Origin of the sequence: Paraburkholderia sp. BR10937 (assembly GCF_040965695.1) — a bacterium.
GTDB lineage: Bacteria > Pseudomonadota > Gammaproteobacteria > Burkholderiales > Burkholderiaceae > Paraburkholderia.
Window position 1 is genome coordinate 1 of the sequence record NZ_JBFRCL010000018.1, and the last position, 115,343, is coordinate 115,343.

The 115,343-nt window shown below is 62.3% G+C and carries 90 protein-coding genes (1 of these 90 running past the window's edge); 56 read left to right on the top strand and 34 right to left on the bottom strand.

What is annotated here, in order from left to right:
- Positions 1 to 234: 234 nt before the first annotated feature.
- The 3 genes from AB4Y44_RS16625 to AB4Y44_RS16635 all read left to right on the top strand — a co-directional run bounded on the left by AB4Y44_RS16625 (position 235) and on the right by AB4Y44_RS16635 (position 4,516).
- Positions 235 to 1,254, top strand: coding sequence for an IS110 family transposase (locus AB4Y44_RS16625; RefSeq protein WP_368700321.1), 1,020 nt, complete (start codon positions 235 to 237; stop codon positions 1,252 to 1,254).
- Positions 1,255 to 1,539: 285 nt separating this feature from the next.
- On the top strand, positions 1,540 to 3,201 hold the full coding sequence (locus AB4Y44_RS16630; protein ID WP_368700242.1) for a bifunctional aspartate transaminase/aspartate 4-decarboxylase: 1,662 nt from the start codon (positions 1,540 to 1,542) through the stop codon (positions 3,199 to 3,201).
- A 265-nt stretch (positions 3,202 to 3,466) separates the two neighbouring features.
- The gene (locus tag AB4Y44_RS16635; RefSeq protein ID WP_368700243.1) at positions 3,467 to 4,516 is read left to right on the top strand and encodes a GSU2403 family nucleotidyltransferase fold protein; all 1,050 of its coding nucleotides are present in this window, start codon (positions 3,467 to 3,469) and stop codon (positions 4,514 to 4,516) included.
- Between the two features lie 82 nt (positions 4,517 to 4,598).
- Here the strand turns inward: AB4Y44_RS16635 and AB4Y44_RS16640 are convergent, their stop codons facing one another.
- Positions 4,599 to 5,852 carry an MFS transporter gene (locus AB4Y44_RS16640; protein ID WP_368700244.1) on the bottom strand — a complete coding sequence of 418 codons (1,254 nt, stop codon included), beginning with the start codon at positions 5,850 to 5,852 and terminating at the stop codon, positions 4,599 to 4,601.
- Between the two features lie 475 nt (positions 5,853 to 6,327).
- Here AB4Y44_RS16640 and xdhA point away from each other — a divergent pair, with 475 nt between their 5' ends.
- Genes xdhA through xdhC form a run of 3 tightly spaced genes read left to right on the top strand, consistent with a single transcriptional unit; the run spans position 6,328 to position 10,860 of the window.
- Positions 6,328 to 7,866 (top strand): xanthine dehydrogenase small subunit, encoded by a 1,539-nt coding sequence (gene xdhA / locus AB4Y44_RS16645; protein WP_368700245.1) that lies wholly within the window; start codon positions 6,328 to 6,330, stop codon positions 7,864 to 7,866.
- A gap of 40 nt (positions 7,867 to 7,906) precedes the next feature.
- Complete coding sequence (gene xdhB / locus AB4Y44_RS16650) at positions 7,907 to 10,273, top strand: xanthine dehydrogenase molybdopterin binding subunit (RefSeq protein ID WP_368700246.1); 2,367 nt, start codon at positions 7,907 to 7,909, stop codon at positions 10,271 to 10,273.
- The gene (xdhC, locus tag AB4Y44_RS16655; protein WP_368700247.1) at positions 10,270 to 10,860 is read left to right on the top strand and encodes a xanthine dehydrogenase accessory protein XdhC; all 591 of its coding nucleotides are present in this window, start codon (positions 10,270 to 10,272) and stop codon (positions 10,858 to 10,860) included. Before xdhB ends, xdhC begins: the two co-directional genes overlap by 4 nt.
- 61 nt (positions 10,861 to 10,921) lie before the next feature.
- On the opposite strand, the gene AB4Y44_RS16660 is transcribed toward xdhC, so the two are convergent.
- The 3 genes from AB4Y44_RS16660 to AB4Y44_RS16670 all read right to left on the bottom strand — a co-directional run bounded on the left by AB4Y44_RS16660 (position 10,922) and on the right by AB4Y44_RS16670 (position 14,324).
- Positions 10,922 to 11,932, bottom strand: a complete 1,011-nt coding sequence (locus AB4Y44_RS16660) for a LysR family transcriptional regulator (RefSeq protein WP_342921590.1) — start codon at positions 11,930 to 11,932, stop codon at positions 10,922 to 10,924.
- A 159-nt stretch (positions 11,933 to 12,091) separates the two neighbouring features.
- A complete protein-coding gene (locus tag AB4Y44_RS16665) occupies positions 12,092 to 12,745 on the bottom strand; it encodes a 2-hydroxychromene-2-carboxylate isomerase (protein ID WP_342921589.1) in 654 nt (217 codons plus the stop codon).
- 79 nt (positions 12,746 to 12,824) lie between these two features.
- Entirely contained in the window at positions 12,825 to 14,324 is a 1,500-nt protein-coding gene (locus tag AB4Y44_RS16670) for a TAXI family TRAP transporter solute-binding subunit (RefSeq protein WP_368700248.1), read from the bottom strand.
- Positions 14,325 to 14,896: 572 nt separating this feature from the next.
- Between AB4Y44_RS16670 and AB4Y44_RS16675 the strand changes: the two genes are divergently transcribed.
- A complete protein-coding gene (locus tag AB4Y44_RS16675; protein WP_069267735.1) occupies positions 14,897 to 15,250 on the top strand; it encodes a BON domain-containing protein in 354 nt (117 codons plus the stop codon).
- A gap of 337 nt (positions 15,251 to 15,587) precedes the next feature.
- Positions 15,588 to 15,848 (top strand): hypothetical protein, encoded by a 261-nt coding sequence (locus tag AB4Y44_RS16680; protein WP_069267822.1) that lies wholly within the window; start codon positions 15,588 to 15,590, stop codon positions 15,846 to 15,848.
- Positions 15,849 to 15,887: 39 nt separating this feature from the next.
- On the opposite strand, the gene AB4Y44_RS16685 is transcribed toward AB4Y44_RS16680, so the two are convergent.
- The gene (locus tag AB4Y44_RS16685) at positions 15,888 to 16,676 is read right to left on the bottom strand and encodes a sulfite exporter TauE/SafE family protein (RefSeq protein ID WP_342921587.1); all 789 of its coding nucleotides are present in this window, start codon (positions 16,674 to 16,676) and stop codon (positions 15,888 to 15,890) included.
- A gap of 324 nt (positions 16,677 to 17,000) precedes the next feature.
- Between AB4Y44_RS16685 and rarD the strand changes: the two genes are divergently transcribed.
- A complete protein-coding gene (gene rarD / locus AB4Y44_RS16690) occupies positions 17,001 to 17,888 on the top strand; it encodes an EamA family transporter RarD (protein ID WP_342921586.1) in 888 nt (295 codons plus the stop codon).
- A gap of 176 nt (positions 17,889 to 18,064) precedes the next feature.
- Here the strand turns inward: rarD and AB4Y44_RS16695 are convergent, their stop codons facing one another.
- Complete coding sequence (locus AB4Y44_RS16695) at positions 18,065 to 18,994, bottom strand: AraC family transcriptional regulator (RefSeq protein WP_368700249.1); 930 nt, start codon at positions 18,992 to 18,994, stop codon at positions 18,065 to 18,067.
- 102 nt (positions 18,995 to 19,096) lie between these two features.
- On the opposite strand from AB4Y44_RS16695, the gene AB4Y44_RS16700 reads away from it, so the two are divergent.
- A complete protein-coding gene (locus AB4Y44_RS16700) occupies positions 19,097 to 19,987 on the top strand; it encodes an SDR family oxidoreductase (RefSeq protein WP_368700250.1) in 891 nt (296 codons plus the stop codon).
- 99 nt (positions 19,988 to 20,086) lie between these two features.
- Here AB4Y44_RS16700 and AB4Y44_RS16705 read toward each other — a convergent pair whose 3' ends face one another.
- A complete protein-coding gene (locus tag AB4Y44_RS16705; RefSeq protein ID WP_368700251.1) occupies positions 20,087 to 20,548 on the bottom strand; it encodes a PIN domain-containing protein in 462 nt (153 codons plus the stop codon).
- A gap of 161 nt (positions 20,549 to 20,709) precedes the next feature.
- Between AB4Y44_RS16705 and AB4Y44_RS16710 the strand changes: the two genes are divergently transcribed.
- Positions 20,710 to 21,090 carry a DUF5594 family protein gene (locus AB4Y44_RS16710; protein WP_342921582.1) on the top strand — a complete coding sequence of 127 codons (381 nt, stop codon included), beginning with the start codon at positions 20,710 to 20,712 and terminating at the stop codon, positions 21,088 to 21,090.
- A gap of 24 nt (positions 21,091 to 21,114) precedes the next feature.
- On the opposite strand, the gene AB4Y44_RS16715 is transcribed toward AB4Y44_RS16710, so the two are convergent.
- Genes AB4Y44_RS16715 through AB4Y44_RS16730 form a run of 4 tightly spaced genes read right to left on the bottom strand, consistent with a single transcriptional unit; the run spans position 21,115 to position 23,991 of the window.
- Positions 21,115 to 22,731, bottom strand: a complete 1,617-nt coding sequence (locus AB4Y44_RS16715; protein ID WP_368700252.1) for a TIGR01244 family sulfur transferase — start codon at positions 22,729 to 22,731, stop codon at positions 21,115 to 21,117.
- A gap of 39 nt (positions 22,732 to 22,770) precedes the next feature.
- Entirely contained in the window at positions 22,771 to 23,223 is a 453-nt protein-coding gene (locus AB4Y44_RS16720; RefSeq protein WP_368700253.1) for a DUF6691 family protein, read from the bottom strand.
- A gap of 1 nt (position 23,224) precedes the next feature.
- Positions 23,225 to 23,659 carry a YeeE/YedE family protein gene (locus AB4Y44_RS16725; protein ID WP_342921579.1) on the bottom strand — a complete coding sequence of 145 codons (435 nt, stop codon included), beginning with the start codon at positions 23,657 to 23,659 and terminating at the stop codon, positions 23,225 to 23,227.
- Entirely contained in the window at positions 23,656 to 23,991 is a 336-nt protein-coding gene (locus AB4Y44_RS16730) for a metalloregulator ArsR/SmtB family transcription factor (RefSeq protein ID WP_028202089.1), read from the bottom strand. Before AB4Y44_RS16730 ends, AB4Y44_RS16725 begins: the two co-directional genes overlap by 4 nt.
- 116 nt (positions 23,992 to 24,107) lie before the next feature.
- Here AB4Y44_RS16730 and AB4Y44_RS16735 point away from each other — a divergent pair, with 116 nt between their 5' ends.
- Positions 24,108 to 25,007 (top strand): MBL fold metallo-hydrolase, encoded by a 900-nt coding sequence (locus tag AB4Y44_RS16735; RefSeq protein ID WP_368690294.1) that lies wholly within the window; start codon positions 24,108 to 24,110, stop codon positions 25,005 to 25,007.
- Positions 25,008 to 25,092: 85 nt separating this feature from the next.
- Here AB4Y44_RS16735 and AB4Y44_RS16740 read toward each other — a convergent pair whose 3' ends face one another.
- Positions 25,093 to 26,196 (bottom strand): acyltransferase family protein, encoded by a 1,104-nt coding sequence (locus tag AB4Y44_RS16740; RefSeq protein WP_368700254.1) that lies wholly within the window; start codon positions 26,194 to 26,196, stop codon positions 25,093 to 25,095.
- A gap of 274 nt (positions 26,197 to 26,470) precedes the next feature.
- Here AB4Y44_RS16740 and AB4Y44_RS16745 point away from each other — a divergent pair, with 274 nt between their 5' ends.
- Both AB4Y44_RS16745 and AB4Y44_RS16750 read left to right on the top strand, forming a co-directional pair.
- The gene (locus AB4Y44_RS16745; protein ID WP_342921576.1) at positions 26,471 to 27,439 is read left to right on the top strand and encodes a zinc-binding alcohol dehydrogenase family protein; all 969 of its coding nucleotides are present in this window, start codon (positions 26,471 to 26,473) and stop codon (positions 27,437 to 27,439) included.
- 27 nt (positions 27,440 to 27,466) lie between these two features.
- The gene (locus tag AB4Y44_RS16750; protein WP_368700255.1) at positions 27,467 to 27,643 is read left to right on the top strand and encodes a DUF1427 family protein; all 177 of its coding nucleotides are present in this window, start codon (positions 27,467 to 27,469) and stop codon (positions 27,641 to 27,643) included.
- Positions 27,644 to 27,706: 63 nt separating this feature from the next.
- Here the strand turns inward: AB4Y44_RS16750 and AB4Y44_RS16755 are convergent, their stop codons facing one another.
- Complete coding sequence (locus tag AB4Y44_RS16755) at positions 27,707 to 28,162, bottom strand: host attachment protein (RefSeq protein ID WP_254318411.1); 456 nt, start codon at positions 28,160 to 28,162, stop codon at positions 27,707 to 27,709.
- Positions 28,163 to 28,468: 306 nt separating this feature from the next.
- Here AB4Y44_RS16755 and AB4Y44_RS16760 point away from each other — a divergent pair, with 306 nt between their 5' ends.
- Entirely contained in the window at positions 28,469 to 29,161 is a 693-nt protein-coding gene (locus tag AB4Y44_RS16760; RefSeq protein WP_368700256.1) for a pyridoxamine 5'-phosphate oxidase family protein, read from the top strand.
- A gap of 35 nt (positions 29,162 to 29,196) precedes the next feature.
- On the opposite strand, the gene AB4Y44_RS16765 is transcribed toward AB4Y44_RS16760, so the two are convergent.
- From AB4Y44_RS16765 to AB4Y44_RS16775, 3 genes are all read right to left on the bottom strand, one after another.
- On the bottom strand, positions 29,197 to 29,331 hold the full coding sequence (locus tag AB4Y44_RS16765) for an entericidin A/B family lipoprotein (protein ID WP_368700257.1): 135 nt from the start codon (positions 29,329 to 29,331) through the stop codon (positions 29,197 to 29,199).
- 160 nt (positions 29,332 to 29,491) lie between these two features.
- Complete coding sequence (locus tag AB4Y44_RS16770; RefSeq protein WP_342921571.1) at positions 29,492 to 30,595, bottom strand: glycosyltransferase; 1,104 nt, start codon at positions 30,593 to 30,595, stop codon at positions 29,492 to 29,494.
- A gap of 89 nt (positions 30,596 to 30,684) precedes the next feature.
- On the bottom strand, positions 30,685 to 32,064 hold the full coding sequence (locus AB4Y44_RS16775; RefSeq protein ID WP_368700322.1) for a calcium-binding protein: 1,380 nt from the start codon (positions 32,062 to 32,064) through the stop codon (positions 30,685 to 30,687).
- 581 nt (positions 32,065 to 32,645) lie between these two features.
- Between AB4Y44_RS16775 and AB4Y44_RS16780 the strand changes: the two genes are divergently transcribed.
- The 11 genes from AB4Y44_RS16780 to AB4Y44_RS16830 all read left to right on the top strand — a co-directional run bounded on the left by AB4Y44_RS16780 (position 32,646) and on the right by AB4Y44_RS16830 (position 47,688).
- Positions 32,646 to 33,752: a sugar transferase gene (locus AB4Y44_RS16780; protein ID WP_368700258.1), complete on the top strand. Its 1,107-nt coding sequence runs from the start codon at positions 32,646 to 32,648 to the stop codon at positions 33,750 to 33,752.
- Between the two features lie 241 nt (positions 33,753 to 33,993).
- Complete coding sequence (locus AB4Y44_RS16785) at positions 33,994 to 35,070, top strand: polysaccharide biosynthesis/export family protein (protein WP_342921569.1); 1,077 nt, start codon at positions 33,994 to 33,996, stop codon at positions 35,068 to 35,070.
- 67 nt (positions 35,071 to 35,137) lie between these two features.
- Positions 35,138 to 37,381: a polysaccharide biosynthesis tyrosine autokinase gene (locus tag AB4Y44_RS16790; RefSeq protein WP_342921568.1), complete on the top strand. Its 2,244-nt coding sequence runs from the start codon at positions 35,138 to 35,140 to the stop codon at positions 37,379 to 37,381.
- A gap of 378 nt (positions 37,382 to 37,759) precedes the next feature.
- The gene (locus tag AB4Y44_RS16795; RefSeq protein ID WP_342921567.1) at positions 37,760 to 38,887 is read left to right on the top strand and encodes a glycosyltransferase family 1 protein; all 1,128 of its coding nucleotides are present in this window, start codon (positions 37,760 to 37,762) and stop codon (positions 38,885 to 38,887) included.
- Complete coding sequence (locus AB4Y44_RS16800) at positions 38,875 to 40,092, top strand: glycosyltransferase family 4 protein (protein ID WP_368696077.1); 1,218 nt, start codon at positions 38,875 to 38,877, stop codon at positions 40,090 to 40,092. Before AB4Y44_RS16795 ends, AB4Y44_RS16800 begins: the two co-directional genes overlap by 13 nt.
- A gap of 63 nt (positions 40,093 to 40,155) precedes the next feature.
- The gene (locus tag AB4Y44_RS16805; protein WP_368700259.1) at positions 40,156 to 41,556 is read left to right on the top strand and encodes a hypothetical protein; all 1,401 of its coding nucleotides are present in this window, start codon (positions 40,156 to 40,158) and stop codon (positions 41,554 to 41,556) included.
- Complete coding sequence (locus tag AB4Y44_RS16810; protein ID WP_342921564.1) at positions 41,549 to 42,847, top strand: oligosaccharide flippase family protein; 1,299 nt, start codon at positions 41,549 to 41,551, stop codon at positions 42,845 to 42,847. The genes AB4Y44_RS16805 and AB4Y44_RS16810 overlap by 8 nt, the downstream gene beginning before the upstream one ends.
- A gap of 184 nt (positions 42,848 to 43,031) precedes the next feature.
- Positions 43,032 to 43,928, top strand: coding sequence for a glycosyltransferase family 2 protein (locus AB4Y44_RS16815; RefSeq protein ID WP_368700260.1), 897 nt, complete (start codon positions 43,032 to 43,034; stop codon positions 43,926 to 43,928).
- A gap of 214 nt (positions 43,929 to 44,142) precedes the next feature.
- Positions 44,143 to 45,237 carry an acyltransferase family protein gene (locus AB4Y44_RS16820; protein ID WP_368700261.1) on the top strand — a complete coding sequence of 365 codons (1,095 nt, stop codon included), beginning with the start codon at positions 44,143 to 44,145 and terminating at the stop codon, positions 45,235 to 45,237.
- Between the two features lie 255 nt (positions 45,238 to 45,492).
- Positions 45,493 to 46,599 (top strand): glycosyltransferase family 4 protein, encoded by a 1,107-nt coding sequence (locus AB4Y44_RS16825; RefSeq protein ID WP_368700262.1) that lies wholly within the window; start codon positions 45,493 to 45,495, stop codon positions 46,597 to 46,599.
- 12 nt (positions 46,600 to 46,611) lie between these two features.
- On the top strand, positions 46,612 to 47,688 hold the full coding sequence (locus AB4Y44_RS16830) for a glycosyltransferase (RefSeq protein WP_342921560.1): 1,077 nt from the start codon (positions 46,612 to 46,614) through the stop codon (positions 47,686 to 47,688).
- A 124-nt stretch (positions 47,689 to 47,812) separates the two neighbouring features.
- Here AB4Y44_RS16830 and AB4Y44_RS16835 read toward each other — a convergent pair whose 3' ends face one another.
- From AB4Y44_RS16835 to AB4Y44_RS16875, 9 genes are all read right to left on the bottom strand, one after another.
- Positions 47,813 to 48,727, bottom strand: a complete 915-nt coding sequence (locus AB4Y44_RS16835; protein WP_342921559.1) for a transcriptional regulator — start codon at positions 48,725 to 48,727, stop codon at positions 47,813 to 47,815.
- A gap of 89 nt (positions 48,728 to 48,816) precedes the next feature.
- The gene (locus AB4Y44_RS16840) at positions 48,817 to 50,604 is read right to left on the bottom strand and encodes a hypothetical protein (RefSeq protein WP_368700263.1); all 1,788 of its coding nucleotides are present in this window, start codon (positions 50,602 to 50,604) and stop codon (positions 48,817 to 48,819) included.
- A 425-nt stretch (positions 50,605 to 51,029) separates the two neighbouring features.
- Positions 51,030 to 51,488 carry a GtrA family protein gene (locus AB4Y44_RS16845; RefSeq protein WP_368700264.1) on the bottom strand — a complete coding sequence of 153 codons (459 nt, stop codon included), beginning with the start codon at positions 51,486 to 51,488 and terminating at the stop codon, positions 51,030 to 51,032.
- Complete coding sequence (locus AB4Y44_RS16850) at positions 51,481 to 52,563, bottom strand: glycosyltransferase family 2 protein (RefSeq protein WP_368700265.1); 1,083 nt, start codon at positions 52,561 to 52,563, stop codon at positions 51,481 to 51,483. The genes AB4Y44_RS16845 and AB4Y44_RS16850 overlap by 8 nt, the downstream gene beginning before the upstream one ends.
- A gap of 59 nt (positions 52,564 to 52,622) precedes the next feature.
- On the bottom strand, positions 52,623 to 53,582 hold the full coding sequence (locus tag AB4Y44_RS16855; RefSeq protein WP_368700266.1) for a cupin-like domain-containing protein: 960 nt from the start codon (positions 53,580 to 53,582) through the stop codon (positions 52,623 to 52,625).
- Between the two features lie 142 nt (positions 53,583 to 53,724).
- On the bottom strand, positions 53,725 to 54,870 hold the full coding sequence (locus AB4Y44_RS16860; RefSeq protein ID WP_368700267.1) for an SGNH/GDSL hydrolase family protein: 1,146 nt from the start codon (positions 54,868 to 54,870) through the stop codon (positions 53,725 to 53,727).
- A gap of 31 nt (positions 54,871 to 54,901) precedes the next feature.
- Positions 54,902 to 57,205, bottom strand: a complete 2,304-nt coding sequence (locus AB4Y44_RS16865) for a condensation domain-containing protein (protein WP_368700268.1) — start codon at positions 57,203 to 57,205, stop codon at positions 54,902 to 54,904.
- A gap of 3 nt (positions 57,206 to 57,208) precedes the next feature.
- Complete coding sequence (locus tag AB4Y44_RS16870; protein ID WP_368700269.1) at positions 57,209 to 67,132, bottom strand: amino acid adenylation domain-containing protein; 9,924 nt, start codon at positions 67,130 to 67,132, stop codon at positions 57,209 to 57,211.
- Between the two features lie 421 nt (positions 67,133 to 67,553).
- Positions 67,554 to 68,264, bottom strand: coding sequence for a 4'-phosphopantetheinyl transferase superfamily protein (locus AB4Y44_RS16875; protein ID WP_368700270.1), 711 nt, complete (start codon positions 68,262 to 68,264; stop codon positions 67,554 to 67,556).
- 652 nt (positions 68,265 to 68,916) lie between these two features.
- Here AB4Y44_RS16875 and AB4Y44_RS16880 point away from each other — a divergent pair.
- The 3 genes from AB4Y44_RS16880 to AB4Y44_RS16890 all read left to right on the top strand — a co-directional run bounded on the left by AB4Y44_RS16880 (position 68,917) and on the right by AB4Y44_RS16890 (position 73,604).
- A complete protein-coding gene (locus AB4Y44_RS16880; RefSeq protein WP_368700271.1) occupies positions 68,917 to 69,843 on the top strand; it encodes a glycosyltransferase family 2 protein in 927 nt (308 codons plus the stop codon).
- A gap of 316 nt (positions 69,844 to 70,159) precedes the next feature.
- Positions 70,160 to 72,031 carry an HAD-IIIC family phosphatase gene (locus AB4Y44_RS16885; RefSeq protein ID WP_368700272.1) on the top strand — a complete coding sequence of 624 codons (1,872 nt, stop codon included), beginning with the start codon at positions 70,160 to 70,162 and terminating at the stop codon, positions 72,029 to 72,031.
- A gap of 376 nt (positions 72,032 to 72,407) precedes the next feature.
- Positions 72,408 to 73,604, top strand: a complete 1,197-nt coding sequence (locus AB4Y44_RS16890) for an acyltransferase family protein (protein WP_368700273.1) — start codon at positions 72,408 to 72,410, stop codon at positions 73,602 to 73,604.
- Between the two features lie 131 nt (positions 73,605 to 73,735).
- Here AB4Y44_RS16890 and AB4Y44_RS16895 read toward each other — a convergent pair whose 3' ends face one another.
- From AB4Y44_RS16895 to AB4Y44_RS16925, 7 genes are all read right to left on the bottom strand, one after another.
- A complete protein-coding gene (locus AB4Y44_RS16895; RefSeq protein WP_368700274.1) occupies positions 73,736 to 74,911 on the bottom strand; it encodes a hypothetical protein in 1,176 nt (391 codons plus the stop codon).
- Between the two features lie 372 nt (positions 74,912 to 75,283).
- Positions 75,284 to 76,714 carry a UbiA family prenyltransferase gene (locus tag AB4Y44_RS16900; protein ID WP_368700275.1) on the bottom strand — a complete coding sequence of 477 codons (1,431 nt, stop codon included), beginning with the start codon at positions 76,712 to 76,714 and terminating at the stop codon, positions 75,284 to 75,286.
- Positions 76,715 to 76,864: 150 nt separating this feature from the next.
- Positions 76,865 to 77,290: a GtrA family protein gene (locus AB4Y44_RS16905; RefSeq protein ID WP_324161551.1), complete on the bottom strand. Its 426-nt coding sequence runs from the start codon at positions 77,288 to 77,290 to the stop codon at positions 76,865 to 76,867.
- Positions 77,287 to 78,030, bottom strand: a complete 744-nt coding sequence (locus AB4Y44_RS16910) for an SDR family oxidoreductase (RefSeq protein WP_368690328.1) — start codon at positions 78,028 to 78,030, stop codon at positions 77,287 to 77,289. Before AB4Y44_RS16910 ends, AB4Y44_RS16905 begins: the two co-directional genes overlap by 4 nt.
- Entirely contained in the window at positions 78,030 to 79,349 is a 1,320-nt protein-coding gene (locus AB4Y44_RS16915) for an FAD-dependent oxidoreductase (RefSeq protein ID WP_368700276.1), read from the bottom strand. Before AB4Y44_RS16915 ends, AB4Y44_RS16910 begins: the two co-directional genes overlap by 1 nt.
- Positions 79,350 to 79,768: 419 nt before the next feature.
- A complete protein-coding gene (locus AB4Y44_RS16920) occupies positions 79,769 to 80,857 on the bottom strand; it encodes a TAXI family TRAP transporter solute-binding subunit (protein WP_368700277.1) in 1,089 nt (362 codons plus the stop codon).
- A 60-nt stretch (positions 80,858 to 80,917) separates the two neighbouring features.
- The gene (locus AB4Y44_RS16925; RefSeq protein WP_368700278.1) at positions 80,918 to 81,778 is read right to left on the bottom strand and encodes a hypothetical protein; all 861 of its coding nucleotides are present in this window, start codon (positions 81,776 to 81,778) and stop codon (positions 80,918 to 80,920) included.
- 838 nt (positions 81,779 to 82,616) lie between these two features.
- Here AB4Y44_RS16925 and groES point away from each other — a divergent pair.
- Both groES and groL read left to right on the top strand, forming a co-directional pair.
- The gene (groES, locus tag AB4Y44_RS16930; RefSeq protein ID WP_110857043.1) at positions 82,617 to 82,907 is read left to right on the top strand and encodes a co-chaperone GroES; all 291 of its coding nucleotides are present in this window, start codon (positions 82,617 to 82,619) and stop codon (positions 82,905 to 82,907) included.
- A gap of 44 nt (positions 82,908 to 82,951) precedes the next feature.
- Positions 82,952 to 84,592 carry a chaperonin GroEL gene (gene groL / locus AB4Y44_RS16935; protein WP_342921541.1) on the top strand — a complete coding sequence of 547 codons (1,641 nt, stop codon included), beginning with the start codon at positions 82,952 to 82,954 and terminating at the stop codon, positions 84,590 to 84,592.
- A gap of 200 nt (positions 84,593 to 84,792) precedes the next feature.
- On the opposite strand, the gene AB4Y44_RS16940 is transcribed toward groL, so the two are convergent.
- On the bottom strand, positions 84,793 to 85,638 hold the full coding sequence (locus tag AB4Y44_RS16940) for a hydroxymethylpyrimidine/phosphomethylpyrimidine kinase (protein WP_368700279.1): 846 nt from the start codon (positions 85,636 to 85,638) through the stop codon (positions 84,793 to 84,795).
- Positions 85,639 to 85,922: 284 nt separating this feature from the next.
- On the opposite strand from AB4Y44_RS16940, the gene AB4Y44_RS16945 reads away from it, so the two are divergent.
- The 8 genes from AB4Y44_RS16945 to AB4Y44_RS16980 all read left to right on the top strand — a co-directional run bounded on the left by AB4Y44_RS16945 (position 85,923) and on the right by AB4Y44_RS16980 (position 92,888).
- Positions 85,923 to 86,093 carry a rubredoxin gene (locus AB4Y44_RS16945; RefSeq protein WP_008342674.1) on the top strand — a complete coding sequence of 57 codons (171 nt, stop codon included), beginning with the start codon at positions 85,923 to 85,925 and terminating at the stop codon, positions 86,091 to 86,093.
- Between the two features lie 196 nt (positions 86,094 to 86,289).
- Positions 86,290 to 87,810: a hypothetical protein gene (locus AB4Y44_RS16950; RefSeq protein WP_368700280.1), complete on the top strand. Its 1,521-nt coding sequence runs from the start codon at positions 86,290 to 86,292 to the stop codon at positions 87,808 to 87,810.
- Positions 87,811 to 88,044: 234 nt separating this feature from the next.
- A complete protein-coding gene (locus AB4Y44_RS16955; protein ID WP_028202127.1) occupies positions 88,045 to 88,623 on the top strand; it encodes a YqgE/AlgH family protein in 579 nt (192 codons plus the stop codon).
- Positions 88,620 to 89,054 (top strand): Holliday junction resolvase RuvX, encoded by a 435-nt coding sequence (ruvX, locus tag AB4Y44_RS16960; protein WP_368700281.1) that lies wholly within the window; start codon positions 88,620 to 88,622, stop codon positions 89,052 to 89,054. Before AB4Y44_RS16955 ends, ruvX begins: the two co-directional genes overlap by 4 nt.
- 33 nt (positions 89,055 to 89,087) lie before the next feature.
- Entirely contained in the window at positions 89,088 to 89,609 is a 522-nt protein-coding gene (gene pyrR / locus AB4Y44_RS16965; protein WP_368683821.1) for a bifunctional pyr operon transcriptional regulator/uracil phosphoribosyltransferase PyrR, read from the top strand.
- Between the two features lie 92 nt (positions 89,610 to 89,701).
- Positions 89,702 to 90,721 (top strand): aspartate carbamoyltransferase catalytic subunit, encoded by a 1,020-nt coding sequence (locus AB4Y44_RS16970; protein WP_368700282.1) that lies wholly within the window; start codon positions 89,702 to 89,704, stop codon positions 90,719 to 90,721.
- A gap of 25 nt (positions 90,722 to 90,746) precedes the next feature.
- Entirely contained in the window at positions 90,747 to 92,042 is a 1,296-nt protein-coding gene (locus tag AB4Y44_RS16975) for a dihydroorotase (RefSeq protein ID WP_368700283.1), read from the top strand.
- A gap of 72 nt (positions 92,043 to 92,114) precedes the next feature.
- The gene (locus AB4Y44_RS16980) at positions 92,115 to 92,888 is read left to right on the top strand and encodes a lysophospholipid acyltransferase family protein (protein ID WP_368700284.1); all 774 of its coding nucleotides are present in this window, start codon (positions 92,115 to 92,117) and stop codon (positions 92,886 to 92,888) included.
- A gap of 36 nt (positions 92,889 to 92,924) precedes the next feature.
- Here AB4Y44_RS16980 and AB4Y44_RS16985 read toward each other — a convergent pair whose 3' ends face one another.
- Positions 92,925 to 93,779 carry a symmetrical bis(5'-nucleosyl)-tetraphosphatase gene (locus AB4Y44_RS16985; RefSeq protein WP_368700285.1) on the bottom strand — a complete coding sequence of 285 codons (855 nt, stop codon included), beginning with the start codon at positions 93,777 to 93,779 and terminating at the stop codon, positions 92,925 to 92,927.
- A gap of 374 nt (positions 93,780 to 94,153) precedes the next feature.
- Here AB4Y44_RS16985 and rfbB point away from each other — a divergent pair, with 374 nt between their 5' ends.
- The 17 genes from rfbB to AB4Y44_RS17070 form a co-directional block, all read left to right on the top strand.
- The gene (gene rfbB, locus AB4Y44_RS16990; RefSeq protein WP_368700286.1) at positions 94,154 to 95,215 is read left to right on the top strand and encodes a dTDP-glucose 4,6-dehydratase; all 1,062 of its coding nucleotides are present in this window, start codon (positions 94,154 to 94,156) and stop codon (positions 95,213 to 95,215) included.
- An 11-nt stretch (positions 95,216 to 95,226) separates the two neighbouring features.
- A complete protein-coding gene (gene rfbA / locus AB4Y44_RS16995; RefSeq protein WP_368616868.1) occupies positions 95,227 to 96,120 on the top strand; it encodes a glucose-1-phosphate thymidylyltransferase RfbA in 894 nt (297 codons plus the stop codon).
- A complete protein-coding gene (gene rfbC / locus AB4Y44_RS17000; RefSeq protein ID WP_368700287.1) occupies positions 96,105 to 96,656 on the top strand; it encodes a dTDP-4-dehydrorhamnose 3,5-epimerase in 552 nt (183 codons plus the stop codon). The genes rfbA and rfbC overlap by 16 nt, the downstream gene beginning before the upstream one ends.
- A 7-nt stretch (positions 96,657 to 96,663) precedes the next feature.
- Positions 96,664 to 97,548: a dTDP-4-dehydrorhamnose reductase gene (gene rfbD / locus AB4Y44_RS17005; protein WP_368700288.1), complete on the top strand. Its 885-nt coding sequence runs from the start codon at positions 96,664 to 96,666 to the stop codon at positions 97,546 to 97,548.
- Positions 97,549 to 97,612: 64 nt separating this feature from the next.
- A complete protein-coding gene (locus tag AB4Y44_RS17010) occupies positions 97,613 to 98,815 on the top strand; it encodes a sulfotransferase family 2 domain-containing protein (RefSeq protein ID WP_368700289.1) in 1,203 nt (400 codons plus the stop codon).
- Between the two features lie 221 nt (positions 98,816 to 99,036).
- Complete coding sequence (locus AB4Y44_RS17015; RefSeq protein ID WP_368700290.1) at positions 99,037 to 100,482, top strand: mannose-1-phosphate guanylyltransferase/mannose-6-phosphate isomerase; 1,446 nt, start codon at positions 99,037 to 99,039, stop codon at positions 100,480 to 100,482.
- Positions 100,482 to 101,276, top strand: coding sequence for an ABC transporter permease (locus AB4Y44_RS17020; RefSeq protein ID WP_342921527.1), 795 nt, complete (start codon positions 100,482 to 100,484; stop codon positions 101,274 to 101,276). The genes AB4Y44_RS17015 and AB4Y44_RS17020 overlap by 1 nt, the downstream gene beginning before the upstream one ends.
- Entirely contained in the window at positions 101,276 to 102,496 is a 1,221-nt protein-coding gene (locus AB4Y44_RS17025) for an ABC transporter ATP-binding protein (protein ID WP_342921526.1), read from the top strand. The genes AB4Y44_RS17020 and AB4Y44_RS17025 overlap by 1 nt, the downstream gene beginning before the upstream one ends.
- The gene (locus tag AB4Y44_RS17030) at positions 102,496 to 103,986 is read left to right on the top strand and encodes a methyltransferase domain-containing protein (RefSeq protein WP_368700291.1); all 1,491 of its coding nucleotides are present in this window, start codon (positions 102,496 to 102,498) and stop codon (positions 103,984 to 103,986) included. The genes AB4Y44_RS17025 and AB4Y44_RS17030 overlap by 1 nt, the downstream gene beginning before the upstream one ends.
- Positions 103,986 to 107,696, top strand: a complete 3,711-nt coding sequence (locus AB4Y44_RS17035) for a glycosyltransferase (protein ID WP_368700292.1) — start codon at positions 103,986 to 103,988, stop codon at positions 107,694 to 107,696. The genes AB4Y44_RS17030 and AB4Y44_RS17035 overlap by 1 nt, the downstream gene beginning before the upstream one ends.
- Positions 107,697 to 107,711: 15 nt before the next feature.
- Entirely contained in the window at positions 107,712 to 108,746 is a 1,035-nt protein-coding gene (gene gmd, locus AB4Y44_RS17040; protein WP_342921523.1) for a GDP-mannose 4,6-dehydratase, read from the top strand.
- Positions 108,747 to 108,896: 150 nt separating this feature from the next.
- Positions 108,897 to 110,051 (top strand): glycosyltransferase family 4 protein, encoded by a 1,155-nt coding sequence (locus AB4Y44_RS17045; protein WP_368700293.1) that lies wholly within the window; start codon positions 108,897 to 108,899, stop codon positions 110,049 to 110,051.
- Positions 110,032 to 111,153: a glycosyltransferase family 4 protein gene (locus AB4Y44_RS17050; protein ID WP_368700294.1), complete on the top strand. Its 1,122-nt coding sequence runs from the start codon at positions 110,032 to 110,034 to the stop codon at positions 111,151 to 111,153. The genes AB4Y44_RS17045 and AB4Y44_RS17050 overlap by 20 nt, the downstream gene beginning before the upstream one ends.
- Entirely contained in the window at positions 111,150 to 112,340 is a 1,191-nt protein-coding gene (locus AB4Y44_RS17055) for a glycosyltransferase (RefSeq protein ID WP_368700295.1), read from the top strand. Before AB4Y44_RS17050 ends, AB4Y44_RS17055 begins: the two co-directional genes overlap by 4 nt.
- Positions 112,341 to 112,915: 575 nt before the next feature.
- Positions 112,916 to 113,992 carry a CDP-glucose 4,6-dehydratase gene (gene rfbG / locus AB4Y44_RS17060; RefSeq protein WP_368700296.1) on the top strand — a complete coding sequence of 359 codons (1,077 nt, stop codon included), beginning with the start codon at positions 112,916 to 112,918 and terminating at the stop codon, positions 113,990 to 113,992.
- On the top strand, positions 113,971 to 114,840 hold the full coding sequence (locus AB4Y44_RS17065; RefSeq protein WP_368700297.1) for an NAD-dependent epimerase/dehydratase family protein: 870 nt from the start codon (positions 113,971 to 113,973) through the stop codon (positions 114,838 to 114,840). The genes rfbG and AB4Y44_RS17065 overlap by 22 nt, the downstream gene beginning before the upstream one ends.
- A protein-coding gene (locus tag AB4Y44_RS17070) for a glycosyltransferase family 2 protein (protein WP_368700298.1) crosses the window boundary here: on the top strand, positions 114,837 to 115,343 show its 5' portion. Its footprint extends 456 nt past the window's final position; the window shows 507 of its 963 coding nt (coding positions 1-507); the start codon lies at positions 114,837 to 114,839; the stop codon falls past the right edge of the window. The genes AB4Y44_RS17065 and AB4Y44_RS17070 overlap by 4 nt, the downstream gene beginning before the upstream one ends.

The window sequence follows — 115,343 nt, forward strand, 5'->3', positions numbered from 1 at the left end:
CATATCTGCCACCCCTATCCGAGTCAGCGTCTGATCGTCACGACCCAAGGCAGGAGCCGTATGCGGTAGCTCCGCACGTACGGATCTGTGGAGGGGGTGATGGGTGACCATCGTTCCTACTCCGACCACCCCGTGACCGAGTGAGCAAGGAAGGAGGATCCTCACGGGCCTACGGCATCGAAGTGCCCAAGATGGAAAATGCAAGCATTTCCCAGGCAACCGGAGGATCCAGTGGTGGATTGTAAGGCAGTGGGCGTGGACATCGCCAAGAATGTGTTTCAGGTGCATTACGTCGATCAGGAAACCGGAGAGATCGTGAACAAGCCGATCAAGCGGGCAAAGTTCCTTGAGCACTTTGCGAACCGAGCGCCGTGCCTGATCGGGATGGAAGCATGTGGCGGTGCGCACCACTGGGCCCGGAAACTGACGAACATGGGTCACGAGGTGAGGCTGATGCCGGCGGAGTTCGTGAAGGCCTTCAACATCAGGAACAAGAACGATGCGGCGGATGCGAAAGCGATCTGGCTGGCCGTGCAGCAGCCGGGCAAGCCGGTAGCGTTGAAGACCGAGATGCAGCAGGCGATGCTCGGGTTGCACCGGATGCGGCAGCAGTTGATCAAGTTCCGCACGATGCAGATCAATGCTCTGCGTGGGCTGCTAACGGAATACGGTGAAGTGATGAGCAAGAGCCGGGCGAAGCTGGATAAGGAAATACCGGCTGTGCTCGAACGGATCGCCGAGCGTCTGCCTGCTGTGCTCATCGACACGTTTCGTGAGCAATGGAACAGCCTGGCGAAGCTGGACGAGCAGGTTGTGCAGATCGAGCGGCGCATGCGTGATTGGAAGAAGGAAGACAAGGCGGTGAAAGCGATCAGCGAAATTCCCGGCGTCGGGCTGCTGACCGCGACAGCGGCAGTCGCGATGATGGGCGACGCGAAAGCGTTCAGTTCGGGGCGCGAATTTGCTGCGTGGGTTGGGATCGTACCGAAACAGACGGGCTCGGGCGGCAAGGTGAATCTGCACGGTATATCGAAGCGCGGGGATACGTATCTGCGCACACTGCTGATCCACGGCGCACGATCTGTTCTGACGCACGCGAAAGAGCCTGGCGAGTGGATCGAACAGATGCAGAAGCGGCGGCCGAAGAATGTCGTGATCGTCGCGCTGGCAAACAAGATGGCACGCACGATCTGGGCTGTACTCGCCCATGATCGGTCGTACCAGAAGGACTACGTGAGCGCGAAGCCTGCGTAACGGGCTTACTCAATGTAGAAGATCAACGTTTAACACAGGGTGAACGTCGAAAGGTTGCGCAGCAATCGAGTGTGATGACAAACCAGGTAGGACCGGGACTCGCTAAACCTGAATGGTGATAAGAGCTTATAGCTCGCTGGAGAAATGAGGGGCGAGTCAGCGGATTTCATAGGGGCCAGCAGCGGCGGTATCAGCTGCAACAAGGCCGGATATAAAGATGCAGCCCATCCTGTCAGTCAATACACGAGAAAACTGTTGCAAAAGGGACGCGTTCATATAAACACCATGGCAACGAAAGCGAAGGGTAGCGGCGCGAAAGAAAAGTCGGGTCTCGAGGCACTGAGCCCGTTCGAGCTGAAGGACGAACTCATCAAGGCGGCCGGCGGCGGCGCGACCGCGCGCCCTGCCAATCTCGCGATGCTCAACGCGGGCCGCGGCAACCCCAACTTCCTCGCCACGATTCCGCGTCACGGCTTCTGGCAACTCGGCCTGTTCGCGATGCGCGAGTCGGAGCGCTCGTTTGCCTACATGCCCGAGGGCGTGGGCGGCTTCCCGCAGCGCGACGGCATCGTCGAGCGCTTCGACCTGTTCGTGCGCGAGAACAAGGGGCAGCCCGGCATCAGGTTCCTCGCGGGCGCGGTGTCGTACGTGCGCGATCAGCTGGGGCTCTCGGCGGGCGACTTCCTCTATGAGATGTGCGAAGGCATTCTCGCCTGCAACTACCCGGTGCCGGACCGCATGCTCAAGCTTTCGGAGATCATCGTCGGCCAGTACCTGCGCCGCGAGATGATCGGCAAGCATCCGTTCGTCGGCGAGTTCGACGTGTTCGCGGTGGAAGGCGGCACGGCGGCCATGACGTACATCTTCAACACGATGCGCGAGAACTTCCTGATCAAGGCGGGCGACACCATTGCGCTTGGCATGCCGATCTTCACGCCGTACATCGAGATTCCGGAACTCAACGACTACCAGCTCAACGTGATGCACCTGAACGCTACGGTGGAAAACAACTGGCAGTACTCGAAGAAGGAGCTCGACAAGCTGCGCGACCCGAAGGTCAAGGCGTTCTTCCTCGTGAACCCGAGCAACCCGCCTTCGGTGAAGATCGACGACGCGAGCCTCGAGTACATCGCCGAGATCGTGAAGGCGCGTCCGGACCTCATCATCCTGACCGACGACGTGTACGGCACCTTCGCCGACAACTTCGTCTCGCTCTTCGCGCTCGCGCCGAAAAACACGATTCTCGTGTACTCGTATTCGAAATACTTCGGTGCGACGGGCTGGCGTCTGGGTGCGATCGCCACGCACCGCGACAACGTGCTCGACCACACGCTCGCGAAGCTGCCGAAGGACGAGAAGAAGGAACTGCACAAGCGCTACGAGTCGATCACGACGGAGCCGGACAAGCTCAAGTTCATCGACCGTCTGGTGGCCGACAGCCGCACCGTCGCGCTGAACCACACGGCGGGTCTTTCGACGCCGCAGCAGGTGCAGATGGTGCTGTTCTCGCTGTTCTCGCTCATGGACACGCCCGACGCGTACAAGAACGCGCTCAAGCGTCTCATTCGCAACCGCAAGCGCGCGCTCTTCGAGGAAATGGGCGTGCCATACGGCGAGGGCGATCCGAACCAGGTCGACTACTACACGATCCTCGACATGGAATACATGGGCGAGAAGCGCTTCGGCCGCGAATTCGTCGACTGGCTGCTCAAGCAGGTCAAGCCCAACGAACTGCTGTTCCGTCTCGCGGAAGAGGCGCGTGTGGTGCTGCTGCCGGGCAAGGGCTTCGGCACGCCGCATCCGTCGGGCCGCGTGTCGCTCGCCAACCTCAACGAGTCGGACTATCGCAAGATCGGCCGCGCGGTGCGCAAGCTCACCGAGGAATATGTGCAGCGGTATAACGAGGCCACGGGCAAGAACCTCGATCCGACTGCGGTGAAGAAGTAAGCGCAGGCGGCGCTCAGCCGCCTCGAGCCTCGATACGTTTGAAGTCCGGGCCGCATCCGGCGTGGTTTGCCGGGTGCGATTTTTTTATGGTTCTTCGCAGAGTTCCGGGGTAGGGCTCTCTCGCCTTGCGTATTGGACAGTCGGACAGTCGAGGGCTCCCGGCCGCGAGGCATCTCATGGTCATTGCAGTAATTTTCATGAAATTACTGCAATCACGGTTTCACCGTTTGCAGTAAAATTCAAAAAATTACTGCAATTCTCTGGCATGCACGGACTACCTCTTTACCAGCGACACGATCAGGCATTTTGCTCCCAGTACGCGAACGTCGAGCAGGCTGCCGCCAGCCAGGGGCGGGTTCTCGTGGGCGCGCCGGGCACGATCACCGAGCACCATCGCGGGAACGCTGTCTACTACTATCGGCAGTTCATGAACGCGGAGGGCAAGCGGCAGCAGGAGAGTCTTGGCGGACCCAAGGGCGATCCGGCGGCCGACGAACGCGTCGCTGCGGTGATGACACAGATCGAGCAGTCCAAAGACCTCATCAGCCGCATCCGGGAGCTCGCGAAGCTCGGTTTCCAGATTGCCGACAACAAGACCTACGCGACCATGGCAGTCCTCCACAACTACGGACTTTTCCAGGCCGGCGCGGTGCTCGTGGGTTCTCACGCGTATGCGGTTCTGCTCAACAGTCTTGGCATCAAGGCGCTTGCCTACGAGACCGAGGACATCGATCTCGCGCGCGCCCGCCAGCTCGCGCTGCAGGGGGTACCTTCGGGCGGCCTGCTCGAAATCCTGAAAGAGACGGGAATCGACTTCGTGCCGGTGCCGGGGTTCAACAGGGGCGATCCGTCCACGTCGTTCAAGCAGGCGGGTCGGACGCGTTTTCACGTTGATCTGCTTGTGCCCTCGAAGGACAACAGATTTCCGACCGTCGCCGTTCCGGAGCTCGGTGCGCACGCGAGCGGCATGCCTTATCTCGCCTACCTGCTCGGCCAGTCCCACATGGGCACGCTGCTTTCAAGGCACGGCGCGGTGCCGGTTCGCGTGCCGGACCCCGCACGCTTCGCAATCCACAAGATCCTCGTCTCACGCCTGCGCACGAACATGCTGGTCAAGTCGCAGAAAGATATCCAGCAGGCGTGCGTGATGCTCGCGATGCTCGGCGAGCACAGAAGCGGCGATATCGAGCTCGCCTGCTCGGATCTCCCGAGGTCTGCGCGCCCGATGATTCGCCGTGCGCTGCCCGAGGTACGCACCATGCTCGAGGCTCATGAGGGGGCGCTATTCGAATTTGAGGAAAGCATCGGCGCCTGACACGCGTGCCGTCCTCCCCGATCGGGCCAGATGACTGAAAGATCGTAGTCGTCCCTCTCCGGAAATCCGCGAGGAACCTTCTTTATTCGGCTCGTTGCCCAGCGGGCGTGCTCGCGCCGCTCGCGTGTTGTGCGCCCTGCGTAGCGTGCGCACGCACGCTCTTGCGATGAAGCGAAACCGACAGCGCCACGGCGGAAGCCGCCGCGATGGCCGCAAAGAGAAATACCGACCCATAGCCGAACAGATTCGCCACGTAGCCCGCGAGCGGGCCGGTAATGCCCAGCGAGAGGTCGAGGAACACGGAGTAGGCCGAGAGCGCCGCACCGCGGCTGGCGGGTGGCACGAGCCCGACCGCCTCGACGCCGAGCGCGGGGAAGACGAGCGCGAAGCCGAAGCCGGTGAGCGCCGCGCCCGCGAGCGCGACTTGCGGCGTGGGCGCGAGCCACAGCAGCAAGAGGCCCGCGCATTCGCACGAGAACGAGACGATGGCGACGCGGAAGCCGCCGAAGCGCTTGATGGTGTTGGCGAACAACAGGCGCGCGCCGATGAACATCAGGCCGAACACCGTGAGCGTGAACGCGGCGTTGGGCCAATGGCGCGCGGCGTAGAACAGCGTGATGAAGGTCGCGATGGAGCCGAAGCCGGCCGAGCCGAGCGCGAGGCCAATGCCGTGCGGCAGCACGCGCGTGAACACACTGCGGTACGACATGCGCTCGCCGTGCACGATCGGCACCGGCGCGATCGGTCGCGCGAGCCAGAAGCCGAGCGCGGCCATCGCGATGACTGAAATGCCGAGCATCCAGTAGCCGAGGGCGTGCGCCATCACGACGCCCAGCGGCGCGCCGATCGCGAGCGCGCCATAGGTGGCGATGCCGTTCCACGAGATCACCTTCGCGTTGTGCGCGGTGCCTACCCGGCCGATGCCCCAGAGGATCGCGCCGGTGCCGCACAGGCTTTCGCCGCAGCCGAGCAACAGGCGGCTGACCACCAGCAGCGCGAGCGAGAGGCCCGGCCAGTGATCGACGAGCGTGCCGAGCAGCAGCAGCACGCCGCTCGCGCCGCAGATCGTCAGGCCGATCGTCACAGTCTTCTTGGGGCCGAGCGTATCGGCCGAGCGGCCCGCGAGCGCGCGCGAGCAGAGCGTGGCGATGTACTGCACGCTGATGGCGGCGCCCGCCACCACGGTGCTGAAACCGAGGTCGTTGTGCACGTAGCCCGGCAGCACGGCGAGCGGAATGCCGATCGTCAGGTAGCAGAGGAAGGTGAAAAAGACGACCGGAATGATCTGCAGGGTCGTCGTCGCGGCTTTGCGCGGGGGCGCCAAATCAGCGGACATGGGGAAAATGCGGATGGAAAACGGCGGGAAAGGCGTGATTGTCCCATGGAACCGGTTTTTATGCAGAAATTGAAAAGCTGTTCCGGCCGGCGGAACACGCGTCTTCTATGCTGATGACGGCCTTTTGCGACCGGTCACCCAGCTGCGAAGATCCCGCGATTTTGCGCGACGTTGGCGGCAATTCGCGTTGCAGCGGCGCCCTGGTCCGACCGTTCGTGCGGAGAAATCGGCGTCTGAACGGATAAATGGTCAGTCGAATATGTCCGATATTCGAAAATTGACCGTGAAATCGCGCAATCGAGACGCCTCGACATAAGCACAGCCGCACCGCAGCACACCGATTTATCGACTCAACGATATATCCCCCATGCTCCTGTAGCTATGGGTTGCCAATATTGGCAGTGATAGTTTTCGAACCGTCCACTCGAGCGGCATACGCCTTTTGCGAGCCGCAGCCAACGACGAGCCAGAAACCATGAGCCAGCCGATCCGCTTTTACCACCGCAACGCGATTCGCGAAGTCAGCGACGCGGGCGTCACCCGCACCGTTCTCCAGTACCTGCGCGAAGACGCGCGCTGCACCGGCACCAAGGAAGGCTGCGCCGAGGGCGACTGCGGCGCCTGCACGGTCGTGGTGGGCGAGCGTGACGAGGCGGGCGGCGTGAGCTTCAAGGCCGTCAACGCCTGCATCCAGTTCCTGCCGACGCTCGACGGGAAGGCGCTTTTCACCGTCGAAGACCTGCGCCAGCCGGATGGCTCGCTGCACCCGGTGCAGCAGGCCATGGTCGATTGCCACGGCTCGCAGTGCGGTTTTTGCACGCCGGGCTTCGTGATGTCGATGTGGGCGCTCTACGAGAAGCATGGCCACGAGCATGCGGGCCAGCCCAACCACGCCTGTGCCGCGAAGGGCGCGTGCAGCGTGCCTTCGCGCGACGAGATCGCCAATGCGCTCACGGGCAACCTGTGCCGCTGCACGGGCTACCGGCCGATCCTCGACGCCGCCGAGCAGATGTTCAAGGCCGATGCGCCAAAGCAACCCATCGACGTGAAGGCGCTCGCCCAGACGCTCGCCACGCTCGAACGCGAGGACACCTTCCACTACGAGAGCCGCGGGCAGCAGTACGACGCGCCGCGTACCGTCGAAGCGCTCGCCGCCATCAAGGCTGCGCGCCCGAACACGCGCATTCTCGCGGGCAGCACCGACATCGGCCTGTGGGTCACGAAGCAGATGCGTGAACTTGGCGACATTGTCTACGTGGGTCAGGTCGACGCGATGCGCCGCATCGACGTGAGCGACGACTGGATCGAGATCGGCGCGGGCGTGAGCGTCGAGCGCGGTTATGCGGAGCTCGCGAAGCACTACCCGGAACTCGAAGAGATGTGGCAGCGCTTCGCCTCGCTGCCCATCCGCAACGCGGGTACGATCGGCGGCAACGTCGCGAACGGCTCGCCCATCGGCGACTCGATGCCGGGGCTCATCGCGCTCGGCGCGCGCGTGGTGCTGCGCGGCGGCGAGATCGAACGCGAAATGCCGCTCGAAGACCTCTACCTCGCCTACCAGAAGAAGGACATGGCCGAGCACGAGTTCGTGCTCGCGCTCAAGGTGCCCACGCGCACCGGCGCGCGCGCGAACCTGCGTTTTCGCACCTACAAGGTCTCGAAGCGCTTCGACTCGGACATCTCGGCCGTGTGCGCCGCCTACGCCTATATCGCCGATGGCGACGTGATCCGCGAGCCGCGCATTGCGTTCGGCGGCATGGCCGCTACACCGAAGCGCGCGACTCACGCCGAAGGCGTGCTCGCCGATGCGCACTGGCACGAAGCCACGGCACAGGCCGCGATGATCGCGCTCGGCAACGACTACGCGCCGCTGTCCGACATGCGCGCGACGAGCGACTACCGGCTCGAAGCCGCGAAGAACACGCTGTACCGCTTCTGGCTCGAAACGCGTGTGCACAACCCGCTTGCCCCGCAAGCGCTCAATGTGCGCAACGTAGCGCCAGCCACGGCTTGAGACCTTCAGGAACTGGAAGAGAAATACGGAGAACGAAACAATGAACCAGCAAGCCGAACCGTTCCTGGACGAACTCAAGGCACGCGAGCCCTTCGCGCAAGTGCACGTCTCGCGCCCGCACGAATCGGCGCATCTGCACGTGAGCGGCCGCGCCACTTACACCGACGACATTCCGGTCGTGGCCGGCACACTGCATGCCGCGCTCGGGCTTTCGCAGAAGCCGCACGCCCGCATCATTTCGATGAACCTCGCCAAGGTGCGCGCGACGCCGGGCGTCGTGGCGGTGCTCACCGCCGAGGACATTCCCGGCGTGAACGACTGCGGCCCGATCATCCACGACGATCCGGTGCTCGCCGATGGCGTCGTGCAGTACGTGGGCCAGCCCATGTTCATCGTGGTGGCGACGTCGCACGATACGGCGCGCCTCGCCGCGCGCCGCGCCGAGGTGCAGTACGAAGAGCTTCCCGCCGTGCTCACGGCGAAGCAGGCGCGCGCCGCGCAGCAGTCGGTGCTGCCGCCGATGAAGCTTGCGCGCGGCGAGGCGTCCACGCGCGCCGCGCGCGCCGCGCATCGGCATGAAGGCGAGATGCTGCTGGGCGGCCAGGAGCAGTTCTACCTCGAAGGCCAGATTGCCTACGCGGTACCGAAGGACGACGATGGCATGCACGTGTGGTGCTCCACCCAGCACCCGAGCGAGATGCAGCACCTCGTCGCGCATGTGCTGGGCGTCGCCTCGCACAACGTGCTCGTGGAATGCCGCCGCATGGGCGGCGGCTTCGGCGGCAAGGAATCGCAGTCCGGCCTCTTCGCCTGCTGCGCCGCGCTCGCCGCCTGGAAGCTCCTGTGCCCCGTGAAGCTGCGCCCCGACCGAGACGACGACATGATGGTCACGGGCAAGCGCCACGATTTCCACTACACCTACGAAGTGGGCTACGACGACCAGGGCACGATCGAAGGCGTGTCGGTCGACATGACCTCGCGCTGCGGCTTTTCCGCCGACCTGTCCGGCCCGGTGATGACGCGCGCCGTGTGCCACTTCGACAACGCCTACTGGCTGCCCGACGTGTCGATCGCCGGTTTCTGCGGCAAGACCAACACGCAGTCGAACACGGCGTTTCGCGGCTTCGGCGGCCCGCAGGGCGCGTTCGCGATCGAATACATCATGGACGATGTGGCGCGCACGCTCGGCCTCGATTCGCTCGACGTGCGCCGCCGCAATCTCTACGGCAAGACGCAGAACAACGAGACGCCCTATGGCCAGGTCGTGGAGGACAACGTCATTCACGAGCTGATCGACGAGCTGGTGGAAACGAGCGCCTATCACGCGCGGCGCGCCGCGATTCGCGAATTCAACGCGAACAACGACGTGCTCAAGAAGGGCATCGCGCTCACGCCGGTCAAGTTCGGCATTGCATTCAACGTCACGCACTTCAACCAGGCGGGCGCGCTCGTTCACATCTACACCGACGGCTCGGTGCTCGTGAACCACGGCGGCACCGAAATGGGCCAGGGCCTGAACACGAAGGTCGCGCAGGTGGTGGCCCACGAACTGGGCATCGAGTTCGGCCGCGTGCGCGTGAGCGCCACGGACACGAGCAAGGTCGCGAACACGTCCGCCACGGCGGCATCGACCGGCACCGATCTGAACGGCAAGGCGGCCCAGGACGCCGCGCGCCAGCTGCGCCAGCGCCTCGCCGCGCTGGCGGCGACGACCTACGGCAAGGGCGAAATCAGCGCCGCCGAGGTGGGCTTCGCCAACGACTCCGTGATCGTGGGCGAGACGATCGTGCCGTTCGAGACATTGGTGTCGAAGGCCTATCTCGCGCGCGTCCAGCTCTGGTCCGATGGTTTCTACACCACGCCCAAGCTGTACTGGGATCAGGCCACGCTGCGTGGGCGGCCGTTCTACTACTACTCGTATGGCGCGGCGGTCTCGGAAGTCGTGATCGACACGCTTACGGGCGAAATGCGCGTGCTGCGCGCCGATGCGCTGCACGACGTGGGCGCGTCGCTGAACCCGGCGCTCGACGTGGGCCAGGTGGAAGGCGGCTTCATCCAGGGCATGGGCTGGCTCACCACGGAAGAACTGTGGTGGAGGCCGGACGGCAAGCTCATGACGCACGCGCCGTCCACCTACAAGATCCCGACCGTGAACGACACGCCCGCGGAATTCAACGTGCGGCTCTTCAAGAACCGCAACGCGGAGGACAGCATCCACCGCTCGAAGGCCGTGGGCGAGCCGCCGCTGTTGCTGCCGTTCTCGGTGTTCTTCGCGATTCGCGACGCCGTGGCGAGCGTGGCCGACTACCGCTTCAATCCGCCGATGAATGCGCCGGCCACCGCCGAGGAAATCCTCAAGGGCGTGCGCGCGGTGCGGGCGATGGCGCGCGAAGGGGCTGCGAAATGAATCGCCATCCTGAACATTGCGTGCGCGTCGACGAAACCGGGCGCGTGATCATCGGCCGCCGCAGCACGCCGGTGCCGCACTACGGGCCGATGCACATCGTGCTGTTCGGCGCCGGCCACGTGGGCCATGCGCTCGTCACGCTGCTCGGCATGCTGCCGTGCGTCGTGCAGTGGGTGGACGAGCGCGACGAGCTGTTCCCGGACGAGGTGCCCGCCAACGTGCAGATCGAAGCGACGGACACGCCGGCGGCCATCGTCGACGAAGCGCCCGCGGGCGCGTACTTCCTCGTGATGACGCACAATCACGCGCTCGATTTCGAGCTGACCGAGCGCATCATGCGGCGGCGCGACTTCGCGTGGTTCGGGCTGATCGGCTCGAAAACGAAGCGCGTGAAGTTCGAGCGGCGGCTCATGGAGCGTGGCGTGCAAAGCGAGCGCATGGACGAGATGACGTGCCCGATCGGCGTGACGGGAATCGTCGACAAGGCGCCTTCGTCGATTGCGGTGGCGGTCGCCGCGCAACTCATGCAGATGCGCCTGGCGCAGCGCCCGGCGGTGGCGAGAGCGGTCGCGCTCGAGCGCGCCTGATTCCACACGCCGCGCAAGCGAAACGGGCGCCTCGATGACGAGGGCGCCCGTTTGTGCTGGTTCAGGCCGCTTCGAGCGGCGGCGTGGGCGTCGCTTCGCTCTTCGCGCTCGCGGCCTTCTTCGCCCCGGCGCGCTTCGTCCCGCGCTCGGCGGTCAACGATCCCGACACCTCTTCGATCAACCCGCGCAGCCATCCCACATCGCTCGGCCGGTCCGGCTGCGGATGCCACATCTGATAGCAGTGAATGCGCGGAAACGCGAACGGCGTCTCGACGACGGCGATGGGCATGAGCTTCGCGTAATGCTGCGCGAAGCGGCGGGTCGTCGTGAAGATCAGATCCGATTGCAGCAAGACCTGCGGCACGAGTCCGAAGTAGGGCAGCGTCGCGACGATGCGGCGCTCGGCCTTCGCCTTCGCAAACCCCAGATCGATCGCGCTCGCATGCGAGCCCGTATAGGGCGTGGGCGCGAGATGGGGCGCGGCGAGATACGCCTCGCGCGTGAGTTCGCGGCGCGCGAGCGGATGGTCCGCGCGCATCATGCAGACGACCTTGTCGGAGAAGAGGTCGCTGCGCGCGAAACGCGCCTCGGGCTTCGGCCAGTTGCCGATCACGATGTCGAGTTCGCCCGCGTCGAGTGCGCCGTGATGGTCGAGCGTGGGCGAGAGCGAGAGGATTTCCAGCCGCGCCGCCGGCGCCGTCTCGCGAAAGCGCGCGATCAGCGTCGGCATGAAGAAGTCGTTGAGGTAGTCGGGCGCGGCGAGGCGGAACGTGCGCTTTGAGCGCTCCGGGTCGAAGTCGCCGTGCGGCGTGGCCACGAACTCCACGTCGCGCAGCACGCGCTGTGCGTGCTGCAGCAGCGACTCGCCGTACTCGGTCGGCACCATGCCGGCCTTGCCGCGCACGAGGATCGGATCGCCCAGGATCTCGCGCAGCCGGCGCAGCGCCGTGCTGATGGCGGGCTGGGTCTGGTTCAGGCGCAGCGCGGCCTGCGTGACGCTGCGCTCGACCAGCAGCGTGCGCAGCACGCGCACCAGCCAGATGTCGAGGGTGAGGGCGTTATCGTCGTCCATGGGGTGTGGCGGGCAAGGGCGCGTGTGCGCAGACGAACAGCGTTGCGCGCACGGATTCAGCCATAACCATATGCCTGCTCGCGCGCTACCGCCATAGGGCGCACGGCATGACCGGCATCAGAAGGACGCGCGCGGGATGGTTCTGCGGCGTGCTGCCCGTCACTCGGTAACCGGCTTCGCGAGCCCCGAAGGCAGCGTGGTGATGCGCTTGACCTCGCGCGAGTCGAGCCAGTTCGGGCTGCGCGCGCAGTAGAGCACCATCGGCAAGGCGTCCTCGCCCCAGAAGAGCTGCTTGTTCATCCAGAACGTCGGCACGCCGAATACGCCCATCGCGATCGCATCGTTGGTGTTGCGGCGCAACTGCGCGCGCACGACTTCTTCCTCGATCAGCGACTCGCCGTGCGGAATACCCACGCGCTCGCAAAGCTGTTCGAAGCCCTCGTCGCTCGACGGGTCGCGCCCCTCGCGCCAGATGAAGCGGAAGATCTCGCGCACGCACGCGAAGTCGCCGCCCGCCGCGATGGCGAGCAGCATCGGCCTGACCGAGTCGAACGGGTGAGCGGGCGGCATCTTGAACGGAATGCCGAGCTGCTCGGCGCGAAACAGCGCGTGCCGGTAGGTGAAGACGCGCTTGGCCGGGACCGCGGAGCTGAGCGGTTGGCCCCAGTGACGGTATAGCTCGGAAAGCAGCACGGGCGTCGGCACGAAATCGAAGCCGGGCCACTTGTCCTGCTGTTCCAGCAACAGATACGAAAACGGCGACACGAAGTCGTAAAACCAGGCCGGCTTGCTGGCGTCGATGCCGTCGATCATGCTGTTCCTCCTCTCCAGGGCGATATCCGGGCCATTGCCTGCATGGCCCATTGTTCGGTTCAAAATGCGTGCAGCGGCGCTAATGCGTGCGCTCGCCTGTTTCATTGCCGCCGCTTTCGTTTGCATGGCTCGCCTCTGTACCCGCTGTGCCTGCCTCGTTGCTACCGCCTTCCGGCGCCTCTGCTTCTTCTGCGCCTTCCGCTGTCTGCTCTTCTTCAGCCCCAACGCCTGCGTCCGGCGCTTCGCGCGTCCCGGAAAGCCGCGCGCGCACGAAGCCGATGTGCTCGCGCAGCACGTAGAACTGTTCCGCGTAGGCGAGCGGCATTTTCATGCCGTTCACCGATTCCTCGATCTTGTCGAGCTGGCGGATCAGCGCGCGGCGCTCGGTGGGCGAGTTGTCGGCCATCGCGGCGCGCTCGAGTGCGATGAGCGAGCCGTACCAGCGGTAGATGCGCGATTTTACCCGCCAGGCGTAGAGCGAAGGCACGATCCGCAGGCCCGGAATCAGCACGACGATGATCGGCACGAGCAGCACCACGAGCCGGTCGGCGAGGCTCGCCACCCAGAAGGGCAGCACGCGGTAGAGGAAGCTCTTGCCCGACTTGTAGTAGCGCGCGGCGTCGGCGCTGATCGGGAAGTCCTGGGCGCGCGGAGCGGGGAATTCGCCGGCACGCTGCAGCAGGGTGGAGCGGCCGTGCACTTCCTTGGCCGCTTCGATCAGCAGGTCGGAGAGCGCGGGGTGCAGCGAGTCGCGCGCGACCAGCTCCGCCGTGGGCGCGATGAAATGCAGGGGAGCGGGCGGCAGGTTGCGGCCGAAGTCGAACGCGCCCATCGGAATCGTGATGGCCGTGAGGAACGGAAAGCGCCGCGCGTAGGCGTCGGCCTGGACGAAGTCGAAGAAGCGCACGCCCGGCATGCGCATGAGGCGGCCCATGACGGGCGGCTGCGCGGAGTCGCCCGCGAGAATCGCGACGTCGATCTTTCCGGCCACGAGTTCGCGCGCGGCGTCGTCGCCGGAAAGCGGCAAAAGCTTGGTCGGGCCGCCGGGCTCGATGCCGTTCGCCTTGAGCAGCGTGAGCGCGAGCTCGCGCGTGCCGCTGCCCTCGGCGCCGATGGCGATGCGCTGGCCTTCGAACTGCGAGAGCCGCGTGGCGACGGGGCCGTGATAGAAGACCACGAGCGGCACGTAAGCCACGCTGCCGAGCGACACCAGGCCGCCTGGCACCTTGCTCGCGAGGCCGTCCTGAACGAACGCGACGTCGACGTTCGACTTCGGGTCGGCGAGACGCTGCAGGTTCTGCGCCGAGCCCTCCGATTCGAGCACGTTCAGCGTGATGTTGTTGCGCGCGAGGATGGCCTTGTATTTTTCCGCGGCGTTCCAGAAGGTGCTGCCCTTGGGCCCCGCGCTCATGGTGAGCGTGTTGGGCGGCGCGGGCTGGATGAGGCGCACTGCGAGCCAGATGGCCGCCGCGCTCACGAGCAGGATGGGACCGAACGTGACAGCCAGGTCGCGCCACGAGATCGCCACGAAGCGCGCGACGAGACGGGGGGGAGGTTTGCGGCCGGTGCGGGACTTCATCGGGGTGGAGCGGGCCTCGGATGGTTCGGGGGAGTGCGGGTCAGGTCCGCGTCGGGTCCGGCGCTGGCGCCGGGTCGGCTCAGGCGCGCGCGCCGCGCGGGCTCTGTGGTGCCGATGGTACATGAGATTCGGCGTTGCGGCGGCATGCCCGCGTGCCTCGCGGAACAGCTTAAGCGCATGCCGCATGCGCCTGAGCTAAACTCTTTGCGCTTGCGCCACAGCCAGGCTAAATTGTGGTTCGCCTGCTGCGCTTCGCAAGGCGCGCCGGGGCCCGGGAGTGGTGGAGAGGTTTAACGAGCGGGCACGCGCGAGCATCAATTCAGAACAACAGGAAACGGGCACAGACCAGTTCCGGCGGGTGTAATTCGACGTCCTTTCATCCTTTTGCCTCTCGCATCGCGTCCAGACCCTGGCCGTGTACGTGCGCATTGCGCGCTGTGCGCGGCCATCGGTAGTGGTAACAAAGCCGTCGGACCATGGCTGACGGGCGGCCTTCGAGCCGTCCTCCGGCAAGGCAGGCGGTCCTATTGCAGACAACAACTCGCAACAACGCGAAGACACAAGGAGAAAACATGAAATCGGTCGCTATTCTGAAGACGCTGGGCGTGGCACTGTGCCTGTCGGTAGCTTGCAGCGCGTCGTACGCGCAGGACGAGTCGGCAAGTGCTCCCGCCGCCACCACGGCCGCTCCGGCCACCTCGGCCAAGAAGGCCGACCGCAAGCTGGGCTACACGGTGCGCAAGGCGCTCTCGAAGACCCAAGGCCTCGACGTTTCCAAGCTCAACGTGCGCTCGCACGGTGGCGCTGTCACGCTGACCGGCACGGTGCCGGATCAGGGTCAAATCGACAAGGCTGGAGAAGTCGCGAAGGGTGTGCCTGGCGTGACGTCGGTGTCGAACAAGCTGACGGTCAGAGTGGAGCAATAAACGCAGCAGCGCACCCTGGAAACGGGGCGCCTGTGCTCAAGCGACAGCAAAAAGCCCGGCCGCTACAGGCCGGGCTTTTTTTGTGCGCATAGGTCTGGCAGGCGTACGGTTGGCGTGTGCTTGGGGGCAGTTATCGTTCGAAGCCGGCAGCTTGTACGCGTAGCGCGTGAACCTGCAGCCCGCAAACGCAAGCGGCATGCGATTGCGTCATGTTGCACTGCAGCCGCCAAAGTGTAGTTTGACACACAGTCTTCCCGCCGTTGGGGGTATACCGTGGGTATCGCGCGTCTTTCCCGAGGTCGAGCGCGGCCTCATCGCTGGAAAGCAGGAAATCGCCATGACCATTCATACCTACACCGACTTGCCGCTCGTCGACCGGGCGGCCTTCGAGCTGGCCTGTGCGCGGCACGGCTTTGCGCCCATGCAGTTCGACATTCGTGGCGAAGCCGATCCCAACGACCCGGAACACGGCGACATGCTGATCGTGCGGCGCGGCGCCTGGGCGCAGGCTTACCGCATCGACGCCCGCGGCCAATGGCTGCGCCAGTTCGAGGTCGATCTCAACGGGAGATTTTTCCGCCAGGCGCCCCACGCCTGACGCGCGCGAGATGCGCGGCGCGCGTGGCGTGCGCCGCGTTCAGGAGAGCACGAGCCGTACGCCCACGAGCGTGAGCGTTGCGGCGAGCAGCACGCGCAGCAGCTTTTCGGGCGCCTTGGTGGAGAGCAGGCTGCCGATCGCGATGCCGGGCAGCGAGCCGCACAGGAGCGACAGCAGCATGTGCCAGTCGATCGAGCCGAGCAGCCAGTGGCCGGCGCCCGCGAGGAGCGTGAGCGGCACGGCGTGCGCGACATCGGAGCCGACGATGCGCACCGTGGGCAGCGCCGGGTAGAGCAGCAGCAGCACGGTCACGCCGATGGCGCCCGCGCCCACCGAGGTCAGCGAGACGAGCACGCCGAGCACCGCGCCCGTGAGAATCGTGAAGAAGAGCGTGCGCGCTTCGCCCGGCCCGTGGCGGTGGCGCGAAGCGAACGCAGCGAGTTGCGGGCGGAAAATGAGCGCCACGGCCGTAATGAGCAGCGCGACGCCCAGCACGGCCTGGATCAGATGCCCGGCGCGCGGCGTGTCCATGCCATAGCGGTGCAGCAGGATCAGCGTGATCGTCGCGGCGGGCACGCTCCCGGCCGCGAGCCGCAGCGTCACGCGCCAGTCCACCGAACCCTTGAGCCCATGCACGAGCGTGCCCGCGGACTTGGTCGCCGCCGCGTAGAGCAGATCGGTGCCGACAGCCGTGGCCGGGTGCACGTTGAAGACGAGGACCAGGATCGGCGTCATCAGCGAGCCGCCACCCACGCCGGTCAGGCCGACCAGAAATCCGACGAACAGGCCGGACAGCGAATACAGCAGATCGATATGGGGGAAGGACATCGCGCGCGAGGAGGCCGGTTCAGGGGGCTACGCCATTGCCTGCCGCGTTGGGAACAGCGCGCGCCGTAAGCGGCGCGTCAGGCTGGACAACGGCCAGGGCTGGCGGCGAAAATCCGCTATTGTCGCAAAACCGGCGGCTTGGCGCAGGGTTAAGCGAAATCAGGCGCGCTGCGCCTGGCTTTCAATTACCTTGACTTCGTCCCACTGGCAGGATGCGGGCCAGATGCCGGCTCGCAGCTTCACGTGCCTTGCGCGTCCCTTTGCGCGCAGGCCCGTGCCGAACAGCGCCGCGCAGAACCGGCGCTACCATAACCAGAACCCGACATGAATCCCGGCATCCTCTACGCGTTCGCTGCATTCGTTCTCTGGGGGCTCTTCCCCATCTACTTCAAGACGCTGCACCAGATCCCCGCGCTCGAAATGCTCGCGCATCGCATGGCGTGGTCGCTCGTGTTCGTGGTCGCCGTGCTCGTCGTGCGCCACCACTGGCGCTGGCTCGGGCCCACGCTGCGCGACCGTCGCCTGCTCGGGCGCTTCGTGGCGAGCGCCGTGCTGCTCTCGGCCAACTGGGGCATCTATATCTGGGCCGTCAATGCCGGGCATATCGTCGAGGCGAGCCTCGGCTACTTCATCAATCCGCTCATCAACGTGCTGTTCGGTTATGCGTTCCTGCGCGAGCGCCTGCGCGCCCTGCAATGGGCCGCCGTCGCGCTGGCCACCGCGGGCGTCGTGTGGCTCACCTGGCAGAACGGCGCGCCGCCGTGGATCAGTCTCGCGCTCGCCGTGACCTTCGGCGGCTACGGGCTTTTGCGCAAGACCGCGCAGCTCGGCGCGCTCGAAGGCCTCGCGCTCGAAACCGTGCTGCTCTTTCCCGTTGCGGTCGTTTATCTGACGATCGTGGGCCTGGCCGGCGCGAGCCACTTCACGCATGCCTCGCGCGGGCTGCAACTGCTGCTTGCAGCTTCCGGCCCGATCACGGCGGTCCCGCTGCTCCTGTTCGGCGCGGCCGCGCGGCGCATTCCGCTGTCGATGCTCGGTCTGATCCAGTACGTGACGCCCACGCTGCAGCTGCTCACCGGCGTGCTCATCTATGGGGAGCCGTTCGGCGCGGTGCGCGCCGTGGGTTACGGCGCGATCTGGGTCGCGCTCTTCGTGTATTCGCTCGAAGGCGTGCGCAGCCTCGTGGCCGCACGCGAGCGCCGCGCGGCGTGAGGGGCGGGTCGACAGGGCGTCCTTCTCTTCCGGAAGGCGCTGCAAGACGGGCTGCGCGGGCGCCCGGCAATCGTCTGCGCGGCGTCGCCCAGGCGCGGCGTATTGAGCCGTTCAATGCGGCAGACTCAAAAGGTTATGCCGGCGACGCACTCAACGACGATCTTTGGGAACTGCTTCTATCGCAGATCTTCTCCGCCAGCGTTTTGCCGGCGACCGTACTGGCGTGGTGAACAATTCATCGCCCGTTTGAACGCCGTGCTGAAGGATTTTTCCGACTCATATCCCACTGCCAGGCCGATTTCGTAGATGGAGTCACGGGAATGCGCCAGCCTGTCTGCGGCCAACGTCATGCGCCAGCGCGTCAGATAGTCCATTGGTGACAGTCCGACGAGTTCCTTGAACCTGATCGCAAAGGTCGTACGCGACATGGCCGCCTGTTCGGCCAGGGTCTGGACGGTCCATTTCACTCCAGGCGTCTCGTGCATTGCGTTGATCACGGTGCGCATACGCTTGTCCGCCAGGGCGAAAAGCCAGCCGACCCCATCGCGCCGTCCGCGAGAAAGTTGCAGCCGCAACGCCTGCACCAGCACCAGGGTGGCCAATTGCTGGGCGACAATCTCGCCCCCCGGCTGTGGCTCGCACAACTCCTGTCTCATGCGCTCAATACACCATCGCAATGTTGACAGGCCTGGCTCCTCCCGGACGTGGATGACAGGCGGGAGCATATTCAACAGGAGATCGGCCTGACCATCGGCCAGGGTGAAGTATCCGCCAATGCTCAGGAACTCGCCGCCCCCGTTGTGCGTCACGATACGCCCGTCCCGGACCGGCGGTAAGTGCGTGCTAAAACTGACTGCTTCCACTGCCATATCGCTCGAGATGCGAAACGGCGTGCCTCTCGCCAGCAGGAAGCATTCTCCCTCGGTGATTTTCACGGGTTCAGGTTCGCCATCGACCAGGAGCCAGCACTGCCCCACAAGAACCGCATGGAACTTGATCCCCTCGTATGGGCCGAATCGCACACCCCAAGCCCCGCTTGCGTCGAAACCACCTGATACATGGCTGCGCAGCTTCAGCAACGACAGCACCTCCGATAGTGGGTCCATGCACAAATCCCGAACGATTGAATACCAAAAGCGGACTATAAGTCATGGATCGCCCTGGATCAGTGCCGTAGCCTGTGCTGGAAACAGAACAGGAGATTCGCAATGCAAGTATTCGTTACCGGGGCAACCGGTTGGGTGGGCTCCGCGGTCGTTCGGGAACTGATTGAAGCCGGACATCAAGTCCTGGGTCTGGCGCGCTCTGCCGAGCGCGCGGCGGAACTCGTCGCATCCGGAGCGCGGCCGCTCCTGGGCTCGCTCGAAGATATCGAGTGCCTGCACCGGGGCGCCTCTGATGCAGATGCGGTGATCCATACGGCCTTCAATCACGACTGGTCCCGGTTCGCCGAAAATTGCGCAGTCGAGCGCCGGGCGATCGAGACGATCGGACGGACATTGCAAGGCTCTGGGCGACGGCTGCTGGTCACCTCGGGCGTCGCGTTGCTCGCTCCTGGGCGCGTGGCGACGGAGGAAGATGTCGCACCTGCGGTTTCAGCGACGTTTCCGCGGGCAGCGGAGGCCGTGATGGCCGAGATCGCAGCGAACGGTGGGCATGCGATAGCCGTTCGCCTGGCGCCTTCGGTCCACGGTCTGGGAGACCACGGCTTCGTTCCGCGTCTCGCAGCGATTGCGCGAGACAAGGGTGTCTCAGCTTTCATCGGTGAGGGGTTGAACCGGTGGCCCGCCGTGCATCGGCTCGATGCCGCCCGTTTGTACCGTCTTGCCATTGAAAAGGGCGCCGAAGGTCCTGTTCACGCGATTGCCGAGGAAGGCGTTACGTTTCGGGACATAGCTGAGACGATCGGCCGACGTCTGAACCTGCCGGTCGTCTCCAGAACGCCGGGTGAGGCGGCCGCGCATTTCGGGTGGCTCGCGCCCTTTGTCGGGGTGGACGCGCCGGCGTCGAGCGAACGCTCGCGCAAGCTGCTGGACTGGGCACCGGAGCAACCGGGTTTGCTCGCGGATCTCGACCAGCCTGGCTATTTCCGCATCTGATCGGGCGAGCGACCTTCATCGAAAAAGAGATCACGGGGAAGCGACGATGGGGAATTTCGTTACAGGTGCTACCCCCAGCGCTAAAGTCAGCGCGGGGACCTATTGTTCAAGCCAGTTCTCAATCGTGAGGCCGCTAATGCCGCTGAACTCCCGTGTGTTGTTAGTCACGAGTGTCAGCCCCAATGCACAGGCATGAGCGCCGATCAGGAGGTCGTTCGCACCTATCTTCTGGCCGGCACTCTCCAGCTCCGCGCGGATCCGACCATACTCCGTGTCGGCAGGGACTTCCAGCGGCAGCACGGGGATTGTCGCGAGGATACTTTCGACTTTGGCCAGCAGCTTCGCGGAACCCTTTTTTGCGCAACCGTAGTGCAGTTCCGCGGCAACGACGCCCGCGCATGCGGCTCCCTTGCAGGCGTACCGAGACTGGCGCCAGGGCGACCATCTCCGCTTGACGCCTCCTGCACTCCTGGCCACGATCCGTTGTGGCTGCGTTGGCTTGTCACTCCAGCCTCCAATCCTGGTCAGGCGCCTGGCCCGTCCACGTCTTCCAGCGCGCACGTTGCTCGCAGAACGATTGCTGCGAATCTGGAGCGTGCCTCATATTGGCTGGCGGACGGATGGCGCGGTAGGATGCGACGACGATACTTCGCGTCGTTTGATAGTCATCAGATGGTGCGAGGGCCCTTGCTTGCAACTAGTTCGCCGTGGAGTGTCCGCGCATGAGTATCGAAGCCGTTCGCCGGTTCGAGGCAGAATTCGCACCGCGCATTGCGGCGAAGCTGGCGAAACAGTTCGGCCCTTCGGTGCACGTCGATGTCGTGCCCAACGCCGGGCACGGGCACCCTACGCGCGTGCGCCTGCGCGGCGTCGCGAACGAGCACCGGCATCCGTATGTGTATCCGCTGAACGTCTCGCTGACCTGGGACACCGAGGAGATCGAGCGCCTCATGGAGCCCGGCGGCGAAGCGCGCTTCGAGCACTATCTCGAAGCGACCGGGCGCAAGCTGGCGTCATGGGAGTCGGCGCGCTCTGTCGATTTCGCCTCGCGCACGCAAGGCGAGCCGGAGGTGCTGCTAGGCGGGCTCGATTTCGAGGGCTAAGCGCGCCCTGGCCCTCGAGTGTCGTCAGCCGCGCGCAGCCCGCGTGAGCCATTCGCGGCCCTTGAGCATGCCCCACCAATAGAAGCTCGGCAGCACGCTCGCCTTGAGCAGCCACATGAGGCGGCGCGGCCGCGTCGGGTCGAGCGGGAAGGTGGGCAAAAGGCGCCCGCCATATCCGAACTCGGCCAGCACGACCTTACCCTTCTCCACGGTGAGCGGGCACGAGCCGTAACCATCGTAGCGATACGCCAGCGGCGCGCCCGCACGCGCGGCGAGCAGGTTTTCGGCCACGATCACGGCCTGCTTGCGCGCGGCCGCGCCGGTCTTGGCGTTCGGCGCCGAGCACACGTCGCCGAGCGAGAACACGTTCGGATAGCGCGGATGCTGGAGCGTGGCGTGATCCACTTCGCACCAGCCGGCTTCGTCGGCGAGCTGGCTGTCGCGGATGAAGTCGGGCGCGACCTGTGGCGGCACGGCGTGCAGCATGTCGAAGCGCTTCTCCACATGCGTGACGTTGCCGTTCGCATCCTTCACTTCGAAGGTGGCGATGCGCGCCGGGCCGTCCACGGCCACGAGATTCGACGAGAACGCGAGGTTCGCGTTGTAGCGCTTCACGTACGCCATGAGCGGCGGCACGAAGGTCGCCACGCCGAACAGCACGGCGCCCGCGAGATTGAACTCCACGTTGACCTTACCGAGCACACCCTGGCGTTGCCAGTGGTCGCACGCGAGGTACATGGCTTTTTGCGGCGCGCCCGCGCACTTGATCGGCATGCCGGGCTGGCTGAACAGCGCGGTGCCGCCCTTCATCTGCTGCACGAGCTGCCAGGTGTAGGGCGCGAGGTCGTAGCGATAGTTCGAGGTCACGCCATGCTTGCCGAGCGCTTCCGTGAGGCCCGCAATGCGCTCCCACGCGAGCCGCAGTCCCGGCGCCACGATGAGCTGGCGGTAGGCCACGCGCACGCCGCTGTCGAGCTGCACGACGTTCGCGTCCGGCTCGACGCGCGTGGCGGCCGCGCGGAACCACTTCACGCCCGCGGGCATGACGCTCGCCATGGGGCGGCGCGTTTTCGTCACGTCGTATGCACCGCCGCCGACCAGCGTCCACGCGGGCTGATAGTCGTGGTGATCGCTCGGTTCGACGATGGCGATCTTCAGGTTCGGCTCGCGGCGCAACAGGCTCGCAGTGACGGCGATGCCTGCCGTGCCACCGCCAATCACGACGACGTCCCAGGTTTCGCCTTCCCACGCGCAGGCCGCCGTTGCGGCGCGCGCGGCGTTCGCGGATTGCGCGGCCTGGGTGGGCGCGCCTTGCTGCGCGAGCCGATAGAGGCTCGTGGCGCGGTTGCCGCTGCGGCAGTACGCGAGCACGGGGCCGGGCAGGTCGATCAGCAACTGGGCGAAGCGCGCAGCGTCTTCGGCGGTGATCTGGCCGGGCTTCACCGGCAGATACGCGAACTGCAAACCGAGTTGCGAGGCCGCGGCGCGCAGCGCCTGCGACGTGGGTTGCGCGTCGCCACCCTCGCCGTCGGGCCGGTTGCAAATGATCGAGCGATAGCCCGCGGCCTGGAGGGCGGCGAGGTCGTCGGGCGTGATCTGGTCGGCGCTCGCGAAGCGCGCGTCGTGTTGCGTGATTTGCATGTAATTTTGGTCCCGAGGCTGGTGCGGCGTAGTGCTGCCTTATTGCGGTTTGGTATTGATCGATGCGGCTTCCTGCGAACGGCGGTGCCGCTCCAGCACGGCGAAAATTGCCATGCCCGCGAGCATGGCGGCGACGAAGAGCCAGGCGCGCGGCTGTCCGCCGCCCGCGGCGACGAGGGCAGGGCCGGGGCAGAAGCCCGCGAGTCCCCAGCCCGCGCCGAACAGCAGGGCGCCGCCAATCAGCCGGCCGTCGATTCGGCGCGAGGTGGGCAGTTGAATCGGCGCGCCGGCGAGGCTCGACGTTCGCTTGCGCGCGAGCCAGAAGGCGGGCGCCGCGACCGCGATGGCGCCCGCCATCACGAAGGCGAGCGACAGGTCCCAGTTGCCGGCGAGATCGAGAAAGCCGAGCACCTTGGCCGGGTTGGCCATGCCCGAGACGAGCAAGCCGATGCCGAACAGCAAACCGCACGCGAACGCGCTGAGTTTTCGCATCTCAGCCTCCGATCAGGTGACGCACGGCGAACACGGTGGCGAAGCCCGCCGCCATGAACGCGCCCGTGGCGACGAACGAGCGGCGCGAGCCGCGCGCGATCCCGCACACGCCGTGGCCGCTCGTGCAGCCCGAGCCGTAACGGGTGCCGATGCCGACCAGCAGGCCCGCCGCGACCAGCGTGAGCATCGACGCATCGATCTGCGTTGCCGGAAGCGCGGCGCGCAGCCGCCACAGCAACGGGGCGGCAACGAGGCCGATGACGAACGCGGCATTCACACCGCGCTCGCCGCCCGCGCCGGGCAACAAGCCGCCCAGCAAGCCGCTGATACCGGCGATGCGCCCGTTCACGAGCACGAAGAGCGCGGCGGCCGCGCCGATCATCAGGCCGCCCGCGAACGAGGCCCAGGGCGTGAAGTGAGCGAGGTCGAGACTCATGCCGGATGGACCTTCAGCCGCCCGCAATAGAGGCTCGAGAGCGTCTGCATGACCTGAATGACTTCGGGGCTCGCGAGGCGGTAGTAGATGTATTTGCCTTCGCGGCGCGTATCGACGAGACCTTCGTCGCGCAGCTTGCCGAGGTGCTGCGAAAGGCTCGGCTGATGCACGCCCACCAGCTCCTCGAGCTCGCCGACGTTGCGCTCGCCTTCGGTGAGCTGGCAAAGCAGCAGGAGACGGTCTTCGTGGGCAAGCGCCTTGAGCAGCGCGCAGCACTTTTCGGCAGATTCGCGCAGGGCCGCGAGCGCTTCGGGCGTGAGTGGTGAGTTCATGTGTCGCCTCGTGGGACGAGGTTGCAAGTCAATGATCCAGATTATACTTTGTCTAAAAACATTATATAAATTTATAATATGTGTTTCAATAGAGGATCATTTGTGCGGAGTCGTTGATGCCCAACCCAGTGTCCAACCCAGCCCAGCTACCTAAACCCGAACCGAGCGTCGAGCCCTTTTTCGACCCCGTCACGGCCACGGTCACCTACGTCGTGCACGCCGGGCGCGGCAGCGCCTGCGCGATCGTCGACCCGGTGCTCGATTACGATCCCAAATCGGGCCGCACCGCCACGGAATCGGCCGAACGCGTGATTGCGTTTGTGCGCGACCATGGCCTTCGCGTCGAGTGGCTGCTGGAAACGCACGCGCACGCCGATCATCTTTCGGCGGCGCCGTATCTGAAGGCGCAACTGGGCGGGCGCATCGCCATCGGCGAGCATATTCGCGCGGTGCAGGGCGTGTTCCGCGCGGTGTTCAATCTGGGCGAGACGCTCAGCCCGGACGGCAGCCAGTTCGACGTGCTGTTCCGGGACGGCGAGACGTTCCAGGTCGGCGCTTTGGAGGCGCGCGCGCTGCACGTGCCCGGCCACACGCCTGCCGACCTCGCGTACCAGATCGGCAACGCCGTGTTCGTGGGCGACACGCTCTTCATGCCCGACGTGGGCTCGGCGCGCTGCGACTTCCCGGGCGGCGACGCGCACACGCTTTACCGTTCGGCGCGCAAGCTGCTCGACCTGCCGGGCGACACGCGGCTCTTCATGTGCCACGACTACCCGCCCGCTTCGCGCGGGCCGTGTTTCGAGACCACGGTGAGCGCGCAGCGCAGCGGCAACATCCATCTGAACGAGACCGTGAGCGAAGCGGCGTTCGTGCAGATGCGCACCGCGCGCGACCGCACGCTCGCCATGCCGAACCTGATCCTGCCGTCGATCCAGGTGAACATTCGTGCGGGTCGCATGCCGGAGCCCGAAGCCAACGGCGTGCGATATCTGAAGATTCCGATCGACGCGCTTTGAACATTTGCGGCGTGATTTCCGCAATGTGCATTTCGGGAGGGCGGGAAAGCGCTTTTGATCACTCGCTGCCCGCGCACTTCGCCGTTCAGTTCGCGTCCTCGTTGACCGGCAAGTCGCCGGCCGGCTCCTCCTGGGTGTCTGTGCCTGTATCGTTCGCACCGGCAGTGCGCGATCTGCGCAACCGGTTGTCCGGCACAGCGTGCAATAGACGCCGCGCGTGCCTGTGCAGCGGCCAGTCGACGAACTTGTAGAGCGCGGCGCCCATCGCCGTCGCCACGATCATCGTGAGCGCCACCCCGAGCGGCGCAGTCGCGTCGAAGCCCTCGATAGCGTCCGGCAGCAGCTTGCGTGCAGCTTCCACACAGTATGGATGGCTCAGATAGATGGCATAACTCGCATTGCCGATGAATATGGATGCGCGAGTCAACGAGCCCGAGCCCATCGCCGGTTCCAGGCTCAGTGTGCTGCCGATTAACACGAAAGCCGGAAGGCCGTAATAAAGCAACGGTGCGTTGGAAAGGTCGTGCCAATTGATGTAGGCCATCCAGCCATAGGCGGCTACTGCCATGCATCCGGCAAGCGGTGGCTTGATCGGGATTCCGAACTTCCAAAGCTGGTAGGCCATGAATCCGAGCGGGAACTCGAATAAGCGCTGATTCGTATAGAACGCGGCAAACACGCCGTGCGAGTGCGATGCCTTCGCCATGCAAAAAATCGCAAGGATCAGCGCAGAAGTGAACAGCAGGCGGTGACGGCGCACCAGCATCAATGAAACGGCTGTAACTACGTAAAACAGCATTTCGTAGTTCAGCGTCCAGCCGACGAACAACATCGGGAATATCTGGCCGCTTTCCTTGCGATAGGGAATGAAAAAGAGCGACTTCAGCAGATTTCCGAGGTCGGCCGTCGTCGAATTCAACAACTCGGGCGCAATGAGTGCCCCAGCGAATACGCCAAACGTCAACACCCAATACAGCGGCACGATGCGGGCAATACGGTCCGCGAGAAAGCGCTGTGTGGTCAAATTTGGGTTATCCAGCACGAGCGCGATGACGAATCCGCTAATTACGAAGAAAATGTCGACGCCGAATTCACCGAACGTGTGTCCAGTCGGCGACATGATGTGAAAGAAGATGACCGTTGTCGCTGCAACAGCGCGCAGCACGGTAAGGGACTTTAGCTTTTGCATGGTGGATGCGCGGTCTGCGCGTTCGCCAATGGCGGCCTGAGCGGGATGTGCTGCGTTTGATCGCGGTTATTCTGACATCGACGAAAGGCACACAAATGCGTACTTTTGTGTGTGACCGTACAGAAGCCAGCAATTAGTTAAAGAGTTACCTTGTCCGAAATTCGAAAGCGTCTGTCCACTCAGCGGGATGCCGGCAATCTAGACTTTCGGTCAATGCGCTGCCGCCTGTGACCCAAGGAAAGGCGCGGCGCCCCTGAACCCACGGAGTCCCGCAATGAAAGCCATCCAGTTCAAGACCTTCGGCAAGCCCGAGGTGCTCGAGTACCTCGATTTGCCCACGCCAACACCGAAAGCCGGGAGCGCGCTCGTGCAGGTGCGCGCCGCCTCGGTCAACCCGAGCGACGTGAAGAACGTCTCCGGCCATTTCGAACACACGGTGCCGCCGCGCGTGCCGGGGCGCGACTTCAGCGGTGTGGTGGTGGCTGGCCCAGCGGAGTGGCTCGGCGCCGAGGTCTGGGGCACGGGCGGCGACATCGGCTTCACGCGCGACGGCACGCATGCCGAGTTCATCGAGGTGCCCGAGGCTGCGCTCGTGCGCAAGCCCGCGGCGCTCTCGCACGCGCAAGCCGCGTCGATTGGCGTGAACTTCGTCGTGGCGTGGCTGGGCACCGTCGATTACGCACGCCTCACCGAGGGTGAAACGATTGCCGTGATCGGCGTGTCGGGCGGCGTGGGCGGTGCGGTCACGCAGATCGCCAAGGCGCGTGGCGCACGCGTGATTGGCGTGGGCCGCGAGGCGCCGCTTGCCGGTTCGCCGGCTGCGCGCCTCATCGACGCCTTCGTGCCCATGAACGAGCACACCGCAGATCGCGTACGCGAGTTGACGGGCGGAGCCGGCGCGGACGTGGTCTACGACGCCGTGGGCGGTGTGGCGTTCGAACTGGCGCTCTCGCTTGCGAAGCGGCGAGGCCGCGTGGTCGAAATCAGCGCGACGGGCAAGCGGCGCGTGGAGTTCGATCTGATCGACTTCTATCACAACGAGACGCAGCTGCTCGGCGCCGATAGCGCGAAGCTCGGCGTGGCCGAATCCGCGCCGCTCATGCGCGCGATTGCCGAAGCGTTCGACGCGGGCCAGTTCGAGCCGCCCGTCGTGGCTGCGCATTTTCCGCTCGCCCGAGCGCGCGAAGCCTACGAGGCGGTCGCGGCCGGCACCCCGGGCCGCGTCGTGATCGACATGGCGTGAGCGCGCAACGACGAACGGGAGACAAAGATGAAGGGCTATCTGGTGTCGTTCGCGGTCGGCGCGCTCGCGGGGCTGCTCTACAACGTGTTGCAGGTGAAATCGCCCGCGCCGCCGACCATCGCACTCGTCGGGCTGCTAGGCATGCTCTCGGGCGAGAACGCCATTGGCGTCGTACGCGCATGCGTCGCACATCTCGCGGGGTGAGCGGGGCAATCCTTACTCACCGCGCCGGATATCGCTCCGCGCGGATTGTGCCGACAGGCTGGCTCACGCCTCGGCCCGCACGAGCCGCTCAGGCAGACGCGTGCGCAGTTCGCGTGCGTCGAGCGCCGCAAGATCCTTGTCGAGTTCGAGCGTGACGAGGCTGCGCGTTTGCGCGTCGATCGCCTTGCGCAGCGCGCCGAGGAACGCGGGCGGCGCCGCGAGCACGAGCGTGCCGTAGCGCGCGTCGTTGCGGGCCTTCGCGAGCGTCGTCGCGATCTCGGCCGCGAACACGGTGGCTTCGTGGTCGTGCTGGCTGGTGTCGGGATCGGTCGCGCTGCGGCCGAAGCCGACGCGGTCGGTGGTGCGTCCCGGCTTGTCGGTCACGAGGTTCTCGTCCGACATGCGGCCTTGCAGATGGAGCAGCGTCTCGACCTCGTCGATGGCACCCAGCGGGCTTTCGGCGGCGAAAATGCGCGCGGTCACACGGTTGGCGACAACAATCCAGATCGTTTTCGACATATTCGACTCCCTGCCATGGCACCCGGCGCATGCGGCCGCCGGGCGGTTGAGTGGACGCGGGCCTCGCGGCGTAAACATCAAGGGTAGCGCGCTTCGGGCCGCACGGCGCGGGAAGTGCCGCCGCGCTCGTCGGCGCGCCGCTGGCGCTCGCGCGAGACGCGAAAGTGTCGGAACAGCGAGCCGCGTGCCCGCTGGCGGCTTGCCCTTCCAGAATTTGGGAGGATGATTCTTGCCGGCGCTGGATTATCTTTTTCTGCGCAAGCGCCTAGCCTTTAGACTCCGCAGCGCGCTGCACAGGAGTCCGCCATGATCCCGAACGACTCGACCGCGTCGAATGCCGATCGCATCCTCCGTTATCCGAGCGACGTCGCTTTCACGCCGACGGTCAAGGCGATGCAGGAGCGCCTGGGTTCGCGCGAACTCTACGCACGCGTGGAGCGCGATCACGCGTGGGGCGTGGCGCTCACGCCGAAGATCCAGGAGTTCATCGGTGCGCAGACGAGTGTATTCTTCGGCACCGCGAATACCGAAGGGCAGCCGTACATCCAGCATCGCGGCGGCCCGGCGGGCTTTCTGCACGTGGTAGACGAACACACCATTGCCTTCGCCGATTTCATCGGCAACCAGCAATACATCACGCTCGGCAACCTGGCCGACAACCCGAAGGCGCATCTGTTCGTGATCGACTACGCACGGCGGCGGCGCGTGAAGCTCTGGGGCCGCGCGCGCGTAGTCGAAGACCCGGCGCTGGTCGCGGAGCTGATGCCCGCTGGCTACCAGGCGCGCGCCGAGCGGGTGATCGTCTTCACGGTGCACGCGTGGGACATGAACTGCCCGCAGCACATTCCGCAGCGCTTCGAGGCGGCGGACGTGAAGTTGGCGTTAGACGAGCGCGAGGCGCGCATACGCGAACTGGAAGAGGCCGCCGCGCAACGCGAGGCCCGCGTGCGCGAACTGGAGGCAGAGGTTGCGCGGCTGCGCGAGGGCGCGGCGGCGTGAGCGGGCGCTCGCGCCGCGTTTCGCGCACAGGCGGCTTACTTGGCCTTTTCCGCCGAGTTGGTGATGGCCTGACCGCCCTTCGAAATGTCCTGGCCCGCGCCTGCGATGGTGTTGCAGGCGGCCAGCGTCACGGCGAACAGTGCAAGCGCAAACGCGAGATAACGGCTCATTTCGGCTCTCTCCCTGAATCGATTGGACGGCAAATAGCGTCGAATGGAAGCGGCGGCGGGCATGGGGCATGCGCGCTGTCTTTCTTTTCGATTCTACGCGCGAAGCGGGGTCACATGCGCCGAGGCTGTGCAGCGGCACATGCGTGACATCAAGCCGTGTTCAGCGCTTGCGCGTCCTGCGCACCACGAGCCACTTGGGCGAGCGAAAGCGCACGATGCTCACATAGAGCCACACGTAGGTGAGCGCGAACAGCACGACGAAGCAGAACAGATGCAGCGTGTGGCGCCAGAACAGCGTGGCCGGAATCACGGCGATCAGGCAGAGCAGCCACAGGTAGGGCGAAGTGAGCGAATTGCGCCGCGTGAGTTCGCGGGCGTTGCGCGCGCCCACGACCCAGCGCATGAGACGCTTGTAGACGAGCATGTGCAGATGCACGCCGTCGGGAATGCCGGGCGACATGCCGCGCACGAACTTCTTCCGGTAGATCGAGAAGCAGGTCTCGAAGATCGGATACATGAAGAGCAGCACCGGATACCAGGCCGACACGTCGCGGTTGCGCATGACGAGCAGGATCGACAGCTCGGCGAGCATGAAGCCGATGAAATACGCGCCGCCGTCGCCGAGGAAGATCAGGCCCGCCGGGAAATTCCACATGAAAAAGCCCAGCACCGCGCCCATCATGATGAACGACGCGGAGAGCACCACGGGGTCGTGCACCTGGAAGGCTACGTAGGCGAGCGAGGCGAACATCATGAACGCGACCATCGAGGCGAGGCCGTTGAAGCCGTCGATGATGTTGATCGCGTTGGCGAGCGCCGCGACCGCGAGCACGGTGATGACGAAGGAAATCGCCGCGTAGGAAAGCAGAAAGTCGAGCGGCGGCACGCTGATGCGCGTGACCGCGATGCCGAGGAACCAGAACGCGAGCGCGGCGGCGGCCATCGTGCACAGGAGGCGCGCGAGCGGCGAGACGCGCTTGGTCAGGTCTTCGATCAGCCCCGAGGCGAACGCGGGCAGCCCGCACGCGACGATGCCGAGTATGCCGCCCGACACGGCCGGATACGCCCCGTGCAACTGCGCGGCCGCCACTATCAGCCCCGCGAGGATGCCCGTTCCGCCGATGCGCGGCACGGGACGCACGTGGAATTTCTGCACGCCCGCGAGATCGGAATCGACGGAGAACCTTTCATGCAGATGCGCGTAGCGCACGATCAGCAGCGTGACCAGCAAGGAAACGAGAAAGCCGAGGGCAAAACTGAGCATGAAAGGAAACCGCGACCGGAAGGAGGAATGCGCGATTATACAAAGGCGGACAGGCTGCCCGCCCGAAGCTCATGCGGTCGGCGCTGCGCTCAGGTTCCCGGTGTGTTCGCGGGCGTGATTTCGAGCAGGATGATGTGGTCGGGTACTTCCACGGTGAGTTGGCGCACGTCGCGATGGATTTTGCGCGGTTCCGCCGGAGCGAGCGGATCGTAAATCTCGACACGTTTCGCTGTCTCGCCAAAGTCGAGACCGACGCGCGCGGGCGGGCTGGTGAGCGGCTTTGCTGTCGCACGGTCCCAGATGAGCGTTTCGTTCCAGAGCACCAGCACGAAGCGGCCGTCCTTCTTCTGCAGCAGCAGACTATTCGCCGATTGCGGCATATCAGAAAGCGTATAGGCGAGCGTGTTGCGCGCGGCTGCGCTTGCGCGTCGCGTGGAGTTGGCGTTCAGGAACGACGTGAGATTGCGAATGGCGTAGGCCACCGGCTTGGGACTGTTGTCGTTGCGAAAGAGCCCGTAATGCATTTCATCGTTCTTGTGCGCCGGATCGGGCTTTTCGTCGAGCAGTTCATAAACATAGAGCCGCCTTACGCCCGCCGACGCCGCATCCATATAACCGTTGAGGACGCCCTTGGCCTGCGTGTCCTCGTCGACGCCGAGCATGTACCAACCCGCCTGCGGCAATGAAAAGTAGCCGAACTCGGTGATGACGAGCGGCAACTGAAATCTCTGGCCCAGGTGAATGGCCGCCAGCATCCACTTGTCGCCGTTCGCGTTCCAGAGGGGCTGCTCGCCGTTTTGCGGGTAGACATGCTGATTCGCAAAGTCGGCCGAAGCTGCTCGCGTCTCGACTGACTTTGGGTCGAAGCCGGTCGCGTCGTAGACGGGCACCGCCTTGAGTTCCGGCATGCCGTGTACGCGTGCGTAGAGGTCGCGCTGCACAGCGAGCCCGGCTGCAGCGCCGGTAAGCCCCTGGTAAGCGACTGGAAAGTTGTTGAGTTCGTTGGGGCCTTCGATGGCCGCAACGCTGCCGGGCACCTCGGTATTCAACTGCGCAACCTGCCCGATGTGCTTCTCGAAGTCCGCGCCCATCAGGAAGTTGAATTTCACCCCGCGCTGCGCGAGATAGACATAGCTGGAGAACGGGATGGAAGAGCCGGGCGGGTAGTCGCGGACGTGGTGAATACCGAGCCACGCCATATCGTCGGCGACGTTGTGCACGTTGACATACGCGCCGTCGGTATAGCTGACGTGGGTGTCGACAGCGAGCGTCTGGAGGAATTCGTCGGCTGGCATGGCGTGCACGGCGTCGCCCGCGTGCACCGCCGATACGCATGCGAGTGCGCAGATACCCGCCGCCAAGCTTTCAATGGTACGTATGCCGAACGGCCAGGTCCGTTTCGCGTGGCTCGCGTCTCGCGAACGGGCGGTACCGGTGAGCAGGCGATGGGTGGTTGCTACGGAATGCATCACGGCGTATTCCTCGCGTGGAGCGGTTGCCGGCTACCGATTACGCGCGCTTGCTCGCTCCATGCCGGCATTTTCAATTGGCTTACCCACGTTGGAGGCGCAGCCAGAAAGCATTTTGCCGCGTCATTGGCTACATCATGTGTGCGACGGCGAACGGATAGACACTCCACAGGAGATTAGATTCGGTCTATCACAAATGTCGCGATCGAATAATGAAAATAGAGTCGACTGTCGCGATTTCCAGGGTAAACATTCAGGAATCCTTCATATCAATCAGACGAACCGGGTCCGAGAGACGTTGCGTTATGTGCGGTTGCGCACATAACGCAACGCTCGCATTGTGACTTGCAGAGCGCCCCCAGCGTGGTTCGCATCATGAGGCAGCGACGATCAGAAACTGTTGGTGGGATTGCGCACGGTTCCTGCGTCGCTCGCGCCGTAATGTGTCGTCGTGGGTTATCGGGGCAGGCGGAACCTGACGTATGGACCGCCTGAGACGGGGATTTCCGTGCGTTCGCCGGTGGCGGACGACTACCAGCCCATGAATGTCTGACGAACACGACACGCACTGGGGTAGGGAAATGTCAGAGTTAACGCAACGGTCAGAGTTTGCGCAACGTACGGTCGACATCGTGCTGCAACGTACGGTCGATGTCGTGCTGATCGTGCTGGGCGCCATTTGCGCCGTACACCTGAATCTGAATTCCGGACAGGTGGCCGAGGTGCATCACCCCGATCCCACGCTGGTGGCATTTTGCGCGGCGCTCGCACTCTCAGTCTTTCCCGCCTGCGGGACCTATGGCACGCGCGGCAGCCGGTCGCTTTTCAGCGTCGCGGGCCGCACGGCGTTCGCCTGGCTCGCGGTGCAGCTTTGCGGCCTCGTGCTGCTGTATGCGATTCATCACGATCATCTGCTGGCGTTGCCGTGGTTCATGTACTGGACGTTGACGACAGGTATTTCCCTGCTGCTGTCGCACACGCTGTTCTTTTCGGAATTCAGCGTGCTGCGGCTGACCCGTGAATGGTGGCGCCGGGAAGCTTACGAGGTCGGTGCTCGCGACAAGGTTCGCAGCGCCGTCATTGGGCACGCCTTGAAACGCGTCTTCGACATCGTGGCGGCAGTGAGTGCGATCATGCTGCTCTCGCCGCTGCTCGTCGTGCTCGGGCTGCTGGTCAAGCGCGACGGCGGTCCGGCGTTATACGGCCATACGCGCGTAGGCCGCCATGGCAAGAAATTTCGCTGTCTCAAGTTCCGCTCGATGGTGGTGAACTCTGAGCAGGTGCTCAAGGATCTGCTCGAGCGGGACCCCGAAGCCCGCGCCGAATGGGAGCGCGAATTCAAGCTGAAGAACGATGTGCGCGTCACGCGGATCGGCCACTTTCTGCGCCGCTCGAGCCTCGATGAACTGCCGCAGCTCTGGAACGTCCTGCGCGGCCAGATGAGTTTTGTCGGCCCGCGGCCGATCATCGACCAGGAACTGGAGCGCTATGGCGAGGCGAGAAAGTACTACCTGATGGCCACGCCGGGTATCACGGGCCTGTGGCAGGTGAGCGGGCGCAACGACATCGACTACGCAACGCGCGTTTTGCTCGACGTTTCCTATGTGGAGAACTGGACCTTCCGGAAGGACATCGGGATTCTGTTCAAGACGTTGTTTGTCGTGATTCGCGGAACTGGCGCGTATTGAGTCGAAAACGGAGCGGGTGAGCGACCGGCATTTCGGGTATCCGGGCCACACGGCATGGCCTGGAACGCGCGTGGAGCGATTGGGGGTATTTGCGATGGGACTGAACGCGATGAACTGGATCGGGACTGCGCACGCGCGTGTCGTGCGGGATTTTGGACTGCCGGGCGCGCTGCGCCGCGCGGCCGCGTGTGCCGTTTGCCTGGCGCTCACGGCGCTGAGCGGCTGTGCCCTGGCGCCGGGCATGACTTACACATCCGGCGCGGCCGGCACCGGCGCGAACCCGGGCGCGGCAGTGCCCGATAGTGTGGTGGCCAAGGGCATCGCGGGTGCGCCATCCGGTACGCTCGTCGAGATCACGAGGGACCTGGTGGACAAGGAAGCCGCGGCGCGACCCAAGGGCATTCCCGCGGACGTGGAGAAGATGTTTGCCAAGGCCACTCCATATGAAATCGGCCCCGGCGATATTCTCACCATCGTCGTCTGGGATCATCCCGAACTCAACCTGCCTGCGAGCGGCGGCGGTGGCGACGCCCCTTCGGGCGCCAGTTCGGTTGCGTCCGGTTACACCGTCGATACCAACGGCTTTATTCAGTATGCCTATATTGGTCCGCTGAAAGTCGCCGGTCTTTCGGAAATGGGCGTGCGTGACATCCTAGCGGGAAAGCTCGCGAAATACGTGCGTCAGCCGCAGATCACCGTGCGCATCGAGACCTATCGCAGCAAGCGCGTGTATCTCGACGGCGAGGTCAAGACGCCGGGCGTGCAGGTGCTCAACGACCGACCGATGACATTGCCCGAGGCGATCAACCGGGCCGGTGGCTTCACGAGCAACGCCGACCGCTCGCATGTGTCTGTGACGCGCGGCGACGCCACGGTGGATATCGATATGCCGGCGATGATCCGCAAGGGGTTCAATCCCGACCGGATCATTCTGCACGATGGTGACCTCGTGCGGATCTTTGCACAGACGGACAGCAAGGTCTTCGTGGTCGGCGAGGTCGAGCGTCCTGGCGGCGTGATGTTCAACAACGGACGTATGTCGCTCAATGAGGCAATTGGCAACGCGGGAGGGATCAACCAGTCGTCGGGCGATGCTTCGCAGGTGTATGTCGTGCGTGGACGCGATACCAGCCAGCCGACCGTTTTCCATCTCGACGCGAGCAGCGCTTCTGCAATGGCAACGGCCGACTCGTTCGAGTTGAAGCCCAACGATGTCGTGTTCGTCGACACGTCTGCTCTCGTGAAGTGGAGCCGTGTCATCAGCCTGATTTTGCCGACGACCCAGGCTGCGGCGGCGAGCCGTGCGATTGGATACTGATGTGCACATGAACAATACAAACCACACGAACCGCGTCAGGCGACCTGTTCGCTTTCGGGGGAACAAGATGAATAACCGCGACTATCTGCTCGAAGGGCCTGCGGAGATGATCATGCCGATCGCCCCCGACGGCGGACATATGGGCAATATGCTGGATACCCTTTATGCGGGCCGCAAGACGATCCTGATCGTTACGCTGATCTTTACGCTTTTCGGCGCCCTCTACGCGGTACTGGCGTCCCCTGTCTATCAATCGGACATGCTCATTCAGGTGGAGGAGAGCCCGAACGGGGCAAAGTCGGCGCTGGCCGATCTTTCCTCCCAGTTCGCGGTCAAGACCCAGGCATCGGCGGAAATGGAGGTATTGCGTTCGCGGATGGTCGTGTCTTCCGCCGTCGATGCGACCAAGCTCTACATCAAGGCAACGCCGCGCTATTTCCCCGTGGTGGGCCGCTGGGCTGCGCGACATCTGAGCCTCGACCACTGGTCGGGATGGGGCGGTTACGCATGGGGCGACGAGGCAATCGAGGTAACGCAGTTCAACGTGCCGACGCGCCTGCAAGGCAGGCCATTCGTCTTGACCTACCGGGGCGAGGGCGCCTACACGCTCGAGGGGGGCGGCATCACGCTCGAAGGCAAAGTGGGAGAGGCGTTGCACGCGCCGACGGTGGGCGGCGCAATCGACCTCGTAGTCGGCCGGATCGATGGGCAACCGGGCACGGTCTTCAACGTGATGCGCCTGTCCGAACTGAGCGCCATCCAGGGGCTGCAGACGGCAATCGCCATTACGGAAAAGGGCAAGGAATCCGATGTCATTGGTGTTGCGCTGGATGGCGAAGACCCGGTACTCACCAGCACCATTCTCAATGCGATCGGCAACGAATACATCCGGCAGAACGCCCAGCGCACGCAGGAAGAAGCGGAAAAGCAGATTGCCTTCCTCGACCGGCAGTTGCCTCTGCTCAAGGCCCAGCTCGAGAAAGCCGAGAACGAGTTCAACACGTTCCGCTCGGCACACGGCGCCGTCAATCTGGACGCCGAAGCGTCGGCATTGTTGCAGAGCTCGGCGCTGGCGCAGCAGCGTATCGCCGATCTCCAACAGCAACGCGCGCAGGCGATGGCGCGTTTCACCGACGACAACCCCGCTCTCGTCGCCATCAACGGGCAACTGTCCGAAGCGCAGAAGTCGCTGGAACACCTCGCCGGCCAGACCCGCGCGCTGCCGCCGGTGGAGCAGGAGCTCGTGCGCCTGCAGCGTGAAGTGACCGTCGATACGAACATCTACACCAATCTTTTGAACAGCCGCGAGCAGTTGCGTCTGATCAAGGCAGGGCGCGTGTCGAATGTGCGCATGATCGACGCCGCTGTGCCGCCTGAAGGACCGATTCGGCCGAAGCGCGCAATTATCGTGGTCGCGGCCGTGTTTACCGGATTGTTTGCCGGCGCTGCGCTCGTGCTGCTGCGTCAGAGGCTCAACCGCGGCGTCTCCGTCGTGGACGAGATCGAAACGGGCACCGGGCTGGCGGTCTTCGCGGCCGTACCGCGCAGCCGCATTCAGCATTCGCTTGCGCGTCATTTGCCCCACGGCGCGCCGGGCGCGAACACGGTGCTTGCGCACACGGCCGTGTTCGACCCGGCAGTCGAGAGCCTGCGCAGCTTCCGCACCGCGCTCGAGCATTCGCTGGAGGACGCAGCCAATCGTATCGTGCTGCTGGCGGGACCGACACCCATGGTCGGCAAGTCGTTCGTCTCGGTCAATCTGGCGGCCGTATTCGGTGCGTCGGGCAAGCGTGTGCTCCTGATCGACGCGGATCTGCGGCGGGGCTCGCTGAACCAGCATATGGCGGTGCCGAGCATGCCAGGCGTCACCAACATCTTCGAGCACTGCCAAAGCTATGACCACGTGGTGAATCATGACGTGATGCCGGGCGTCGACTTCGTCGCGACCGGGGGTTACGTGACCAATGCCAGCGAGCTGCTGCAAAAGGACGCTTTCAGGAATTTCGTGGCATGGGCCAATTCGACCTATGAGCTCGTGCTGATCGACGCGCCGCCGATTTTGCCGGTGGCCGACGCCGGGATCATCGGGAGACTGGCGGGCACCGTGTTCGTGATCGCGCGCCAGGGCGCGACGAGCGTGGCCGATCTGCGCGAGTCCGTGCGACGCTTCGAACAGGTTGGCGTGCCAATTCGCGGCGTGATCTTCAATGACATGACGTCGCGTCCGGGACGCTATGGCAACGAATATGCCGCGTACGGCTATTCGAGCTACGGCTTTGCCAAGGATACGGGGAGCGCGAAGGCGGAGTAGCTGGGTATCGCCGGCAGTCGTGTGCTCGTCGGCAGCAGCGCCGCGGTCCGTCGAATTGCCGGTCGAGCGGCGCCTTATGGTTTGGACTCGTGGGCTGGAGCGGATTCGCCCTGCTTCAGCCCACTTCACCGGCGGCAGAGTGACTGTCCGCCCGCACGCGACGCGAACTCATCACGCCCCTTCAGCCATCGGTCGTTTGACCGGATCCGTCAATCGCATTAGCGGCGACTTTGCATCGCAAGTCGCAACTGACTCTCCTAAACCGGTTCTGGATGCGTGAGTTGGCGTGACATGAGCGACGGCGAACATTCGCCGGTGCGAAGACCGGCCACACTTCAAGACATATGAATTGCATGGCGTGGCCCGTCGAATCCGGCCGTGAGCGATGCCTTCCACCTTGGGATGAAACACGTGCTTGCCCCCAATCTGACGATTAACGGCCGCTTCCTGGGTCGCCGCGCGACGGGTGTCGATCGCTTTGCGTTCGAGACAATCCGGGCGCTCGACCAGTTGATCGAGCTGCGCGATCCGCGCGTCGCTGGATTGCGCACCGAGATCATCGTTCCCGAAGCGCTGGCGGCCATGCCAAATCCGTTCCGGCACGTCGCGTTGCGCGCGAGCGGAAAGGGCGGTGGCCTGCGTTGGGAACAACTGGCGCTGCCGCAAGCTGCACGCGGTCGGTTGCTGCTCAATCTCTGCAATTCCGGACCCCTGTGGTACCGCCGTCAAATCACGGTGCTGCACGACGCGGCGCCCGCGCGCGTGCCGGACAGCTACAGCCGGTCTTTCGTTGCCTGGTATCGCCTGATGGCGCCGCGTCTTGGCCGCATATCGCGGCGCGTGATTACCGTGTCGGAGTTCTCGCGGCGTGAGCTGTGTGACGCTTACCGGATTCCTGCAGACAAGATCGGAGTTGTGCCGGAGAGCGGCGAGCACATGTTGCGTGTGCAACAGGATGCGGCTCCAGCGTCGGTTACGCTCGACGACCGTCCATTCGTGCTTGCAGTGGGAAGCCTCAATCGTCACAAGAATTTTCAGCTCGTGGCCGAGGCTGCGCGCCTCATTCGTGAAGCGCAGTTCGACATCATCGTGGTAGGCGGAGGCGACGCACGGGTCTACGGAACGGGCCAGGATGCGTTGCCCGCCTTTATGAAGCATCTCGGCTACGTGAGCGATAGCGAACTCGCTGCGCTTTATCGGCGCGCGGCGTGCTTCGTGTATCCGTCGCGCTACGAGGGCTTCGGGTTGCCGCCCGTCGAGGCGCTGGCGCTCGGCTGCCCGGTGATCGCTTCGCGGCTGCCGGCCGTCCAGGAAGCGTGCAGCGACGCCGTGCTCTACACCTCGCCGGACGATCCTGCGGAGCTGGCGAGCTTGCTCGAACGGATCACGAGCGACGCCGCGTTACGCGAGAATCTGCGCGAGCGGGGCCGTGCACGGACAGCGGAACTCACCTGGCGAGCCACTGCCACCAGGTTGATCGAGGAGATCTCGCCGTGGCTAATGTGACGCTTGCGTCCAATCTTGCGAACGACACTCGCCGTTTCGGCCGCGTTGCGCTCGTGCATGAGTGGCTGGTCACTTACGCTGGGTCGGAGAAGGTCGTGGAGCAGATTCTTCAGCTCTTTCCACAGGCCGATCTATACAGCGTTGTCGACTTCTTCCCGGAGTCGCAGCGGGGCGTGCTGGGCGGCAGGCATGCAACGACTTCGTTCATTCAGCATCTGCCGCGGGCGCGCAAATCGTTTCGCACTTATCTCCCGCTCATGCCGCTGGCGATCGAGCAGTTCGATCTGTCGTCCTACGATCTCGTGATTTCCTCGAGCCATGCCGTGGCCAAGGGCATTTTGACCGGTCCGAACCAGGTGCATGTCAGTTATGTGCACTCGCCGATCCGGTATGCGTGGGATCTGCAGCATCAATATCTGTGCGAAGCCGGGCTGCAGCGCGGTATGAAAAGCTGGATCGTGCGTGCGCTGCTTCACTACATGCGTATCTGGGATCAGCGAACGGCGCATGGGGTGGACGCTTTCGTCGCCAATTCTGCTTTCGTGGGGAGGCGCATTCGCAAGGCCTACGGCAGCGAAGCCACGGTGGTCTACCCGCCGGTCGATGTGGAGCGGTTTGAATTGGGTGACCAGCACGAAGACTTCTATTTGATTGCCTCGCGCATGGTGCCATACAAGCGGATACCGCTCATCGTCGAGGCATTTGCCACGATGCCGTCGAGGCGCCTCGTGGTGATCGGTGACGGCGCCGACTTTGCGCGTGTGAAGGCGTGTGCTTCGCCCAATGTGACGTTGCTTGGCTATCAGCCCGATGAGGTACTGGTGGACTACATGCAGCGTGCGCGTGCGTTCGTCGTCGCCGCCGAGGAGGACTTCGGCATATCCGTGGTGGAGGCGCAAGCGTGTGGCACGCCGGTCATCGCGCTGGGCCGCGGCGGATCGCGGGAAATCGTGGTGGATTCACCGGATCCCGAGCGCGGCACGGGACTCTTCTTCAGCGAGCAAAGCGTGGAATCCATCGTCGATGCGGTGGAGCGCTTTGAGCGGCAACCCCAGCCCAAAGCGGAAGTTTGCCGCCGTAATGCGATGCGCTTTACGGAAGAGCGGTTCAAGCAGGAGTTTCTCAGTGTCGTGGAACGCGCGATGGACGCCGACAAGATGCTCGCCGACAGGCCGCCTGTGGTGCGGCGTTGGCACTCAGCCTGAGTCGGTGCAATAACGAGATCGTTCACGCGCGAAGGCGGGGTGAACGCATAGGGGTTTCGGCAAGTGGAACTGACGATATTCGGAGTCATCGTGTTCGTCGCCGGACTGGCGGCGCTCTACGTGTCGTATCGCGGCGCGATATACGGCATGGCGGCGTTTTCCCTGTTTGGATGTACGCTCGCGCTCGGACTGGGCGGCATCGGCATTTTGCCGGCGCAAGTCTTTCTCGCGTTCTTCGCACTCAGAGCGTTCAATCTCGTGGGCGGGAAGGGGCTCGCTGACGCAGTCGCGCAGGGTAAGCCCGGTTTCTGGCTGCTCTGCACCTGCCTCTGGGGTGTTGCGGGTGCCATCCTGCTGCCGCGTTTGCTGAGCGGCGCGACACTCGTGTTCCCTGTCGACCGCAGCAGCCAGTTCATCGTGTTGCAGCCGCTTGGCCCTGTGTCCGGCAATTTGTCCCAGACGATCTATTGCATCGCCGACGTCATAGTGTATTGCTCCATGTTTGCGTTCCTGCAATATCGCGGTGTATACCGGACGTTCGCCAACGCCATCTTCCTGCTCGCCTCGCTCGACGCGCTTGCCGGCGTGATCGATATCGTTGCGCACGCGGCGGGCCTCGACGTTCTCTCGGCTATCAAGACGGCGCAGTTCGCCGATTTGACCGGCCAGGAAATGGCCGGGATGGTCCGCATCAGCGGCACGTTCAGTGAAACGTCCGGCTTTGCGGCCTTTACGCTGCCGATCTTTGTCTTTTGCCTGAATCTCTGGCTCGTCGGCTATCGCCCGAAACTGGCCGGTCCGCTTTCGATTGCGACAGGATGCCTCCTGCTGCTGTCGACTTCGGGAACCGCCTATGTCGGTTTAGGCGCGTATCAGCTCGTACTGTTCTTTAGCCGGCCCGCGGTGATCTCGCGTTTCGCCCCGGTACGCAAGCAACGGCTGTCTGTTATTTCGGCATGCGCGGGTCTGTTGGGCGTGCTCTACGTGATCGTCTTTTTGCCGGGCGTGGTGAAAGTGCTCGGCGATTTCGTCGATGCCGCGATCCTGAGCAAGGCGGGCAGTGACTCCGGCGTCGAGAGAATGGGCTGGAATGCTCAGGGCATCACCAACTTCTTCGATACGTATGGAATAGGCGTTGGGCTGGGAAGCATTCGTGCGTCGAGCTTTCTGGTGGTGCTGGTGGCGAGCCTTGGCGTCGTGGGTGTGGTGTGTTACGGGACGTTCCTTGGCAAGACGCTGCTCACGCCGGTGCCTGGCCATTACCCGTTCGCGGAGCGGGCCATCGCCTATGCGGCGCGTCACGCCATGATCGCGACTTTGATCGTCGCCTCGGCTTCGCTTAGCGTCTTCGAACTCGGTACGTGTTTTTATTTATTTGCGGCCGCAGCGGGCGCACTCTCGCCGCGTGTGCTGCGACGTGTGCCCGCGCGTGGCGGATGGGTTGCCAGGGGGGCTCATGAATAAGGTGCATTCGTCGCTGTCAAAGCTGGAACTGCTGGCTGTTTATTTTTCGTACGCAATTCGCTACCTCTACCCACTCGTTCTCATTCCTTATTACGGAAGAGTGCTGGGTTCGAGTGGTTACGGCGTGGTATTGGCCGGACTGTCGCTTTCCAGTGCTCTCTGGCTGCTCGTCAACTTCGGATTTTCTACCATCGGGGGACGGGATATCGTCCACACCGAAGTCGCGAGCGAACGCGATACGATTTTTCGGGATCAATTCACGGCCCGGCTGCTATTGTCCGTTCCCGGTGCGATCGTCGGAGGCATCGCGGTTTGCAGGTCGGACATCATTGCCAATGTGCCGCTTGCGGGGTTTTTCGTCGTTGCGGGAGGGCTGCTGTCCGCCTTTAACCTTGGCTGGTATTTCACCAGCACGGGACGCCCGCGCACGAATGTCCTGATCGAAGTACTGGGGCTCCTGCTTTCGCTCGCACTGATCTTTACCTTCATTCGCAAACCGGCTGATGTCGACCGGGCGTTTCCCGTGATTTTTACCTCCAGCATGATCCAGACGCTGGTGGCGTATTGGCTTGTCCGAAAAGAATACAGCGGCTTCCTTTCACCCGTGCGTGCGGCCATGGGTCTGATCAAGCGGTCGGCTACGATCTTCATCTACAGTGGAACAGCGGTTTTGGTGCTGGATGCTTCCACCTACATTCTGTCGCTGCTGGCCGCGGCCCAGGAAGTGAGTGCCTTTGGTCTCTCCGAGCGCCTGGTGGGTGCCGCATTGAGCATCATGGCGCCCGCCGCCCAGATTCTGGCGCCGAAGGTCATGTATCTGGTGACCCGTAACCCGGCCCGAGCGAATCTGCTTGCCCGGCGCACGTTTGCCGTCTTCTTTTTCGGCGCGGTGGCGGGAGTGATCCTCACGAGACTGCTCTCTGAATGGCTCATACCGCTGGTATTTGGACCGGAGCTCCGCCATGCCGTCCCGGTTCTGAATATCATGATCTTCATTCTGCCGCTTACCGTTTGCACGCGGGTACTCGGTATCTATTTCCTGATTCCCCGAAAACTCGAAAGGCAGCTTGCCTGGAGCGGTGTGATCAGCGCGGTGGTGAACCTGATGGTGGCCATTCCCCTTGCCAGCCACTGGGGGGCCACAGGTATGGTCTACGCGCGAATCCTCGCGGAAGGATCATTGCTGGTCATGCTGATTTTCGGAATCTGGAAAGCAGGCTTGTTGCGCGAGATTTTCGGAATCGACGAAGGTTTCTCCTTGCCGGCGAGATTTGGCAGATGGCTCGAATAACGAACGCCGCCGATCGCTTTGCGCATGCGTGGTGGTGTACGCGTGAGATCCGCGGCCGCGTGCGGCAGGCAGGCGTGCGATGCCTCGCATGCCGACGCAGCGCCCTCCGCAGTCCTGCCGGTAATGATCGAAGAGGTCAATGATGGAATCGAGCTTGAGTTCGCGAGCCACGATGGCCGGGCCAATGAGTCAACCTTCGCCCGGCGGAGATTGGAAAATCTGCCTGATCTTTGCCACTCGTGGCCGCGCAGACATTCTCAGGGATGTCGTTGCCTTCGTCGATTTGCAAACGGTTAAACCTGATCTGATCATCGTCTCCTGCGTCTCGGACGAGGACGTTGCCGACCTGTCAGTCCAACCCGGCATGATCGTCCTGAAGGGGCGACCTGGGCTCACGACGCAACGCAATCATGCATTGAACCATGTGCCTGACGATGTCGACGTCGTGATTTTCCTGGACGATGACTTTCTGATGCATAGCGAGTGGACTGCGGAAGTCCTCAGGGCGCTTGACAGCGATCCATCCATTGCCTGTGTCACCGGAACCGTCATCGCGGATGGCATTCATGGGCCAGGTTATTCCGTCGAAGAAGGGCGCGCCATCGTTGCGAGGATCGGCGATCTTCCGGAACGGTTGATCGTCGCGCCGACCGGTGGTCCCTACGGGTGCAACATGGCGTTCCGCGCCAGCAGCATCGCGGGCCTGCGCTTCGATGAGCGCCTCGTTCTCTATGGCTGGCAGGAGGATCGCGATTTCGGAGGCCAGATCTGGAATCGGGGCTATCTCGTCGTGCGTATCAACACGGCGCTCGGCGTGCACCTGGGCGTCAAACGCGGCAGGGTGTCGGGATGCAAGCTGGGTTATTCGCAGGTGATCAATCCGCTTTATCTGGTGAAAAAGAAGACGATGCCTTTGCGCCCGGCGGTCGATCATGTCATACGCAATATCGCGAGCAACGTCGTGCGAAGCTTTGCGCCGGAGCCATGGATCGACCGGCGAGGGCGTCTGATGGGGAATCTGATCGGCTTGTGGGACTTCTTTCGTGGAAAGCTGACGCCTGAGCGACCCGAGAGCTTTTAGCACGTGCCAGGCACGAGGCTGACGGTCATTCCGCGATGGTAGAGCGCGTTAAGAGCCGCCTGCATTGTGCCTGACCGTACGCAATCGATGAACAAGCGCTAGGGGCGCTCAGGGTTGCGCCGTACGCTATGCACAAGCCCTGAAGGTACTTCCGGTTCGGAAACAACCTGGTAGCGAAGAAGGTTGTCTAAAAAGCTGGTGTTAGTCGCACGCGATGAAAAAAGACTCCCATTTGGCGGTGCCCGATTGCCTGCGCGGCCTCGCAGCCATCTCGGTCCTGCTCTTTCACTTCAATCATTGGCTGGGGATCCCATGGTTGGCCCCCAACGCCGGTATTGCTGTCGACTTCTTTTTTGGCCTGTCGGGTTACGTCCTGTGCGTGGCGTATCGTGGCCGCTTCGAAAGAGGGATGAGCGGCGTGCTGTTCGCGCGTATCAGACTCATACGGCTGATGCCGATGATCGTGATCGGAACCCTGTTGAGCGCATCGTATCTGGCGGCGAGATATGTTCTGCTTCACGATTCCGATATCTCTCCAGGCTGGCTCGCGGCCGCCACGCTCCTTGGTCTATCGTGCATTCCGGTCTTCGGTGCTCCGCATGCAATTGGAGGGCCGCAGGTGTTTCCGCTCAATGGCCCGGAATACACGCTGTTCCTCGAGCTGGTCGTCAATCTGTTCTGGATGCTCACACGCCGATTCGACGGAATAAAGTTCGCGCTCACCATGGCGATTGCAGGCTACGCGCTTACGGCGGTAGCTGGCATGGGAGGCGATACGCCGCAGACTTTCCTTTCCGGCTTTCCGCGTGTATTTGGCGCTTATTATCTGGGCGTCCTGCTTTATCACGGCCATATGAAATTCGGGCTGCTCTCGTTGAAGATCTGGAAATCGCTATTTCCTCCAGCGTGCGTCGCAACCCTGGTCACCATGGGGTGGAATGGCCAGATCCCCTTCTTCGTCCAGTGGCTGTGGGCTGCCGCCGTGATGCCGTTGCTGATCCTCGGCGGATCGTCGATTGCGCTTACCGGGCCTGTGCGCACGGCCGCGCTCGCTCTTGGGGAACTGTCGTATCCCGTGTACGCGTTGCATTACCCCGCGTTCGTCTGGCTCAACGGCGTCTATCAGCAGTTGATGCACAGAAAGGATCCGATTCTGGAGGCCGCCATGTTCTTGCCCGCGATCCTGCTGACCAGTTATCTCATCATGCGTTTCATCGATACGCCCATCCGTGCGTGGCTCGTATCCCGATTTGGCCGATCGACGCCTAAACCGGTTCTCGACACCACGGCGGCCGATACACCCGTTTGAGGCCGTGCGTAGCGCTCGCCCGTGCGCAGGCTGAATACGCACGCGTTTGCGTGCGGTATCGAGCAGTGTTGCTCCGGCTGGGTCGATAGCATACCCGTCGGAGAAAGCCGCACTGTCCTGAGTCAGGACGGACATCGCGTTGCGCGAACCCTGCGCGAAACCTCTGGAGCTATCGTTGCTGCCGCTTGAGCGGCCATCTGATCGGTTGCCGGGCCATTGACTGAAGAGCATTGACGCTTGAACGTGGAGAGGGTTATGAAGACGATCGCGTCGAAGACGATAGCGTTCAATGGCAAGTTCTTCGGGGCAGCGCCGACGGGCGTGCACAAGGTGGCCGAGCAACTCGTTGCTGCGACCGATGCGCTGATTGCCGGGCAAGCCGGCAGCGGCCTCGATTGCGCGCTCGTCGTCAGAGACCGCGTCGAGATTCCGCTCTACCGCAATATTTCGTGCGTTCGCGAGAGTCGCTGGGTTCGCAAGATTCACCGGATCGTGTGGGAGCAATGCTATTTTCCACTGGCTCGCAGAAGGGACTTTATTCTTAATCTGTGCAATCTCGGGCCACTGATTCATCGGGATTCGGCAACGATGATCCACGACGCACAGGTGTATTCGGCCCCGGAATCCTATTCACTTCCTTTTCGGCTTTGGTACAAATCGCTCTACTTTTTCATCGGCAAACGGCACAAGATCATCTTTACCGTATCCGAGTTTTCCAAGGGCGAGCTTGTGCGCTATGGCGTTGCCAGCGCCGACAAGATTGTCGTTGTGCATAACGGCTGCGACCATGTTCTGCAGGTCCAGCCCGACGCGCGGCAGCTTGCTGTATTGAGCCTGAAGCCACGGCGCTACGTGCTCGCACTCGCGAACACCCAGAAACACAAGAACATCGGCATTTTGCTCAAGGCCTTCGCCGGCGCACAGCTGAGCGACGTCGAACTCGTGCTGTTCGGCAGTGCGACGCAGGCCGACTTCGAAAGCGTTGGGCATGTCGTGCCGCCCAACGTGCGATTTACCGGCCGCATTAGCGATGCCGAGCTCGTTGGGCTGATGACCCATGCCGGCGCACTTGCGTTCCCCTCGCTTACGGAAGGGTTTGGTCTGCCGCCGCTGGAGGCGATGGCGCTGGGTTGCCCGGTCGTCGCTGCGCCGTATGGCGCGCTTCCGGAAGTTTGCGGCAAGGCGGTGCTTTATGCCGATCCGTTCGACCCGGACGCCTGGCGGATGAATATTTTGACCGTACTCAACGATGAACCTGTGCGGCAGTCGCTGATATCCGCCGGGCTCCGGCAGGCTGGCGGCTTCACCTGGAGACAGGCGGCGCGCAGCATGTTCGATACCGTGAAGGCCGTGAGCGGCTGATGGGGGCACATAATGTCTATTGATGTCGACTTCTCATTGGCGCTCAATGATCGAACCGGCAAGCTCTTTTTGGGGAAGGACATCATTTCGACGCTCGGGACCAGGGTGACGACGGTCCACTACGGACGATTTCACGATTTTCCCCATAATGATCTGATGCGCCGGATCGCGGGCCGCTTGACCCACAAGGAAACCATTGCGCGGGTCAACAGGTCGCCGCTGGTTGCTCTTTTGCCGGTAATCCGCGATCCACGCCCTACGCTGCATCTCGACCCGCTCAGCGTCGTGCGCCATCGACTGGAAGCACGAGACATCGTGCTCTGCCACGATGTGGGTCCGATCACACATCCTCAGTATTTCGCGCCCGGTGTCAATGAATTGTATGTTCGGGCTTATGACGAGATCCGGCGGATGAAGCCCCATATGGTTTTCGTCAGCAAGACGTCGCAGCGGGAATTTCACGCGCTGTACGGCAATGACTTTGCCTCGTCGAATGTCATCTATATTCCAACACGTCTGGGAGTCAAGAAAGGAGAGGGGCGTCCGGTGGAAGGCGTTTCGCGCCGTTTTCTGCTGACGGTGGGGAATATCGGCGATCGCAAGAACCAGGCCCGTTGCATCGAGGCGTTCTCGGCAAGCGGGCTTGTGGAGAAAGGGTGGCAGTATGTTGTTGTCGGAGGGCGCGAGTCTGGCGCCGACGCCGCTATTGAACTCGCGAGGCAATCTCCGGGTGTCGTGATGCCGGGCTATACCAAAGATGACGAGCTTCGTTGGCTTTATCGCAACGCATCGGGTTTCGTGCTGATGAGTCTGCTGGAAGGATTCGGAATGCCGGTGATCGAGGCGATAGAGCACGATTTGCCATGCCTCGTTTCTCGCGGGAGCATCCTGACGGAAGTCGGCGGCGGCGCGATGCTGTGCGCCGATCCGCTTGCTCGCGAGTCCATCGCGTTCGGTATGCGTTCGTTAGCCGAAATGCCGGACGAGGAGCGTGGTCGGCGGATTTCCGAGGCGCGCGTGCACCTCCAGATGTTTGCGCGCGAACCGATACTCGCCAGCTGGAGAGCGCTGGTTGAAAAGGTCGGGTGATTCGCTGACTCGAGCTGGTCGCATTCGGGGAAGCCAACAGGGCAGCTGGTGATCCCCATTGCTCGTGCGTACAACAACAAGGCCCGCCACGGTGGGCCGGAGCGGGCCAGGGCAACACGTAAGACTAGTCGCTTCCTTGCAGGGTCGACTTCGCGACGCGGCGGGCGGTATTCACCGCCGAGAACGCCGCGGCCTTGGCGCGATCGCGCACCGCGCTTCGTCCAGGCGGCGTGGGGTTGAGTCCAAGCTTCCGGAGGTAATAGTTGGCCCGATAGACATCCGCACGCAGCGTGTTGAGAAACTGAAAATTTACGCTCAACGTTACCGAGATATTGTCGCCGTTCTTCAACCAATGGGGGCAATTGACAGGGACGTGAACGCCCTTTCCGGGGGCCAGTCTGTATGTCTTCGCCCTGTCCTGCAACTCGGGTCTATAGTTCGGCGCGTTGTGATCGATCGTCCAGAATCGCTCGAGTTCCTCTTCCGGAAGCACCTGCCGGTCTTCCCGATCAAAGACGTACAAATCCTTTTGCCCGTGGATTTGAAGAATGAAATTGCATTCCCGATCGATGTGATACGCCGTCACACGCTTCGGTGACGTCACGAAAATGATGAGGTCTTCCCGCTTGATCTGCGATTCGATGTCGCCGCCGACCATACCCTTGATCTCCGCCATCGCATGCCTGTACAGCTCGGCGTAGGCCGGATCTTGTTGCGGGCCTCTGAAAATGAACCAGGCGTTGGAGTCCTCCAACTGCTTTAATGCATTCAGCGGCGAGAACGCACGATTCGTATCTTTCCATTTCTGACCGGGCGCGACATCGCCCATGTCGAAGTAGAGGTCATCGGGACGTGTTTTCAGGGTTCGCTCCGCCAATTCCATCAATTGAGGAAGCTGAAAGAGCGGATGGGACGCCAGGTGGTGGGAGACGTCGAAGCTCTTCCGCTCGAAATTCTCCCGAAACACCGAGGAATCCGCGTCGATCCACTTGTCAGGCAATGCCGCTTCGAGAACGGGGGGAACGGCGGTAGTCTCCATGTGATCGCTCCTTTCTGTCTAATGGAGGATAAGGAATACCCTTTGGCACCTGGGAACTCAATTGCGTGGGAAATGAAAACGCTGGATAACTAATTACTTGCGACCGTGGGTTTGTTGGCCACATCGTCGAACTTGTAAAGCCACGCGGGCGTTCCCTTCAGTGCTACCCAGCCTGGACCGGGCTGAATATTCGGCATTGCGAGGGACACGACCGCTCGCGCTCCGGTTTGATGGAACGCCTGCATGATCTCTTCACGTTGTTGCGCCGTAAGCTTCGTCCAGAATGTTTCACTAAAATTCGGCCAGAGCACTTCGTCGTTGCGATCAAGACGGTTACGGTCCTGCGGCTCGATGCGGTACGGGAGACCGCCGAACTCGGCAACGATGCGCAAACGTGACACATAGGCCCAGCTGACCCGGACAGTGGGATAGCTATCCCGGATCACGGCGACCGGGTCCCCCGGCTGCAACCCGGAGGCAGTGAGCGCGTCGGCAATCCGCCATTTCGGGTCGTCGTGAAAGTCCGCCCGATTAACCGCCGCCACGAACGAAGGCCCGTCGGTCATCGCAAGCTCACCGAGAGCGCCTGCACCAAAGATGATGGCGAGCGCTGTGGCGAGCAGGCGGCGCGATTGCAGGGTTGCGTCGAGCAATGGCGTCCATGTCAGCAGCGCAATGACCATAACGAATGCACTGAGATAGCGATCTTCAACGTGAACAATAAAGTAGGTGGCAAAGCCTCCAACGGTTGGCAGCAGCAATGGCCAGGCGCGGATCATTGTCTTGAGGAGCGATGCTCGCCATGACCGCCTGGCAACAATCAAGAAGAGCGCCGCGGCGAGCGAAAGCACCGTTGGATGTTGCTTGAGTATCTGCTGCAAGCTCCACAGCGACCGGCCCATTGCGATCAATTGCATCTTCAAACTGAAGAACGACTTAAAGCCCTTGTACCAATATGCGACGTCGTTATAGGGAGGGTAAGTCGTGTGGAAAGGTGCGCCAAAGCCGAACACTGGCAAGTCCGCTACGAGTTGACTGGTCGGATGGATTGGCCGGCCGAACTGCGCCGGTCCGCCTTGCCAATTGGTCAGGTGAGGTAGCTCGTTCACGTGCCAGGGGACATTCAAGGCACCGGAGGCGCCAAGCGTGAATTCCCCGTAGGACCAGGAAATTCCGGCGATGTAGACGGCAAAGAAAACACCGAAGGTTCCCACTACCGCAGCGAGCGATTTCCACAAGCCGCCCCTCATGCAGCAATAGATGAAAAGCGTCAGCACGAACAGACAGGCAAATGGAGTGAATACCCCCTTTACCCAAACGCCGAGACCAAGGACGAGACCAAGCAAAGTCGCAGTCAGCAGGTCACGACGACGAATCAGGGAGAGGAGCAGGCCGGAAGCGAGGAGGAAGCCGGTGGTCACAAGCAGGTCTGGACACGCGGCCGAAACGGAATCAAGCGCCAGGCAGGCGCCAAGAAAAACGCAAACTCCAATCCAGATGGTGAACGGGTGCTTGTTCAGCGCGAGCGAACCAGGCCAATACAGCGCGAGCGCACTCCGGATCAGTCCGCGCCAGGCGGCATAAGCAACGAGATAGATGACCCAGTTGATTGCCGTTATGGCATACCACTCGCCGTCCGGCGTGGGGGCGGCCAGCGCCCGGGCGCCGGCAACCAGTGCGGGATAGCCGGGATTCCAGAACGGGTTGAATATTTCGCGCCAGTCGAGGTGCGTGACGGCCCAGCTGACATTGAGATAGGAGATCCAGTCGCCATAATATTGCGTCCGACCGTAGAGGCCTTCGACGACACCGAGTATGCCGACGACGATCCAGGACAGGATCAAATGCACATTCCCCCGTGACCACTTTATTGTCATGTAGCACCTCCACGCTCGCAGCCAGAAGAATCAATCGATAACGGAGCTAACCGCCCAGTGGTCCAATCAGCAAAATGAGCTGTTAACGCCCAATATCAGTCGAGGTATGAGCACGGGCCGATGCCTGCCTGGTCGGCCACGAACGCCGCCAAGGTCCGGAACTGTCCAGCACAATGTGGTGAACCCCCGGAATCTACGGTGTGTTTCAGCACGCCGCGTTCATCGCTCGATGTCGTCCCGGCAGTCATATGACAGCAGGGCGTCTCGCTTACGTTCGTGCAGGCAAGTCACGCGATGAATTTAGCCGGTGGGATCGAACCTCTCTGTGCGTTGGGCAACGCGGCTTTCGATCGAACGAGGCGGATTCATCGGCGTATGCGTGCGCGCAGACACGATTCCCTGGTTCGCCGAAAGGGGAACTGCGTTCAGGACGACGGTGCGTCGCCTGCGGTCGGGACCTGTTTAGACGCATTGGAGGCCGCTCCGGAATGGCGCCCCTTCTCATTGAACGTCCACGCCGAGTTGAGCAGATAGGTCAAGCCGAGAACGAGGGCAGTCGTGACCAGCTGCGCAATCAGATAGTTCAGGCCAAGACTTGTGACGAAGAACTTCATGCACGCGCCGTTCATCAATACGCCGAGCAACGCGATGATGGCGAACTTCGGTGCGGTCGACAGGGGATTGCTCTTGCTGCGGAACGTGATCTGGCGGTTGAGGCTGTAGTTGACGATCGCGCCGGCGGTTGCCCCAGCCATGGAACTGACGGCCGGGGAGGCCAGGCCGGAGTGGACCATCGCAATGAGAATCGCATACTGCGCGCCGGTGCCGATTGCACCGACGCCCGCATAGACGACGAACCTTTGTACCGCGCGCAGATCAGTCATCGTGGCTGCCTGCAGATTGATAGCGGCGGCGGACCAGGTAAACCGGCCGGTTCTTCGATTCGTAGTAGATGCGGCCGATGTATTCGCCAAGTACGCCGATACCGATCAACTGAACCCCGCCGAGCAGGAGCACGGCCGAGATCAATGACGCGTAGCCAGGTACGGCGACCCCTTGAATCAAGGTTCGCACAATGAGAAAGGATGCGTACATAATCGCGATGCATGCCACGAAGCTGCCGACGTAAGTCCAGACGCGAAGCGGCAGCGTGCTGAAACTCGTGAAGCCCTCCAGCGCGAAGTTCCACAGTTTCCAGCCCGAAAACTTCGACCTGCCGGCAAGGCGAGGCTCGCGCACATACTCGACGACTGCGGTCCGGTAGCCGACCCAGGCAAACAGCCCCTTCATGAAGCGGCGCGTCTCGGGGAGCTGTTTGAGCGCGTCCACGACCTCCCGTGTGATCAAACGGAAGTCACCCACATTCTCTGGGATCTTCGTGTCGCACATCGCGTTGTGGATGCGATAAAAGATCGCCGCGGTCTGGCGCTTGAGGAAGGAATCCGTGAGCCGGCTCACACGTTTGGCAACGACGACATCGTGGCCTTCTCGCCATTTCTCGACCAATAGCGGAATGATTTTCGGCGGGTCCTGCAAGTCCGCGTCAAAAGGAATCACAATGGCGCCGCGCGCTTCGTCGAGCCCTGCCGAAAGCGCGGCTTCCTTGCCGAAATTGCGCGTCAGGTCGATGACACGGATGCGGCTGTCTTCCTTCGACATGCCGATCAGCATGCGCAGCGTGTCATCGCGGCTGCCGTCGTTCACACAGACGATTTCGAACCCGGTTCCGTCGATCGATTCGAGTACAGGAATGACCGTGCTGAAGAACGCGCCGATCATCTCCTCCTCGTTATAGAACGGCACGACGAGCGACAACAGGCAGGGCTCGCTGACCGAGGGAACTTCCGCAAGCGCAGGATTGGACCGCGCAGTCGTCTCGCGTGCGCCTGCCGGCGAGGTTGACGCTTCCCTCAGGAGAGGCTCTGGAGCCAGAAAGTGAGGGCGGCCGATATAGTCCATGATTACCTCGCGCAGATGCCGCGGTTGTGCGATTGGCGTATTGATCGAATCGCGGGCGTTCAGCGTTTGACCAGACGCCGAACCGCGTTCAGCGGGGACTTCAAGCGGGTCACCGGCGCGTGAACGACTTCCGCGAATGTCTTGGGATGGCGGTGTTCGAGCGTCGAGATGACCTTTCTTTTCAAGCTGTCGCGCAATGGCGAGACACCGGGCGGCAACGGCTTCAGCCCCATCATGCGCAGAACGTAGTTGGCCTGATAAACCCGCGCGCGCCGCTCGAGCGACCTCATGCAGTAGTTGATGCTGATACTCACCGAAATGTTGTCGTCGTTCTTGACCCAATGCGGCGCCAATGAGGGGTGATGCACCACTTCGCCCGGATTGAGCCGGAAGATCGTGCCGCGACTCTGCAGTTGACGGCGATAACGCGCGGCCTCGAAGTTGCCGGCGTAGTAGCGCTCCACTTCCTGGTCCGGCACCAGCTCGCGATCGGTGGCCGGAAAGAGGCATACGTCTTTCGAGCCCTGCAGCTGGAAGAGGAAGTTGGTTTCGTGATCGATATGGAAGGGCGTCGAGATATTGGGTGACGAGACCAGCAAGGTCATCGTCACCAGGGTGATGTCGCTGCGCAGCGGGTAATCGGACAACGCCTCGAGCTCGGCGGTAATCGTGTCAAGGACCTGCGCGTAGTCCGCGTCGTAAAGGTGTGCCTGAGTCAGCTTGATCCATGAGTCGTTTTCGTGAACGCTCGCAAACGCTTCTTTCAGCCGCGTGCTGTGGGGCATGGCGCTGAACCTGGATTCCAGCGAACTATTCTTGAAGTTGATCGCACGGACGTTGCCATTCTTTTCAAGCATCCGCTGGGCGACTTCGGCGATCCTGGGGATCTCGAACAAGCCGCTTTCATGCAACAGATGATTGAATTTGAACGGATGCAGATTGAAGTTGCTTTTGAATTCCTTGTTGCAAGCGTGCAGGATTTTTCCGTCTGAGGTGAGTTGGGGGGATGCATCGGCCAACGTCGCACCATTGCTAGTCACAGACATGGCACACCTTTGCAGGTTAGAGGGTATTGCTTGCAGGCTACTATCGCGTCTGTGGGCCAGATGTGCGTTGACGAACATCCACGCCGGTTTTGGCGTATACCCGCGGATAAGCGGTCTACTTGACAGCTTCCTGGCTCGTCGCCGATGTGGTGCCGGCGGCTTTGAAGCTTGGCCTGAGAAAGTCGATCACCTCGGCGTCCGCGATCGGTTTGATATGCAGCCCGAAAGCGGCATTCATTGAAGTGACAAAGTACTGGGTCCAGAGCGTGTTCCAGACCACGCCGGCATGGCTGTCCGAAAGGAAGACATTGTGCGGATCGTCGCCGGAGGTATTGGTGATGGCCCAGCCAGGCGAGAGATGAACCGTCTTGTAGTTTGGACGACCTTGAGCGTCGCGTTGGCCCCACATGCTTCTGAACCATGCTTCATCTTCGAGAACATAGACATGGCGATCTGCCGCGGCGAGCGCGCGCAAGCCATTGTTGAAGCGATCTATCCCGGCATCGATATTGGCGATCTCTCTGGCGGATTGCCAGCTTTCGAACTCGCCCGGCCAATCCGCGCCGCTGGCCGCAGTTGAGAGTACGACATAGGTATCCGGGTGATATTTGCGGATCAGCGCGACGGCTTCGCCAATTGACTTGATGCAAGCGTCGATCACGGCCGCGGGGTGCGGTGCAGCTGGATCGCGCGACAACTCATCGAATAGCTCGTGGCTGCTGAGATCGTTGTCACCTATCCGGACGAACACGATGCCGCCTCGCCAGGCTTGTGGTTCTGTGTCCATCAAATCGACGAGACGGATCGCCTGGCGCTGCGATTGCCCCATCAACTGGCTGCAGGTCGCGCCGCTAACCGCGAAGTTATAGCGGTAGTCCTGCTTGGGGGGCGTGCGGGCGAGCGCACCCAAAGCTTCGCTGGCGATGGCCCGATACTTCCCGGTTCCCCACGCGCCCCATTTGCCCTGGTCGATCTGGTCTCCCCGCAACCGGGCGAGCACCTCGGTCCACTGCCAGGTGGTCGCGCGCCACTGGCCTCCTCGCGCGCCCGGATCTCCCAACATGAGTGTGTCGTGGTAGGACTGGCTATTGGAGTCCCCAAGCACTGCGAGGCGCACCCTTTCCGGGGGAGGCTCCGACGCGTTGGCGACGGCGACCGGCGCGCGCCGAAACAGGCCCGGAACGGCTAGTCTGACAAAGAGGCCGGTGACGGACAGTGCGCCAAAAAGCGCGACCAGCAACACCCTACGCGAACGGGACATAGGCCATTTACCCTATCGTGGCGCACCGAGATCATGGCCCTTCAAGGGCGTTTTCCTGTTCGTCGTGCGCGGTTTCGGCAAAGCGGTCGAGCAGTTGCGTGCCCATGACCGCCGCGCCGGCCGCACGGAACATCTGGTTGTGCATGCCAGGAACTTCAGTGACGACCAGTTTGCCCCTGATCACTTCACCCCAGCCCATGTCGTGCGCAAACAGGCGGCCCTTGAGCACCTGACCGCTGCGGAAGATCTGGACATTGCCGTCGTAGGGCTTCGGACGATACCGCACCTGCTGCTCGCGCAGATAGCCGATGTTGCGGCCATACCAGAGATTATCGTCGATCATGTTATTCGCGCTGTCGTTCTTCAGGAAGCCGAACTTCACCGCTAGCTGCGTGAGACGAAGCCAGCGAACGGTCCGAAACTGCTGGAGGAACGCGATCATGGACATCTCGCCACGTCTCGCGAGGCGGAAGTCGCGCGGGATGTCGTCCATGCGCACCTGCAGCTTGCGCAACAGGCGGTCGTACCAGGGCATCGACTCCCGATACCCAGGGCACCAGGAGTCGGTGAGGACGACGAGCTCCACCGTTTCGCCTTCGCGGCGCAGCTGGTGGGCCGCTTCCAGCGCCATTGCGCCCAGCACGCAGTAGCCCATGAGGATATAGGGGCCGCCTGGCTGGATCAGTCTGATGAGTCGCACGGCGTCCGCGGCGAGATCCTCGAAAGCGCGCAACGGGAAGTTGGGCTGAGGCGTCTTCGGTACCATCGGAACATCGACGATGGGCCGCTCATCGCCGACCTGTTTGGCCAGTTCATAGAGGACCGCGATATTGTTGAGCACGATGACGGGCGTTTGCGAACCCTCCTCGTTGAAGTGCACGACGTTGTGCGCTTTCGCCTCCAGCTCCGCCCGGCTCATAAAACCGCTGACACCCACGCCGCCCGCGACTTGTGCCGTGTCGTTTCCGGCGGCGGGCGTGCGCGCTCGCTGCGGCGTGACTTCGGCGGTTTCCAGCACCTCGCGCCATTGGGCGAGATACCGGTCGATCGTCTCGATGTCGTAGAGGTCCGTGTCGCCCTCACAGGAGATGCGCCAGCCTTCCGGGCGCCGCACCATGAAGAAGTTGAGGTCGTAGAGCGCGCCCGCGTTGAAGGAGGGCGAAGTCGTCGCGGCGAAATCCTGGCGGCGCACCTCGTCGCCCATGCCGACGAAGCTTTGCTGCAAAGCGAAGTTGACCGAGCATAGCGGCGGCCGGTTCATATCCGACACTTCGCCGGCCATCTCCATCATCTCTTCGAACGGCACGTGAAGATGTTCGATGGCATCGCTGAGCTTGGCGCCACACTGTGCGGTGACATCGGCAAGCGTGCTGCCCTGGGTCACATCGAGGCGCAGGATCACCGTGTTGATGAGCGGCCCGATTACACCTTCGAGTTCCTGCTGATCGCGCACCGACATCTGCGTGCCCATGGCGACTTTGGGCTGCCCAGTCGTCTTGTGCAGCGACATCGCGAGGCCCGCGGCCGCCACGCTGAAGAGCGTCACGCCTTGCGCCTTGGCGGCCGCGATCAGACGCTCGCTCATCTCGCCCGGCAGCAGAATCGAACGAATGACGCCCTGGAAGCGCCGCTCCGGTGGCGGGGGGCGGTCGCCCTTTACGTCGAAGCGGCTGAAGCCTTCAAGCTCATGGCGCCAATGCGCGCGAGCGCGGTCGATGGCGCCGCTGGCCAGGAACTCGCCCTTCCACAGAGCGTAGTCGCCATGGTGCAGGTCGACGTCGGCGTAATCGGGATCGTGGCCCGCGTGAAGCGCCGCGAGTCCTTCCACGAGTTCGCGCACGAGGATCGCGAAGGACCAGCCGTCCATCACGAGCGAATGGAAGGTCAGCTGCAACTCGCCTTGCGTGCTCGACCTTGGCAGCCACACGGCCCGGAAGAATGACGCCGAGGACAGGTCGAAAGGCGTGCGTGCCTGCTCCTGACCCACACGCTGGGCCTCGGCCAGCGCGGCCTGTTCGTCCAGACCGCCGAGATCCACCACCGCGAGCCGGAAGGGGGCGCGGCTCCAGACCTGCTGGCGCAGCCCCGCGCCCGTCATCAGGAAGCCGGTGCGCAAAATCTCGTGCCGCGCGACCAGTTCGCCGAGCACCTGTTCGATGCTCGCGGCAGTGAGCGGCCCCGACAATTGCAGCCGGAAGGCGATATTCAGCGCGGAGGCCTTCGGCGACGCCTTCTGCTCGTGCCAGTAGCGTACCTGGCAGGCGGTCGCCGGGAACAGGGCGTGGCCCGCCTCGACCTCCTGCACAGGTGCGATATTCAAGGCTATCGAGTTCATCGCTCAGGCTCCTTCGGCAATCCTGCGCTTGAAGTTGAGGATCGACGGACGCGCCACGGCGGGCGCCTCGACCGGCTCGTCCGTCTGCGTGCCGTCAAGGCTCGCGGCGAGCTGCTCGATCGTGACGTTCTTCATGAGCTGACGGGCATCCACGCCCAGCCCGCGCTCGTTCATCCGCGCAACGATGCGGAAGAGCTGCAGGCTGTCTGCGCCGAGGCTGAAGAACTTCTGGTCGATGCCCACCTGCTGCAGGCCGAGCACCTCGCCCCAGATCGCGGCGATGGTGGCCTGCGTCGGCGTCATGGCCACGGGTTCGGCTGCTGCGACCACGATTTGCGGGGGGGCGCTCGCCGCCGGTTCGACCGGCACCGGCGCTTGCGGCACGACCTTGAGCGCAGCATGCGGCTGGCGCACCGGCGCGGCCACCATGTCCGCCGTCGGCACGGGCAGGGCCTTGCGGTCGAGCTTGCCGTTGCTGGTCTGCGGCAGCGCGTCGAGCGTCATCCACAGCGTCGGCACCATGTAGGACGGCAGTTGCCCGGCGACATGCGCTGCGACTGCGCTCTGATCCAGTTTGCCGGAGCCAGCGCCGACCAGGTAGCCCACGAGGCGCGCGCTGTCGGCGACGGTATGCAGGGCGACGGCGGCTGCGGCAACACCGGGGGCCTTGCGCAGGGTGGCCTCGATATCCTCGATCTCGATGCGGAAGCCGCGCAGCTTGATCTGCTGGTCGCGACGGCCCAGGTGCTGCAGCGAGCCGTCGGCGTGCCGCTTCGCGAGATCGCCGGTACGGTAGAGCCGGCGCGGGGCGGCGCCTTCGATGGCAACCGACTTGAAGGCGGCATCGGTCAGGTCAGGGCGGTTGAAATAGCCCTTCGCCAGGCCTTCACCGCCAATCCACAGTTCGCCGCTCACGCCCACGGGCGCCAGACGCAGGTCGTCGGTCAGCACGTGCAGGTCGGTATTGGCGAGCGGCGCGCCGATCACCACCGGTGCGTTCGCAACGACACGCGAGGCGGAGGACCAGATCGTCGTCTCGGTCGGGCCGTAGAGGTTCCACACCTCCGCACCGGTCGCGAGCAGGTCGTCGGCGAGATCGCGCGGCAACGGCTCACCGCCACACAGGATCTTGAAGCCCTTCGGCGCCTTGAAGCCGGCCTCGAGCAGCATGCGCCACAGCGAAGGCGTCGCCTGGAGCACGGTGGCGGCTTCTTCCTTCAGGCGCGTCACCAGCTCGAAACCGGTACGCACTTCCGCATGGCCGGCGATGAAGGTCCGCCCGCCGGCGATGAGCGGCAGGAACAGCTCGAGACCCGAGATATCGAAGGAGAACGTCGTCACCGCGACGATGCTGTCCCTGACCGTAAAGCCCGGCGCGTGCGCCATCGAGAGCAGGAAGTTGCTCAGCGCGCGATGGCCGATCTCCACGCCCTTGGGCTGACCCGTCGAGCCCGACGTGAAGATCACGTAGGCCGAATCCGCGTCCGTGACGGCGGGCAGCGCCACGGTTTCGTCGTCGTCCTGTGCGAGGAGCGCCTCTACGTCCAGCACGCGATGCGTGCCCGGTTCCAGCACCGTGAGGCTTTGCTCATCGCTGAGGATGGCGGCGATGCCAGCGCCATCGAGAATCTGGCGCAGGCGTGCGGGCGGCATCGTCATGTCGAGCGGCACGTAGGCGCAGCCCGCGCGCCACACGCCGATCATCGCGGCCACGATCATGGCGCTGCGTTCCATCGCGATGGCGACGCGTGAGCCCGACGCGATACCCGCCGCCATGAGCCGGCGCGCGATCTGGCTGGCACGCGCATCGAGTTCGCCATAGGTCAGGCTCGTCGAGTCGTCAGATACGGCCGTCGTATCGGGAGCCTGCCAGGCCTGCGCGGCGATCAGCGCCGTGGTCGTTTGCGAGAGATCGTAGTCGCGCTGGGACGCGTTCAGCTCGTCACGCAGATGGTGGATTTCCGCATCGCTCAAGAGCGGCAGGGCTGCGACCGGCGTTTCGGCATCGCGTGCGATCGCCGCCAGCAAGGTTTCGTAGTAGCCGAGCCAGCGCTGGATCGTCGTTTCGTCATAGACGTCGGTGTTGAAGTCGCAATCGAGACGCAGACCCTGTGCCGATTCGATCACGTTCAGGAACAGATCGAAGTTGCTGTAGGCCTTTGCGTTCGGCGCGAAGTGCGTGGTGACGCCTGCCATGTCGAGTTCGCCGTCGACCTTTTCCAGGTTGAACTGCAGGTCGGTCAGCGGCAGCCGGTTGAGATCGCGCTTGATGCCGAGATCGCGCACGAGGGCGCCGTAGGTGTAGTTCTGGCGGTCGCCCGCGTCGTAGAGGTGATCGCGCACCGCCTTCATGTGCGTGGCGAAAGGCTTCTCGCGGTCGAACTTCACGCGCAGCGGCAGGAAGTTGACGCAGTGCCCGACCAGCAATGCTTCGCCCGCTTGCGACTGGCCAGCCATCGGCGCGGCGATGACCACGTCGTCATTGCCGGACAGACGGCCGAACAGCACCTGGGCCGCTCCGAACAGCGTGGCGAACAGCGAGCAGCCCTGCTTCGAGGAGGCGGTCTTGACCTGCTTGAGCAGGTCCGCGCCCAGATGGCGGGTCGTCGAAGCGCCGTTGAAGCTCTTGCGTTCCGGACGCGGGCGGTCGCCAGGCAAATCGGGTTGCGGCGCCGGGACGCGATGGACGTTCATCCAGAACTCGCGCGTTTCCTTCTCGACGCCGATCTCGTCCTGTGCCTTGGCGAACGCGAGGAAGCTCTGCACCTCGTCGAGTTCCGGCTGCGTGCCCCAGACTTCTGCGGCGTAGAGCGCAGCCAGATCGCGCAGGATGATGTTGATCGACCACCCGTCGCAGACGATGTGATGCGCAGTGAACACGAACGCCCACTTCTGCGCTTCGAGGCGCACCAGTGCGGCGCGCGCGAGCGGGCCTCGGGTCAGGTCGAAGACCTCGCGGGCTTCCGCGTCGATGATGGCCTTGAGCTCGCCCGCCGGATCGGCGTGAGTGGAAAGGTCGATCGGGACGAGCGGCACGGTCGTCGTCGGTTCCGCGAACATCATGTCGCCCACGCGCGAGAAGTGCACGCGCAACGCATCGTGGCGGGCAACCGTCGCGGCGAAGGCGCGTTCGAAAGCGGCCTCGTTCAGCTTGCCATTGAGTTCGAGCGTGAACGACTCATTGAACGCGAGCGAGGCCTCGTGGCCTTGCTGGGCCGACATCCAGATTTCCTTTTGCGGCTCGGTGAGCGCGGACTGCGTGAGCGCCGGCTCGGCCTGCGTCAGCGCCGCGGCGTCCTGCGCGCCGCCGAGAATGCCGACGCGCTGGAGCGCATCGATACTCGCGATGAAGGCGTCGCCGATCTTGCGGATGTCCTCGTCCGAATGGCTCGTCGTCAGGAAGCAGGGGAAGCCTTCCATGATATGCACGCCGAGGTATCGCATATACGGATAGAAGAGGCTGCCGAGGCGGTCTTCGCCCGCGAGATTCACATAGAACCAGCTCGAGAACGACTCGGCGCGCGTGACGATGCCGACCTTCTCCAGATGTGCGTTGACGCGCTGTACGAGGCCGTTCATGCGTTCGCCGAGCCCTTCCTGCAGTGCGGGGCCGGCTTCCTTGAGGTGCAGGAGGACGGCTTTCATTGCCGCCAGCACGACGGGATGGCGCACGAACGTGCCTGCGAAGAACGTGGGCGGAACTTCGGGTACCGAAGCATCGCCGAACTGCCACTGGCCGCCGTCGAGCGCGTCCATGTACTGCGTGGTGCCGGCGAGCACGCCAATCGGCAGGCCGCCGCCGACCACCTTGCCGTAGGTCGCCATGTCGCCCTGGATGCCCCACAGGCCTTGCATGCCGGCCGGATGGACGCGAAAGCCCGTCACGACCTCGTCGAAGATGAGCGCCGAGTCATTGGCTGCCGTCACGTCGCGCAACTGCTGCACGAACTCCTTCGGACGCAGGTTGGGATGGCGCGACTGCACCGGCTCGATCAGGACGGCCGCGATATCGTCGATGTTGGCCTTGATCCATTCGAGGCTTTCGGGACGCGCGTACGGCAGCACGACCATGTTGCCCACGGAGGTCTGCGGAATTCCCGGGGCGAGCGGGAACGCGCGCGGCACGCCCGCTTCGCTGCCCGGCTTCACGAGCACTTCGTCGAACTGGCCGTGATAGTCGCCATCGAAGCAGACCACCTTGTCCTTGCCGGTCACCGTGCGCGCGAGACGCATCGCCGCCATCACGGCTTCCGAGCCGGTATTGCAGAAGGTGACGCGCTGATGGCCGGTCATCTCGGAGAACATCTGCGCGACTTCGCCCGCGAGCGGCGACTGCGGTCCGATAGCGAAACCTTCCGCCAGTTGCGCGTTGACCGCGGCAACCACGAAATCGGGCGTGTGGCCGAACGCGGTCTGGCCGTAGCCGTTGACCACGTCGATGTATTCATTGCCGTCCACGTCCCAGATCTTCGAGCCCTTCGAGCGCTGGGCGACGATCGGATAGACAAGCTCCTTCCATTCCTCGCGGAAGCCGCTGGCGGTGCGCGGATCGGCAAGCACGGCCCGATAGGACTGCGTACGAGACTTGGAAGTGGCGGTTTTGGCCGAGTAGCGCGTCGCCAGATCGGTGATGAACGCCTTCTGGGCGTCGGTCATCTGGGCCGAGTGCGAGGCGCCGGGCTTGTATGCGGTGAAGCGCGACGGGCGGTTCTCCTCGAACTTGATCTCGGGACCGGCGGAGTGCGCAGGCGCGGCGGCTGGTGCGGGCGTTGCAACGACGGGGGCGGCGGCGACGGCTGCGGGCACCACGATTTGCGCCGCTGCGGGCTGCGGCACGGCCAGCGGCGCACCTTGCAGCACCTCGAGCTGACGCGCCATCACCGACTGCATCGCGGCGAGCTGGTCGCGGATCACCGACTGGAGGTCGCCCGTGGCCGGCGCGACGGCCATTTGCACAGCCACAGGTGTACCCGCCGGTACTGCCGCAATGGGGACCGGCGCGGCCGCTGCCTGAACAGCGACCGGCGCAGCAGCAGGTGCAGCAACGGGCGCAGCCTCGGCAGGCACTTCCGGATCGGGCGGCATGGCGCCATCGAGGAACTGCGCGAGGGCGGGCAGCGTCGGATAGTCGCTCATGATCTGCCGGAAGCTGATCGTGACGTCGTAGCGGCGGCGCAGTTGCCGCGATACTTGCCCCATGAATAGCGAGTCGTAACCGAGATCCCAGAAGGTCACGTCCGGATTGGACGTATCCGGTGCTTCGCCGGACATTTCGGCGAGCAGTGACGCCAGTTCGGCAATGAGACGCGGTTTGCGGTCGATTTGGACGGTTTGGGCCATGGCGGTCTGAGGAATATCGATTAGGGCTTCGGACGGGGCTTGTGCGGCAATCGCTGGGGCAACGGTCGTCGGCTGGCGTGAAGAGGCGGTTGCCGGGGCGTCAATCCAGTGCCGTTCCGGCTCGAAGGGGTAGGTCGGTAGCGAAACGCGGCGGCCGGATTCGGCCCGCAGCGTTTTCCAGTTCGGCTTGACGCCGTTCAGCCACAGGCGCCCGGTCGCCTCGGCGAGGACGGCAAGCTCGCGCTCGCGCGTCGCGAAGTCGGGCAGCGAGGCAATCGCGCCCTGATGCCGGTCCTTGGGCAAGCCCTGCAGGACGAAGGTCGAGAGCGTGCGGCCCGGGCCGATTTCGAGCAGCAGCGGCTTGCCCTCTGCCGTGACCGTGGCGAGCGCGTCGCTAAAGCGCACGACATTGCGGCAATGGCTGGCCCAGTACTGTCCCGATACCGGCTGGTCCATCGCCGCCCACTGCCCGGTCACGGAGGACACGTACGGAATCTTCGGCCGCGCGAAAGTCAGGCTGTTCGCGACCTTGGCCAGATCGTCGACGACACCCGACATCATGTGCGAGTGGAACGCGTGCGAGGTGTGCAGACGTCGATGCTCGATGTCGCGTGCCTTGAGCGTGGCCTCGAACGCTTCGATGGCTGCGAAGGGGCCTGCCACGACGCTGAGCGTCGGCGCATTGATCGCGGCGAGATCGACATCCGCGGGCAACATGGGGCTGAGTTCGGCCTCCGACAGGCGCACGACCAGCATCGCGCCCGGTTCGGCCGACTGCATGAGCGCCCCGCGTTGCGCGATCAGGCACAGCGCATCCTCGAAGGCGATCGCCTCCGCCACGCACGCCGCGACCAGCTCGCCGACGCTATGGCCGATCATGGCTGCCGGCTTGATGCCGCGCGAGATCCACAACTGCGCGAGCGCATATTCGACGAGGAAGAGCGCCGGCTGCGCGTAGATCGTCGAGCGGATCGGGTGCGGGGTGTCGTCGCCTTCCGGGGCTTCGCTCAGCAGCAGCGCGCGGATGTCCAGGCCCAGATGCGGAGCCAGCGCCTCCGCGCCCTTGTCGATCCACGCGCGATAGACCGGCTCGGTGCGATAGAGCGCGGCGCCCATGCCCGGGTACTGCGCGCCCTGGCCGGGGAACATGAAGACGACTGCAGGCGTGGCCTGCGGGGCCTGTGCTTCGATCGCGCCTTTCTGCAGCTTGGCCTGGGCCTGCTCCACGCTCTCGGCGACCACAACGGCGCGGTGCGCGAAATCGCGGCGCCCCGTTTGCAGCGTCGCGGCCACGTCGGCTAGCGCGATCTCCGGATGGCTGGCGAGATGGGTGGCGAGATTCGCCTTCGCCCGTTCGAGCGCTGCCGTGCTGCGGGCCGACAGCGGCAGGATCTGGAGTCCTTCGCTTTGCTCGGCGGAGGCGTTACGGCACGGCGCCTCCTCCAGCACCACGTGGACGTTCGTCCCACCCACGCCGAGGGAACTCACGCCGGCACGGCGCGGCGTGGCGCCATCAGCCCAGGGACGCACGGTCGTATTGAAGAAAAACGGGCTGCTGGCCAGGTCGATGCCAGGGTTGGGCGAACGGAAATGCGTGAGCGGCGGCAAGGTGCGGTTGCGCAGCGCGAGCGACGCGGCGATGAAGCCCGTCACGCCCGCGGCCGCGTCGAGGTGCCCGACATTGGCCTTCGCCGAGCCGAGCGCGCAGAACTGGCCGCCCTCGGCGCCGCCCAGGCGAAACGCCTGCACGAGGCCCGCGAATTCAATCGGATCGCCAAGCGGCGTAGCCGTGCCATGGGCCTCGATATAGCCAATCGACGATGGATCGATGCCGGCCTCGGCGTGCGCGATGGCAATCGCGCGGGCCTGGGCGTCGACGCTCGGGGCGGTGAAGCCGACCTTGTCGGAACCGTCGTTATTGATCCCCACGCCGCGGATCACGGCGTAGATCGGATCTTCATCGGCGATGGCGTCTTCGAGACGTTTGAGCAGGACGACGCCCGCGCCGCTGCCGAATACCGTGCCCTTCGCATCGGCATCGAACGGACGGCACACGCCGTCGGGTGCACCCATGCCGCCTTCTTCGTAGAAGTAACCGCGCTTTTGCGGGAAGGTGATCGAGACGCCGCCGGCCAGCGCCATGTCGCAGCGTCCGGCCCGAAGGTTCTCGACGGCGAGGCTGATCGCGGTGAGCGAGGTGGAGCATGCCGTCTGCACGGAGATGGCGGGCCCCGTGAGCCCGAGCTTGTAGGCGGTGCGGGTGGCGACGAAATCACCGGCCCCAACGAGCTTTTGATACTCGCCGATCTGGAACTGGCTCGTAAACTCGTCGATGACCGCGCGATCGGACAGGATGTGCTTGAGGAAGTACGTGTTCATCGTCGTGCCGGCGAACACCCCGACGGCGCCGGCGATCGTTGCCGGGTCGTAGCCGGCGTCTTCGAACGCTTCCCAGGCGATCTGGAGGAACAGCCGCTGCTGCGGGTCGGTGAGTGCGGACTCGCGCGCGAGCATGCCGAAAAAGTCGGCATCGAAGTGATCGACATCGGCCAGAATCGGCCGCGCCTTGACGTAACTCGCGTCGCGGCGCGACTTGTCGTCGAAACTGTCCTCCAGTTCCGCCAGGTCGAAATGCGTGATGCAGTCGCGCCCCGCGAGGATGTTCGCCCAGAGTTCGGAGACATTGCGCGCGCCCGGAAACCGTCCGGACATGCCGATGACTGCGATGGCTCCGCCTTTCACGGCCCGGCGTTGACGAATGGCGTCTTTGTTCACCGTCGGCAGCGTCGTGCGCAGTTGCGCCACCAGCGCCTCGACATTGGGGTGACGGAACAGATCCACCAGCGCGACTTTGGCAGCGACGTCGCGCGCGATGATGGCGTGTGCGCGCATCAGATCGAGCGAGCGCAGGCCGAGGTCGAAGAAGTTCGCACGGCGGTCGACGGGTTTGCCGAGGAGCCCTTCAAATACGGACGCGAGCTTGTCGGCAATGTCGTCGTCAACGGGCGAGGGCGCCGCCGATGCTTCGGATTGCGTATCGATTGTGGCAAGCAACGCTTTGCGGTTGATCTTGCCGTTGGGCGTCAGCGGAAAGTCCGGCAGGACCCGCAGTTCCGACGGCATCATGTAGTCGGGCAGGGCGGACCTGAGATAAGCGCGGATTTCGTTCAGGAGGACGGTGGCGTCCGCTGCATCGGCTTTCACGAAGCCAGCGATGGCCTTGCCCATACGGCCGTCGAATGCGGCCACGGCCGCATCGGCCACGCCGGGCGCCACGCGCAGCGCGTGTTCGATTTCATCGAGTTCGATGCGTTTGCCCGCGATCTTGATCTGCCGGTCGTTGCGGCCCAGAAATTCGATTGCGCCGTCCGCGCGGCGGCGCACGAGGTCGCCGGTGCGATAGAGCTTCGCGCCGGGAGCGAAAACGTCGTCGACGAACTTCTCCGCCGTCAGATCGGGCCGGTTGAGATAGCCGAGCGCGACGCCGTCGCCGCCCGTGACCAGTTCGCCGACTTCGCCATCGGCAACCGGCACGAGCTTGTCGTCCACGATATAGGCGCTCGTGCCCGCGATGGCGTAGCCGATGGGAATGGCATCGCCATTCGCGAGCGCCTCGCCGTCACGCGGAATGCGGTAGCAGCAGGTGAAGGTCGTGTTCTCGGTCGGACCATAGCCATTGATGATCTGCAGACCCGGATGAGCCTCCATGACCTTGCGTACGTGCACGGGGGACAGCACGTCCCCGCCCGTCAGCGCCTCCTTGAGCGGAAGAAAGGCTTCCAGCCGATAGTCGGCGAGCGCATTGAAGAGGCCAGCCGTGAACCAGGCGCTGGTAACGCCAAGTCGCGCTATCTCGGACGCGATCGTGTCGAGAGAGGGCTGGACCTCGTTGATGATGGCGGCACAGCCGCCGTTCAGGAGCGGTCCCCAGATCTCCAGCGTGCTCGCATCGAAGGCGAGCGGCGCGAGGTTGAGGAAACGCGTGTGGGGTGAAAGCTCGGTGAACGTCTGGTTCTGCACGAGGCGCAGGATCGCGCGCTGCGGCACGATGACGCCCTTGGGCTTGCCGGTCGAGCCTGAGGTGTACATCACGTAGGCAGCGTCGTCACGGCTGCTGGCGTGGAGCGGTGCGGGGTCGGCCGCTTCGGCCGCCGCCACGACATGCTCGAGATCGACCGGGACGCCGTCCAGTTCGCCAACGCTGGCGAGCGCGGCCGCTTCAGCGATGATGAGCCTGGGCGAGCAGTCGGAAACGATGAAATCGAGCTGCGCCTTCGGGTAGGCGCGGTCCAGCGGCACGTAGACGGCGCCCAGGCGCAGGATCGCCAGCATCAAGGCCAGCGTGTCGCGGCTGCGCGAAACCATGATCGCGCAGCGCTCGCCCGGCTCCAGTCCCATTTCGTGCAGGACGGTGGCGAGCCGCGCGGAACGTTCACCGAGGGCGGCGTAGTCTTCCTCGCCCGTGGCGTCAATCACAGCAAGATGATTGCCGAACTCGGCGCATATGGCATCGAAGCGCGCTGCCACACCAGGCACACGATCGGTCCCGCCCGGCAAAACGCCTGAAAGTCCATCTCTGTGTGACATTTGCTACTCCCCCACATTTTTGACGAAGGTCCGCTGCTGGGCAAAGCCTCGCGATGAGCTCGCAGCACTTGCGCAGAACGGCAGCCGGTCACAGGAAGCACAAGCGCCAGGCGGCTTTGCGCACCTGGCTCGTGTCTCAAGTTTGAAATTTGCTGTAGGAGGAAGTTAATCTTCCGCGGGATGCCTATCCGTTCGCCGTCGCACACACGATGTGCTGCAGCAACATGTCGCGCTGGGGCTGCGCGGGGGCATCCGCGCGCAGGCTGCGGCCCGCTTTCCGCCATGCGGGCGGGTTTGGCGGCAATCGCGGCGGGGGGGCTGGGTGCGTTCTTTCGGGGCGAAGACCGGCGATTCGGGCGTGGCGTTGTGCGTGGCAGCAACAGGATCGCGACCATGACGGCGCGCCAGAGGCCTTGCCAGGTCAGTTCATGTCGACGATCGACCAGCCGCTGTGGCGGGCCGCCACGGCTCCTGCGCAGGTCGGACTGGGTGACAGGGCGCGAATGCACCAATGCGAGGCTTCCGCCGCCTCGCCGCCGACGAAGCGCGGTGTCGTGTCGCCGTGAACGGCAAGATCGAACTCGAAATGCTCCGGCGGCAGGATGAAGCCCGTGCCCAGCGCTTTCAGGCAGGCTTCCTTGCGCGCCCAGGTTTCAAAAAAAACCGTTTGCCGTTCTGATGCCCGGAGCGCATCAAATTGTTCGCGCTCGCGAGCCGAGAAGACCTGGAGCGGCATGCTCTCTTCGATCGGACGAATATGTTCTACGTCGATGCCCACCTCGAACCCGCTCGAAACGACCAGCGCCGCCGTATTTTCGCTATGGCTCAGATTGAAGCAAATCGTCCATCCCGTAGGTTGGCTAGTGCAAATTGGTTTGCCTTCCGGCCCATACTCGAGTGCGACCGCGCGTGCAGGGAGCCCAGCATAGCGGCCAAGGATCTGTCTGAGTTTTCCCCTTCCGGTCACGTAGCGGCAGCGATGCAGCTCGAAGCGAAAGTTGCCGGCCCGTTCATGCTCCTGCGCGGAAAGCATCTCCCAGTACCGATCAAAATCACTCCCGCAGGCGTCGAGGTCCCATTGCCAGACATGGACTTCTTGCGTGGTTGGCGGTGTGAGTGGCGACGAAGACATTGAGGGCCTGGTTCGGCTTGCGGAGGGCAGTGCCGGTGCGGCACGGAACATCGCGCGCCACCCGGTTGAGTGCGCAACGAGTGGCACACGCAGGAGTGAATGTACAGATACAACTCTCGCGGAATTGTTGGGCAACCCACGGAACGACACTTGCGATACGGCCTACGATTCATCAAAGAATGATGCAATTACGCTGCACTGCGTGCGCGCATCCGTACGGGGATCGACAAGTCGACGCGGCAATTGCCGAAACAAGGCGTCGACACAAAACCTGTGAGGCTCTCCGAAAGTAGCTGGGCTGCATGGTCCTTTGCGACTCGATGCGGCGCCGGAGGAATCATCTATTGTTTGGCTTCCAGAACGCCGGTCGATTGCGTTCGCTATAGAACTGAGTCTGCTCCATGGTCTTTGAAAAGACCGGTCCAAGACCCCTTTTGGTAAAGGTTTGCCAATCGACTCTGTATGGACTTAGAAAGTATGTTTAATAGTAATGTAAGAAATATTGATGGATTTCCAACGGATAGATCGGTTTCTGGTAACGAGCGGTAAGAATATGTGCGATTGACGTGCTACCAGATCAGGAACGATAGTCCTACTCTTTGCACGAGGATGTTATCGAAATTCAGATTCGAGGTGCGGGATGCGGTGTGATTTGGACAACGGCTACAACGTTAGTGTGATCATTCCACACTACAACAGCGTTGATTTGCTTTGGTTGGCAATAGAATCGATTTCTAGCCAAACCGTTGTTCCGCAGGAAATCATTGTCGTAGATGACGCATCCGGGCTGCATTTCGAATTGCCGAGTCGTTGCGGAGACAACATTGTCTTGCGGCTGATTCGCGAAAGCGAGAACCATGGTGCGGCGTGGTGTCGAAACCGCGGCATCGAGGAGGCCACCGGTGATCTGATCGCCTTCCTCGACGCCGACGACCGATGGCTCCCGAACAAGCTCGAGCGCTGTATCGCCGCGTTCGGTCCCAAGCCTGACGGGAACGAAGCGAAGGTGCTCTTCAGCAACGTCGTGCTAACGGACGCTGACCGACGCATCCTGGGTAACCGCGCGCCCTACGATGGGCAGTCGATGCTCGACTTCATCCTGCTGGAGGGGGGCTATATTCAGACTTCATCGATCATGATGTGGCGTCATCAGTACCCGCTGATCAGCTTCGATGGATCGCTGCGTCGTCATCAGGATTGGGACTTCGCCATTCGAGCTGAAATGGCTGGCTGCGTCTTCGTTTATTTGCACGATGCACTGGTGGAGTATTCCCTGAGCGAAAGTCCCGCCAGAATATCGAAGGCGGTCAGTTGCGAACCCAGTCTCGTGTTTTTTGAAAAATATAACAAGATGATGTCAAAAGGGCATGTCTCATCATTTATATTTAATGTTCTGATTTACAAGAAACTGAGTATTGCCTTGAGGCTTGCCATTGTCGAGCGAGTTTTGTTGAGAGAGATCGAGATTCCCAGCAAGGATTGGGCGGCACTGTTTGCGAGGCTGGTTATCGGCTGGGGAGGGGTGAATTTAATCAAGCAGTTGAGACGGATAATCCAGGCTGAGGATTATTCGATTTGAGTTGCATCGGCCTCGAAAAATAAAAGTTATAGCCGGTGACGCGGCGATCCTGCACATCCCGTCTCTCCCCCGCCAGTTTGACCCCTGAAGTTCGAAGCTCTCGCCAAGGGCTGGCTCCTACCCTTTTGAATTCCCGAGATCGGCCCTGCTACGTTGACGACGTTTATGAACGTTGCACGAGTCGCCGCGGCGGCTCGCGCGCTGCACCCATTTGGGGTTGTGTCTGTCGGCGCACAGATGGTGTATCTGCGCTCTGCTCTAATCTCAAGGCCGAAACCGGCAGCGTGTGGAGAACGTTTCGACTTCGAGGTCCCCAATGCGTCAATTTGTCCGCGATTTGTTTTACTCATCCGTCGCCGATAAACAGGTCAATTTACCGCTGCCGCCGACGTCCCTCGCGATCCATTCGCGCAAGCTCAATATATTGCTGCTGGGCACGTGCTCAGTGGAAATGCTCGTCAAGCGAAGCGCAAACTCCGGGCACAACATCCGGCACATACTGATGGGCTCGAGACGCCACGCCCCGATCCCGGAAGCCGCGCCAACCGATGACGTCGTCGTCGTGAATCTCACGCTCCGCCACATTCTGGGCGAAGTGACGCAAACGCCCGAACCCATAGTGGATATGGTTTTTTCGCGCCTGCGTTCAGACGATGAAGCTCGCGCTTTTCTGCAAAAAACAGGGGAATATCTCGCGCAGAAGGTGGCGCAGGTCGCCGCGCAGATCACGACCGCTCCGATTGTCTTCATGTCGTTTTTCGAGCCGAGCTTCAATTACGACGGCGATCTCATCGATCCATTCGGTACGACATCGCCAGGAAATCTGGTGCGCGAGATCAACCGGCTTTTGTCGGACGCCGTGCGCAAGACGAATAACTGCTACTTTCTCGACGCCAACGAGATACTGAATTTTGTCGGCCGCCGGCACCTGCAGGACGATGTCCTGTTGAGCAGCTCCCACGCCTCGTTCATCAACGATTGGGACTTCAAGCTGGACGCGAATCGGCTGATTGCGCCCAAAGCGATTGGCAATATCCTGACATATGAGGTCGCGTCCCGTGAGTTCACCCTCGCGTTCCTTTCCCGGATCGAAGCGATAGTCAAGGTCATCGAGCAGCGAGACCCAGTGAAGCTGATTATCGTCGACCTCGACGACACCATGTGGCGCGGCGTGGCAGCGGAAGGCGAGAGCGTGAGCCAGGAAGAGCGCATCGAAGGCTGGCCTATCGGCCTCGCTGAAGCCTTGCTGTACTTCAAGAAGCGTGGCGGATTGCTGGCGATCTGCAGCAAGAATGAAGAAGCGCCCACCATTGAACGGTTCAACGCCATCTGGCGCGGTGCCATCACCATGGACGACTTCGCGTGCGTGCGTATCAACTGGAAGCCCAAGTCGCAGAACATCCTTGAAATCCTCAAGGAGGTGAATCTGCTTCCCGGCAACTGTGTGTTCATCGACGATAACGACCGCGAGTTGTCGGAGGTGAAGGCGGCGATCCCGGCCATTCGTTGCCTCGGTGGCAATCACTACGACTGGCGGCGAATCATTCTACGATCGGCCGAAACGCAGGTCCCCATCGTCACCGAAGAGTCGTCGCGCCGCACCGAACTCGTGCGCGCGATCTCGCAGCGCGAAGCCAGTGCCGACGCGAACAATGGTGTTTCGCGGGAAGAGTGGCTAGCTTCGTTACAGCTTCGCCAGTCATTCTTCTTGATCAAGACGCCGCAATCCAGACACTTCGATCGCGCATTCGAACTCATCAACAAGACAAATCAGTTCAATACGACCGGGAAAAGATGGGAACGGTCGGAGTTCGAGGCGTTCATCAGCCAGGGCGGGTACTGCGTGGTCTCTTCGCTGCGGGACAAGCTGATCGACAACGGCATCATCTCTGTTTGCCTGATCAACGGCGAGAAGATTGTCCAGGTCGTGCTGTCGTGCCGCGTATTTGGGCTTGGCGCGGAACTGGTCGTCGGGGCGATTGCGACGCGGTTGGCGCTGAAATCCGGATCTGAAGTCCGCGCAGATCTGGTCGATACCGGAAGGAATGCGACCTGCCACGACTATTTCAAACGGCTCGGGTTCGCCGAAACGGCCGTGGGTTTGTACTCGCGCACCGCAAACGAGCTACCGTCCTACATCGAGATCGAGAATCTGGGCGCGGCCGAGTTTCCGCCTGTGCGGATTTAGCGCAGCGCTTGTTTGGGAAGTCTGCCAAACAACGCAAGGTCGTGTCCGTCCGTCTCCATCAGCATCTACGGGTCGCCTGCCATCGTCAATGGACCTCTCCGGGCGGTCAAACGTCATGCGCATTTTGGCGCTGTTCCTTCCGCGCATCGTGTATCCACACGCGGCTCGCGCGCTCCGCTTTGCGCAATCTCGCCAACACGAAACGCAGTCGTCTGTATTTCGTCTGCCTACGGCAGTCATGCGCGCCCTTTGAACGCGACTGAGACTCAATGAGCGTTCGGCAACACTTCAAGACAACTCGCTGACCTCTGGGCGGTAAGGCTCGGTAAGATTCGGCTACTGACACAGCGCCGGTTCTACCAAGAGGTCAGAACAAATGATAAGCCCGACTAGTCCTTTCCCGGTGTTTGCCGCGGTGCTCCTTGCACTCGTCACTGCCAGGGTTTTGATCTGGCGATTCGGTGCCCCCAACGCTGCAGGACGCTTTGCAACGATTGACGGATTGAGAGGGTACCTGGCGTTTTTCGTTTTTCTGCACCACTCCTGTATTTGGTACTACTACATCAGAACCTCACAGTTTGACTCCCCCCCAACGAATTTCATGGCAAATATCGGACGAGCCAGCGTGTCCCTGTTTTTCATGATTACCGGATTTTTGTTTTCGACAAAAATAATCAAAGATAAAGAGAACGGAGTTGACTGGATCAAGCTTTACGTCTCCCGAGTCCTGCGGCTGACGCCGTTGTATCTGTTCGCCATGCTGCTGCTTTTTGTCTCCGTCGCTTTCATGTCAGGTTTCACGCTGGTGCAATCCCCTGTGACACTGGCGGTCAACGCATTGAGATGGTTAGCGTTTTCAAGTTTTGGTGAGCCGGATCTCAACGGGGTCAAGGACACCAACCTCATTTTGTCGGGTGTGTCGTGGACGCTCGCCTATGAATGGGGATTCTATCTTTGCCTCCCTTTGCTGGCGGTGATGATTGGAGCTATTCCGTCGCTTGCGGTATTGATAATCGGATCTGTCGGCGTGCTGGATCTTGTCCATTTTCATGCGGAATCGAGATTCCTGGCACCGTTTCTTGGGGGGATCATTGCGGCACTTCTTTGTCGTCACGCCTGGTTCCGTCACCTTTCACAGAAGAGGATTGCCTCGATCGTTGCAATCGCCGCGATCACCATGGCGGTCACTTTGTTTCCAACGACCTATGCGTGGATCCCGTTAGCGCTGCTTTCCCTGAGCTTTGCCGCGATTGCCGGCGGCGCCACCTTGTTCGGCGCCTTGACCAGCCAGCTATCCCGCATGCTAGGGGAGCTCGCTTACAGCATCTATCTCCTGCACGGGTTCATTTTGTTTACGCTTTTCAACCTTGTCGTTGGAAAGCAAAGCGCACGCGTATTCACCCCTCTGGAGCACTGGTTCACGATCCTGCTGACCACCCCCGTCCTGATTCTTTTCAGCTATACGACTTTTCGATTGATCGAGAAGCCCGCGATGCAATACACCGAAAGTGTTAGCAAGTGGGTACGCGAGGTCGTATTTGCAAAGCGTGGCGCGTTGGAAGAGTCGCTTTGAATGCGTTGGCGTGGTTTCCACCTTGACGGAAACTAGCAGCAAGCTGCGGCAATCCAATCTGTGCGGGATATTGACCTGCCGCCGGTTCGGAGGACTGAGCCGGCGGCGGACCAATTCCCGCTTGTTCGAAATTACTTCTCGTGCGCAACGCTGCGAGGTGCTTTTGTCGATGTCGCATGCAAGGGCCAATGGCAGGCAACTGCCGCAAACAGCAGGACATAGGTCGCGAGGAAGTAGTAGGTCAAAGAGTGCACTCGAAGACCAAACAAACCTTCAAGGCATAGCGGCAGGATGGTCAGGAAGGGGAAAGTCCTCAAAAACAAGCCTACCCAGCCATCACCTCGGGACGAAAGAATCATCGACAGATAGAGGCAAACGGAAAAAACGCTGAAATCGTACGACATCAATCTTGGATTCAGCAGAATGAGAATTGCGAGAAAATAGAACAACTCGCTGGTGGAGCTGATCCGCAGAGCGCTTTGCGCGTGCCTGCTCCGAAGGGCTATCGATGTCACCACGACGAGAAGCATCAGAACGAGATGGAGAATAAACCCTGCCTTTCCCATCCCAAACCGGGAAAAAACGCCAAGAATCGAGATTCCAGCGTCCCCATGGTGAACGATCTGGCCGTAGATGGCGCCCTGGAATCCCGCCCATAGTTGCGGGTAAAAAACAGGTTGGGCTATGTAGATGCCGGCAACGGATATCAGCACCGCGACGAATGCGGACAAGCTGCGCCGGGGCAGAAAGAGATACAGCAAGGCGTAGGCCAGAAAGTAGGGCTTTATGGTCGTGAAAAAAATGATCGCGATCGCATGCGGCGTCAACGTGTAGATCGATCGGTGTTTGTATAGAAAGTATGACAGTGACACGAGCAACAGGTGCGCGAAGACGCTTATGTTGCCTGTCTGCATCGAAGCAAAGCCCGAGCCCCCGATCAGGAAACCAAGAATCAGGCAGGCAGCCAGGCGATGATATGGAATGAATGATTTGAGATGGATGCTAACGCAGGCAATTCCGGCGACCGAGGCTAGCACCAGGAGGGCGAAGGAGATCGGGAAATCGATAGCCGAAAATACCTTAAGAAAGACGGGCGGATAAACAAAAGGAAAGTCGCCCGCTGCACAAGCGTAGGGGTTCGGTCCAGACGAATAGCAGCTCAAACCTTTCTCGTAGACGTGGTAGTCCCAGAAAAATGAGCCGGTTTTACTGCTGAATGCGAGAACCAGCAAGAAGCAAACGGCCGCAGATAAACTCCATGGAAGCCATGCCCTGTCGTCGTGAACGCTTGCCGTCTCTAGCTTCAATTACGCCCCCATCTCGATCGGTGACTGTCAACCATTCGGCGGTAAAACGTGAAGGGCCCAGTGTGGCTTCGCTCGAATAGCGAAGACGCAAATACTGTCCACAGGGTCGTCTGGAAAGACCGCACGCGCGCCTTGCTGGACTCAGAGGACAACCGTAGGGCATGGTAGTGCGTGGGTCTGTACGCCAGCGTACGTCGCCAACCCGGACCAAAGCCAAGACGCGTATCGACTTGCCGGTGTGTTGTGCGCCGTAGCGGAGCACGCGTCGGAATGCTTCATCGATGCGTTCGGTCGGCCCGAGGGCATTGGCTCCTGGGCCTGCCGCCACAACGGGAAGTGCGCCGCGCCCGGTTTTTTGTCGCTGGCGCAGGATCAGATCGCGAGCAGCATGCTCAGGCTGGATAATGCAATCACGGCGAGGCTCGCACGATCCTTGAACGCAAATACGATCGGGTCGTCGTGCATCATGCCGCGAAACGCGCACATCCAGATCCGGCTCACCCAGAAGAGCGTGAGTGCAAATGTGGCCCACAATGCCTTCGGGTGGTGATACAGCGCCTTCATTTCCGGCGTGTTCAGATAAAGTGCGAGCACGAGCACGGCGAGGTATGCGGAAGCCGTGCCGAACGAGCGCAAGATCGAGATGTCCTGCGTGATGTAGCCGCGGCCGGCGGCTTCGGTCCTGCCTTCGCGCACGATCATGTCGAGTTCGACATAACGCTTGACCATGGCAAGCGAGAGGAAAATCGGTACGCAGAACAAGATTAGCCAGTACGACAGCGGGATGCCAGTTGCCGCGCCGCCGGCGATCACCCGCACGGTGTACAGACACGCAAGCGTGAACACATCGACGAGTGTCATGCGCTTGAGCGCGAACGAGTAAGCAACGGTGGTCACGAAATAGCCGGCCATTACGACGCCGAACTCGCGCGGCAGGAGTGCTGCGAGGCCACCGCCGGCGGCGAGCAGTCCCGCGGTAAGCACGATGCCGAATTTCAACGACAGCTTGCCCGACGCGAATGGTCGGCTGCGCTTGCGCGCGTGCCTCCTGTCGGCGTCGAGGTCGAGCATGTCGTTAAGCAGGTACACCGACGAAGCAGCCAGGCTGAACGACAAAAAAGCGATACAGACGGCAGCGAGTGCGGAACGCTCCGTGAATTGGTGTGCGGTGAGAAGCGGCACGAAGATCAGCACGTTCTTCACCCACTGATGCACGCGCATTTCCTTGAGCACGAGCGGAATCAGCCGGCGCTTTTCCTCGAAAAAGATGATCGCAGCATTTGTCTTGCGGGCCGCGGCGGCAATGTGCTTGTCGCCGACCACGATCGCCTGCCGGGCCTGGCGCCATACCGGCAAATCCGCTCGCGCATCGCCGCAGTAGTCGAAGCCGTGGTCGCCGAACTGCTCAACGAGCGCCCGCGCCTTGTTTTTGCCGAGCAGGTTGTTGCTGACCGTGCTCGCGAGTACACCGGTAAAGAGTCCAATGTGTGTGGCGATCTGGGAGGCGAGGCGCTGGTTAGTGGCCGTGCAAAGATACAGATCGCGCCCGCTTGCTCGCTCGTCGCGCAGCCAGGCGAGCAATTCAGTGTTGTAGGGCAGGACGCCAACGTCGATGTTTACGCGTTGGGCGATCTGCTCCTTCAGATAGGCGCGCCCGCGCAGCGCCCAGACGAAGCACAGAAAGATCGACAGCGGACTTTGTTTGACGAGCACAAAGAAGGCTTCAAACAACAGGTCGGTGCGCGTGAGCGTTCCGTCAAGGTCCACACACAGCGGGACAGGGTGTGCTGCGGGCGTGGCCATCTTCATTCTCCGTGCCGGGACAGGAACAGGTGGACAGGTTGTCGGGGCGTTGGTCGGAGCGCAGCACAGCCCGCGCTCGCATAATCTGCGATCCGGGAAAGGATCGTAACGACGGCGGCGTAGGGCCTTTGTGCTGCAGCGCACACGTGCTCAAGAAAAAACGAAGCGTTTGTCGAGGTGGTATTTCGTGACATAGCCGATCACCAGACCGAGTGCGCCACCAGCCAGGCGCGCGATTTCCTCGTGAAAGAGCGCATCCGCGCCGAACTCCACCGCCCAGAAAACGACTGTCGTGCCGAGTCCCATGGCAACGTACAGCGTGAACGTGCGCACACCGTGTGCAACGCTGCGGTGCTCGTAGCGGAATATCCACGCCTTGTCGAGCAGGTATTTGACGACCAGCCCGACGCCTGTTCCGATGCAGACCGAAATTGCAACTGCATACAGGCCCTGGTACAGATGGAACGCGAGGCTCTGGCTGCCTAAATTCGCGCCGATTGAAATGGCAGCGAACACCGCGTACCAGAACACGAGCCGCGAACGGCTGAGCGTCATGCTGGCAGCCGGACTGCTCATAGGGAAATCCTCTTGAATACGAAACCAGGCAACGAGCGGATCACGAGCATGATTTCTGCCCAGAACCACGGCGTGTAGAGCGAATCCTTGCCGCGCTCCACGGCGCGCACGATGTCTGTCGCCACGCGCTCGGGCGAGGCGACGAGCGGGCCCGGCAGCGCGAGTCCAGCTGTCATTGGCGTGTTCACGAAACCCGGCTTGATCGTCAGGACTTTCACGTTCGACTTGAAGAGCCGCGCGCGCAGCCCTTCGCAGAAGGTCGTCACCGCCGCCTTGGCGGTGCCGTAGACGTAGTTCGAAGGGCGGCCGCGGTCGCCTGCCACCGACGAGATGACGGCGATCGAACCACTCTTTTGTGCCTCGAACACGGTGGCCAGCAGGGTGAGCAGGGCGATCGTCGAGAGGGCGTTGACGGTGATCTCGCGCACCGCGGCCTGTGGATCGCGTTCGCACTCCGACTGATCGGAGAGCGTGCCGTGCGCGAGTAGAACGATGTCGATGCGGCCAAGCTCTGTCATGGCGGCGTCCAGCATGGCGCGGTGCTGTTCGAAATCGTTCACGTCGAGCACGAACGTGCCGACCCGGCCGGCACCGCGCACGCGCAGGTCCTGGGCAACCGCGTCGAGACGCGTCGCATGGCGCCCAGCCAGCATGAAGTTCGCCCCACGTTTGATCCATTCCCGGGCACAGGCCACGGCGATGGCGGAAGAGCCGCCCACGATCAGAATGTTCTTGTCCATTACCGGGTTGTCCGTTGCCAGAAGCGCGACATCAAGGCCGGGTCGCGCAGTTGTTCGAGTGTCTGCCACGCTGGATAGGCGGCACGAAAATCCGCACCACTCATGTGGGCGTCCTTGGCCGGATATTGGCGGCCGCCCGCTTCGCGCACGATCGCGTCGAGTCGCGCGAAAAGCGTTGCGTTGCGCGTGTCGTGCTGGGGAAAGTCGAGGGCGAGCGAAATTCCCTGCATTGGGAACGAAAGCAGCCCTGGAGAGACGAGCGGACCACAGCGCTTGAGCACCGCAAGGAAGGAACCTGCGTGGTTCGAGGCGATCGCGTCGAGGAACGCGTGCAAAGCGTCGCGTGCCGTGTCATCAGGCACGACGAACTGATACTGCTGAAAGCCGCGTCGCCCATACAGGCGGTTCCATTCGCCGATGCTGTCGAGCGGATAGAAGTAACTCGCGCAGTTGACCACGTCGGGCCCTGCCTTGCTCGCCGCCCGGTGGTAGTAGAACTCGTTGAATAGCTTCAGCGTGTAACGGTTCACCGGGGACCACGGCGGGGCGAACGGCACGCTCCGCACGGGGCGGCGCGGCATGTCAAAGCAATGGTCGGTTGCGTGGTCGGCGCTGGCATAGATGCCGCGCCCAAGCGAGGCGCCGCGCCCTAAACAGTCGATCCACGCCACGCCGTACTCGTGCTTCGCGTCGTACTCGTTCGACAGCGCGAGAAACTCATCGAGATTGCCGAAGGCGCGCGTGTGGGTGGCCAGGCGGCTCGACTCGACGGGCATCAGTTGCAGTTCGACCCATTCGACGATCCCTGTCAGGCCAAGGCCGCCGATCGTTGCGCGATAGAACTCCGGGTTTTCTTCGGGCGCGCATTCAAGCGGCTCGCAATCGGAGCGCAGCAGCGAAAAGCGACGCACATGTCGTCCGAAGGTGCCGCGCACGTGGTGGTTTTTACCGTGCACATCGTTGGCGACCGCGCCGCCGAGCGTTACGAATTGCGTTCCGGGCGTGACAGGCAACATCCAGCCGCGCGGCACAGCAAGCGCTAGCACATCGCCGAGCGTGACGCCCGCTTCAGCACGAATGACGCCGGTTTTCCAATCCGCGGCAATGAAGCGGTCGAGACCGCGAAGCATTAGGACGTGGTCAGTGGCGGCAAGACAGCTGTCGCCATAGCTGCGACCATTGCCGAAGGGCAACGTCGTGCCGAAGCGCTTGGCGGCGTCGCGGAGCGCAGTCTGCGCGTTCTCTCGCCAACCGGGCTCGCGGCCGGTTTGCGGTGCGTACGGGTAGTGGCCCCAGGAACTGAGCTTCGAGACGCTCATGACGTGCGGTCGCCGGTCAAAGGATTAACAGTAGGCGCATATTAGGGAGGCTGCGCGGGGATTACCGTTCGCCGGAACACAGAGTCCGCCTTCTGGCGCACGAACTCTGCCTTCCCGGCAGCCTTCTGGATCACAGGCTTTGCATTCGATCCGATACGTCTCTCAGGAAGCGACGCGTAGCGTCGCCGCATCCGGGGCGAACGAACTGCCCGACGATGTCGTGGTCCGAGCCCCGTATTTCTATCGCATCCGCGAACCGCGCTGCTTTACATGGCGGAACAAGCCTGCCATTTGTCGGAGTACAGACGATTGCGATCATGTATGGCCGAGGCCAACATCGCGGATTTGCTGGCATGCACACCCCGATATGCTCTTCGCGCGATTCGCCAATTGTTACTGGACGTTCATTCCGTGTCGAATCACTTGCAGAGCAGAAGGAGGCGCTCCTGGTCCGAGCACGGGCGTGCATTGACTTGTTCCGCTGCAGCAGCGCGCGGTGGCGCGGCCGCCTGCATCGCGGCGCGATGCGCGAAACACGCCTTGAGGCGCCGTTCGACGGGCGGATAGTATTGCCAGCCTTTGCCGAGGCCCGGTAGCTCGAGCTTGACCTGCTTCCACTTCGGATGGCCGTGCTCCTGCAGGTTGTCGAAGTTCGCGCAGAGCGAATCGGCAAAACGCTTCAGGTTGCCGACCGTATCGCGCAGGTTGTAGTCATAGGTGACGAGAAAGGCCTTGACCGTCCACGTCGGCACGTCTTCCTTGAGCCAGTTCGGGTAGCTCGACACGTGGATCGTCGCGGGATAGTAGGTCTGCTTTGCGCGCGCCGTTTCCGGCGCGTTCGCATCGACGCGCAGGAAGCGGATCTGCTGCAGCAGCTCGGGGTTCATGTCGGTGAAGAGCTTGGCGGGCTGTCCGGCGACGATGATGGCCACATCGATCTTCTTGACGATGAGCGCGGCCAGCGCGTCTTCGTTGCTCAGGTGCTGCGCGTTCTGCTCGGGAATCGGCTGGCCGAACATGAGGCGGTACAGCGTGGTCGCCGACTGCGCGGTGCCGCTGCCGATCAGGCCGACGCTCATTACCTTGTCCTTGATCTCGTTGATTGCTTTCATCGGCGAATCGTTACGCACGACGAAGTAAATCTCTTCGTCATAGAGCGGCATGATGAGCCGCAGTGGCCGTATCAGCGTGCCGGCCTCTTCGTTGCCGGAATTGGCCATGTCGACGTAGGCCTGGTAGACGTCGGACTGCACGAGCGCGAGCTTCACGCCGGGCTCGAAACGCATGCGCTGCACGTTTTCGGCCGAGCCTTTCGATGGGATCACTTCGAGGCTGATGCCCGCCGGCTGCGCGACCCATTTCGCCAGGTCCTGGCCGATCTGAATGTACGTGCCGCGCTCCTGGCCGGTTACGATTTTGTAGTTCGCGTCTGCCGCGGCGGAGACGGCGACCGGCGCACAAAGCAGGGTGAACAGTCCCGCCAGTGCCGCTAGTGTCATTTTCAGCATCGTTTTTCACCCACGTTGGAAGTGATGAACGGCGGATTTCCCCATTTCAGGGAATCGTTTTCAATGTGTGGCTTCGGAGGGGGCGGCGTGCTTCCAACCGAGTTCGAGAATCGCGCGCTCCTGTGCATCGGCGCCTTTATCGTTGCTGGCCGGACCCGGAGCGCCCGTGCTGGCGGATTCGTCCGCAGCGGTCGCCGCGGCGTTCGGATTCGCATCGCCGAGGTCCGTCGGATTCGCGTTTGCTGGAGTGTTGGTCGCACCCGGCAGCGGGGGAGGTGGCGCGGATGCGGGCGGGTCTTGCGATGCCGACGGCGTGGCCACGCCCCAATCTTGCGACGACGGCAACGGTACGGTGCGCGCATCGCGCGGCAGTGGCACCGCCGCATCCACTTGCGCTGCGCCCTTCGGCGCACGGAGCGGCGACCAACCCGTCGCCAGGATGGCGCGCTCCATCAACGATCGCGCGTGCAGGCTGCCCGGATCAATCGCGAGCGCCTCCGATGCCTGCTCTCGCACGCAATTCCAGGCGCGTTGCGTGGCACATCGGTCCGCGCTTTGCAGCGCGTTGTCGCGGCGTTGCTCCGCCGGTGCGCTGTTGCGCGGTACCTCGCGCGCTTCCTGATTGTTCGCGTCACGCGCGAGTGGGGCATTCGCGTTTGGCGAGCTGTTCTGCGCGAGGCTCGCACGCGAGGCGCGTACTTCTCTTTGCTGCCCGTGTCTTTCGCCGTACAGGAGAAACACAGCGTAGGCGATTGCGACGATGAGCCAGGCGAGCAATACGCCCTTCGCGAAGCGCCCTTTACCGGTGTGCCAGAACGGGCGGTGTTGCTCGAGTTGATAGTAGTGCAGATAGTCGGCCTGCACCGTGGGGCGACTGGATGCGGCTGCGCCGGCAAACGCGACCTTTGCGACGGCAGGCATAGACGCTGCCGCGGAATCGAGGACTCTCAACGTGGCTTTGGAGCGCGCGTGCGCAACGGTATCCAGCGGACGATCCGTGCCGCAGTAAGGGCAGGAATCGGCGTACTGATAGAGCGCCCCGCCACAGAACTTGCATGGTGTGGGGAAACTCTGGTTACGAGTCATCTGAGCTGACATGCTGTCGTTCCACCGTCATGGCGACGCCATTTCGGCATGTTCAGGATCGTCGTTGAAGCGATCGGCGAAGCCTCGCGGAACCCACGATCTGCATGCGCAGGAGAGCGGCGGTGCCTGACCGGGCGCAGCCGCTCGAAAGATCATATGAGTGATTTTCCGTTCATCCGTTAATTGCCGGTGTTGCCTACCGCACATATGCGCTGCCCGCGAGCAGTGGGCGCCAACAAACCGGTTGTGCGTATAAATCGCGCCGGATCATGGCAGGATCGGGGATTTCCCCGAGAGGCATCCCGGATGACCCGGCAGGCCGGGGCCTGCTTGCTGGATGCCGTTGCTTCCAGAGTCATGCGGCTTCTTGTCGGCTCGGATGTCGCGTCGATCTATCCTATTGTTTTAATTGAAGAATAATTCGATGTGGCACCAGGCCCGACATCCGATAGTTCTAACCTGAACTAGCAAAAGTGCCTCCGGGGTCGAACCAATCTCAACGGAAATTCCCCATTCCGCCCCTTCTTGAATTTGTCACTCCCCGTCCATATAATTAGCACTCACCGCATGAGAGTGCTAACAACTCTGGTGTTAACAACATCTCTGGCTGGCGGTTACCGGCAGCCAGGTTTTCTTGAGTCGCTTCAAGTCCTAATCAAGAGAGGATCTATCCATGAACCTTCGTCCTTTGCATGATCGCGTGATCGTCAAGCGCCTGGATCAAGAAACCAAGACCGCTTCGGGCATCGTGATCCCGGACGCAGCGGCAGAAAAGCCGGATCAAGGCGAAGTCCTGGCAGTCGGCCCGGGCAAGCGCGACGACAAGGGCGCCCAGATCGCGCTCGACGTGAAGGTCGGCGATCGCGTCCTGTTCGGCAAGTACGCTGGCCAGACCGTCAAGGTCGATGGCAACGAACTGCTCGTGATGCGCGAAGAAGACATCATGGCCGTGGTGAACAAGTAAGTTCATTCCACCGCTCACTATTCAAGAATTCAAGGAGTTAGAAGATGGCAGCTAAAGACGTCGTGTTCGGCGATTCCGCCCGTTCCAAGATGGTTGAAGGCGTGAACATTCTCGCCAACGCAGTGAAGGTCACGCTGGGTCCGAAGGGCCGCAACGTGGTGCTCGAGCGCTCGTTCGGCGGCCCGACGGTCACCAAGGACGGTGTCTCGGTCGCAAAGGAAATCGAGCTCAAGGACAAGCTCCAGAACATGGGCGCGCAAATGGTCAAGGAAGTGGCTTCCAAGACCAGCGACAACGCCGGTGACGGCACGACGACGGCTACGGTTCTGGCCCAGTCGATCGTCCGCGAAGGCATGAAGTACGTCGCATCGGGCATGAACCCGATGGACCTGAAGCGCGGCATCGACAAGGCCGTCGCAGCAGCAATCGAAGAGCTGCGCAAGGTCAGCAAGCCCTGCACGACCAACAAGGAAATCGCTCAAGTCGGCTCGATCTCGGCAAACAGCGACACGTCGATCGGCGACCGTATCGCTGAAGCGATGGACAAGGTCGGCAAGGAAGGCGTGATCACCGTCGAAGACGGCAAGTCGCTGCAAGACGAGCTGGAAGTCGTCGAAGGTATGCAGTTCGACCGCGGCTACCTCTCGCCGTACTTCATCAACAACCCGGACAAGCAAGTCGCCGTGCTGGAAAGCCCGTTCGTCCTGCTGTTCGACAAGAAGATCTCGAACATCCGTGATCTGCTGCCGGTTCTGGAACAAGTCGCGAAGGCTGGCCGTCCGCTGCTGATCATCGCTGAAGACGTCGAAGGCGAAGCTCTGGCAACGCTGGTCGTCAACAACATCCGTGGCATCCTGAAGACCGTCGCCGTCAAGGCTCCGGGCTTCGGCGACCGTCGCAAGGCCATGCTGGAAGACATCGCGATCCTGACCGGCGGTCAAGTCATCGCGGAAGAAACCGGCCTCACGCTCGAAAAGGCAACGCTGGCCGAACTGGGTCAAGCCAAGCGCATCGAAGTGGGCAAGGAAAACACGACGATCATCGACGGCGCTGGCGAAGCCGTGAACATCGAAGCGCGCGTGAAGCAAATCCGCACGCAGATCGAAGAAGCGACGTCGGACTACGACCGTGAAAAGCTGCAAGAGCGCGTTGCCAAGCTGGCAGGCGGCGTGGCAGTGATCAAGGTTGGCGCTGCGACCGAAGTCGAAATGAAGGAAAAGAAGGCACGCGTGGAAGACGCGCTGCACGCAACCCGCGCTGCCGTTGAAGAAGGCATCGTCCCGGGCGGCGGCGTTGCGCTGATCCGTGCACGCACGGCAATCGCCAACGTGAAGGGCGCCAACGCAGACCAGGACGCAGGTATCAAGATCGTCCTGCGCGCCATGGAAGAGCCGCTGCGCCAGATCGTCACGAACGGCGGCGAAGAAGCTTCGGTCGTGGTGGCAGCAGTTGCTGCTGGTCAAGGCAACTACGGCTACAACGCTGCGACCGGCGAGTACGGCGACCTGGTGGAAGCCGGCGTGGTCGACCCGACGAAGGTCACGCGTACCGCGCTGCAAAACGCAGCTTCGGTCGCTGGCCTGCTCCTGACGACGGACGCAGCCGTTGCTGAAGTGCCGAAGGAAGATGCTCCGATGCCCGGCGGCATGCCCGGCGGCATGGGCGGCATGGGCATGGACATGTAATTGCGATCCGGAGTTGGTGCTTCAGCGCCTACTCCGGTCCCATGCAGAGTCAGGCTTTTGCCGAAATTACATCGACGTGCAGGGAGCGCCCCGTGAGGGGTGTTTCCCTCGCCCGAAAAGAAAACTCGCAGCGATGCGAGTTTTTTTTCGTCCGTGCGGTTTGCACGGCCGGCCTCCGCGCAGAAGGCCAGGCAGCAGTCTTATTGTTTCGCTTCGCCGGGCGGGGCTTCGTCCGCGTCCGTATCGTTGCTGCGCGCCCAGAAGAACCGGTCGGGCAGCCACGCGCCCATCCCCGGCCTGAACGCGTTCTGCACGGCCTGATACACATATTCCTGCGCTTCGCGCACGGCCTCGGGCGGCTCCTGCCCATTGGCAAGCAGCGCGGCGATGGCGGCGCCGAGTGTGTCGGTCACACCCATCATCGGCTGCGTGGAGCGGTCCCACAGATCCTGGCGCAACTGGCCGTCTTCGCAATACAGCGTGTTGACCACGCGATGCGTGCCCGTTTCCATCGCGAGGATGTACTCGCAACCGGTGGCGAGCAGATGCGCAATGGCCGCGTCGACGCTGGGCGCTTCCGCGTCGCCGTCTGGCTGTGCGAGCGCGATCAGCGTGGCGGAGTCGGCCACGAGCAGCGTGGTCTGCGGCACGAGCAGGTCGGCCATGGCTTCGCGCAGTTCGTCGGCGGCGAGCACGTGCTCGTCGTCGAGCGTGAAGTCGGGAGCGAGGATGAGCGGCAAGTCGTCATAGTCGGCGACCACTTCGGCGATCGAGCTCACGACCTCGGCGCGCGCGCCCGCACCAACCTTGAACGCCGCGATCGGCATGTCTTCGAGCAGCATGCGCGCCTGGGTGGCGACGGTTTCCGGGTCGAGCCCGGTCACTTCGTCGCAGCCCGCGGAGTCGCGCACCGTGTAGCCGGTCAGCGCGGTGACGCCGTGGCAGCCCATGCTGGCGAGCGTGAGCAGGTCGGCTTGAAGTCCGCCGCCGCCGGTCGGGTCGGAAAGGCCGAAGGTGAGGACGATGGGAGGGGTGTCGCTGGGCATGAACGTGGCGAGATGGATTGGACTTCGGGCGCGGCGTACCGTGCCGTCATAAGCGAATGCTTTAATTATGCGGCTTATCGATGAATCCGGGGGACGGATGACCCCGGCGCGCGCGAGGATTTTTCCGCGCCGCACGAGCCGCTCGCGGCAACGCATTCTGTTTGATCCCGTGCAGGCCAGATTTCCTCTTGCTAGGCATGGAAACGGCAACAAGGTACCATCATGGCTCTCGTTTCCCCGATTTTTTTTCCGACTGGTTTCGGACTTTTCGACGCGGCATAAGAATGGAATATAGAAGCTGGATGTGCCTGATCTGCGGCTGGATTTACGATGAAGAAGCCGGTTTGCCAGACGAAGGCATTGCCCCCGGCACGCGCTGGGAGGATGTCCCGATCAACTGGACCTGTCCTGAGTGCGGTGCGCGCAAGGAAGACTTCGAGATGGTCCAGATCTGAGCGCGTTGCTCAAATAGCTGGCGATAGTCGGCGCGCAGTCTGGCTGCAGATTCCAGAAGTGTGGCGGGTGTGGAGTGCGGTGTCGCAACGGCGGGCACCGTATTTGCGCTTGCCGTCGCGGTTGTCGATGCTCCCGTCGACGCCACTGTCGAGATTGCCCGCCCGGTCGGCCCGCTAACGTTTTCGGCGCTGCCCTATGAGTCATCCTTCAAGCTCTGATGTGCGGTTCGAAGCGTTGCCGAATCCGCGCGGCGGTGCGGTGCCGTTCGCGCATGGCGCGCTCGCCCAGGCGCTTGCCGCGCTCGAAGAGCAGCGCGATGTGGCCCGGCCGCTGCGCCAGGCCGCCCGTACGCTGCACGACGCCGGCTGGCTTGCCGCGGCGCGCTTTGCCGACACGCTGCTCCTCGCTTCCCCGCTCGCGCTCGCCGCGCCGGTGCCCGTCGCGCCGCCGCCGGGCTTGCCCGCGCGGCCGCTCCATGCACCCGAGGAAGTGCAAGACGCTGAAATCCGCGTCTTGTTCAGCGAGGCGCTCAAGGAACTCGTCGCCGCGCTCGAGCGCCGCAATCTGCGCGAACTGGCGTGCTCGCCCGCGCTTTTTGCGCGGCAGCATGCGCTCTTGGCCGCACTGGCGGAGCACGTGCCGGGCATCGCGCTCGCTTACGAGGACGTGGCGCTGCAGGGCAGGCCGCTCGCGCCCGCTTCGCTGCATCCGCAGCCGGCGCAGCGTTTTGGCCAGGTGCGCGCGCGCTTCGAGCAGGCGCTGCTGCATGCGCTGAAATCGCAAATTGGCAACGGCAGCCGGGCGGCCAACGCGCTCGCGCTCGCGGCATTCGACGAAATGGACGCCTGCATGGCCGAGCTATCGAGTCCCGATCCCTACGACTTCTGGCGACTTGCCGCCGCGTGCGCACGCGCGCTGCGGCGCGGCGTGGCGTCATGGGGCGACGAGGGCGTGCGGCGGCTTTACGCGCGCTGCAATCTGCTGATCGGCGAGCACGCGCGCGGCCTGCGCTTCGCGCCGCAAACGCTCGTGCGCTCGACGCTGGCGTTGCTATGGCGCGACTACGCGCTCTTCGGGGCCGCCGCGGAAGACACCGTCGACGTCGATTTGCTGCACGACTACGGCTTGACCGTCGAATGGCATATCGCCGGCACGCAAGCCTCGGAAGCGCTGTGGGAAGCCGGCAGCGCGCAGGCCGGCGCGCTCGCGGCGCGCGTGGCGCCCACGCGCGAGCTGGGCGCGCTCGTCGTGAACGGCAACGCGTATGAAGATTTTCTGCAGACTGCCGATGCGGCGATGATCGCGCTCGGCACGCACTCACGCACGCTGACGTTGCGCGGCGCGGGCGCGGAGCCTGCCGACGCGCTGGTCGCGGCCGAGGCGGCGTATCGCATCGGTGCGGCGGCCTGGGCGCTCGGGCTCGGTCACGTCGGCCAGCTCGCGGATGCCCTCGGCCTCGCCTGGCGGCGCACCGCACACGCGGCAACGCTCGCGGCGCTCGAGGCGCTCGAGGCGCACGGCGCGCCCTCGGTTCAGGCGCCCGGCGCCGAGGCGATCGAGCACGCCAGTGAGGCGCTGCGCGCCATGCTGCACAAGGTCGCGGCGGGCATCGCGCAGCCCGACGCCACGCCCGCGGTGCGTGCGCTTGGGGCGGCGATCGTTGGCGGCGTGGCGCCAACCGCAGCGCAGCCCGCAGCGCAATCCATTGCGCACTGAATGCACCGGGCGGGCGGATCGGCGGCGCGCGTCTGGCCGCCCAGGCGCCGGGCACCGGCCTTGCGCCGTTGGCCCATTGCCTTGCAAGGGCGCAGCGCGCGCGTGTTAGAGTGAGCTATTCCCTGCAATGCGCAACGCGTAGCGGCTGGCAAAGTGCGTGGCGGCCATCGGGCGCCCGACTTCCGGCCTGGCAGCGCGCCGCCATTGCGCATCGTCTTTGCTAGAATTCAAACCATGTCCAAGAGTACCGATCGCATCAATCTGACCAACCAGTTCCTGATCGCCATGCCGAACATGGCGGACCCCACGTTTTCAGGAACGGTGGTCTACCTTTGCGATCATTCGGAGCGCGGCGCGCTCGGTCTCGTCATCAATCGGCCCACCGACATCGATCTCGAGGCACTCTTTTCCCGCATCGACCTGAAGCTCGAAATCGAGCCGCTCCTGCACGTGCCCGTCTATTTCGGCGGCCCGGTGCAGACCGAGCGGGGCTTCGTGCTGCACGCGCCCGCCGAGGGCACGAGCTATACGTCTTCGATGTCGGTGCCGGGCGGGCTCGAGATGACCACGTCGAAGGATGTGCTCGAAGCCGTTGCCAACGGCAGCGGCCCCGAACGGTTCCTCCTCACGCTCGGCCACGCGGGTTGGGGCGCCGGTCAGCTCGAGGACGAAATCTCGAAGAACGGCTGGCTCACGGTCGAGGCCGATCCGAAGATCGTATTCGACGTGCCCGCCGAAGAACGCTTCGAAGCCGCGCTCGCGCTGCTCGGCATTTCCTCGACGATGTTGTCGGGCGAGGCGGGTCACGCATGAGCGTGGCCGCTGGGCGAGGGGCCGGCGAGGCCACCTTGCTTGCGTTCGATTACGGCGAAAAGCGCATCGGCGTGGCGCTCGGCAATGCGCTCACGCGCAGCGCCCGGGCGCTCACCGTCATTCCAAACAAGAGTCGCGACTATCGTTTCGAAGCGATAGGCGAGTTGCTGCGCGAGTGGCAGCCCGACCTGCTTGTGGTCGGCCTGCCGTGCCATCCGGACGGCACGCCACACATCATGACGCAGCACGCGAAGCGCTTCGGCAACCAGCTCAACGGCCGCTTCGGCCTTCGGGTGGTGTGGGTGGACGAGCGCTATTCGTCTGTCGACGCCGAAGCGCGGCTGCGTGAGCGCGGCGAACGCGTCGACCATGTCGACGCCGAAGCGGCCTCCGTGATTCTCCAGCAGTACCTCGACGAACTCCCGCTCTGACTGGCCCGCGAGTTGCCCGATGCGAGTTGCCCAATGACTACTCCCGACGCTGAAGCGCTGTACTTCGCCCTTCTCGACGAGATTCGCGCGGCTTATCACGCCGATGCGTTTGGCGCGCCCGGCGGCGTGGCGATCGTCGGCATCCATAGCGGTGGCGCGTGGATCGCCGAGCGGCTCGCGCAGGACGTCGGGACGCACGAATGGGGCGTGCTCAACGTCGCGCTGCACCGCGACGATTACGCGAAAAAGGGCCTGCACAGCAAGGCGAGCCCAACGGCGCTGCCGTTCGCGGTGGAAGGCCGCCACATTCTGCTCGTCGACGACGTGCTGTACACGGGCCGCACGGTGCGCGCCGCGCTCAACGAACTCTATGACTACGGGCGGCCGGCCTCCGTCGAACTCGCGGTGCTCGCCGAGCGCGGCGGGCGAGAGCTGCCGGTGTCCGCGCGTTTCACCGGCGGCGCAGTGAGCGTCGGCGCACACGAAACGCTCGTACTTGCGCACAACCCCGACGGCCGCTTCGCCTTTGAAGTCGAGCAGGGCAGCGGTAGCTGACGCGCGCATCGAATACATTCGGCGGCAGCGACGGCAGAAGTACAGGCACGCACGCTGGCCACACGCCGGCCATCACATCCAGGATTCACGCGATGAACACACAGCCCACGCCCGCCGCGTCCCCAGCGGACGATACGCGGTTTCGCTACGGCTTCCTCAAGGGCAATCCACAGCTCACGAAGAATGGCGAGCTTAAACACCTGCTGTCGATCGAGGGGTTGTCGCGCGCGATCCTCACGCATGTGCTCGATACCGCCACGCAGTTCGTGAGCGTGACCGACCGCGACGTGAAGAAGGTGCCGCTGCTGCGCGGCAAGTCGGTGTTCAACCTGTTTTTCGAGAACTCCACGCGCACGCGCACCACGTTCGAGATCGCGGCCACGCGTCTTTCGGCCGATGTGCTCAACCTGAACATCAACGCTTCATCGACGAGCAAGGGCGAGTCGCTGCTCGACACCATCGGCAATCTTTCGGCGATGCACGCCGACGTGTTCGTCGTGCGCCACGCGTCGAGCGGCGCGCCGTACCTGATCGCCGAGCACTGCGCGCCGCACGTGCACGTGATCAACGCCGGCGACGGCCGCCACGCGCACCCGACGCAAGGCCTGCTCGACATGTACACGATCCGCCACTACAAGCGCGACTTCACGAACCTGCGCGTGGCGATCGTCGGCGACATCCTGCATTCGCGTGTGGCGCGCTCGGACATCCACGCGCTGACCACGCTCGGCGTGCCCGAGGTGCGCGCCATCGGCCCGCGCACGCTTTTGCCGGGCGGCCTCGAGCAGATGGGCGTGCGCGTGTTTCATAACCTCGACGAAGGCCTGAAAGACGTCGACGTCATCATCATGCTGCGCCTGCAGAACGAGCGCATGAGCGGCGCGCTGTTGCCTTCTGCGCAGGAGTACTTCAAGAGCTGGGGCTTGACGCCCGAGCGCCTCGCGCTCGCCGCGCCCGACGCGATCGTCATGCATCCGGGGCCGATGAATCGCGGCGTGGAGATCGACTCGCAGGTCGCCGACGGTCCGCAGTCGGTGATCCTCGACCAGGTGAGCTTCGGCATTGCGGTGCGCATGGCGGTGATGGGTATCGTCGCCGGTAACAACGATTGAAGCCGCTAGAAGGCCAGGGCAACAGATGAAGATCCATATTCAAGGCGGTACGCTGATCGATCCGGCGGCCGGGACCGAACAGCAGCAGGACGTGTACATCGAAGCGGGCAAGATTGCAGCGTTTGGCGCGGCGCCCGCAGGCTTCCAGGCGGACCGCACGCTCGATGCGCGCGGCCTCGTGGTCGCGCCCGGTCTCGTCGACTTGAGCGCGCGCCTGCGCGAGCCGGGTTACGAGCACAAGGCCACGCTCGACTCGGAGATGAACGCGGCGCTCGCGGGCGGCGTGACGAGCCTCGTGTGCCCGCCCGACACCGACCCTGTGCTCGACGAGGCCGGCCTTGTCGAAATGCTCAAGTATCGTGCGGGCAAACTTGCGCGTGCGCATGTGCATCCGCTGGGCGCGCTCACTGTTGGCCTGAAAGGGCAGGTCATTACCGAGATGGTGTCGCTGACCGAAGCGGGCTGCATTGGCTTCACGCAGGCCGACACGCCGATCGCGGATACCCAGGTCCTGCTGCGCGCGCTGCAGTACGCGAGCACCTATGGCTACGCCGTGTGGCTGCGGCCGCAGGACGCGTATCTATCAAAGGGCGGCGTGGCCGCGAGCGGCGCGCTGGCTTCGCGTCTCGGCCTCTCTGGCGTGCCGGTGAGCGCGGAGACGATTGCGCTGCATACGCTTTTTGAACTGACGCGCGTGACGGGCGCGCGCGTGCACGTGCAGCATCTTTCGTCGGCGGCGGGCGTGGCGCTCGTGCGCGCGGCGAAAGCCGAGGGCCTGCCCGTGACCTGCGACGTGACGGCCAACCATCTCCATCTGATCGACATGGACATCGGCTATTTCGACGCGCAGTTCCGGCTCGACCCGCCGCTGCGCCAGCAGCGCGATCGCGAGGCGCTTCGCGCGGGCCTCGCCGACGGCACGATCGACGCGATCTGTTCGCAGCACACGCCCGTGGACGACGACGAGAAGCTGCTGCCCTTCGCCGAAGCGACGCCGGGCGCGACGGGCCTCGAACTGCTTCTCTCGCTCACGGTGAAATGGGCGCAGGAAGCGCGCGTGCCGCTCGCGAAAGCGCTCGCCCATGTGACGTCGGCGCCCGCAGCCGTGATGCAACATGATCTGGCAAGCCCGGCGGGACGGCTCGCCGTGGGCGCGAGCGCGGACCTCTGCGTGTTCGATCCCCATGCGCACTGGCGCGTCGAGCCGCGCGCGCTCAAGAGTCAGGGACACAACACGCCGTTCCTCGGCTACGAACTGCCCGCCGTGGTACGCGCAACGCTCGTGGCGGGCCGCGTGGGCTTTGAGCGCAGTTTCGATTGAGTTGCGAACGTGCGTGACAGATTTGTGTCACGTGCATCTGCTAGGATTTCGCGATTCAGCTAATCGTCAAACATGAGCCTCTTCATTCGCAAGACCCGCCTGCTCGCGCATTTGCTGCGCGGTGCCCTGACCGTCGCGTTGCGTTTTCCGCGCGCAAGCGCCGATCAGCGCCACGCCATGAACCGCGCATGGTCCCTCAAGATGCTCGAACTATGCGGCATGAGGCTCGTCGTGCACAACGAGGCGGCGCGGCTCGACGCGGGCGCGCTCGTCGTGAGCAACCATATCTCGTGGATCGACATCTACGTGATCAACGCGTGGCGCCCCACGCCGTTCGTCTCGAAGGCCGAGATCCGCAACTGGCCCCTCATTGGCTGGTTCGCGCAGAATCTCGACACGGTGTTCGTCGAGCGCGAGAAGCGAAGCGATGCGAAACGCATCATGCATGAGCTGGCGGCGCGGCTCGAGCGCGGCGAGCTGATGTGCGTGTTTCCCGAAGGCACGACCTCGGATGGCCTCGCGCTCAAGCCGTTTCACTCGAACATGTTCCAGGCGGCGGTATCGGCTGGGAGGCCGGTGCAGCCGCTGTGCATTTTGTATGAGGATGCGCAGGGGCGGCAGTCGGTTGCGCCGGCGTATATCGACGACCTCTCGCTCAAGGATTCGCTCGACGCGATGCTTAAGTCCGGGCCGCTGACCGCTCACGTTTATGTGGGCGAGGCGATCGAAGCGGGGGATGACCGGCGCAAGCTGGCGGCGCGGGCGCAGGAGGCTGTGGGGCAGGCGTTGGAGACGATGCGGGGTGAGGCGGCCGCGCATCCCCATGGAGTGGCGCAGGCGACTTGACGCCAGAAGGCTTGTGCCTGCGCGCTCGTGGGTGCGTTAGTCGTTCGTAATAGCGCGACAACTCTCACAGGGCACCTGCGTGAGGATGCGTTTGCCCGGATCGCCGACGAGATGGATCGCCGAGAGCTCCTCGCCCCAGACGCAGCCCGAGTCGAGCCCGACCAGGTTCTTGCGCAGGGTGAGGCCAAGCGCCGCCCAATGGCCGAACACGACGGTGATGTCTTCGGTCTTGCGCCCCGGTACGTCGAACCACGGCATGAAGCCTGGCGGCGCGGAGTCGAGGCCGCCGCTGGTTGAGAAGTCCATCACGCCGTCACTGTCGCAAAAACGCACGCGTGTGAGCGCGCTGCAGGTCACGCGCAGGCGCTCGATACCCTTAAGGTCCTTGGACCAGCGGTTCGGCTGGTTGCCGTAGAGGCCGGCAAGTGTTTCCCGCCAGTTGTCGCGGCGCAACGCTTTTTCGAGTTCGTGCGCAAGTTCCATCGTGAGATCGACGTCCCACTGAGGCAAAACGCCTGCATGCACCATCAGCATGCCGTTCTCGTAGTGCGCGATCGGGCGATGACGCACCCAGTGCAGCAGATCTTCGGCGTCGGGTGCACTCAGGATGTCGCCGATGGTGTCGTCTTTCTTCGCCTTGCGAATGCCTGCCGAAACGGACAGCAGATGCAGGTCGTGATTGCCCAGCACCGCCACGCCGCGATCGCCGAGTTCGATCACCTCGCGCAACGTTTCGAGCGACGCGGGACCGCGATTGATCAGGTCGCCCGCGAACCAGAGCGGCGTGTCCGGGGAGGGCGCGGCTTTGGCGAGCAGTTCGCGAAATGGTGAGAGGCAACCCTGAAGGTCGCCAAAAGCGAGAGGGGCGGGATGCGGCGCTTGCTCTTTCATTCGGTTGATGGCTGGGGGTGTACGGCGTGGCGCGAGGCAATGACGGTATCACAAGATGAGTGCCGTCGCGTGACGCCGCGGAAACAGGCTAATGCATGGCGGATGAACGATTCGACCCCGGCATGGCACGAAAAATGCCAAACGAATTTGTCAAGCTGTTTCAAGATGTTAGGGGGGTAGCGTTCGTACACGGTATCCTTATAATTCTCTATCGATAAAATTAGAACCAGAATCTGCGGGGGTAGGTAAGGCTGAATCTGCTGGATCGGGCGCTTCTCCCGCACGAAGGCTATTTCTACAGTTAGCTTTCAGGTCATCTGGTGTAAAGATTGACGCCAGAATTGCTTCCGCACTCGCGCAATACAAGGAGTTCCATGATTCTGGTTACGGGCGGTGCCGGCTTTATCGGCGCCAACTTTGTGCTTGACTGGCTGAGTCAATCGGACGAAGCCGTATTGAATGTCGACAAGCTCACGTACGCGGGCAATCTCGGGACGCTGAAATCGTTGCGGGACGATGCGAAGCACATATTCGCGCGCGTGGATATTTGCGACCGCTCAGCGCTCGACACGCTCTTCGTCGAGCACAAGCCGCGCGCGGTGCTGCACTTCGCGGCCGAAAGCCACGTCGATCGATCGATTCATGGTCCGGCTGATTTTGTTCAGACCAATGTCGTCGGCACCTTCACGATGCTCGAAGCCGCTCGCCAGTACTGGAGCGACCTGCCCGCAGCCGAAAAGGCCGCGTTTCGTTTCCTGCACGTCTCCACGGACGAAGTGTTCGGCTCGCTCTCGGCAACCGACCCGCAATTCTCCGAAACGACACCGTACGCGCCCAATAGCCCGTACTCGGCGACCAAGGCGGGTTCGGACCATCTCGTCCGTGCCTACCATCACACGTACGGCTTGCCCACGCTGACGACGAATTGTTCGAACAACTACGGCCCGTACCAGTTTCCGGAAAAGTTGATTCCGCTGATGATTGCCAACGCGCTCGCCAGCAAGCCGCTCCCGGTGTACGGCGACGGCCAGAACGTGCGCGACTGGCTCTACGTGGGCGACCATTGCAGCGCGATCCGCGAGGTGCTCACGCGGGGCAAGGTCGGCGAGACCTATAACATCGGCGGCTGGAACGAGAAGAGGAATCTCGAAGTCGTGCACACGTTGTGCGACTTGCTCGATGAACTGCGCCCGAAGGCGGCGGGTTCGTACCGCGAGCAGATTACCTATGTGACGGATCGTCCGGGCCATGATCGCCGTTACGCGATCGATGCGCGCAAGCTCGAGCGCGAACTCGGCTGGAAGCCCGCCGAGACGTTCGAAACCGGCCTTGCGAAGACAGTGCGCTGGTATCTCGACAATCAGGCATGGGTCGATGACGTCGTGTCGGGCGACTATCGCAAGTGGGTCGAGACGAATTATGCGAAGCGCGGGTGAGGAACAAGGCGATGGCACGTAAAGGCATCATTCTCGCGGGCGGCTCCGGAACGCGGCTGTATCCGATCACGCACGTCGTGTCGAAACAGCTGCTGCCGGTGTACGACAAACCGATGATCTACTACCCGCTGTCGACGATGATGATGGCGGGCATTCGTGACGTCTTGATCATCTCGACGCCGCAGGACACGCCGCGTTTCGAGGCGATGCTCGGTGACGGCAGCCAGTGGGGGATGAATATCCAGTACGCCGTGCAGCCGTCGCCCGACGGACTCGCGCAGGCGTTCATCATCGGCAAGGATTTCATCGGCAACGATCCGTCGGCGCTGATCCTTGGCGACAACATTTTCTACGGACACGATCTCGCAAAGCAGCTCGAGCATGCTAATGCGCAAGAGAGCGGTGCGACGGTGTTCGCCTATCACGTGCACGATCCCGAGCGTTATGGCGTGGTCGAATTCGATCAGTCGTTCCGTGCGGTGTCGATCGAAGAGAAGCCCGCGAAGCCGCGTTCGAACTATGCGGTCACGGGGCTGTATTTCTACGACAATCGCGTGTGCGATATCGCCTCCGACATCAAGCCTTCGGCGCGCGGCGAGCTCGAAATCACCGATGTGAATTCGCGCTATCTTGCTGACGGCGCGCTCAGTGTCGAGATCATGGGGCGTGGGTACGCCTGGCTCGATACCGGTACGCACGATTCGCTGATCGAAGCGGCGACCTTCATTGCGACGCTGCAGAAGCGCCAGGGTCTCGTGGTTGCGTGTCCCGAGGAGATCGCGTATCGCAAGCAGTGGATCGATGCGGAGCAGGTGTTGAAGCTTGCAAAGCCGCTGGCGAAGAACAGCTACGGGCAGTACCTCCAGAACATTCTCACTCATCAGGTTGCATGGCTATCCAGGTAACGGCGACGGCACTGCCCGAAGTCAAGATCATTGAGCCCAAGGTGTTCGGTGACGCTCGCGGGTTCTTCTACGAGAGCTTCAACGCGCGCGAGTTCGCCGAGCACGTGGAGCAGGGCGTCGAATTCGTGCAGGACAACCACTCGCGTTCGTCGCGAGGGGTGCTGCGCGGGCTGCACTATCAGATCGAGCATGCGCAGGGGAAGCTCGTGCGTGTGGTCGAAGGCGAAGTGTTCGACGTCGTGGTCGACGTCCGCAAAAACTCGCCGCGGTTTGGCAAGTGGGTTGGTGTGAATCTGTCGGTCGACAATCATCGCCAGTTGTGGGTGCCGCCGGGTTTTGCGCATGGCTTTGTCGTGTTGTCGGAGTCCGCGCAGTTCCTGTACAAGACGACCGACTACTGGTACCCGGAGCACGAGCGCAGCATCATCTGGAACGATGCGGATATCGGCATCGAATGGCCGATCGAGGGCGAGCCGGTGCTGGCGGCGAAGGACGCAGCCGGCGTGCGTCTGGCCGAAGCCGAACTCTACGCTTGAGGCCGTTATGAGTCGGGAAATGACGATCCTCGTGACGGGCGTGACTGGCCAGGTTGGATTCGAATTGCTGCGCTCGCTGCAGGGGCTTGGCCGCGTGGTGCCGTGCGACAGGTCGACGCTCGATCTCTCCGATCTAGAGCGTGTGCGAGCCTTCGTACGGGACCTGAAGCCGTCTCTGATTGTGAATCCCGCTGCGTATACGGCGGTGGACAAGGCCGAGACCGATACCGAGGCTGCACGACGCTTGAACGTCGATGTGCCGCGCGTGTTCGCGGAAGAGGCTGCGCGTGCCGGTGGTGCGCTCATCCACTTTTCGACCGACTATGTGTATGACGGTGCGAAATCGAGCGCGTACGTGGAAACCGACGCGACGAATCCTCAGAACGTGTATGGGGAAACGAAGCTAGAAGGCGAACGTGCGATTGCGGCGACGGGATGCGCGCACGTGATCCTGCGCACGAGTTGGGTGTACGGCCGACGCGGTAAGAATTTCTTGCAGACGATGCTGAAGCTGGGCGGCGAGCGGAAAGAATTGCGAGTCGTTGCGGACCAGATCGGCGCGCCGACCTGGGCGAAGACGATTGCGGCTGCGACGTCGCACATCGTCGCGCAAGGCGCAGCGGCAGATGACACCGACTGGTGGGTGCGTCGTTCCGGCGTCTACCATCTGACGTCGGCCGGAGCGACGTCGTGGCACGGCTTTGCAGAAGCGATATTCGCGGCTGCGATGGGCGCGGATGCGCCGACGGTCTTGCCGATTCCCGCAAGCGACTATCCGACGCCTGCGAAGCGGCCGGCCAATTCGAGAATGTCGCTGGACAAGCTGACCGAGGTGTTCGGTTTGCGGATGCCGGATTGGCACGATGCGCTGCGGCTGTGTTTGGCTGAGTAGATCAGACAGCAGTTTGAGAAGGTTGCGCTCTCAACCTTGAAGTTTCATCAAGATGATTAACTGAATGACCGATCCTGTTTATTACCTCCATATCCCGAAAACGGGGGGGACTTCGCTTATCTCTTTCCTGGATGATCAATACGGTCCGGAAGAGATCTGTCCGGCGCAATTGCTTCCGGACTTGTTCGAACTCCCATTGGAATCGATGGAGCGGTACAGGTTGTTCCGTGGTCATCTTTGGCATGGTTTGGGCACCTACCTCGAGCGGAATCTGACTTACATCACGATGCTCCGGGACCCGCTGCAACGTACCGTTTCGTGGTACCTGCATGCGATGCGCGATGAAAACGCATACCGGCATCAGCAAATGAAAAGTGGAGGGTGGTCGCTGCTGGACTTTGTTCGGGATCCTGAAACGAACTGGGATATCGTCAATACGCAGACGCTGTTTTTGGCGGCGGACCTTGACTATCAAAAGCTGTCGCGCGATCCGGTTGGATACGGACGCGCGGCCGTCAAGGAATTTGCCGAACGTGGAAACGATCGGAAATTGCTGGATCTCGCAAAAAGGCGGCTTGAATCATTCGCGTTTTTCGGTATCACCGAGCGAATGCGCGACTCCATGAGTCTTCTTGCCCACGAGCTCGAGTTTTTTCCCAGCTTCGCGGTGCCCAGACTAAACACCTCGTCGAATCGGTCGGGAAATGGCGAGTTGGCGGCGGCGGAAATCGACGCGATTCGCGAACTGACCGCGCTCGATCAGGAATTGTACGTTTGGGCTTGCCAGCTCTTCGAAGATCGCATGGGCGAGATGATGCGTTCGCTATTGATGGAGCGCTATCGGCAGGCGGAAACATTGGTCAGGAAGTCCTGGCACGAGCCTGTTGCCGAGCAGGCCCGAACCCACTTCGGGGTGCGTATGCTCTCTGCACCGCCGCACGTGGCTGCGGATGAGCGGTTCTTCGTTCAGATCGGGTTGCGCAACCAGTCTCGCTACCAGATCGCCAGTCGCGCGCCGAATCCGGTGCATGTCGCGTATCACTGGCTTGACGCGAAGCGTTCACAGGCCGTGGTGTTCGACGGCGAGCGCACAACGCTGCACGCGTCGTTGATGCCGGGTGAGGAAAGGGAAATGCAGGCGCTCGTCGTCGCGCCATCCGTCGCCGGGACGTACGTTCTGCGATTGACCCTCGTTCAGGAGGGCATTGCCTGGTTCGACGATGGAGATTCGAACGCCTTTGCCGAGGTCGAAGTAACCGTCAGGTAAGGTTTTTGCTTTCAGGTGTGACAGGTCCCTGTCGATTGGGCTTCAATGGGGGACGATCATTACCTTGTGTTACGGACGACAGTAGTTCGCCGGATATAATCCTTGCCCGGCCCGGCCCGGTTTGGCTTGTTAAGCCGACACTACTTTGGCGGTTCATCAATACCAATATAAGTGGCGGAGGATTTCCTTCGCCAGCGGATACTGAATCTGGAGTGAATGTGATGTTAATCCCCGTCATCTTGTCCGGTGGTGCTGGTACGCGACTTTGGCCGGTTTCGCGTGAAGGGCACCCCAAGCCGTTCATGAAGCTCGCCGATGGCGAGAGCCTGCTCCTCAAGACATATTGTCGGGCGGCGGCGGTCGCCGGAATCGACGCGCCCTCGCAGCGCGGGGAGATCTTGACGGTCACGAACCGCGACTACTACTTCATGAGCAAGGACGAGTTTGCCTGCGCGAAGCTCGGCGAAACTCAGTCCGGCGCATTCATGCTCGAGCCGATGGGCCGCAATACGGCGCCTGCCGTGGCCATGGCAGCGCGCTACGTGGCGGAAAAGTACGGGCGCGATGCGCTGATGCTGGTGCTCGCCGCCGATCACCTGGTTCAGGACCAGGCGGGTTTTGCCGCGGCCATTGCGAGTGCGGTCGAACTGGCGAAGCGCGACAGGCTGGTGACGTTTGGTATCGTTCCGACGAGCCCGGACACCGGTTTCGGCTATATCGAAGCAGGAGAGAAAATCGGCGACGGCCGTATGGCGCTGCGTTTCGTCGAGAAGCCGGACGCTGTGAAGGCTGCCGAATACGTTGCAACGGGCAACTACCTTTGGAATTCGGGCATGTTCTGTTTCAAGGCCGGGGTGATCCTCGACGAGATGAAACGCCATGCCCCCGATGTCGCGGCAGCGACTGAGTCGTGCTGGGCATCGTTGCATGCCGACAAGTCGTCGGGGCAAATGCTCGAGATTCCTGCCGAGACGTTCGAGAAGATGCCGGATATCTCGATCGACTACGCGGTGATGGAGCGCTCGTCGAATGTGGCTGTGGTGCCGTCCACCTTCGGTTGGAGCGACATCGGCTCGTGGGGCGCAATTCGCGATCTGGTCGCACCGGACCAGGACAGCAACCGTGCCGTCGGCGACGCGATCTTTGTCGATAGCCACAACACCTACGTGCAAAGCCCGGACCGCCTGGTGGCGGCGGTGGGTGTGGCTGACCTGATGATCATCGATACGCCGGATGCCTTGCTGGTCGCGCATCCCGATCGCGCGCAGGATGTGAAGCAAGTCGTCGCCCGCCTGAAGAAACAGAATCACGATGCTTACAAACTGCATCGGACCGTTAGCCGTCCTTGGGGCACCTACACGGTGCTGGAAGAAGGCCCCCGCTTCAAGATCAAGCGTATCGAAGTCAAGCCGGGCGCCAGCCTGAGTCTGCAGATGCATCATCACCGCAGCGAACACTGGATCGTCGTGTGCGGAATGGCCAAGGTCATCAACGGCGACAAGGAAATCTTCGTTCGGACCAACGAGTCCACGTACATCCCTGCCGGCCACAAGCATCGCCTCGAAAACCCGGGCGTGCTCGATCTTGTGATGATCGAGGTGCAGAGCGGCGAGTATCTGGGAGAAGACGACATCGTCCGCTTCCAGGACGTCTACGGGCGGGCTTGATGCAGGGAATGCTACGAGCCCTCTGGGCCTATCGCGGGTTCATTCTGGGAAGCGTCAAGCGGGAGTTTCAGTCCAAGTACCGAAACTCCCTGCTGGGTGCGGCGTGGACCGTGCTCAATCCGCTTGCGATGATCGTCGTTTATACGGTGATCTTCTCCCAGGTGATGCACACCCGGTTGCCCGGCGTGAATAGCACGTTTGCATACAGCATTCACCTGTGTGCCGGTGTGCTGCCGTGGGGCATGTTCGTCGAGATTGTGAGCCGCGCACAGACCGCGTTCATCGACAACGCCAACTTGCTGAAGAAGTTGAGCTTTCCCCGGCTGTGTCTGCCGGTGATCGTGGTGGTCAATGCGCTGGTCAACTTCGCGATTGTCTTCGGGCTGTTCACAGTCTTCGTGCTGATTACCGGTAATTTCCCCGGTTTGACGTATCTGGCCATCATTCCGCTGCTGTTGCTGCTGACGCTGTTTGCCATTGGCCTCGGCATTACGCTAGGGGTGCTGAACGTATTTTTCCGTGACGTCGGGCAGTTCTTCGGCATCGCGCTGAATTTCTGGTTCTGGCTGACGCCGATCGTGTATGCAATCAACATTCTGCCCAAGCCTGTCCAGACAGGAATGCAGTTCAATCCGATGGCGCCGTTGATCGAAGCTTTCCAGGTCGTGATGGTTCAAGGCCGTTGGCCGGAATGGCCGCAGCTGTGGCTCGTTGCGCTACTGGGTGTTCTATTGTGCCTCGCCGGCTTCAGCTTGTTCCGCAAACATGTGGGCGAAATGGTGGATGAACTCTGATGGGCACCATTACCGTTACCAATCTCGGCAAGGCATATAAGCAGTACCCGACGCGCTGGTCCCGCCTTATCGAGTGGATCGATCCGCGTAACAAGCTGCATCACACGCCACATTGGGTGCTGCGGAATGTGAACTTCTCGGTCCAGTCCGGCGAGGCGCTTGGCATCATCGGTATCAACGGTGCGGGCAAGAGCACGTTGTTGAAGATGATCGTTGGCACCACGCAGCCGACGGTCGGCAGCGTGACCATGACGGGGCGGGTTGCCGCGTTGCTGGAACTCGGGATGGGGTTTCACCCGGATTTCACCGGGCGCCAGAACGTCATGATGGCCGGGCAGTTGCTCGGTTTCAGCGTTGACGAACTTGTCGCTCTGATGCCGGAGATCGAGGCGTTCGCCGAAATCGGCGAATACATCGATCAGCCCGTGCGCGTGTATTCGAGCGGCATGCAGATGCGTCTTGCATTCAGCGTCGCGACCGCTCGTCGCCCTGATGTGCTGATCGTCGACGAAGCGCTTTCGGTCGGCGACGCGTATTTTCAGCACAAGAGCTTCGACCGCATCCGCGAGTTTCGCAAGCAAGGCACGACGCTCTTGATCGTTGCGCATGACAAGGCGGCGATCCAGGCTATCTGCGATCGTGCGATTCTGCTGAATGCCGGGAAGCTGGAGATCGAAGGGCCGCCTGAAGAAGTCATGGACTACTACAACGCGATGCTGGCCGATCGCGCGAATCATTCCGTCAAGCAGGAAACCACCGGCAGTGGGGCGGTGCAGACCATTTCGGGCACCGGCGAGGCCGTGGTCGACGAGGTCACGCTGCTGGACGAGTCCGGTCAACCGGTCGAAGTGATCGGGGTCGGGCAGCCCGTTACGTTGCGCATCAAGGTCAAATGCGTGCATGCGATCCCCGAGCTGGTGGTCGGGTACATGATCAAAGACCGGCTTGGGCAGACGGTGTTCGGGACGAATACCTATCACCTGAAGCAGGTACTGGTCGATCTGGCCCAGGGCCAGTCAGTGGAATTGCATTTCGAATTTACGGCCAACATTGGTGTGGGTAGTTATTCGGTCGCGGTGGCGCTGCACACCGGAGATGCCCATCTGGCCAACAACTACGAATGGCGTGATCGGGTGTTGATGTTCAACGTCGTCAATATGAAAGTGGAAGATTTTGTCGGAGTAGCCTGGCTACGGACGACGGTGAGGAGTTTGCCGTAGTGGATAGCTTTTATCGTGCGTTTGAAGATCGGCACCGCGGCTCACGAGATCTGATCAAGGGTCGACTGGGCAAGTATTCGCCGTTCGTTCAGCCGTTGGCGGCGTTGTACCCGGGAGCAAAGACATTTGACGTTGGTTGTGGCCGCGGCGAGTGGCTGGAGCTAATGGGTGACGCTGGCTTTGCCGCGACAGGTGTCGACCTCGACGCCGATATGCTCGAGGCGTGCCGGGAGCGAAATCTCTCGGTATCCCAGGGAGATGCGATCGAGTATCTCGCGAATCTGGATTCGAACAGCCATGCACTGATTTCGGCCTTTCACGTCGTCGAACACGTGAGCTTCGAGCAATTAAAGCGGCTCGTAACCGAGGCTCTGCGCGTGTTGAAACCCGGTGGCCTGCTCATTCTTGAGACGCCGAATCCGGAAAACATCGCTGTGGCGACGTGCAACTTCTATATCGATCCGACGCACCAGAAACCTATTCCGCCGCTGTTGCTTTCCTTCGTCGCGGAACATGCGGGGTTTGACCGCGTTAAGGTCGTGCGCCTGCAGGAATCAGCGACGTTGACCGACGCACAGGCGCAGATTCATTTCATGAATGTCCTCGGCGGTGTGAGCCCCGACTATGCAATCGTCGCGCAGAAGGAGGCCGCCTCAACCGAGGGCGCATTCGATGATGCATTCGAGGCCGAATACGGTCTGACGATCGACGTCCTGGCGCAGCGATACGAAACACGGATTGCATCGAGTCTCGCTCAGATAGAGGCAAGGGTGCAGCGTGCGGAGGATACCGCGCGGCAATCCGGCGAGCAGTTGACAGACGAGCTTCATTCGCTGTCGGAGCAACTGCAGCTCGCCGAGGAGCGATATCAGCGTGCCGAAGAGCGATATCAGCGCTCCGAGGAACGATACCAGCGCTCAGAAGAGCGATATCAACACGCAGAAGAGCGATATCAACACGCAGAAGAGCGGTACCAGCATTTCGAAGAGCGATATCAGTACTTCGAGGAGCGATACCAGCACTCGGAGGAACGATACCAGCGTGCCGATGGACGGCGCCAACAGGTCGAGAGCCAGGTGCTGGAGATGCAGGCGCGGCTTGAGCAGACCGAAGCCATGCTGCATCAGGCGAACGCGCAATTGCATGCCGTCTATCAGAGTACGTCCTGGCGAATTACCCGGCCGGTTCGGGGCGTGAAGCTCGTGCTAAAAGGGCAAGGAAGAGTTGTTTTTAAGGTCGGAGCCAAGCGCGTTGTTCAGCGTGCCGCGAAGTTCGGGGGTAAACATCCCTGGTTCAGGCGGCTCGCCGTATTTGCTCTCAATCGTGTTCCCGGTGTCAAGCAACGATTGATTCCCGTTGTTTCGGATACCGTACATCTCTATCGTCCCCGGCCTGAAGTTGCGCCGGAGGGATTGAGCCCGCGTGCTCAACAAACCTATGCTGCGCTAGCTTTCGCAGTGAAGAACTACGAGAAGAGGGAAGAGGGTTGATGCGCATCGTCATTGATATGCAGGGTGCACAAAGCACGGGTTCGCGCAATCGAGGCATAGGCCGTTATACCCAGGCGATTGCCAGAGGGCTGGCGCGCAATCGTGGAGAGCATGAAATTATTCTCGCTCTCAACGGCTTGTTTCCGGAAACCATCGGGCCTATTCGCGAGGCTTTTTCGGACCTGCTGCCGCTCGAGAACATCCGTGTCTGGCACGCTGCTGGACCTGTGACGCATGCCGACAAATCCAACGACTGGCGGCGGCGTGCGGCGGAATTGGGATATGAGTCTTTTCTGTGCGCGCTGAAGCCCGATTTTGTCTACATCACGAGTTTGATCGAAGGGCTTGGCGATGACGCGGTAACTAGCGTACATCGCCTGCAACACGAGATTCCGGTTGCTGTCACGCTTTATGACCTGATTCCGTATATCAATCCCACTCCGTATCTGGATAATCCAGCCGTAAAGTCCTGGTATCTGGAGAAGATCGAGCATTTGCGCCGGGCCGATTTGTGGCTGGGTATTTCGGAGTCCTCGCGACAGGAAGGCATCGCACATCTCGGTTTGCCCGCGGAGTGGTCGGTCAATATCAGTACCGACGCTGACGATTCATTCCTGTCCATCGACGTTTCCCCGGAGCGCGAATCGGCTTTGCGCAAGCAGTATGGGCTGACCAAACCGTTCGTGCTCTACACGGGCGGCATCGATCACCGCAAGAACGTAGAAGGCCTGATTCGAGCGTACGCGCTGCTGCCTGAAAAGGTGCGGCGCGACCATCAACTCGCGATCGTATGTTCGGTACAGCCCGCGAATCGGCAGGAGCTCGAACGTCTGGCGCAGCAACACGGTCTGCGCAAAGACGATGTCGTGCTGACCGGATTCGTACCAGACGACGATCTGCTGTTTTTCTACAACCTGTGCAAGCTGTTCGTCTTCCCGTCGTGGCATGAAGGCTTTGGTTTGCCCGCGTTGGAGGCTATGCGCTGCGGGGCTCCTGTCATTGGCGCCAATACATCCAGTCTGCCGGAAGTCATCGGCTGGGATGACGCCATGTTCGATCCGCATTCCGACGCAGCCATTGCTGAGGCGATACAGCGTGGCCTGAACGACGCTCCCTTCCGGGAAGCACTCATCCGGCACGGCAAAGAGCAGTCGCGTAAGTTTTCGTGGGATGAAAGCGCACGCCGGACCATCGCAGCCATGGAGCGATGGCATGTCCAGGGTAAGCAGCCTGCATCTCAACGCGAGTCGCGGCGGCTAAAGCTGGCCTATGTGTCCCCTCTGCCGCCTGCTCGCACGGGTATCGCGGACTATAGTGCCGACCTCCTGCCCGAGCTTGCGAATCATTACGACATTGACGTCATCGTCGACCCCGATACCGTGGGAAATGCCCAGTTGAATGGGGTAACGGTGAGGTCGCCTCAGTGGTTCGTGGAGAATGTCGGTCGATATGATCGCGTGATCTATCACTTTGGCAATTCGTCATTCCATCGCTACATGTTCCCGCTTCTGGACGTCGTTCCTGGGGTGGTGGTTCTGCATGACTTTTTCCTGTCAGGCATTGTTGCGGAGATGGATACCCAAGGCTGGCTTCCGGGGTGCTGGTCGCAGGCGTTGTATGAAAACCATGGCTACGTCGGTTTGGCAGAGCGCCATCACAAGGCGGATATCATAGACACCGTCTGGAAGTACCCGTGCAGTTTGGAGGTGATTCAGAAGAGTCTGGGCCTGATCGTCCACTCCGGGAATTCGAAACGTCAAGCCGAGCGATGGTATGGCGGCGACGTGAAGGACTGGGTCGAGATTCCACTTATGCGAGTTGCCGATGTCGATTTCGACAAGGTTGGTGCGCGCGCCGCACTGGGCATTGGGGAAAATGACTATCTAGTGTGTGCGTTTGGCTTGCTAGGTCCCATGAAGTTGAATCTTCAACTGCTGAAGGCCTGGGCAGATTCATCGCTTGCGAAAGATTCGACTTGCCATCTTGTCTTTGTTGGGGAGAATGATCAGGGACAATATGGGCAGGATGTGTCTCGCCTGATCCGTGACCTCGGTTCGAAAGCTAACGTCCGGATCACAGGCTGGGCCGATGTTTCAACCTTCCGCCAGTATCTGACGGCCGCCGATGTCGGCGTGCAGTTGCGAACCCTGTCGAGAGGGGAAACTTCCGCAGCTGTGCTGGACTGCATGAATTACGGTAAGGCCGTTATTGTCAACGCCAACGGCAGCATGGCCGACCTCGACGATGACGCAGTCTGGAAATTGCCGGAGACATTTACCGAACAGCAACTCATAGAAGCGCTGGAGACCTTGCGTTCTGATGCACAGTTGCGTACGAACATGGGTCGTATCGCAAGGCAGGTCATCCTGGATCACCATGCCCCAGATTTGTGTGCAAAGCAGTATCGGGATGCGATTGAGCACTTCCATGCGGCCGGGCTGTCACACCCCGGTATACTGGCGCGCGCGATCGCCAGGCAGGTCGGGTCGGCTGATGACGGGCAATTGCAGCAGGCCGCGATGGCCATGGCCCGGAATACTATGCCGCGCAATGGCAAGCGGCAGCTTCTAGTGGATATCTCCGAGCTGGTTCAGCGCGATGCGAAAAGCGGTATCCAGCGCGTTGTAAGAAGCTTGATCAAGGAATGGCTGGAGCGCCCGCCCAGCGGCTTCAGGGTGGAACCGGTTTATGCGACGACTGCCCAGTCGTACAAGTATGCCCGGCGCTTCACGGCAAAGCTGATGGGTTTTGAAGATGCGTGGCTGCAGGACGCTCCTGTCGACTACGGCCCGGGAGACGTGTTTCTCGGTCTCGACCTGGCGCCGGAGATCGTGCCGGCGCAGCGGGCGTTCTACCAGAAGCTCAGGTTTCAGGGCGTGCAAGTCAAGTTCGTCGTGTACGACCTGCTGTGCATTTTTCTGCCGCAATATTTTGCGCCGGGCGTTGCAGAGAACTTTGGTGAATGGCTGGAGGTCGTCGTGGAGAATGACGGCGCTTTCTGTATTTCTGAGGCCGTCGCGGGCGATCTTGCTACATGGGTGGCCCAACATGCACCCGAGCGCAACGCCCGATTCGCGATTGACTGGTTCCACCTAGGCGCAAATATTCAAGATTCCGTCGCTTCGACGGGAGTCCCCGCTGACGCCGAGGATTTACTCGAGAAGCTGAAAAGATCGCCGTCCTTCTTGATGGTCGGGACGCTGGAACCCCGTAAGGGGTATGCCCAGGTTCTGGAGGCATTCGACCGTCTCTGGCAAGAGGATCAACACGTCAACCTCGTCCTGGTGGGTAAGCAAGGGTGGTTGATGGGGGATTTGGTCTCGCGGATCAAGGGACATAGAGCATTCGGCCGTCAACTGTTCTGGCTGGAAGGTATTAGCGACGAATACCTGGAAAAGATCTATGCCGCGTGTTCATGCCTGATCGCCGGCTCGTATGGAGAAGGCTTCGGCCTCCCTTTGATCGAGGCGGCACAGCAGGGGATTTCGATCATCGCACGAGATATTCCTGTGTTCCGGGAAGTCGCGGGCAATCATGCTTATTATTTTTCCGCGGAGACTGGCCAGGATCTGGCCGTTGAAATCAAGGCTTGGTTGGGACTTGAAAACATGGGGCAAGCGCCTTCATCCCAAGGCATGCCTTTCTTGACCTGGGCGCAAAGTGCCCAAGCCTTGGCGGAGCTTTTCACAAAAAGCGCATTCATTTCGTAAGGAAAGAGCATCACTATGAAGACAGCCATTATCACCGGCATCACTGGCCAAGACGGTGCCTATCTTGCGCAACTCCTGCTGGAGAAGGGTTATACGGTTTACGGCACCTATCGCCGCACGAGTTCGGTGAACTTCTGGCGAATCGAAGAGTTGGGTATCGCGAAGCACCCCAACCTCCATCTGGTCGAATACGACTTGACGGATCTGTCGTCGAGCATTCGCCTGCTGCAAACTACCGGCGCGACTGAGGTATACAACCTCGCTGCGCAAAGCTTCGTCGGCGTTTCCTTTGACCAGCCGGCCACCACGGCGGAGATCACCGGCATCGGCCCGCTGAATCTGCTCGAGGCCATCCGCATCGTCAACCCGAAGATCCGCTTCTACCAGGCGAGCACGTCCGAAATGTTCGGCAAGGTGCAGGCCATTCCGCAAATCGAGTCTACGCCGTTTTACCCGCGCAGCCCGTACGGTGTCGCCAAGCTCTACGCGCACTGGATCACGGTGAACTATCGCGAAAGCTACAACATCTTCGGTTGCAGCGGCATCCTGTTCAATCACGAATCGCCCCTGCGTGGCCGCGAGTTCGTGACGCGCAAGATCACCGACTCCGTCGCAAAGATCAAGCTCGGCCAACTCGACGTGCTCGAACTGGGGAATATCGACGCGAAGCGCGATTGGGGTTTCGCGAAGGAATACGTCGAAGGCATGTGGCGCATGTTGCAGGCCGACGAGCCGGATACCTACGTGCTGGGCACGAATCGTACCGAGACCGTACGCGATTTCGTGCGCATGGCATTCAAGGCAACTGGGGTCGACCTCGAGTTCAAGGGGCGTGACGAGAACGAGACCGCGGTCGACGCTGCGACCGGCAAGACGCTCGTCAAGATCAACCCGAAGTTTTATCGTCCGGCCGAAGTGGATCTGCTGATCGGCAATCCGGAGAAGGCAAAGAAGCAACTGGGCTGGGAGCCGAAGACGACGCTCGAGCAGCTGTGCGCGATGATGGTCGAAGCGGACCTGCGTCGCAACGAGCGCGGCTTCTCGTTCTGAGGCATCTCTGGCGCCGGTGACGGGGCTCGCCGGCTGCATGAGCCGTGTTTTTGCACGGTTGTTTGCTGCAGCAGGTGATCCCGTCGTCGGGTCGCTCAAAAGAATAATGCGGAAAGACACACCGCGCTGGATGTACAACAAGGGGCATGGGTGAAGGTTGGTTTTGGTACGACGGCATTGGCCCGTAGCATTGCGCACGGCGGGGTGGACGGCATTGGCTCGTACACCCGGGAGCTGGGGCGAGCCCTGCTTGCCGGCGGCGGGGTCGATCTCGTCCCCGTCGGCTTTCGTGCGTTTGTCGGCGAAGACGTGTTGCCGGGTGCCCGCCCGCCCGTGAATCTCGGCCGCCACGCGGCAATGGCGACACTGGGCGCCGTGAGCCCGTGGAAGTGCGTCGCCGAGAAGGACCTCGTCGCACAGCACGTGGACGTGTTCCATGCAACCGATCACCTGATTCCAAAACTGTCTACGATACCTGTTATCGCGACCTTGATGGATGCCATTCCACTGTCGAATCCCGAGTGGACGACCGTGAAGCTGGCCGCGTTGCGCCGTTGGCTGTTGCGGCGCTCGGGTGCGTGGGCGGATCACGTCGTCACGATTTCCGAGTATTCGAAGCGCTCGATCGTGGAGCACTTCGGCATCGCGCCAGAGCGCATTTCCGTCGTTCCGCTGGGTGTGCACCCTCGATTTTTTGAACAGATTGATCAGACGGACCGTGACGAGGTACTGAAGCGCCTGGACCTGCCCGAGCGGTTCTTCCTGTGCGTGGGCACCTTGCAGCCGCGCAAGAATATCGAGCGGGTTCTGGACGCGCATGCGAGTCTGCCGGCCGGGTTGCGTCGGGATGTGCCATTGGTCGTCGTGGGCCGGGCCGGGTGGGGGTGCGAAAGCCTTGTCGCCCGCCTGCGAGCGAGCGAAGCCGAAGGCAGTGCGCGCTGGTTGCAGTATTTGCCGGATTTCGACGTGCGCGCTCTGATGCAATCGGCCACCGCGCTGCTGTTTGCGTCGCTGTGCGAAGGATTCGGACTGCCGGTTGTGGAAGCGTTCGCTTCTGGCCTCCTGGTCATTGCGTCCAATACGACGTCCGTTCCCGAAGTGGCGGCAGATGCCGCCATCATGGTGGATCCCAGCAACGCAGGCGACATTGCCGATGCCATGCGCCAGGTGACCGAACATACACGCGATGCCGACGTGCTCCGCGAGGCGGGGCTGGCGAGGGCGCGCGAGCTGACGTGGCAGGCCTGTGCCGAGAAGACCGTTGCGGTCTATCGATCTGTTCTGGATGGTTCATGTCGATCCTGATTCAATCCGCGCGGGAGAATGCAGCGTGAAGTTAGGGGTCGATATCACCTGGATGGTTGGCAACTACCGCGGCATGGGAAGATTCGCGCGCCGGTTGATCGAACCGGTGAGTGCGTCGGTGCTGGGTCTCGCCCCGAGCGGCGTGACCACGACGGACTGGTCGTGCGTCAGCGGCGGCCGCGGTTTCTTTCCGTGGTGGGAGCAGGTCGAGTTGCCGCGACTGTGCGAGTCACAGAAGCTGGACTACCTGCTGTGCCCGTACAACACGGGACCATTGCGATCAACGGGGCGGACCCGGCTGATCTCGGTCATCCACGATCTGATTTATCTGCAGCCCTGGCGTGTGCTGCCTCCGGCAAGATCCCCGTATCAGACGTTTGGGCGGGTGTACAGGCGGCATGTGGTGCCGAGGCTCGCTCGCCGCGCCGACGTCGTGCTGACCGTATCCCGATTCACCCAGCGGGAACTGGTGGAGCAGTTCGGACTGTCGGAGCGGGACGTACACGTAATTCCGAACTCGATTGCGGACGACTGGTTCGTTCCTCCGCTGAGTCAGGCGGATCGCCAGCCGTACCTGTTCACCGTGGCGGGCGAGGTGCCCAGCAAGAACGTCGATCGTCTCCTGCAAGCCTTCGCATTGGCGAGGCCGAAGCTGGACGAGGACATCAGCTTGCGCATTGCCGGGATCAAATCCGCGCATCACGAACATTATCTGCAACGTGCAGCCGCACTGGGACTTTCGGGCCACGTCGAATTGCTCGGGTATGTTTCCGAGCACGAACTGAAGCAGCACTACCGGCAGGCACGCGCATTCATCTTCGCTTCGTTGTTCGAAGGATTCGGCATTCCGGTGCTGGAGGCGATGGCGTCGGGTACGCCAGTCGCGTGCAGCAACACGACGTCCATGCCTGAGATCGTCGGCGGCTGCGGCCTGAATTTCGACCCCTGGTCGGTTGACGATATCGCCCGGCAGATCCGGGGCATATGGACCGGCGGCGAAACGTTCGAAGCGAGAGCCCGCGACGGTGTGGAGCGCGCGCGTCTATTTTCGGAGACGAGCGTTGCGCCGTCGATTCAGCAATTCTGGGAACGTTTGTCGTGACCACAGACAAGAAAAAACTGCTGGTGCTGACACCCAGGCTTCCTTATCCGGTGATCGGCGGAGACAAGCTGCGGATCTATCATCTCTGTAAGGCGTTGTCGCGTCAGTACTCGCTGACGCTGCTGAGCCTGTGCGAGACGAGCGAAGAGATGGACTGCGAGCTGCCTGACGACGGCGTGTTCGACCGGGTCGAGCGAGTCTTTCTGTCGAAGGCGCGTTCGTACATGAATACGCTGCTTGCGCTGCCCACGCGGACGCCGTTGCAGGTCGCCTACTACCGGAGTCGGGCATTTGCCGCGGCAGTCGAACGGTTGTTGCCCTCGCACGATGGCGTACTCGTCCATCTGGTGCGCTGTGCCGAGTACGTGCGCAAGTCGGACAAGCCGCGCGTGCTCGAAATGACGGACGCGATCTCGCTGAACTACAGCCGCGTCAAGCAGCTCAAGAATGCACGTGGGCTCAAGTCGCGCGTGCTCAGTCTCGAAGCGCAGCGCCTGGGCGACTACGAGCGAACGATCGTCAATGACTTCGATTTGTCCGTGCTGGTTTCGCAGACCGATAAGGATTACCTGTTTCCCGGTTCGAACGCCGAGAACGTCATGGTGTGTTCGAACGGAGTCGACTTGTCTGGGTTGCCGTATTCGGTGCGAAGTACGGCAAGCCGCGTGCTGATCTTCATCGGCGACATGCGGACGGTCCAGAACGAGGACATGTGCCATTTCTTTGCGCAGGACGTGTTGCCCTTGCTGCGCAAGCGTGCGGATTACCGGTTCAGGATCGTGGGTTCGATTTCGCCCGCGCTTGCCGAGCGGTTCAGGGCCTATGACGGAGTCGAGGTGACAGGGCGGGTTGCGTCGGTGGCAGACGCCGCCAGAGACGGCGCCATAGGCGTGTGCCCGATGCGGATCGGGGCAGGCGTGCAGAACAAGATTCTGGAGTATATGGCGCTGGGGTTGCCTGTTGTGGCGACTTCGCTGGGGTACGAAGGCTTGGGCGCGAGAAGCGGGCATGACCTTCTACTCGCAGATTCGCCGCCGGAATTTTCTGAGCGGATCGAGTGGCTTACGGCCAATGAGGCCGCGGCAGTACAAATGGCAAAGAGGGCGAGAGCATTCGTTGAGCAGGAACACGAATGGGGACAGATGGTCGCCCCGCTTCTTGGAAAGTTGGACCAGATGCTGGCTTGAGTTCGATAAGTCAAGCCTTTGCTGGAGGCCTTTTTTCCTATTGCGAACGGTTTGCTGCTGTGCCTACATTTGAGATTGAAAGGTTTGTGAAGGCTGCGGAAGGCAGTTCGAATCGGGCATAGCGGTGTCGAATGTGGCTGGAAAACGGCGTGCTCGATGGCATCAAGATTTGACCTGGTGCGCCGTGGCATCACAGCGCGCTAGCGTGCGTGAGAGCGAGTCAGGCATTTGGGCATACAAGGCTGGACGGCAAACCCGCACGGAAGCGGGGCATCGGGGCGATGCACGATGAGATCGATTTGGTGCCGTACGGCACCGGTATAATCTGGCATTGGCCCCAGAATTCGCGGTCTTGCTTTGCTTTGCTTTGTTTCTTGCCATTTGGCTCAAGTCGCGGGATGGTCGCGCCAGAGGCGCCACCGATTCATAGGTGCGCGAAATACGCTATCAGGGTCCAACTAGGCCGACCTCATTGGCCGGCCTTGGTGTGTGGCGATGTGACTTTGCAAGCGCGACCGTTGTTTGCGCGATGAGCACGCGCTGCGCAAATTATTTTTAGGATATGCCGAATACCGATGGGAACGAATACTTTTGAAGCAGCGTTGGCCGGCAAGAAAATACTTGTGACGGGGCACACCGGTTTCACAGGAAGCTGGGTGTGCTTGTGGTTGCAGATGATCGGTGCCAGGATCTCCGGCTACTCGTTGCCACCGGAAACGTCGCCATCCTTGTTCACGACGGCAGGTCTCGACAAGGATATCGCAACGACGTACGGCGATATCGTCGATTACGACCATCTGCTCGAGGCGGTCTCCTCGTTTGAGCCGGATCTGATCCTGCATCTTGCCGCGCAACCGTTGGTGCGCCGTTCCTACCGCGAGCCAGTGAGGACCTTTCTGGTCAATGCACAGGGGACGGTCAACGTCCTGGAGGCGGCACGCTCAGTCAAGAGCGTGAAGGGTGTCCTGTGCATTACGACGGACAAGGTCTACAAAAACAACGAATGGGCGTGGCCATATCGCGAGAACGATCCGCTTGGTGGAAAGGATCCCTATAGCGCGTCGAAAGCGGCTGCGGAAATGGTTATCCAGAGCTACGCTGCGTCGTACCCGTGGTCCGAAGGCAAGGGGCCTGCGATCGCGACTGCGCGTGGCGGTAACATCATCGGTGGCGGAGACTGGTCCGAAGACCGCTTGATTCCGGATTTCGTCCGTGCTGTTGTTGGCAACGATACGCTCACGCTCAGGTTCCCGAACGCCACGCGGCCATGGCAGCACGTGCTTGCGCTCGTGCACGGTTATCTCATGATCCTGGCCGGATTGGCATCCGGGAATCCTGGTAAGGTCGCGCAGGCCTGGAACCTGGGGCCGCACGATGTCACGCAATATCAGGTGCGCGAAGTGCTCGAATTGATGAGCGACTGCTGGAGGCGGCCCGAACTGGAATATTTGAACGATCCGCTTCCTGAGGCGCAAGCGTTGGCGCTGGACAGTGGCCTCGCGCGGAATCAACTGGGCTGGCGACCGGTTTGGGATACGGCGGAATCCGTGCGTCAGACCTCGGCCTGGTATAGCAACTTCTACGCGAATCCTGCTGCGGCTCGCGAAATTACGGAAGACCAGATCAACGCGTGGCGGGCGGCAATCCAGTGAAGCGGATTTATCTGATCGGCGGGCGAGGGCGGCTAGGACAGGCTATCGCCCGTGAATATGCTGACGCGGACCTCGTCATGCTGGATCGGATGCTCTATGAGGCATGGTCGAGGGACGGCGCCGAGCGCGAGATCACCCAGTATTTCGAGCGCCAGGCAGGCGAGTCGCTCGTCTTCGTGACATCGGGGCTGCTCGATCCGCGTTTGCCGGCAGAGTCGCTCCAGGCTGTCAATTTTCACCTGCCAAAAAATCTGATCGCTGCCGTATCGCCGCTCGGTATGCGAGTCGTCACGTTCGGCACCGTGATGGAAGCTTTTCCCGGAGCGCAAAATGCATACGTTGAAAGCAAGCGGCGCTTGAGCGAGTACGTGAACACTTCGGTTCGCTCCGGCGGTACAGCGTTGCATCTGCAAATTCACACGCTATACGGGTTGGGTGCGCCGACTCCGTTTATGTTTCTCGGCCAGATCCTGGACGCCATTCGTCGTTCCGCTCCATTTCCAATGACATCGGGGCGGCAATTGCGCGAGTACCACCATCTCGAAGACGAGGCACGTGCTATCCGATGGCTGGCCGAATCGGCGACGAGCGGAACGATCGCGTTGAGTCATGGCAGCCCTCTTGCCCTACGGGACATTGCCGTTGCCGTATTTGAAGGGCTGGGAAAAAGCGAGCTGCTGAGAGTCGGCGCCATTGCCGATCCTGTTGAAGAGAACTTTGCAAGAGTCTTTGAGCCAGTGATGCTGCCCGCTGCGATCAAGTTTCGCGAGTCGCTGCCGGCGATCGTTGAGTATATGAAATCATGCTTGTCGGAAAAATCCAATCAGACGGAAGGGCTTGGTCAATGACGAACAAGCGGCACCTCATCTCTATCTCTATTCCGGTGCTCAATGAAGAGGGGAACATCGAGACGCTATACGACCGCCTCTGTGCGCTGGCCGACAAGATGGCCGATCGCTGTGACCTCGAATTTGTTTTCTCTGACAATCATTCCGACGACCGGACATGGTCTCTGTTGTCGCGTCTCGCCGATCGCGATAGCAGGGTGAGGGCGATTCGATTTTCCAAGAATTTCGGTTTCCAGCGCTCGATTCTGGCCAACTACATGCATACGCGTGGCGATGCGGTGATGCAGGTCGACGCGGACTTGCAGGACCCGCCAGAGATGCTCGAGGAGTTCTACGAGAAGTGGCGCAGTGGCTATCAGGTCGTATACGGCGTGAGAAAAGCGAGGCCAGAAGGCGTCTTGCTTCGAGCATTCCGCAAAGTCGGGTATTGGGTGATCGACAAGATCAGCGAGCATCCGATACCGAAGGATGTTGGCGATTTTCGTCTGATCGACAGGAAAATC

Bases quoted from the DNA above. Each gene is read 5' to 3' on its own strand.
- AB4Y44_RS17020 (WP_342921527.1), top strand. From the start codon at position 100,482: ATGCAGGGAATGCTACGAGCCCTCTGGGCCTATCGCGGGTTCATTCTG.
- AB4Y44_RS16685 (WP_342921587.1), bottom strand. From the start codon at position 16,676: ATGTCCTTCCCCCATATCGATCTGCTGTATTCGCTGTCCGGCCTGTTC.
- AB4Y44_RS16720 (WP_368700253.1), bottom strand. From the start codon at position 23,223: ATGCGAAAACTCAGCGCGTTCGCGTGCGGTTTGCTGTTCGGCATCGGC.
- AB4Y44_RS16915 (WP_368700276.1), bottom strand. From the start codon at position 79,349: ATGAGCGTCTCGAAGCTCAGTTCCTGGGGCCACTACCCGTACGCACCG.
- AB4Y44_RS16870 (WP_368700269.1), bottom strand. From the start codon at position 67,132: ATGTCACACAGAGATGGACTTTCAGGCGTTTTGCCGGGCGGGACCGAT.
- AB4Y44_RS16825 (WP_368700262.1), top strand. From the start codon at position 45,493: ATGAAGACGATCGCGTCGAAGACGATAGCGTTCAATGGCAAGTTCTTC.
- AB4Y44_RS16630 (WP_368700242.1), top strand. From the start codon at position 1,540: ATGGCAACGAAAGCGAAGGGTAGCGGCGCGAAAGAAAAGTCGGGTCTC.
- AB4Y44_RS16900 (WP_368700275.1), bottom strand. From the start codon at position 76,714: ATGGCCACGCCCGCAGCACACCCTGTCCCGCTGTGTGTGGACCTTGAC.
- rfbC (WP_368700287.1), top strand. From the start codon at position 96,105: ATGGCTATCCAGGTAACGGCGACGGCACTGCCCGAAGTCAAGATCATT.
- rarD (WP_342921586.1), top strand. From the start codon at position 17,001: ATGAATCCCGGCATCCTCTACGCGTTCGCTGCATTCGTTCTCTGGGGG.
- AB4Y44_RS16970 (WP_368700282.1), top strand. From the start codon at position 89,702: ATGAACACACAGCCCACGCCCGCCGCGTCCCCAGCGGACGATACGCGG.
- AB4Y44_RS16945 (WP_008342674.1), top strand. From the start codon at position 85,923: ATGGAATATAGAAGCTGGATGTGCCTGATCTGCGGCTGGATTTACGAT.
- AB4Y44_RS17050 (WP_368700294.1), top strand. From the start codon at position 110,032: ATGGTTCATGTCGATCCTGATTCAATCCGCGCGGGAGAATGCAGCGTG.
- AB4Y44_RS16730 (WP_028202089.1), bottom strand. From the start codon at position 23,991: ATGAACTCACCACTCACGCCCGAAGCGCTCGCGGCCCTGCGCGAATCT.
- AB4Y44_RS16975 (WP_368700283.1), top strand. From the start codon at position 90,747: ATGAAGATCCATATTCAAGGCGGTACGCTGATCGATCCGGCGGCCGGG.
- AB4Y44_RS16680 (WP_069267822.1), top strand. From the start codon at position 15,588: ATGACCATTCATACCTACACCGACTTGCCGCTCGTCGACCGGGCGGCC.
- AB4Y44_RS17035 (WP_368700292.1), top strand. From the start codon at position 103,986: ATGCGCATCGTCATTGATATGCAGGGTGCACAAAGCACGGGTTCGCGC.
- AB4Y44_RS16860 (WP_368700267.1), bottom strand. From the start codon at position 54,870: ATGTCCCGTTCGCGTAGGGTGTTGCTGGTCGCGCTTTTTGGCGCACTG.
- AB4Y44_RS16675 (WP_069267735.1), top strand. From the start codon at position 14,897: ATGAAATCGGTCGCTATTCTGAAGACGCTGGGCGTGGCACTGTGCCTG.
- ruvX (WP_368700281.1), top strand. From the start codon at position 88,620: ATGAGCGTGGCCGCTGGGCGAGGGGCCGGCGAGGCCACCTTGCTTGCG.
- rfbD (WP_368700288.1), top strand. From the start codon at position 96,664: ATGAGTCGGGAAATGACGATCCTCGTGACGGGCGTGACTGGCCAGGTT.
- AB4Y44_RS16715 (WP_368700252.1), bottom strand. From the start codon at position 22,731: ATGCAAATCACGCAACACGACGCGCGCTTCGCGAGCGCCGACCAGATC.
- AB4Y44_RS17025 (WP_342921526.1), top strand. From the start codon at position 101,276: ATGGGCACCATTACCGTTACCAATCTCGGCAAGGCATATAAGCAGTAC.
- rfbG (WP_368700296.1), top strand. From the start codon at position 112,916: ATGGGAACGAATACTTTTGAAGCAGCGTTGGCCGGCAAGAAAATACTT.
- AB4Y44_RS16660 (WP_342921590.1), bottom strand. From the start codon at position 11,932: ATGGACGACGATAACGCCCTCACCCTCGACATCTGGCTGGTGCGCGTG.
- AB4Y44_RS16845 (WP_368700264.1), bottom strand. From the start codon at position 51,488: ATGACTGATCTGCGCGCGGTACAAAGGTTCGTCGTCTATGCGGGCGTC.
- AB4Y44_RS16745 (WP_342921576.1), top strand. From the start codon at position 26,471: ATGAAAGCCATCCAGTTCAAGACCTTCGGCAAGCCCGAGGTGCTCGAG.
- AB4Y44_RS16765 (WP_368700257.1), bottom strand. From the start codon at position 29,331: ATGAGCCGTTATCTCGCGTTTGCGCTTGCACTGTTCGCCGTGACGCTG.
- AB4Y44_RS16775 (WP_368700322.1), bottom strand. From the start codon at position 32,064: ATGCATTCCGTAGCAACCACCCATCGCCTGCTCACCGGTACCGCCCGT.
- AB4Y44_RS16920 (WP_368700277.1), bottom strand. From the start codon at position 80,857: ATGCTGAAAATGACACTAGCGGCACTGGCGGGACTGTTCACCCTGCTT.
- rfbB (WP_368700286.1), top strand. From the start codon at position 94,154: ATGATTCTGGTTACGGGCGGTGCCGGCTTTATCGGCGCCAACTTTGTG.
- groL (WP_342921541.1), top strand. From the start codon at position 82,952: ATGGCAGCTAAAGACGTCGTGTTCGGCGATTCCGCCCGTTCCAAGATG.
- AB4Y44_RS16640 (WP_368700244.1), bottom strand. From the start codon at position 5,852: ATGTCCGCTGATTTGGCGCCCCCGCGCAAAGCCGCGACGACGACCCTG.
- AB4Y44_RS16875 (WP_368700270.1), bottom strand. From the start codon at position 68,264: ATGTCTTCGTCGCCACTCACACCGCCAACCACGCAAGAAGTCCATGTC.
- xdhA (WP_368700245.1), top strand. From the start codon at position 6,328: ATGAGCCAGCCGATCCGCTTTTACCACCGCAACGCGATTCGCGAAGTC.
- AB4Y44_RS16810 (WP_342921564.1), top strand. From the start codon at position 41,549: ATGAATAAGGTGCATTCGTCGCTGTCAAAGCTGGAACTGCTGGCTGTT.
- AB4Y44_RS16925 (WP_368700278.1), bottom strand. From the start codon at position 81,778: ATGCCTGCCGTCGCAAAGGTCGCGTTTGCCGGCGCAGCCGCATCCAGT.
- AB4Y44_RS16740 (WP_368700254.1), bottom strand. From the start codon at position 26,196: ATGCAAAAGCTAAAGTCCCTTACCGTGCTGCGCGCTGTTGCAGCGACA.
- AB4Y44_RS16670 (WP_368700248.1), bottom strand. From the start codon at position 14,324: ATGAAGTCCCGCACCGGCCGCAAACCTCCCCCCCGTCTCGTCGCGCGC.
- AB4Y44_RS16815 (WP_368700260.1), top strand. From the start codon at position 43,032: ATGAGTCAACCTTCGCCCGGCGGAGATTGGAAAATCTGCCTGATCTTT.
- AB4Y44_RS16725 (WP_342921579.1), bottom strand. From the start codon at position 23,659: ATGAGTCTCGACCTCGCTCACTTCACGCCCTGGGCCTCGTTCGCGGGC.
- AB4Y44_RS16820 (WP_368700261.1), top strand. From the start codon at position 44,143: ATGAAAAAAGACTCCCATTTGGCGGTGCCCGATTGCCTGCGCGGCCTC.
- xdhB (WP_368700246.1), top strand. From the start codon at position 7,907: ATGAACCAGCAAGCCGAACCGTTCCTGGACGAACTCAAGGCACGCGAG.
- AB4Y44_RS16985 (WP_368700285.1), bottom strand. From the start codon at position 93,779: ATGAAAGAGCAAGCGCCGCATCCCGCCCCTCTCGCTTTTGGCGACCTT.
- AB4Y44_RS16700 (WP_368700250.1), top strand. From the start codon at position 19,097: ATGCAAGTATTCGTTACCGGGGCAACCGGTTGGGTGGGCTCCGCGGTC.
- groES (WP_110857043.1), top strand. From the start codon at position 82,617: ATGAACCTTCGTCCTTTGCATGATCGCGTGATCGTCAAGCGCCTGGAT.
- AB4Y44_RS16905 (WP_324161551.1), bottom strand. From the start codon at position 77,290: ATGAGCAGTCCGGCTGCCAGCATGACGCTCAGCCGTTCGCGGCTCGTG.
- AB4Y44_RS16785 (WP_342921569.1), top strand. From the start codon at position 33,994: ATGACTTACACATCCGGCGCGGCCGGCACCGGCGCGAACCCGGGCGCG.
- pyrR (WP_368683821.1), top strand. From the start codon at position 89,088: ATGACTACTCCCGACGCTGAAGCGCTGTACTTCGCCCTTCTCGACGAG.
- AB4Y44_RS16780 (WP_368700258.1), top strand. From the start codon at position 32,646: ATGTCAGAGTTAACGCAACGGTCAGAGTTTGCGCAACGTACGGTCGAC.
- AB4Y44_RS16750 (WP_368700255.1), top strand. From the start codon at position 27,467: ATGAAGGGCTATCTGGTGTCGTTCGCGGTCGGCGCGCTCGCGGGGCTG.
- AB4Y44_RS16940 (WP_368700279.1), bottom strand. From the start codon at position 85,638: ATGCCCAGCGACACCCCTCCCATCGTCCTCACCTTCGGCCTTTCCGAC.
- AB4Y44_RS16735 (WP_368690294.1), top strand. From the start codon at position 24,108: ATGCCCAACCCAGTGTCCAACCCAGCCCAGCTACCTAAACCCGAACCG.
- xdhC (WP_368700247.1), top strand. From the start codon at position 10,270: ATGAATCGCCATCCTGAACATTGCGTGCGCGTCGACGAAACCGGGCGC.
- AB4Y44_RS16840 (WP_368700263.1), bottom strand. From the start codon at position 50,604: ATGACAATAAAGTGGTCACGGGGGAATGTGCATTTGATCCTGTCCTGG.
- AB4Y44_RS16760 (WP_368700256.1), top strand. From the start codon at position 28,469: ATGATCCCGAACGACTCGACCGCGTCGAATGCCGATCGCATCCTCCGT.
- AB4Y44_RS16770 (WP_342921571.1), bottom strand. From the start codon at position 30,595: ATGCTCAGTTTTGCCCTCGGCTTTCTCGTTTCCTTGCTGGTCACGCTG.
- gmd (WP_342921523.1), top strand. From the start codon at position 107,712: ATGAAGACAGCCATTATCACCGGCATCACTGGCCAAGACGGTGCCTAT.
- AB4Y44_RS17010 (WP_368700289.1), top strand. From the start codon at position 97,613: ATGACCGATCCTGTTTATTACCTCCATATCCCGAAAACGGGGGGGACT.
- AB4Y44_RS16695 (WP_368700249.1), bottom strand. From the start codon at position 18,994: ATGGACCCACTATCGGAGGTGCTGTCGTTGCTGAAGCTGCGCAGCCAT.
- AB4Y44_RS16865 (WP_368700268.1), bottom strand. From the start codon at position 57,205: ATGAACTCGATAGCCTTGAATATCGCACCTGTGCAGGAGGTCGAGGCG.
- AB4Y44_RS17015 (WP_368700290.1), top strand. From the start codon at position 99,037: ATGTTAATCCCCGTCATCTTGTCCGGTGGTGCTGGTACGCGACTTTGG.
- AB4Y44_RS16830 (WP_342921560.1), top strand. From the start codon at position 46,612: ATGTCTATTGATGTCGACTTCTCATTGGCGCTCAATGATCGAACCGGC.
- AB4Y44_RS16980 (WP_368700284.1), top strand. From the start codon at position 92,115: ATGAGCCTCTTCATTCGCAAGACCCGCCTGCTCGCGCATTTGCTGCGC.
- AB4Y44_RS16885 (WP_368700272.1), top strand. From the start codon at position 70,160: ATGCGTCAATTTGTCCGCGATTTGTTTTACTCATCCGTCGCCGATAAA.
- AB4Y44_RS16755 (WP_254318411.1), bottom strand. From the start codon at position 28,162: ATGTCGAAAACGATCTGGATTGTTGTCGCCAACCGTGTGACCGCGCGC.
- AB4Y44_RS16850 (WP_368700265.1), bottom strand. From the start codon at position 52,563: ATGGACTATATCGGCCGCCCTCACTTTCTGGCTCCAGAGCCTCTCCTG.
- AB4Y44_RS16710 (WP_342921582.1), top strand. From the start codon at position 20,710: ATGAGTATCGAAGCCGTTCGCCGGTTCGAGGCAGAATTCGCACCGCGC.
- AB4Y44_RS16835 (WP_342921559.1), bottom strand. From the start codon at position 48,727: ATGGAGACTACCGCCGTTCCCCCCGTTCTCGAAGCGGCATTGCCTGAC.
- AB4Y44_RS16790 (WP_342921568.1), top strand. From the start codon at position 35,138: ATGAATAACCGCGACTATCTGCTCGAAGGGCCTGCGGAGATGATCATG.
- rfbA (WP_368616868.1), top strand. From the start codon at position 95,227: ATGGCACGTAAAGGCATCATTCTCGCGGGCGGCTCCGGAACGCGGCTG.
- AB4Y44_RS16950 (WP_368700280.1), top strand. From the start codon at position 86,290: ATGAGTCATCCTTCAAGCTCTGATGTGCGGTTCGAAGCGTTGCCGAAT.
- AB4Y44_RS16955 (WP_028202127.1), top strand. From the start codon at position 88,045: ATGTCCAAGAGTACCGATCGCATCAATCTGACCAACCAGTTCCTGATC.
- AB4Y44_RS16635 (WP_368700243.1), top strand. From the start codon at position 3,467: ATGCACGGACTACCTCTTTACCAGCGACACGATCAGGCATTTTGCTCC.
- AB4Y44_RS16910 (WP_368690328.1), bottom strand. From the start codon at position 78,030: ATGGACAAGAACATTCTGATCGTGGGCGGCTCTTCCGCCATCGCCGTG.
- AB4Y44_RS16665 (WP_342921589.1), bottom strand. From the start codon at position 12,745: ATGATCGACGGCATCGACGCCAGCAAGCCGGCCTGGTTTTACGACTTC.
- AB4Y44_RS16890 (WP_368700273.1), top strand. From the start codon at position 72,408: ATGATAAGCCCGACTAGTCCTTTCCCGGTGTTTGCCGCGGTGCTCCTT.